The 113,322-nt window shown below is 63.3% G+C and carries 109 protein-coding genes, 5 tRNA genes and 2 pseudogenes (1 of these 116 cut by a window edge); 41 read left to right on the forward strand and 75 right to left on the reverse strand.

Translation table 11 applies throughout. The features are described 5' to 3' along the window. The 8 genes from dxr to rpsB all read right to left on the reverse strand — a co-directional run. On the reverse strand, positions 1–618 hold the 5' portion of the coding sequence (gene dxr, locus SK1NUM_RS09630) for a 1-deoxy-D-xylulose-5-phosphate reductoisomerase (RefSeq protein WP_212321530.1). 558 nt of this gene lie to the left of the window's left edge; only the first 618 of its 1,176 coding nucleotides appear in the window; the start codon lies at positions 616–618; its stop codon lies beyond the left edge, outside the window. An 81-nt stretch (positions 619–699) separates the two neighbouring features. After that, positions 700–2,037 carry an NADP-specific glutamate dehydrogenase gene (gene gdhA, locus SK1NUM_RS09635; protein ID WP_212321532.1) on the reverse strand — a complete coding sequence of 446 codons (1,338 nt, stop codon included), beginning with the start codon at positions 2,035–2,037 and terminating at the stop codon, positions 700–702. Positions 2,038–2,124: 87 nt separating this feature from the next. After that, entirely contained in the window at positions 2,125–3,249 is a 1,125-nt protein-coding gene (rlmN, locus tag SK1NUM_RS09640) for a 23S rRNA (adenine(2503)-C(2))-methyltransferase RlmN (protein WP_212321534.1), read from the reverse strand. Position 3,250: 1 nt separating this feature from the next. Then, positions 3,251–4,120, reverse strand: coding sequence for a phosphatidate cytidylyltransferase (locus SK1NUM_RS09645; RefSeq protein WP_212321535.1), 870 nt, complete (start codon positions 4,118–4,120; stop codon positions 3,251–3,253). Next, complete coding sequence (gene frr / locus SK1NUM_RS09650; RefSeq protein ID WP_396020910.1) at positions 4,120–4,677, reverse strand: ribosome recycling factor; 558 nt, start codon at positions 4,675–4,677, stop codon at positions 4,120–4,122. The genes SK1NUM_RS09645 and frr overlap by 1 nt, the downstream gene beginning before the upstream one ends. A gap of 32 nt (positions 4,678–4,709) precedes the next feature. Then, a complete protein-coding gene (gene pyrH, locus SK1NUM_RS09655) occupies positions 4,710–5,423 on the reverse strand; it encodes a UMP kinase (RefSeq protein WP_212321536.1) in 714 nt (237 codons plus the stop codon). A gap of 104 nt (positions 5,424–5,527) precedes the next feature. Next, complete coding sequence (tsf, locus tag SK1NUM_RS09660; RefSeq protein WP_212321537.1) at positions 5,528–6,337, reverse strand: translation elongation factor Ts; 810 nt, start codon at positions 6,335–6,337, stop codon at positions 5,528–5,530. 25 nt (positions 6,338–6,362) lie between these two features. Next, positions 6,363–7,196: a 30S ribosomal protein S2 gene (rpsB, locus tag SK1NUM_RS09665; protein ID WP_212321538.1), complete on the reverse strand. Its 834-nt coding sequence runs from the start codon at positions 7,194–7,196 to the stop codon at positions 6,363–6,365. 305 nt (positions 7,197–7,501) lie between these two features. Between rpsB and SK1NUM_RS09670 the strand changes: the two genes are divergently transcribed. After that, entirely contained in the window at positions 7,502–8,413 is a 912-nt protein-coding gene (locus SK1NUM_RS09670; protein WP_212321539.1) for a peptidoglycan DD-metalloendopeptidase family protein, read from the forward strand. 31 nt (positions 8,414–8,444) lie between these two features. On the opposite strand, the gene SK1NUM_RS09675 is transcribed toward SK1NUM_RS09670, so the two are convergent. Continuing rightward, positions 8,445–9,335 carry a tyrosine recombinase XerC gene (locus tag SK1NUM_RS09675; RefSeq protein WP_223927480.1) on the reverse strand — a complete coding sequence of 297 codons (891 nt, stop codon included), beginning with the start codon at positions 9,333–9,335 and terminating at the stop codon, positions 8,445–8,447. A gap of 64 nt (positions 9,336–9,399) precedes the next feature. On the opposite strand from SK1NUM_RS09675, the gene def reads away from it, so the two are divergent. Both def and SK1NUM_RS09685 read left to right on the forward strand, forming a co-directional pair. Further along, positions 9,400–9,996: a peptide deformylase gene (gene def, locus SK1NUM_RS09680; RefSeq protein ID WP_212321541.1), complete on the forward strand. Its 597-nt coding sequence runs from the start codon at positions 9,400–9,402 to the stop codon at positions 9,994–9,996. 71 nt (positions 9,997–10,067) lie between these two features. After that, on the forward strand, positions 10,068–11,924 hold the full coding sequence (locus tag SK1NUM_RS09685) for an ExeM/NucH family extracellular endonuclease (protein ID WP_212321542.1): 1,857 nt from the start codon (positions 10,068–10,070) through the stop codon (positions 11,922–11,924). A 156-nt stretch (positions 11,925–12,080) separates the two neighbouring features. On the opposite strand, the gene SK1NUM_RS09690 is transcribed toward SK1NUM_RS09685, so the two are convergent. Continuing rightward, entirely contained in the window at positions 12,081–12,869 is a 789-nt protein-coding gene (locus SK1NUM_RS09690; RefSeq protein ID WP_212321544.1) for a TrmH family RNA methyltransferase, read from the reverse strand. Positions 12,870–12,920: 51 nt separating this feature from the next. Between SK1NUM_RS09690 and SK1NUM_RS09695 the strand changes: the two genes are divergently transcribed. Beyond that, positions 12,921–13,889 (forward strand): bile acid:sodium symporter family protein, encoded by a 969-nt coding sequence (locus SK1NUM_RS09695; protein WP_212321546.1) that lies wholly within the window; start codon positions 12,921–12,923, stop codon positions 13,887–13,889. Between the two features lie 109 nt (positions 13,890–13,998). Here SK1NUM_RS09695 and fumC read toward each other — a convergent pair whose 3' ends face one another. The 4 genes from fumC to fabG all read right to left on the reverse strand — a co-directional run bounded on the left by fumC (position 13,999) and on the right by fabG (position 17,946). Further along, complete coding sequence (gene fumC, locus SK1NUM_RS09700) at positions 13,999–15,411, reverse strand: class II fumarate hydratase (RefSeq protein ID WP_212321554.1); 1,413 nt, start codon at positions 15,409–15,411, stop codon at positions 13,999–14,001. 155 nt (positions 15,412–15,566) lie between these two features. Continuing rightward, positions 15,567–16,367, reverse strand: a complete 801-nt coding sequence (locus SK1NUM_RS09705) for an ABC transporter ATP-binding protein (RefSeq protein ID WP_212321557.1) — start codon at positions 16,365–16,367, stop codon at positions 15,567–15,569. A gap of 75 nt (positions 16,368–16,442) precedes the next feature. Beyond that, on the reverse strand, positions 16,443–17,213 hold the full coding sequence (fabI, locus tag SK1NUM_RS09710) for an enoyl-ACP reductase FabI (RefSeq protein WP_212321559.1): 771 nt from the start codon (positions 17,211–17,213) through the stop codon (positions 16,443–16,445). A gap of 25 nt (positions 17,214–17,238) precedes the next feature. Next, complete coding sequence (gene fabG, locus SK1NUM_RS09715) at positions 17,239–17,946, reverse strand: 3-oxoacyl-ACP reductase FabG (RefSeq protein ID WP_212321560.1); 708 nt, start codon at positions 17,944–17,946, stop codon at positions 17,239–17,241. 42 nt (positions 17,947–17,988) lie between these two features. On the opposite strand from fabG, the gene SK1NUM_RS09720 reads away from it, so the two are divergent. Both SK1NUM_RS09720 and SK1NUM_RS09725 read left to right on the forward strand, forming a co-directional pair. Continuing rightward, the gene (locus SK1NUM_RS09720; protein WP_338580114.1) at positions 17,989–18,789 is read left to right on the forward strand and encodes a putative RNA methyltransferase; all 801 of its coding nucleotides are present in this window, start codon (positions 17,989–17,991) and stop codon (positions 18,787–18,789) included. A 57-nt stretch (positions 18,790–18,846) separates the two neighbouring features. Further along, a complete protein-coding gene (locus SK1NUM_RS09725; RefSeq protein ID WP_212321562.1) occupies positions 18,847–20,253 on the forward strand; it encodes an O-antigen ligase family protein in 1,407 nt (468 codons plus the stop codon). On the opposite strand, the gene SK1NUM_RS09730 is transcribed toward SK1NUM_RS09725, so the two are convergent. From SK1NUM_RS09730 to SK1NUM_RS09740, 3 genes are all read right to left on the reverse strand, one after another. Next, a complete protein-coding gene (locus tag SK1NUM_RS09730; RefSeq protein ID WP_212321563.1) occupies positions 20,234–21,208 on the reverse strand; it encodes a YveK family protein in 975 nt (324 codons plus the stop codon). The two genes, SK1NUM_RS09725 and SK1NUM_RS09730, sit on opposite strands and share 20 nt — an antisense overlap. 247 nt (positions 21,209–21,455) lie before the next feature. Then, positions 21,456–22,883, reverse strand: a complete 1,428-nt coding sequence (locus SK1NUM_RS09735) for a phosphoglucomutase/phosphomannomutase family protein (protein WP_212321564.1) — start codon at positions 22,881–22,883, stop codon at positions 21,456–21,458. 88 nt (positions 22,884–22,971) lie between these two features. Further along, positions 22,972–24,570: an ABC-F family ATP-binding cassette domain-containing protein gene (locus SK1NUM_RS09740; protein ID WP_212321565.1), complete on the reverse strand. Its 1,599-nt coding sequence runs from the start codon at positions 24,568–24,570 to the stop codon at positions 22,972–22,974. A gap of 137 nt (positions 24,571–24,707) precedes the next feature. Between SK1NUM_RS09740 and SK1NUM_RS09745 the strand changes: the two genes are divergently transcribed. The 3 genes from SK1NUM_RS09745 to SK1NUM_RS09755 are packed head-to-tail and all read left to right on the forward strand — an operon-like array spanning position 24,708 to position 27,648. After that, positions 24,708–25,886 carry an SHOCT domain-containing protein gene (locus SK1NUM_RS09745; RefSeq protein WP_212321567.1) on the forward strand — a complete coding sequence of 393 codons (1,179 nt, stop codon included), beginning with the start codon at positions 24,708–24,710 and terminating at the stop codon, positions 25,884–25,886. A 13-nt stretch (positions 25,887–25,899) separates the two neighbouring features. Continuing rightward, complete coding sequence (locus SK1NUM_RS09750; RefSeq protein ID WP_223927482.1) at positions 25,900–27,345, forward strand: hypothetical protein; 1,446 nt, start codon at positions 25,900–25,902, stop codon at positions 27,343–27,345. 9 nt (positions 27,346–27,354) lie between these two features. After that, positions 27,355–27,648: a hypothetical protein gene (locus SK1NUM_RS09755; protein ID WP_212321569.1), complete on the forward strand. Its 294-nt coding sequence runs from the start codon at positions 27,355–27,357 to the stop codon at positions 27,646–27,648. Positions 27,649–27,651: 3 nt separating this feature from the next. On the opposite strand, the gene SK1NUM_RS09760 is transcribed toward SK1NUM_RS09755, so the two are convergent. The 10 genes from SK1NUM_RS09760 to SK1NUM_RS09805 form a co-directional block, all read right to left on the reverse strand. Next, positions 27,652–28,473 (reverse strand): alpha/beta fold hydrolase, encoded by an 822-nt coding sequence (locus tag SK1NUM_RS09760; RefSeq protein ID WP_212321570.1) that lies wholly within the window; start codon positions 28,471–28,473, stop codon positions 27,652–27,654. Between the two features lie 92 nt (positions 28,474–28,565). Next, a complete protein-coding gene (locus SK1NUM_RS09765; RefSeq protein ID WP_223927484.1) occupies positions 28,566–28,946 on the reverse strand; it encodes a metal-sulfur cluster assembly factor in 381 nt (126 codons plus the stop codon). Beyond that, positions 28,946–29,389, reverse strand: a complete 444-nt coding sequence (gene sufU / locus SK1NUM_RS09770) for a Fe-S cluster assembly sulfur transfer protein SufU (RefSeq protein ID WP_212321571.1) — start codon at positions 29,387–29,389, stop codon at positions 28,946–28,948. Before sufU ends, SK1NUM_RS09765 begins: the two co-directional genes overlap by 1 nt. Further along, complete coding sequence (locus tag SK1NUM_RS09775) at positions 29,386–30,621, reverse strand: cysteine desulfurase (RefSeq protein WP_212321572.1); 1,236 nt, start codon at positions 30,619–30,621, stop codon at positions 29,386–29,388. Before SK1NUM_RS09775 ends, sufU begins: the two co-directional genes overlap by 4 nt. A gap of 63 nt (positions 30,622–30,684) precedes the next feature. Next, a complete protein-coding gene (sufC, locus tag SK1NUM_RS09780) occupies positions 30,685–31,449 on the reverse strand; it encodes a Fe-S cluster assembly ATPase SufC (RefSeq protein ID WP_212321573.1) in 765 nt (254 codons plus the stop codon). A gap of 6 nt (positions 31,450–31,455) precedes the next feature. Then, a complete protein-coding gene (locus SK1NUM_RS09785) occupies positions 31,456–31,785 on the reverse strand; it encodes a non-heme iron oxygenase ferredoxin subunit (protein WP_212321574.1) in 330 nt (109 codons plus the stop codon). Next, positions 31,782–32,957, reverse strand: a complete 1,176-nt coding sequence (sufD, locus tag SK1NUM_RS09790; protein ID WP_212321575.1) for a Fe-S cluster assembly protein SufD — start codon at positions 32,955–32,957, stop codon at positions 31,782–31,784. Before sufD ends, SK1NUM_RS09785 begins: the two co-directional genes overlap by 4 nt. Before the next feature lie 38 nt (positions 32,958–32,995). Further along, positions 32,996–34,435 (reverse strand): Fe-S cluster assembly protein SufB, encoded by a 1,440-nt coding sequence (gene sufB / locus SK1NUM_RS09795; RefSeq protein WP_212321576.1) that lies wholly within the window; start codon positions 34,433–34,435, stop codon positions 32,996–32,998. Positions 34,436–34,439: 4 nt separating this feature from the next. Next, a complete protein-coding gene (locus SK1NUM_RS09800) occupies positions 34,440–35,108 on the reverse strand; it encodes a helix-turn-helix transcriptional regulator (RefSeq protein WP_212321577.1) in 669 nt (222 codons plus the stop codon). A 150-nt stretch (positions 35,109–35,258) separates the two neighbouring features. Beyond that, positions 35,259–36,584 (reverse strand): DUF4921 family protein, encoded by a 1,326-nt coding sequence (locus SK1NUM_RS09805; protein ID WP_223927486.1) that lies wholly within the window; start codon positions 36,582–36,584, stop codon positions 35,259–35,261. Positions 36,585–36,630: 46 nt separating this feature from the next. Between SK1NUM_RS09805 and zwf the strand changes: the two genes are divergently transcribed. The 5 genes from zwf to SK1NUM_RS09830 all read left to right on the forward strand — a co-directional run bounded on the left by zwf (position 36,631) and on the right by SK1NUM_RS09830 (position 41,809). Next, complete coding sequence (gene zwf, locus SK1NUM_RS09810; RefSeq protein ID WP_212321578.1) at positions 36,631–38,169, forward strand: glucose-6-phosphate dehydrogenase; 1,539 nt, start codon at positions 36,631–36,633, stop codon at positions 38,167–38,169. 17 nt (positions 38,170–38,186) lie between these two features. Beyond that, positions 38,187–39,089, forward strand: coding sequence for a glucose-6-phosphate dehydrogenase assembly protein OpcA (locus SK1NUM_RS09815; protein ID WP_212321579.1), 903 nt, complete (start codon positions 38,187–38,189; stop codon positions 39,087–39,089). Then, a complete protein-coding gene (gene pgl, locus SK1NUM_RS09820; RefSeq protein WP_212321581.1) occupies positions 39,089–39,820 on the forward strand; it encodes a 6-phosphogluconolactonase in 732 nt (243 codons plus the stop codon). Before SK1NUM_RS09815 ends, pgl begins: the two co-directional genes overlap by 1 nt. Positions 39,821–40,137: 317 nt before the next feature. Beyond that, positions 40,138–40,602, forward strand: a complete 465-nt coding sequence (locus SK1NUM_RS09825; protein WP_212321583.1) for an NfeD family protein — start codon at positions 40,138–40,140, stop codon at positions 40,600–40,602. 67 nt (positions 40,603–40,669) lie between these two features. Beyond that, positions 40,670–41,809: an SPFH domain-containing protein gene (locus SK1NUM_RS09830; RefSeq protein WP_223927992.1), complete on the forward strand. Its 1,140-nt coding sequence runs from the start codon at positions 40,670–40,672 to the stop codon at positions 41,807–41,809. A gap of 155 nt (positions 41,810–41,964) precedes the next feature. On the opposite strand, the gene SK1NUM_RS09835 is transcribed toward SK1NUM_RS09830, so the two are convergent. From SK1NUM_RS09835 to SK1NUM_RS09885, 11 genes are all read right to left on the reverse strand, one after another. Beyond that, positions 41,965–42,321, reverse strand: a complete 357-nt coding sequence (locus SK1NUM_RS09835; protein ID WP_212321584.1) for an RNA polymerase-binding protein RbpA — start codon at positions 42,319–42,321, stop codon at positions 41,965–41,967. A 33-nt stretch (positions 42,322–42,354) separates the two neighbouring features. After that, complete coding sequence (gene secG / locus SK1NUM_RS09840) at positions 42,355–42,615, reverse strand: preprotein translocase subunit SecG (protein ID WP_317988059.1); 261 nt, start codon at positions 42,613–42,615, stop codon at positions 42,355–42,357. Between the two features lie 129 nt (positions 42,616–42,744). Then, on the reverse strand, positions 42,745–43,518 hold the full coding sequence (gene tpiA, locus SK1NUM_RS09845) for a triose-phosphate isomerase (RefSeq protein ID WP_212321588.1): 774 nt from the start codon (positions 43,516–43,518) through the stop codon (positions 42,745–42,747). A 1-nt stretch (position 43,519) separates the two neighbouring features. Beyond that, entirely contained in the window at positions 43,520–44,731 is a 1,212-nt protein-coding gene (locus tag SK1NUM_RS09850) for a phosphoglycerate kinase (RefSeq protein ID WP_212321590.1), read from the reverse strand. Between the two features lie 79 nt (positions 44,732–44,810). Further along, complete coding sequence (gene gap, locus SK1NUM_RS09855) at positions 44,811–45,806, reverse strand: type I glyceraldehyde-3-phosphate dehydrogenase (RefSeq protein ID WP_212321592.1); 996 nt, start codon at positions 45,804–45,806, stop codon at positions 44,811–44,813. A 121-nt stretch (positions 45,807–45,927) separates the two neighbouring features. Continuing rightward, positions 45,928–46,911, reverse strand: coding sequence for a DNA-binding protein WhiA (gene whiA, locus SK1NUM_RS09860; protein WP_212321594.1), 984 nt, complete (start codon positions 46,909–46,911; stop codon positions 45,928–45,930). A gap of 38 nt (positions 46,912–46,949) precedes the next feature. Beyond that, on the reverse strand, positions 46,950–47,897 hold the full coding sequence (locus SK1NUM_RS09865; protein WP_212321596.1) for a gluconeogenesis factor YvcK family protein: 948 nt from the start codon (positions 47,895–47,897) through the stop codon (positions 46,950–46,952). Continuing rightward, positions 47,894–48,757, reverse strand: coding sequence for an RNase adapter RapZ (gene rapZ, locus SK1NUM_RS09870; RefSeq protein WP_212321598.1), 864 nt, complete (start codon positions 48,755–48,757; stop codon positions 47,894–47,896). The genes SK1NUM_RS09865 and rapZ overlap by 4 nt, the downstream gene beginning before the upstream one ends. Before the next feature lie 52 nt (positions 48,758–48,809). Continuing rightward, positions 48,810–49,427, reverse strand: a complete 618-nt coding sequence (locus SK1NUM_RS09875) for an energy-coupling factor transporter transmembrane component T family protein (protein WP_212321600.1) — start codon at positions 49,425–49,427, stop codon at positions 48,810–48,812. Further along, on the reverse strand, positions 49,424–50,119 hold the full coding sequence (locus SK1NUM_RS09880) for an energy-coupling factor ABC transporter ATP-binding protein (RefSeq protein WP_212321602.1): 696 nt from the start codon (positions 50,117–50,119) through the stop codon (positions 49,424–49,426). Before SK1NUM_RS09880 ends, SK1NUM_RS09875 begins: the two co-directional genes overlap by 4 nt. Beyond that, positions 50,116–50,769 carry a biotin transporter BioY gene (locus SK1NUM_RS09885; protein WP_223927488.1) on the reverse strand — a complete coding sequence of 218 codons (654 nt, stop codon included), beginning with the start codon at positions 50,767–50,769 and terminating at the stop codon, positions 50,116–50,118. The genes SK1NUM_RS09880 and SK1NUM_RS09885 overlap by 4 nt, the downstream gene beginning before the upstream one ends. A 58-nt stretch (positions 50,770–50,827) precedes the next feature. Between SK1NUM_RS09885 and SK1NUM_RS09890 the strand changes: the two genes are divergently transcribed. After that, entirely contained in the window at positions 50,828–52,006 is a 1,179-nt protein-coding gene (locus tag SK1NUM_RS09890; protein ID WP_212321605.1) for an MFS transporter, read from the forward strand. Here the strand turns inward: SK1NUM_RS09890 and uvrC are convergent. The 6 genes from uvrC to SK1NUM_RS09920 all read right to left on the reverse strand — a co-directional run bounded on the left by uvrC (position 51,993) and on the right by SK1NUM_RS09920 (position 60,353). Then, positions 51,993–53,930 carry an excinuclease ABC subunit UvrC gene (uvrC, locus tag SK1NUM_RS09895; RefSeq protein ID WP_212321607.1) on the reverse strand — a complete coding sequence of 646 codons (1,938 nt, stop codon included), beginning with the start codon at positions 53,928–53,930 and terminating at the stop codon, positions 51,993–51,995. The genes SK1NUM_RS09890 and uvrC overlap by 14 nt on opposite strands. A gap of 4 nt (positions 53,931–53,934) precedes the next feature. After that, on the reverse strand, positions 53,935–55,617 hold the full coding sequence (gene ettA / locus SK1NUM_RS09900; RefSeq protein ID WP_212321609.1) for an energy-dependent translational throttle protein EttA: 1,683 nt from the start codon (positions 55,615–55,617) through the stop codon (positions 53,935–53,937). A gap of 39 nt (positions 55,618–55,656) precedes the next feature. Beyond that, entirely contained in the window at positions 55,657–57,225 is a 1,569-nt protein-coding gene (locus SK1NUM_RS09905; protein ID WP_212321611.1) for a GTPase, read from the reverse strand. Continuing rightward, entirely contained in the window at positions 57,225–58,955 is a 1,731-nt protein-coding gene (locus tag SK1NUM_RS09910) for a GTPase family protein (RefSeq protein WP_212321613.1), read from the reverse strand. Before SK1NUM_RS09910 ends, SK1NUM_RS09905 begins: the two co-directional genes overlap by 1 nt. Further along, the gene (locus SK1NUM_RS09915) at positions 58,952–60,259 is read right to left on the reverse strand and encodes a PrsW family intramembrane metalloprotease (protein WP_212321615.1); all 1,308 of its coding nucleotides are present in this window, start codon (positions 60,257–60,259) and stop codon (positions 58,952–58,954) included. The genes SK1NUM_RS09910 and SK1NUM_RS09915 overlap by 4 nt, the downstream gene beginning before the upstream one ends. A gap of 18 nt (positions 60,260–60,277) precedes the next feature. Continuing rightward, a tRNA-Arg gene (locus tag SK1NUM_RS09920) sits at positions 60,278–60,353 on the reverse strand. Between the two features lie 98 nt (positions 60,354–60,451). Between SK1NUM_RS09920 and orn the strand changes: the two genes are divergently transcribed. The 6 genes from orn to SK1NUM_RS09950 all read left to right on the forward strand — a co-directional run bounded on the left by orn (position 60,452) and on the right by SK1NUM_RS09950 (position 65,199). After that, positions 60,452–61,081, forward strand: a complete 630-nt coding sequence (orn, locus tag SK1NUM_RS09925; RefSeq protein ID WP_212321617.1) for an oligoribonuclease — start codon at positions 60,452–60,454, stop codon at positions 61,079–61,081. Between the two features lie 63 nt (positions 61,082–61,144). Further along, positions 61,145–61,465, forward strand: a complete 321-nt coding sequence (locus SK1NUM_RS09930; protein WP_212321619.1) for a hypothetical protein — start codon at positions 61,145–61,147, stop codon at positions 61,463–61,465. A gap of 203 nt (positions 61,466–61,668) precedes the next feature. Further along, a tRNA-His gene (locus tag SK1NUM_RS09935) sits at positions 61,669–61,744 on the forward strand. Positions 61,745–61,786: 42 nt separating this feature from the next. Next, on the forward strand, positions 61,787–62,122 hold the full coding sequence (locus tag SK1NUM_RS15465) for a helix-turn-helix domain-containing protein (RefSeq protein ID WP_223927490.1): 336 nt from the start codon (positions 61,787–61,789) through the stop codon (positions 62,120–62,122). Between the two features lie 105 nt (positions 62,123–62,227). Next, the gene (locus SK1NUM_RS09945; RefSeq protein ID WP_212321627.1) at positions 62,228–63,544 is read left to right on the forward strand and encodes an NAD(P)/FAD-dependent oxidoreductase; all 1,317 of its coding nucleotides are present in this window, start codon (positions 62,228–62,230) and stop codon (positions 63,542–63,544) included. A gap of 635 nt (positions 63,545–64,179) precedes the next feature. Further along, complete coding sequence (locus SK1NUM_RS09950; RefSeq protein ID WP_212321628.1) at positions 64,180–65,199, forward strand: zinc-dependent alcohol dehydrogenase family protein; 1,020 nt, start codon at positions 64,180–64,182, stop codon at positions 65,197–65,199. 76 nt (positions 65,200–65,275) lie between these two features. Here the strand turns inward: SK1NUM_RS09950 and SK1NUM_RS09955 are convergent, their stop codons facing one another. Beyond that, on the reverse strand, positions 65,276–65,824 hold the full coding sequence (locus SK1NUM_RS09955) for an NADPH-dependent FMN reductase (RefSeq protein ID WP_212321630.1): 549 nt from the start codon (positions 65,822–65,824) through the stop codon (positions 65,276–65,278). A 239-nt stretch (positions 65,825–66,063) separates the two neighbouring features. Here SK1NUM_RS09955 and bioB point away from each other — a divergent pair, with 239 nt between their 5' ends. The 3 genes from bioB to SK1NUM_RS09970 all read left to right on the forward strand — a co-directional run bounded on the left by bioB (position 66,064) and on the right by SK1NUM_RS09970 (position 67,459). Then, positions 66,064–67,116 (forward strand): biotin synthase BioB, encoded by a 1,053-nt coding sequence (gene bioB, locus SK1NUM_RS09960; RefSeq protein WP_212321632.1) that lies wholly within the window; start codon positions 66,064–66,066, stop codon positions 67,114–67,116. A 175-nt stretch (positions 67,117–67,291) separates the two neighbouring features. Then, positions 67,292–67,364, forward strand: a tRNA-Lys gene (locus SK1NUM_RS09965). 22 nt (positions 67,365–67,386) lie between these two features. Continuing rightward, positions 67,387–67,459 (forward strand) — tRNA-Lys (locus tag SK1NUM_RS09970). Between the two features lie 41 nt (positions 67,460–67,500). On the opposite strand, the gene SK1NUM_RS09975 is transcribed toward SK1NUM_RS09970, so the two are convergent. Beyond that, positions 67,501–67,800 (reverse strand): DUF3618 domain-containing protein, encoded by a 300-nt coding sequence (locus SK1NUM_RS09975; protein ID WP_212321633.1) that lies wholly within the window; start codon positions 67,798–67,800, stop codon positions 67,501–67,503. 64 nt (positions 67,801–67,864) lie between these two features. Here SK1NUM_RS09975 and SK1NUM_RS09980 point away from each other — a divergent pair, with 64 nt between their 5' ends. Further along, positions 67,865–68,344, forward strand: coding sequence for a peroxiredoxin (locus SK1NUM_RS09980; protein ID WP_212321635.1), 480 nt, complete (start codon positions 67,865–67,867; stop codon positions 68,342–68,344). Continuing rightward, complete coding sequence (locus SK1NUM_RS15310; RefSeq protein ID WP_212321637.1) at positions 68,337–68,996, forward strand: IMPACT family protein; 660 nt, start codon at positions 68,337–68,339, stop codon at positions 68,994–68,996. The genes SK1NUM_RS09980 and SK1NUM_RS15310 overlap by 8 nt, the downstream gene beginning before the upstream one ends. Here the strand turns inward: SK1NUM_RS15310 and SK1NUM_RS09990 are convergent. Both SK1NUM_RS09990 and SK1NUM_RS09995 read right to left on the reverse strand, forming a co-directional pair. Next, positions 68,969–69,163, reverse strand: coding sequence for a hypothetical protein (locus SK1NUM_RS09990; RefSeq protein WP_212321639.1), 195 nt, complete (start codon positions 69,161–69,163; stop codon positions 68,969–68,971). The two genes, SK1NUM_RS15310 and SK1NUM_RS09990, sit on opposite strands and share 28 nt — an antisense overlap. Positions 69,164–69,175: 12 nt before the next feature. Then, on the reverse strand, positions 69,176–69,493 hold the full coding sequence (locus SK1NUM_RS09995) for a hypothetical protein (protein ID WP_212321641.1): 318 nt from the start codon (positions 69,491–69,493) through the stop codon (positions 69,176–69,178). A 195-nt stretch (positions 69,494–69,688) separates the two neighbouring features. Between SK1NUM_RS09995 and SK1NUM_RS15240 the strand changes: the two are divergent. Continuing rightward, positions 69,689–69,988 (forward strand): annotated as a pseudogene (locus tag SK1NUM_RS15240) (BCCT family transporter); the annotation flags it as partial. 112 nt (positions 69,989–70,100) lie between these two features. Next, positions 70,101–71,444: a BCCT family transporter gene (locus SK1NUM_RS10000; protein WP_263407052.1), complete on the forward strand. Its 1,344-nt coding sequence runs from the start codon at positions 70,101–70,103 to the stop codon at positions 71,442–71,444. Positions 71,445–71,482: 38 nt separating this feature from the next. On the opposite strand, the gene pdxH is transcribed toward SK1NUM_RS10000, so the two are convergent. Beyond that, positions 71,483–72,118 carry a pyridoxamine 5'-phosphate oxidase gene (gene pdxH, locus SK1NUM_RS10005; RefSeq protein WP_212321646.1) on the reverse strand — a complete coding sequence of 212 codons (636 nt, stop codon included), beginning with the start codon at positions 72,116–72,118 and terminating at the stop codon, positions 71,483–71,485. A 94-nt stretch (positions 72,119–72,212) separates the two neighbouring features. Here pdxH and SK1NUM_RS10010 point away from each other — a divergent pair, with 94 nt between their 5' ends. Then, a complete protein-coding gene (locus SK1NUM_RS10010) occupies positions 72,213–72,797 on the forward strand; it encodes a DUF1707 domain-containing protein (RefSeq protein ID WP_212321648.1) in 585 nt (194 codons plus the stop codon). 57 nt (positions 72,798–72,854) lie between these two features. Here the strand turns inward: SK1NUM_RS10010 and SK1NUM_RS10015 are convergent. The 3 genes from SK1NUM_RS10015 to SK1NUM_RS10025 form a co-directional block, all read right to left on the reverse strand. Next, positions 72,855–72,935: transfer RNA gene (locus tag SK1NUM_RS10015), tRNA-Leu, on the reverse strand. Between the two features lie 14 nt (positions 72,936–72,949). Further along, positions 72,950–74,305, reverse strand: a complete 1,356-nt coding sequence (locus tag SK1NUM_RS10020; RefSeq protein WP_212321650.1) for a DNA polymerase IV — start codon at positions 74,303–74,305, stop codon at positions 72,950–72,952. Positions 74,306–74,338: 33 nt separating this feature from the next. Next, on the reverse strand, positions 74,339–74,818 hold the full coding sequence (locus tag SK1NUM_RS10025; RefSeq protein WP_212321652.1) for a dihydrofolate reductase: 480 nt from the start codon (positions 74,816–74,818) through the stop codon (positions 74,339–74,341). Between the two features lie 162 nt (positions 74,819–74,980). Here SK1NUM_RS10025 and SK1NUM_RS10030 point away from each other — a divergent pair, with 162 nt between their 5' ends. The 6 genes from SK1NUM_RS10030 (at position 74,981) to SK1NUM_RS10055 (ending at position 84,367) form a co-directional block, all read left to right on the forward strand. After that, positions 74,981–77,233 carry a DUF5682 family protein gene (locus tag SK1NUM_RS10030; RefSeq protein WP_212321654.1) on the forward strand — a complete coding sequence of 751 codons (2,253 nt, stop codon included), beginning with the start codon at positions 74,981–74,983 and terminating at the stop codon, positions 77,231–77,233. Then, positions 77,226–78,323: a VWA domain-containing protein gene (locus SK1NUM_RS10035; protein ID WP_212321657.1), complete on the forward strand. Its 1,098-nt coding sequence runs from the start codon at positions 77,226–77,228 to the stop codon at positions 78,321–78,323. Before SK1NUM_RS10030 ends, SK1NUM_RS10035 begins: the two co-directional genes overlap by 8 nt. Next, a complete protein-coding gene (locus SK1NUM_RS10040) occupies positions 78,320–80,278 on the forward strand; it encodes an SWIM zinc finger family protein (RefSeq protein WP_212321658.1) in 1,959 nt (652 codons plus the stop codon). Before SK1NUM_RS10035 ends, SK1NUM_RS10040 begins: the two co-directional genes overlap by 4 nt. A 45-nt stretch (positions 80,279–80,323) precedes the next feature. Further along, positions 80,324–80,935 carry a WGR domain-containing protein gene (locus SK1NUM_RS10045; RefSeq protein ID WP_212321662.1) on the forward strand — a complete coding sequence of 204 codons (612 nt, stop codon included), beginning with the start codon at positions 80,324–80,326 and terminating at the stop codon, positions 80,933–80,935. Positions 80,936–81,003: 68 nt separating this feature from the next. Further along, positions 81,004–83,295 carry a DUF4132 domain-containing protein gene (locus SK1NUM_RS10050; protein ID WP_212321664.1) on the forward strand — a complete coding sequence of 764 codons (2,292 nt, stop codon included), beginning with the start codon at positions 81,004–81,006 and terminating at the stop codon, positions 83,293–83,295. A gap of 1 nt (position 83,296) precedes the next feature. After that, complete coding sequence (locus SK1NUM_RS10055) at positions 83,297–84,367, forward strand: AAA family ATPase (protein WP_212321666.1); 1,071 nt, start codon at positions 83,297–83,299, stop codon at positions 84,365–84,367. Here the strand turns inward: SK1NUM_RS10055 and SK1NUM_RS10060 are convergent, their stop codons facing one another. From SK1NUM_RS10060 to clpS, 6 genes are read right to left on the reverse strand one after another with little or no spacing between them, the layout of a single operon-like run. After that, positions 84,368–85,162: a thymidylate synthase gene (locus tag SK1NUM_RS10060; protein ID WP_212321668.1), complete on the reverse strand. Its 795-nt coding sequence runs from the start codon at positions 85,160–85,162 to the stop codon at positions 84,368–84,370. Beyond that, positions 85,159–85,758, reverse strand: a complete 600-nt coding sequence (gene rdgB / locus SK1NUM_RS10065; protein WP_212327708.1) for an RdgB/HAM1 family non-canonical purine NTP pyrophosphatase — start codon at positions 85,756–85,758, stop codon at positions 85,159–85,161. The genes SK1NUM_RS10060 and rdgB overlap by 4 nt, the downstream gene beginning before the upstream one ends. A 5-nt stretch (positions 85,759–85,763) precedes the next feature. Then, positions 85,764–86,486, reverse strand: a complete 723-nt coding sequence (gene rph / locus SK1NUM_RS10070) for a ribonuclease PH (RefSeq protein ID WP_280526528.1) — start codon at positions 86,484–86,486, stop codon at positions 85,764–85,766. A 19-nt stretch (positions 86,487–86,505) separates the two neighbouring features. Continuing rightward, positions 86,506–87,309 carry a glutamate racemase gene (gene murI, locus SK1NUM_RS10075; protein ID WP_212321670.1) on the reverse strand — a complete coding sequence of 268 codons (804 nt, stop codon included), beginning with the start codon at positions 87,307–87,309 and terminating at the stop codon, positions 86,506–86,508. Beyond that, positions 87,306–87,857, reverse strand: coding sequence for a DUF2017 family protein (locus tag SK1NUM_RS10080; protein ID WP_212321673.1), 552 nt, complete (start codon positions 87,855–87,857; stop codon positions 87,306–87,308). The genes murI and SK1NUM_RS10080 overlap by 4 nt, the downstream gene beginning before the upstream one ends. Further along, positions 87,854–88,177 (reverse strand): ATP-dependent Clp protease adapter ClpS, encoded by a 324-nt coding sequence (gene clpS, locus SK1NUM_RS10085; RefSeq protein WP_212321675.1) that lies wholly within the window; start codon positions 88,175–88,177, stop codon positions 87,854–87,856. Before clpS ends, SK1NUM_RS10080 begins: the two co-directional genes overlap by 4 nt. Before the next feature lie 89 nt (positions 88,178–88,266). Here clpS and SK1NUM_RS10090 point away from each other — a divergent pair, with 89 nt between their 5' ends. After that, positions 88,267–89,619, forward strand: a complete 1,353-nt coding sequence (locus tag SK1NUM_RS10090; RefSeq protein ID WP_212321677.1) for a nicotinate phosphoribosyltransferase — start codon at positions 88,267–88,269, stop codon at positions 89,617–89,619. Positions 89,620–89,798: 179 nt separating this feature from the next. Here the strand turns inward: SK1NUM_RS10090 and malQ are convergent, their stop codons facing one another. Together malQ and SK1NUM_RS10100 are read right to left on the reverse strand one after the other, a co-directional pair. After that, entirely contained in the window at positions 89,799–91,910 is a 2,112-nt protein-coding gene (gene malQ / locus SK1NUM_RS10095) for a 4-alpha-glucanotransferase (protein WP_212321679.1), read from the reverse strand. Positions 91,911–91,938: 28 nt separating this feature from the next. Beyond that, a complete protein-coding gene (locus SK1NUM_RS10100; protein WP_212321680.1) occupies positions 91,939–92,604 on the reverse strand; it encodes an RDD family protein in 666 nt (221 codons plus the stop codon). Between the two features lie 186 nt (positions 92,605–92,790). Here SK1NUM_RS10100 and SK1NUM_RS10105 point away from each other — a divergent pair, with 186 nt between their 5' ends. Continuing rightward, entirely contained in the window at positions 92,791–93,042 is a 252-nt protein-coding gene (locus tag SK1NUM_RS10105; protein WP_212321681.1) for a DUF3039 domain-containing protein, read from the forward strand. Between the two features lie 111 nt (positions 93,043–93,153). Here SK1NUM_RS10105 and ahcY read toward each other — a convergent pair whose 3' ends face one another. From ahcY to SK1NUM_RS10135, 6 genes are read right to left on the reverse strand one after another with little or no spacing between them, the layout of a single operon-like run. Further along, the gene (gene ahcY, locus SK1NUM_RS10110; protein ID WP_212321682.1) at positions 93,154–94,584 is read right to left on the reverse strand and encodes an adenosylhomocysteinase; all 1,431 of its coding nucleotides are present in this window, start codon (positions 94,582–94,584) and stop codon (positions 93,154–93,156) included. Further along, a complete protein-coding gene (locus tag SK1NUM_RS10115) occupies positions 94,581–95,018 on the reverse strand; it encodes a type II 3-dehydroquinate dehydratase (RefSeq protein ID WP_212321683.1) in 438 nt (145 codons plus the stop codon). The genes ahcY and SK1NUM_RS10115 overlap by 4 nt, the downstream gene beginning before the upstream one ends. 11 nt (positions 95,019–95,029) lie before the next feature. Further along, positions 95,030–96,055 carry an SIS domain-containing protein gene (locus tag SK1NUM_RS10120; protein ID WP_212321684.1) on the reverse strand — a complete coding sequence of 342 codons (1,026 nt, stop codon included), beginning with the start codon at positions 96,053–96,055 and terminating at the stop codon, positions 95,030–95,032. Between the two features lie 8 nt (positions 96,056–96,063). Beyond that, complete coding sequence (locus SK1NUM_RS10125; protein WP_212321685.1) at positions 96,064–96,255, reverse strand: Trm112 family protein; 192 nt, start codon at positions 96,253–96,255, stop codon at positions 96,064–96,066. Beyond that, positions 96,248–97,618: a phosphohexomutase domain-containing protein gene (gene manB, locus SK1NUM_RS10130; protein WP_212321687.1), complete on the reverse strand. Its 1,371-nt coding sequence runs from the start codon at positions 97,616–97,618 to the stop codon at positions 96,248–96,250. Before manB ends, SK1NUM_RS10125 begins: the two co-directional genes overlap by 8 nt. Positions 97,619–97,653: 35 nt before the next feature. After that, a complete protein-coding gene (locus SK1NUM_RS10135) occupies positions 97,654–98,034 on the reverse strand; it encodes a DUF3499 domain-containing protein (protein ID WP_212321689.1) in 381 nt (126 codons plus the stop codon). Between the two features lie 35 nt (positions 98,035–98,069). Between SK1NUM_RS10135 and SK1NUM_RS10140 the strand changes: the two genes are divergently transcribed. Further along, positions 98,070–98,507 (forward strand): metallopeptidase family protein, encoded by a 438-nt coding sequence (locus SK1NUM_RS10140; protein ID WP_212321691.1) that lies wholly within the window; start codon positions 98,070–98,072, stop codon positions 98,505–98,507. 110 nt (positions 98,508–98,617) lie between these two features. Here SK1NUM_RS10140 and SK1NUM_RS10145 read toward each other — a convergent pair whose 3' ends face one another. From SK1NUM_RS10145 to SK1NUM_RS10160, 4 genes and pseudogenes are all read right to left on the reverse strand, one after another. Beyond that, complete coding sequence (locus SK1NUM_RS10145; protein ID WP_212321693.1) at positions 98,618–99,883, reverse strand: DUF5719 family protein; 1,266 nt, start codon at positions 99,881–99,883, stop codon at positions 98,618–98,620. Beyond that, positions 99,880–102,882, reverse strand: coding sequence for a glycosyltransferase family 2 protein (locus SK1NUM_RS10150; RefSeq protein ID WP_212321695.1), 3,003 nt, complete (start codon positions 102,880–102,882; stop codon positions 99,880–99,882). The genes SK1NUM_RS10145 and SK1NUM_RS10150 overlap by 4 nt, the downstream gene beginning before the upstream one ends. Positions 102,883–102,974: 92 nt before the next feature. After that, positions 102,975–103,233 (reverse strand): annotated as a pseudogene (locus SK1NUM_RS10155) (WhiB family transcriptional regulator). 416 nt (positions 103,234–103,649) lie between these two features. Next, positions 103,650–104,729: a mannose-1-phosphate guanylyltransferase gene (locus tag SK1NUM_RS10160; RefSeq protein ID WP_212321697.1), complete on the reverse strand. Its 1,080-nt coding sequence runs from the start codon at positions 104,727–104,729 to the stop codon at positions 103,650–103,652. A gap of 189 nt (positions 104,730–104,918) precedes the next feature. Here SK1NUM_RS10160 and SK1NUM_RS10165 point away from each other — a divergent pair, with 189 nt between their 5' ends. Beyond that, entirely contained in the window at positions 104,919–105,584 is a 666-nt protein-coding gene (locus SK1NUM_RS10165) for a TIGR03089 family protein (protein ID WP_212321699.1), read from the forward strand. 13 nt (positions 105,585–105,597) lie between these two features. Here the strand turns inward: SK1NUM_RS10165 and SK1NUM_RS10170 are convergent, their stop codons facing one another. Together SK1NUM_RS10170 and SK1NUM_RS10175 are read right to left on the reverse strand one after the other, a co-directional pair. Continuing rightward, positions 105,598–106,584, reverse strand: coding sequence for a glycosyltransferase family 2 protein (locus SK1NUM_RS10170; protein WP_223927492.1), 987 nt, complete (start codon positions 106,582–106,584; stop codon positions 105,598–105,600). A 5-nt stretch (positions 106,585–106,589) separates the two neighbouring features. Beyond that, positions 106,590–108,074: an LCP family protein gene (locus tag SK1NUM_RS10175; protein ID WP_212321703.1), complete on the reverse strand. Its 1,485-nt coding sequence runs from the start codon at positions 108,072–108,074 to the stop codon at positions 106,590–106,592. 121 nt (positions 108,075–108,195) lie between these two features. Here SK1NUM_RS10175 and SK1NUM_RS10180 point away from each other — a divergent pair, with 121 nt between their 5' ends. Both SK1NUM_RS10180 and SK1NUM_RS10185 read left to right on the forward strand, forming a co-directional pair. After that, positions 108,196–109,413, forward strand: a complete 1,218-nt coding sequence (locus SK1NUM_RS10180) for an LCP family protein (protein ID WP_212321705.1) — start codon at positions 108,196–108,198, stop codon at positions 109,411–109,413. A 200-nt stretch (positions 109,414–109,613) separates the two neighbouring features. Next, entirely contained in the window at positions 109,614–111,026 is a 1,413-nt protein-coding gene (locus SK1NUM_RS10185; protein WP_212321707.1) for a DUF3352 domain-containing protein, read from the forward strand. A gap of 86 nt (positions 111,027–111,112) precedes the next feature. Here the strand turns inward: SK1NUM_RS10185 and purE are convergent, their stop codons facing one another. The 3 genes from purE to SK1NUM_RS10200 are packed head-to-tail and all read right to left on the reverse strand — an operon-like array spanning position 111,113 to position 113,269. Beyond that, positions 111,113–111,610 carry a 5-(carboxyamino)imidazole ribonucleotide mutase gene (purE, locus tag SK1NUM_RS10190; RefSeq protein WP_212321709.1) on the reverse strand — a complete coding sequence of 166 codons (498 nt, stop codon included), beginning with the start codon at positions 111,608–111,610 and terminating at the stop codon, positions 111,113–111,115. Next, positions 111,603–112,760 carry a 5-(carboxyamino)imidazole ribonucleotide synthase gene (locus tag SK1NUM_RS10195; protein ID WP_212321711.1) on the reverse strand — a complete coding sequence of 386 codons (1,158 nt, stop codon included), beginning with the start codon at positions 112,758–112,760 and terminating at the stop codon, positions 111,603–111,605. Before SK1NUM_RS10195 ends, purE begins: the two co-directional genes overlap by 8 nt. Positions 112,761–112,774: 14 nt before the next feature. Then, entirely contained in the window at positions 112,775–113,269 is a 495-nt protein-coding gene (locus SK1NUM_RS10200) for a PH domain-containing protein (protein WP_212321712.1), read from the reverse strand. Positions 113,270–113,322 lie beyond the last annotated feature (53 nt).

Below are 113,322 nucleotides of genomic sequence, written 5' to 3' on the forward strand. Positions count from 1 at the left end.
GACCCTGCCCATGTTCCACGTGGGGTGGGCCATGGCCTCCTGAGGCGTGACATTCACCAACTCACCACGGACACGTCCCCGGAACGGCCCTCCCGAGGCGGTCAGGATGAGTCTGGCGACCTCCTGGGAACGCCCGGCGCGCAGCGCCTGGGCGAAGGCGGAATGCTCAGAGTCGACGGCGACCAGCTGGCCGGGAGCCGCCAGGTCTGTCACCAGCCGTCCGCCGATCACGAGGGATTCCTTGTTGGCGAGCGCTAGCGTCCGTCCGGCTCTGAGCGCTGCGAGGGTGGGCTCCAGTCCCGCTGCCCCGGTGATGGCGTTCAACACGACATCGCAGTCCGATGAGGCCAGCTCGGCCGCAGCCTCGGGGCCAGTGAGAAGCTGTGGCATTTTGACTCCACGAACCGCGAGTTCGTGTCTCAATGCAGGAATCGCCTCGGAATCGGCCACAGCGACCCGGGCCGGCAGGAACGCCGCCACCTGTTCGGCCAGCAATCCGGTGTTACGGCCTGAGGCCGCCAATGCCACCACGCCGAACTGGTCACGCCGCGACCTGACCACGTCGAGTGTCTGGGTGCCGATGGAGCCGGTGGAACCGAGCAGGACGATTCTTCGCACCCAGACAGTGTGTCACGATCCGCAAATGCGATCGCCGGCCCACTGCCCTGGAGGTTGCGGGCCGGCGATCATCCAGCAGGATCAGACGAGTCCGAATGCCTGCATCGCGTTGGCGACCTTGATGAAGCCGGTAATGTTGGCACCGACGACGTAGTCACCGGGAGCACCGTACTCCTCAGCAGTGGCAGCACACATGTCGTGGATGTTCCGCATGATGCCGGTCAGGCGCTCCTCGGTGTACTCGAAGCTCCACGAGTCACGCATGGCGTTCTGCTGCATCTCGAGACCCGAGGTGGCCACTCCCCCCGCGTTGGCAGCCTTGCCGGGAGCGAACAGCACACCCGCCTGCTGGAAAGCGTGGACTCCCTCGGGGGTGGTGGGCATGTTGGCGCCTTCCGCCACCGCTGTGACACCGTTACGGATCAGCGTGGCGGCCTGCTCGCCGTTCAGCTCATTCTGGGTGGCGCAGGGCAGCGCTACATCCACAGCAACGTCCCAGATGGAGCCAGCCGAGCCCAGTTCGGCACCGTCGCGCCGGGACGCGTAGTCGGCGATACGACCGCGCTCTACCTCCTTGACCTGCTTCAGCAGCCCCACATCGATACCAGCCTCGTCCACCACATATCCGGAGGAGTCAGAACAGGCCACCACCCTGCCGCCAAGTTGGTGCACCTTCTCGATGGCATAGATGGCGACGTTGCCGGACCCGGAGACCGTGACGCGCTTGCCGTCGAAGTCCTCGCCGCGGGTCTTCAACATCTCCTGGGCGAAGGCCACGGTGCCGTACCCCGTCGCCTCAGTGCGCACCAGAGAACCACCCCAGTCGAGGCCCTTGCCGGTGAGCACACCCGACTCGTAGCGATTGGTGATTCGCTTGTACTGCCCGAACAGATAGCCGATCTCCCGGCCTCCGACACCAATGTCACCGGCTGGCACATCCGTGTACTCACCCAGGTGACGGTAGAGCTCGGTCATGAAGGACTGGCAGAAGCGCATCACCTCGGCATCAGACCTACCACGCGGGTCGAAGTCGGAGCCGCCCTTGCCGCCGCCGATGGGCAGCCCGGTCAGGGAGTTCTTGAAGATCTGCTCGAAACCCAGGAACTTGATGATGCCCAGGTAGACCGACGGATGGAACCGCAGACCACCCTTGTAGGGCCCGAGCGCCGAGTTGAACTCGACGCGGAAACCGCGGTTGACCTGAACCGTCCCCTGGTCGTCGACCCACGGAACCCGGAAGATGATCTGGCGTTCAGGCTCGCAGATGCGCTCCAGGGTCTTGTCCTCCAGGTAGCTCGGGTTCTTCTTGATGACGGGCTCGAGGCTCTCGAAGACCTCCCGGACGGCCTGATGGAACTCAGCCTCACCGGGGTTACGGGCAACCACGGACTCGAAGATGGATTGCAACTGCTGATCCATTCGGACTCCTCGCTAGTAGATTTCAGCTTGTGACGTGCGGAAGCCTAGCGATGCTTTGTGAACGGCACGTTTCAGTCCAGAAACGGTTCAGGACCTGGTCTCCTCGCGGGCAGCCAGCTGCCCACAAGCCCCATCGATCTCGGAACCACGAGTGTCCCGGAGGGTCACGGGCACACCCCGCTGCCTAAGCACCGCGACGAAAGCCGCCTCATCCTCAGGACGCGAGGCGGTCCAGCGCGATCCCGGAGTCGGATTCAGGGGAATCAAGTTGACGTGCACCCAGCCCCAGTCTCCCCGGCGTTTCAGGACGTCCGCCAGCAGGTTGGCCCGAGCAACGGAGTCGTTGATATCGCGCATCAGAGCGTACTCGATGCTGACACGTCGCCTGGTGACCCTGGCGTATTCCCAGGCGGCATCAACCACCTCAGCGACGCTCCAGCGGTTGTTCACCGGCACGATCTCATTGCGCAGGTCATCGTCGGGAGCGTGTAGGGAGACGGCCAAGGTAACCGGAAGTCCCTCGCCCGCTAGGCGGCCGATCTGCGGCACCAGGCCCACAGTCGAGACGGTGATGCCACGCGAGCTCATCCCGAATCCCCCTGGGCTGGGTGCGGTCAGGGTGCGGATAGTGCCCAGCACTGCCTTGTAATTGGCCAGCGGCTCGCCCATACCCATGAAAACGATGTTGTTGAGCCGGCCCGTCGCACCAGGCACCAGACCAGAGGCCAGCATCCGGTTGGCCGCGAAGGCCTGGACCGCGATCTCGGCCTGCGACAAATTCCGTTTCAGTCCTCCCTGCCCCGTCGCGCAGAAGGGACAGGCCATCCCGCAGCCCGCCTGCGAGCTGATACACAATGTGGAACGGCTCGGATAGCGCATGAGCACGGACTCAAGCAGGGAGCCGTCATGAAGCCGCCACAGCGTTTTGATGGTGCGGCCCCGGTCTGCGGTCAGCCGCCGGACCTGCGTGAGCAGGGCCGGGAAGAGCTGCCGTTTGAGATCGTCCCGGATCGCGGCAGGCAGATCAGTCCATGCGGTCACGTCGTCGCTCAGGCCGTCGAACACATGCCGGGAGATCTGATCGGCCCGGAACTTGGGCAGGCCGAAAGCCTCCATCGCGGCAAGTCGCTCGGAGATACTCAGGTCCAGCCAATGCCTCGGCGCCTTGCCACGGGCAGGCACGTCGAAGACCAGTGGAAGTTGAGTTGGCATGTCAGCCCCCCAGGCTCAGGTGCAGGACGAGCCAGCCTACAGGCACAGCCGCCAACATCGAGTCCAGGCGATCCATGACTCCGCCATGCCCAGGCAGGAAATTCGACATGTCCTTGATCCCCACATCCCGCTTGATGAGGGACTCCACGAGATCTCCCAGTGTCGCTGCAGGGGCGATGCACAGCCCCAGGATCAGACCCAGCCACCAGGGCGCGCCAAGACACCAGACGACAGCCACCGCGCCGATGATCGCCGCCGTGACGATAGACCCCGCGAACCCCTCCCAGGTTTTGGAGGGTGAAACGCGCGGCGCCATCTTGTGCCGGCCCAGCAGACTGCCGACGGCATAGGCGCCGGTGTCGGAAGCCACCACGCACACCACCACCACGATGATCCGACGGGTGCCGTGCGACTCGACCATCATCAGGGGGATGAAAATCCCCATCAGCGGGATGTAGGCGATGATCAGCGCACTGGCGGCAATATCGCGGATGAATCCCTCCGGGCCTTGAAGTAGCAGCCTCGCAACCAGGCAGGCCAGCACCGTCCCACCGACACAGATCACCGCGAAGGTTGTCGGGGCTAGGCCCAGCTGCCACCGGAACATCGCATACGCACCCAAGACGCTGATGAGCGTGCCAGCGACTATGCACCTGACCTGGGCATGCATGTCTTTGCGCAGCAGAGCCTGGTGGATCTCGACGACAGCCAGGCTGAGTGCGGCGGCCGAGATCAGCACGAAGAACCAGGGAGCCCACAGCAGCCCCACGGCCAGCGCAGCCAGCAGAGCCAATCCGACGCCGATGGCCACCGGGAGGTTCCGGCCGGCCTTCGGCACGGACGCCGCCCGTCCTGGCACCTGGTTAGGCATCAGACCTCGCTGAGTTCGGCTTCCTTGTTTTTGAGTAGCTCGTCGATCGCCTCCACGTACTTCTTCGTGGTGGTGTCCATGCTCTTCTCAGCACGAGCCAGCTCGTCCTCACTGATCTCGGAGCTCTTCTCAAGCTTCTTCAGGGAGTCGATAGCGTGACGCCTGATGTTGCGCACGGCGATACGGGCATCCTCGGCCTTGGACTTGGCAAGTTTGATGTACTCCTTGCGGCGTTCCTCGGTCAGCTGCGGCATGACCACACGGATCGAGTTCCCGTCGTTACTCGGGTTGACCCCGAGGTCTGCCTCACGGATCGTCTTCTCGATGGCTGCGATGGCGCTCCGGTCGAAGGGAGTGATCAGCATCGTGCGGGGGTCGGGTGAGTTGAATGTGGCAAGCTGCTGAAGCGGTGTCGGAGCCCCGTAGTAGTCCGCATTGAGCCGGTTGAACATGGCGGGATGGGCCCGGCCTGTACGGATGGTCGACAGGTCCTCGCGGGCATGGTCGACCGCCTGCTGCATCTTGTCCTGGGTTTCCTTCTCGACGTCGGCGATCATTGCCGCTCTCCTTTACCTAAAGAGTGTTCTATTCAGCGGGAAACGAGTGTCCCGATGGGTTCACCCTGCACGACACGGCCGATGTTGCCCCGCTCGGACAGGTTGAAGAAGACGATGTTGAGGGAGTTGTCGCGAGCCAGCGCAATGGCGGTGGCATCGGCGACCTTGAGGTCCTGGGCCAGGAACTCGTCGTGGGTGAGGTGCTCATAGCGTTTCGCGTCCGGATTGGTCTGCGGGTCCGAGTCGTAGACCCCATCCACTCCCTGTTTGCCCATCAACAGCACCTCGGCACCGATCTCAAGGGCACGCTGCGCAGCCACGGTGTCGGTGGAGAAGTACGGCATCCCTGAGCCGGCGCCGAAGATGACCAGGCGTCCCTTTTCAAGATGACGCTCCGCTCGGCGCGGTATGTAGGGTTCCGCCACCTGCGCCATGTTGATCGCCGACTGGACACGGGTGTGCACCCCCTCCTTCTCCAGGAAGTCCTGCAGTGCGATGGCGTTCATCACGGTGCCGAGCATGCCCATGTAGTCAGCTCGGTCCCGCGCCATGCCGCTGCTACTCAGCTCAGCTCCCCTGAAGTAGTTCCCCCCACCCACCACTACAGCTATCTGGGTTCCCTTAGACACCACAGCGGCTATCTCCTTCGCGATGCCTGAGATGACACCGGGATCAACCCCCAGCTTTCCCCCGCCGAAAACCTCTCCCGACAGTTTCAGCAGTACGCGCTGATATGGCTTGTCCATGGGGCCTACCTTCCTGGTGGGTGACGCATCACGGCTCACAATATCGTCTCAAGCGAAACGAGCGCGCCCCGGCAGGGGACACGCTCGTTTCTGCATCTGAATGATCAGGCACCGACGGCCAGCCGCGCGAAACGCTTGACCTGCGCCCCTGCGGCCTTGAGGACATCGCCGACAGTCTTCTTGTCCTCCCAGACGGCGAGCTGATCCAGCAGCACGACGTCCTTGTAGAAGCCACCGAGCCGACCCTCGATGATCCGCGGAATCGCCCCCTCGGGCTTACCTTCCTCACGAGCGGTAGCCTCAGCGATGCGGCGTTCGTTCTCAACCACGTCAGCCGGGATCTCGTCCCGGGTCACATACACCGGGCTCATCGCGGCGATGTGCATCGCGACCTGGTGGGCGAGGGTGTCGTCTCCCCCTTCATACTCGACCAGGACACCGACCTGGGGCGGCAGGTCGGAGGCACGGCGGTGCAGGTAGAGGTGGGTGGTGCCGTCATAGTTGGCGACGTTCACCAGCGACAGGTTCTCGCCGATCTTCGCTGCCAGCGACTGCACCGCCTCCTGGACATCCGCGGTGCCCAGCGGGGCGGCCTTAGCCGCCTCCAGGTCCTTGGCGCCAGAAGAGGTGACGGCCTGGACAATCTGGTCGCCCAGCCCGACGAACTCGGCGTTCTTGGCCACGAAATCGGTCTCGGCGGCCAGCTGGATGAGAACTCCATCACGACCTGCGACGATGCCGTTGGTGGCTTCACGGTCAGTGCGCTTGGCGGCTTTGGCCAGACCAGAGATGCGGAGCAGCTCGATGGCCTTCTCGTGGTCGCCCTCGGCTTCGGTGAGGGCTTTCTTGGCGTCCATCATGCCGGCGCCGGTGGCGTCGCGCAGCTTCTTGACGTCAGCAGCAGTGATTGCCATGTCAGTTTCCCGTCTTGTTGTGGAATTACTCGGACTCGGTCTTGCCGGACTCGGTCGTGGCAGAGGCGGAGGTCTCCTTCTCGGAGGCTGCGTCCTCGCCCTGGGCCAGGAGCTCGCGCTCCCAGTCGGGCATAGGCTCAGCCTCGGCTTCTTCTCCGCTGCGGCCGGAGGAACGCTGGATCAGACCCTCAGCGACAGCGTCGGCGATGATGCGAGTCAGCAGAGCGACAGACCGGATGGCGTCGTCATTGCCTGGAACCGCGTAGTCGACCTCGTCGGGGTCGCAGTTCGTGTCGAGAATCCCGACGATGGGGATGCGCAGTTTGCGGGCCTCGTCAACCGCGAGGTGCTCTTTCTTGGTGTCGATCACCCAGACGGCCTGCGGGGTCCGGGTCATGTCGCGGATACCGCCAAGAGTCCTGCTCAGCTTGTTCTTCTCCCGCTCAAGGTGCAGCAGCTCCTTCTTGGTCAGGCCGCTACTGGCGGAGTTCGTCAGGTCCATGCCCTCCAGCTCCTTGAGACGCTGGATCCGCTTGGTCACAGTGTGAAAGTTGGTAAGCATGCCACCGAGCCAGCGCTGGTTCACATAGGGCATGCCGACCCTGGTGGCCTGTTCGGCGATGGCTTCCTGCGCTTGTTTCTTGGTTCCCACAAAAAGCACCTGGCCGCCGCGGGCGACGGTGGACTTGACGAAGGCGAAGGCGCTGTCAATGTAGCTGAGCGACAGCTGGAGGTCGATGATGTAGATGCCGTTGCGCTCGGTGAAGATGAACCGCTTCATCTTCGGATTCCAGCGGCGGGTCTGGTGCCCGAAGTGGACTCCGGACTCAAGGAGCTGACGGGTGGTCACGACGGCCATAGCCGTTCCTTTCGCGGTGGGCGCAGCAACGCCCACCTTTGTCAAGGGCGGGCATACAGCCCGCGCGGGTGGTTGTCTCAGGACTCCGGGAGGGGTCCTCTCCTGATGCGCCCGGTGGTGGCACCCGCGACACGCATCCCGGGACCACACCACCACCGACGGTTCCCGTGGCGGCGCATGCGATGTCAATCGGGCAAGCCGATTGCGCGGATAATCCTAGGCCGCGGAGCTTGAGGTTTTCAACATAGGACACCACTGCCCTGCCGACCGGCGATTGTCTCGCCACGTCTCCCAGAGTGAGGGACATGAGGAAGGCACTGCTCTCACTGACCTTGCTGCTGCTGGGGTTGTCACCGGCTGTAGCAAACGCAGATCCTGGCCTGGTTCTCTCGCCCCCGGTACCGGGCGCGCTGCTGCGTCCCTTCGACGGAGGCACGTCCCTCTACTCGGCTGGTCACCGAGGAGTTGACCTGGCTGCCGATGAGGGCGCGGAGGTGCGCGCCGCTGCCGTCGGGAAGGTCTATTTCGCCGGCCAGGTCGCGGGCAGGCCTTCTGTGTCTGTAGACCACGGGAATGGACTACGCACCACTTATACCCCTGTGGCCGGCTCAGTGTCCGAGGGAGCTGAGGTGCAGGCGGGCCAGGTGATCGGGCACCTGGCAGGACCGCCACACTGCGATCCGCGGTACTGCCTGCACTGGGGCCTGACGGATGGCACAAATTACTACGATCCGATGCTCTACCTGAGGACTCCCCCTATCCGGCTGCTGCCACACGGCACGACTCCCTCCCCCGTCACGTGGCTTCCACCGGCGCAGCTCCCCGGACCGGTTCCGGCTCCCGGGTCGCTACCGGTCGCGGGGCCCGTCACCAGCCCTTTCGGGATGCGGGTGCATCCGGTCACAGGCGTTCTGAAGCTCCACGATGGCACAGACATCGGAGCAGCATGCGGCACCCCGATCCACCTGCCCTGGGCTGGGACGGTGGTCTCCGCAGGATATGACGGCGGCTACGGGTACCGGGTGGTCGTCGAGCACTCAGGAATACGCACCGGCTACGCCCACCTTCCAGGAATCGAGGTTGCGGTGGGGCAGAGCATGGACGCCGGGGCACTGGTCGGGCATGTCGGCAGCACAGGCTACTCCACCGGATGTCACCTGCATTGGATGGCCTGGAAAGCAGGGGAGGTCATCGACCCTCTCACCCTGGTCCGGTGAAAAACCTCACAGCAACCAGTGTGGGAAGGCCTCAGGCCCGTGGGTGGGCCTGCCGGAAGGCGGCCCGGAGCCGTTCGTTGGTGACATGGGTGTAGCGCTGGGTGGTGGCCACGGTGGCATGTCCCAGCATCTCCTGGACGCTGCGCAGATCCGCTCCCCCGCTCAGCAGGTGAGTGGCCATCGCATGCCGCAGGGCATGGGGCCCGACGGAGACGCCGCCAACGGCAGTGGCGGCATGGACTACACGTCGCGCCACACGAGGATCGAGAGCGCCACCACGAACCCCCAGGAACACCCGGGAAGGGCTGTCTGGACCCGCCACCGTGTCACGAACCGCCAGCCACGCCCTCAGCGCACGCCGGGCAGGAGCGCCCATGGGCACAGCACGCTCCTTGTCCCCCTTTCCCAGCACCCTCACCGTGGAGTTCTCAAAGTCGACGTCACGCAGTCCCAGCCCACAGGCTTCCGAGATACGCAGCCCGCTGGCGTACAGCAGCTCCACCAGGGCGACATCACGCAGCGCGACAGGATCACCGCCGACGGCGGCCGAGGCCAGGAAGCCGATGGTGCCGTCCATCTGGGTCTCGGTCGGCACCTCCGGCAGGCTCCGAGGCTGGCGCGGCGTGCGCAGACGCGCCGCCGGGCTGGAAACAACCAGGCCTTCCCGGTGTGCCCAAGCGAAGAAGCCGCGAGCGCAGGAAACCCGGCGTTGCAGCGTCGCTGGCTCCGCCCCGGAATCAGCCTGCTCGGCCAGCCATGAGCGCAAGTGGGTGAGGGTCACCTGCCCAGGCGGGACCTGCGCCGACGAAGCCAGGCTCGCCAGATCCGTCATGTAGGCACGGACTGTGTTGGACGACAGACCACGCTCCGTCTCCAAGTGGTTCTGGTACTCGGCAACCACCTCTGCCCAAGGCCCTTGCATGCTGCCCAGTGTGGCAGCATGCATACTGTTGCCCTGCACGACGAACCGGAGAACAGGGAGATTGATGTCCGAGGACCTCACCACTGGCGGCCGTGTCCGCCCCATCACGCGCTGGGGTACCCCCGTGATGCATGAGACCACCAAGCCCGTAACCGAGTTCGGGGATGAACTGCACGACCTGGTACGTGACATGTTCGCCACGATGCGGGCTGCTGAAGGAGTCGGCCTGGCGGCCACGCAGGTGGGGGTTGGGGTCTCCGTCTTCGTCTACGAATGCCCCGACGCCAATGACCGGATCCAGCGGGGAGTGGTCTGCAATCCTGCGGTGGATCTGCCGCAAGGCAAAGACCGCAACCTCGATGCCGCCGAAGAGGGCTGTCTCTCCTGGCCGGGAGGATATTCCAGCGTTCCCCGCCCGGACAAAGCCGTCTGCCGGGGGCAGGATGCCGAGGGCAGGGAGATCGAACTGGTCGGGACAGGCCTGCTGGCGCGCTGTTTCCAGCACGAGACGGACCATCTCAATGGCATGGTTTTCGGGGATCGCATCTCGGATCGCTCCCGCCGGAAGCTGGATGAGCAGGTAGCCGACCTGGCCTGGCGCTACCCTGAGGACTGGCCGGTATCCCCCAAACGGGATTCAGCCCCGCTTCCCAACCAGTGACGCCCTGAGGCTGCAAGAATCATCACTGATGACGGCTTCTGAGGGGCCTTGCGCATCATCGAAAGCACAACATGAGAATCCGGACCCGCTTGCTGGCCATGGCCTCGGCCCTGGTCTTCTTCCCCGCACTCATCGGAGCCTCTACCCACCGCACCTGGGCGGCACCTTCGCGCAACGACCCATCCCCGCTGCCGGTCGGGCAGGTGCAAGGAACCGGCGAGGACAGCCCCTATACGGGACGAACAGTCACGGTGGAAGGCGTGGTCACCGGCGATTTCCAAGGGCCTGACCAGTTCCGTGGCGTTTTCATCCAGGATGCGGGCGACGGGGATGAGGCCACCAGCGACGGAATCTTCGTCTATGACAAGTCAGCCAATGATCTAAACGTCGGCGACCGGGTGCGGGTCAGGGGAAAGGTCAGTGAGCACAAGAACCAGACCCAGATCACACCCAGCTCGGTCACGAAACTGGAAAGCGGCATCACGATCGCTCCCACGGAGTTGAGCCTGCCCGTCACCAACTGGGAACGTTACGAGGGGATGCTACTCAGGTTCCCCCAGGCTCTCACCATCCTCGATGCCCACAATTTCGACCGCTATGGCGAACTCACGTACGGCCTGGACCGCCAATGGGTCCCCACCAGTATCGTGGACCCCGGCCAGCCCGCCAATGACTTGCTGGCCAGCAACAATACGGACCGCCTGCTGGTGGACGACGGGCGCAGCTCCCAGAATCCCTCACCAGCCATCCATCCAGACGGGAAACCGATGGCGCAGGACAACTACTTCCGCAGCGGCGACCAGGTCACAAACCTGACAGGCATCCTGAGCTACGACTTCGAGTCCTACCGGCTGCAGCCAACCACAGGCGCAGACCACAGCGCCACCAACCCCCGCCCTGCCGCCCCGGAACGGCAGGGAAACCTGCGCATAGCGTCATTCAACGTGCTGAATTACTTCACCACTTTGACCTCAGAGAACTCCCATGCCCGTGGAGCTGACACCCCAGAGGAGTTCCAAAGGCAACAGGCGAAGATTGTCTCAGCCCTGACGGCGCTTGACGCAGACGTCTTCGGGTTGATGGAGATCGAGAACAACGGCACCGCCGTCGAAGATCTGGTAGCCGCTCTGAATGCCAAGGCTGGAGAGGGCACCTACGCCGCGGTGAAGACGGGGAAGGTCGGTGGCGATGCCATCTTCCAGGCATTCATCTACAAACCGGCGACCGTTGAACTGGCAGGTTCGTTCACAACATTGAGCTTCGGCAATACCGGCAACAGACCCTCCCTGGTACAGACGTTCCGCCACCGGGAGTCCGGTGAGTTGGTCACCGTGTCGGTGAACCACCTCAAGTCGAAGGGTTCAGCCTGTAAGGGTGACCCGGACCGGAGCGATGGCCAGGGCAACTGCAATACCACTCGCACAGCAGCTGCGGAGAAACTCGTCTCCTGGCTGGGCACCGACCCGGCAGGCCAGGGTGCGTCTCGCACCGTCATCATCGGTGATCTCAACTCCTATGATCATGAGGATCCGGTGACGGCGCTCGTCGCTGGGGGCTACGCCGACATGGAAAAGAAATTCAGCGGGGAACAGGCGTATTCGTATGTCTTCGACGGCATGGCCGGTTATCTGGACCATGCGCTGGCGAACCCGGCCGCGCAGGAGAGCATCATCGATGCCCGGGCCTGGCACATCAACGCCGACGAGGCAGACATCCTCGACTACGACATGACCTACAAGAAGGCGGCGGAACAGGACCTCTACAGTCCTGACCCCTACCGCTCCTCCGATCACGACCCGGTGGTGGTGAGCCTCCAGCTGGGTGACGCCCAGCCCAGCCAATCCCCCACGGCGCCCCCATCCTCGCCGGCGGCCATAGCGCCAGCTGAAAGGACTGTCCACCCTGGCCTACCGAGGACCAGCGGCTAGGAGCTCGCCTATAGCTGCTGGGCACAGGCTATAGGAACGGGGTTTCGGGCGGCCATGAGCCTCCCCCGGGAGAGCGTCGCATGAACGCCGGATTACCGGACCGGCTCAGCGCCCGTCCCAGTGTGTAGCGAGTATTGCCGCCAATGCTTGTCGGCTTCACCGGAGCCAGTGGGCAAAGATGGCGGCAGCCGTCGCCACGTTCAGTGAGTCGATCCCCGTCGCCATTTCAATCCTGACGCGTGTGTCTGCGACGGCCAGCCAATCTGCGCTCAGACCATGTCCCTCGGATCCGAGCAGCAGCGCGAGACGCTCCGGTGCCTGGTATTCGGTCAGCGTCGTGGCTTCCAGCCCGATGGTGGCGGCCGCCAGATCGAATCCGGCGGCGCGGAGCCGGTCCAAGTCGGCCACTGGATCGGTCATCCGCCGCCAGCCCACCTGGAAACAGGTTCCCATGGACGCTTTGATGGCCCGCCGGTAAAGGGGATCGGCGCCTCCCGGGGAGATCACGACAGCATCCCATCCGAGGGCAGCAGCGACACGCATGATGGATCCCACATTGGCGTGATCAACAAGTTCCTGGCACACCAGGACGCGGCGGGAAGCGAGGATCCCCTCCCAGGGCGTCTCGTCGGGCCGCTCGAAACTGGCGAGGGCCCCTCGATGCACGTGGAATCCGCTCACCGCCTCTATCAACTGGTCATCGGCCACCAGGCACGGCACCTCAGGCCAGGCGGCAAGCACATCAGCCAGGCCCGGCAGCCACTTCGAGGCAAGCAAGAAGGACCGCGGCCGGCACCCAGCCTCGGCAGCCCGCCGGATGATCTTGTCGCCCTCCGCGATGAAGATTCCCCGCTCACCCTCCACCCGTCGGCGAAGCTGCGAGTCACGCAATGAGACATAGTCCCCGAGACGGGCATCATCAATGGAGGCGATATCAAAACGCATGCCTTTGAGCGTAACGAAGGAGCTGGAAGCCACGTTGTAGGGTCAGTTCCCGTGTGGCCAAGGCTGAGGGACCCATTCCTGCTCTACATCCTCTTGGCAGCTCTGGGCGGGTTTAGCCTGCCCACCTCTGGTGCCGCCACGACAGTCCTCAGCTGGTGCACGAAGACAGCCATCTTCCTGCTATTCCTCGGTTACGGAACCCGTCTCTCAGCTGCCGAGACCTACGCCGGGCTGAGGCATTGGCAATTGCACCTGACAATCCTCACCTGCACCTTCCTGGTTTTCCCACTGGTGGGGCTGGGACTGCTGCATCTGCCCTGGTACTCCCCTGGCCTGGCACTCGGCCTGGCCTTTCTGACGTTGGTGCCGTCGACTGTGCAGTCATCGATCACATTCACCTCGATCGCGGGTGGGAATGTGGCGGGGGCAATCGTCTCAGCCACCGCCTCGAATCTGCTGGGTGTGCTGTTGACACCGCTCCTGGTGATGTTGACGCTGCCTGCCGCTGGCGCGGTCCCAGTCGGATGGGGCGCCTTCGGCGCAGTCATGGTCCAGTTGCTGCTCCCATTCGTCCTGGGACAGCTATCACGTCACTGGACGGCGGAGTTCATGGTCCGGAACAAGAGCAGACTGAGATGGCTGGATCAGGGCGTGATCTGCCTGGTGGTCTACGGCGCCTTCGCGGAACTCAGGAGCAACGGCATAGAGACGACCAGCACAGAACTGCTGATCATGCTTGCCCTATGTCTTCTCGTCCTAATCTTCATGCTGGTCTTCACCTGGCGGCTTGCCCGTCTCCTCAGGTTCAGCCGGGCCGACGAGATCGCCATTGTCTTCTGCGGCACGAAGAAGTCCCTCGCAACGGGGGTACCGATGGCAACCGTGCTGTTCGCGGGGCAGGGCGTCGGACTCATCGTGTTCCCGCTCATGGTGTTCCACACCCTTCAGCTCATCGCCTGCACTCTCATCGCGCAGCGCTATGCGTCAGGACATGACGCTGATTCACGGACAGGACTGTGAGGACTGCGCAGAACTGGGGCTCTTGCCCTCCCCGGGGAAGAACAAGAGCCCCAGTGTCAGGGAGCTACTGGGAAACCACGCCGACAGCTCCCTGGGATAAGTCAGAGCCTTACTCGTCGGCGGCGCTCGGGTGGGTCATGTCGGCGGGAACCACCCACTGGTCGAACTGCTCATCGGTCAGGAAACCGAGTTCCAGGGCTGATTCGCGCAGCGACAGCCCCTTGTGGTGGGCATTCTTGGCGATCTTGGACGCCTTGTCGTATCCGATGTGGCGGTTGAGGGCCGTCACCTGCATCAGGTTGGTGTCGAGGTTGGCCTGGATCCGCTCCCGGTTCGGCTCGATGCCGTAGGCGCAGTTCGACTCAAAGGACACGCAGGCGTCCCCCAGCAGCTGAATGGACTCAAGAACGCACCAGGCCATGACCGGCTTGAAGACGTTGAGCTGGAAATTGCCCTGCGACCCGGCGAAACCGACGGTGGCGTCGTTCCCGAACACCTTCGTGGCCACCATCGTCATCGCCTCGCACTGGGTGGGGTTCACCTTGCCCGGCATGATGGACGACCCCGGCTCGTTCTCGGGAATGAGCAACTCACCGATGCCGTTGCGTGGACCGGATGCGTACCAGCGCACGTCGTTAGCGATCTTCATCAGGGCGTCGCCTAGGACCCGCAGCGCACCAGAGACCAGCACCAAAGCGTCGTGGGCGCCGAGAGCGGCGAACAGGTTCGCCGCCTGCGTGAACGTGATCCCGGTCTCGGCAGAGATCTTCTCAGCCGTGAGCGCTCCGAACTTGGGGTGGGCATTCAGGCCGGTCCCGACCGCGGTCCCGCCGATCGCCAGTTCGCGGGCGCGTGAATCGGCGTACTCGATGCCCTCCAGTGCGAAGTCGATCTGGGCCACCCAGCCGGAGAAGACCTGTCCGAGACGGATCGGGGTGGCGTCCTGGAGATGGGTGCGCCCGACCATGATGACGTCGTCATACTGCTTGGCCTTGGCGTCCAGGGTGTCGCGCAGCTTCCGGATCCGCGGATACATAGCTGCCAGCTCGTTGACCACCGCGATGTGCATGGCTGTGGGGAAGGTGTCGTTGGATGACTGCCCGCGGTTGACGTGGTCGTTGGGGTGGACGGGGGTCTTCGTTCCGAGTTCACCTCCGGCGATTTCAATGGCGCGGTTCGAGATGACCTCGTTCACGTTCATGTTGGACTGGGTTCCGGAGCCGGTCTGGAAAACCACCAGTGGGAAGTGGTCATCAAGTGTGCCCTCAATGACCTCATCGCCTGCCTTGGCGATGAGACTGGCTATATCCTGCGGGAGTTCTCCGAGCTCCGCGTTCGCCAGCGCCGCGGATTTCTTCAAGATACCGAGGGCCTTGACCATGGGCCGGCCCCATACGAAGGTTTCACGCCCGATGTCGAAGTTGTGAAGTGACCGCTCAGTCTGGGCACCCCAGTATCGGTCGGAGGCCACCTCGATGGTGCCCATCGAGTCAGACTCGGTGCGGGTATTCGGTGTCGCCATGGGAACTCCTTTGCTCTGTCGCCAACGTCTCAAGGCTATCGCCATCAGCTCAGGATTGATCCGTTGGGTGCGACACATTGTCGCTCTACTGCGTTGGCCCGCTGGTAAAGCCTGCTTTTCCCTAGAGATCCCACCGGTGGGGATCGCTTGCATCCTCAGTCCCGCGGAACCCGCCGGGACCAGGCACTCCACCGACCATCGTCTGTGCGCGAAACGGCCAGGTCCATGCCGAATGCGGCACTCAGGTTGGAGTCGGTGAGGGTCGCCTCGAGAGGTCCTGCCGCTGTGACACGCCCGCCAGTGAGCAGCATGCAATGGGTGGCGCCGGCGGGGATCTCCTCAACATGATGGGTCACCAGCATGCTCGCCGGGGACCCAGGGTCCAGGAACAGTTCAGCCAGGGTGGACACGAGTGCCTCCCGGCCTGCCAGGTCGAGGCCACTGGCGGGTTCGTCGAGCAGCAGTAGTTCCGGGTCTGTCATCAATGCCCGGGCGATCTGCACGCGCTTGCGCTCCCCCTCGCTGAGCGTGCCGAAGGTCCGTTCCGCCAAGTGGTCCACGTACAGGGAGTAGAGCAGCCCGCGGGCCCGTCCCTCATCACCGCTGTCATATTCCTCACGCCAACGGCCTACCACTGCCCAGGCCGCCGAGACGACCACATCGATCACCCGTTCCCCGGCGGGAATCCGGTCAGCAAGAGCCGAGGATGTCAATCCGATGCGGGGCCGCAGCTCGAACACGTCGACCTTCCCCAGCACCTCATCGAGCAGCTGGACAGTGCCCGAGGTGGGGAACAGGTTCGCGGCCAGTATCGAGAGCAGCGTGGTCTTGCCCGCCCCATTGGGACCCAGCAGCACCCAGCGTTCGTCCTCTCCGATGCTCAGGTTCACTGAATCCAGCAGGACGGAGGTCCCACGTCTGACTGTCACATCTTTGAGCGCCGCGACCACTGCCATGGGGCCAACGTTACCCGTATCGGAGGCTTCGCGGGTAAGTGAGGCCAGCTTCCCGCGAAGCCTCCAGGCGGCGTCCTATGCACCGGTGGAGTGCAGCCCCCCATCGACGTGAATGATCTCACCGGTGGTGGCGGGGAACCAGTCGGAGAGCAGCGCCACAACGGCCTTGGCCGCAGCCGTGGCATCGGTCGTGTCCCACCCCAGGGGGGCGCGCTCTCCCCAGAAATCGCTGAACTCCTCAGCGCCGGGAATGGCGGTCTTCGCGATGGTGTCGATGGGTCCGGCGGCCACCAGGTTGGAGCGGATCCCCTCAGAGCCGAGGTAGCGGGCCAGGTAGCGGCTGGCCGACTCAAGCCCGGCTTTGGCCACCCCCATCCAGTCGTATTTCGGCCAGGAGACCTTGGCGTCGAAGGTGAGCCCGACCACGGAGGATCCAGGGCGCAACAGTTCCCGGCACGCCACGGCCAGCGAGACGTAGGAGTAGGTCGAGGTGTTGAGGGAGATCCCGACGTCCTCCCATGAGGTGTCGAGGAATGCGCCGCCAAGGGCCCGGGCCGGGTTGGCGAATGCGATGGAGTGCACGATGCCGTCCAAGTGGTCGAAATGTTCCTGCAGCTGCCCTGGCAGCGCTGCCAGGTGCTCAGGACTGGTGACGTCCAATTCCAGGACGGGGGGCACGGTCGCCAGCCGGCCGACGACACGACGTGTCAGGCTGACTGCGCGCCCGAGATTGCTGACGACCACCTTCGCGCCCTCTGCCTGCGCCAGCTCGGTGACCCGGTAGGCGATGGAGGTGTTCATGGTCACTCCGGTGACCAGGATGTTCTTGCCTTCGAGTATTCCCATATCCGATGCTCCTTAAGTTTTTGTATCAGTGGCCCATGCTGAGGCCACCATCGACGGGGACGACGGCGCCGGAGACATATCCCGACTCTGCGAGGAACAACGCGGCCCCCGCGACGTCCTCAGCCTGACCAAGACGTGCTGCCGGGATCCGCTCCTGGTATCCCTTGACGACCTTTTCGTCCAGTACCGCGGTCATGTCGGTCTCGATGAAACCAGGTGCGATCACGTTGGCGGTGATATTCCGCGCACCCAGCTCGCGGGTGAGGCTGCGAGCCATGCCGATCAGCGCGGACTTGGACGCCGAGTAGTTGACCTGCCCGGGCGATCCGAGCACCCCAACCACGGACGAGATCAGGATGATGCGCCCGAAACGTGCCCTGGTCATGGGGCGCGCCGCGCGCCGCACCACCCTGAAGGTGCCCGTCAGATTGGTGTCGATCACCGTGTCCCAGTCAGCGTCCGACATTCGCGCCAGCAGGTTGTCCTTCGTGACACCGGCGTTGGCAACGAGCACTCCCACGGCGCCAAGTTCAGCCTCCACCGCCTCGAAGGCGGCATCCACCTGGGCCTGGTCCGTGATATCACATTCAACGGGCAGCACGCCGCCAGGAACCTCACCCCCTGTGCGGCGAGTGCCTGCGACGCGGTATCCCGCGTCACGGAACTTCTCGGCTATGACGCGGCCGATGCCGCGCGTCGCCCCGGTAACGAGAACAACAGGCTTGTCTTGCACGGACTAAACACTATCGTGGACGCCGTGATGGCCAGCCGCCCCATGCCCGAAGGGCTCTCACGGGTGGTTTCTTGGCTGCGTTGCCCCATATGCATGACGCCCTTGACAGTGGCAGGCAGGACCCTCAGCTGTGACAACCGCCACTGTTTCGACGTGGCCCGCCAAGGGCACCTGAACCTGCTGCTGAGGGGCACTCCGCAGAATGCGGACACCCCGGAGATGGTTGCAGCCCGCGAACGTTTCCTGTCGGAGGGCTGGTACGACCCGCTGATCAGAAAGGTGGTCACCGCTCTGTCGGGTGCCCGACGGGTATTGGAGGTGGGATCGGGGACTGGTCATTACATCGGAGCTTTCCTCGATGCGTCTGCCAGGTCACTCGGTTTGGCCACCGACATCTCACCTGCGGCCTGTCGGCGTGCCGCCAGGCGCAGTCCACGGCTGGGGGCAGTCGTCGCCGACGTCTGGAGTGGTTTGCCCGTGGCAACAGCGGTGCTGGATGCTGTCCTGTGCGTATTCGCCCCGCGCAACCCAGCGGAATTCGCACGGCTTGTGTTCCCCGGTGGGCGGCTGGTGGTGGTGACGCCCCGAAGCGATCACCTCAGGGAACTGCGCGAGGCATTCGGCTTGCTGAGCATCGGCCGGGAGAAACTGGACCGGCTCGACAGCTCCATGACCAGCTTCGACCTTATGGACCGCGAAGAACTGACACTTCCTCTGGAGCTGTCGGCAGAGGCTGCTGCCAGCCTCGTGGCGATGGGACCGAACGCTTTTCACGAACACACGAAGACGTCAGCGGCAAGGACGACAGCAGCCTTCACCATCAGCACATTCCAGCGTTCATGAGTCCTCTTCCACGATGAGGGCGCGGACCTGACTCCATGAAGCCTCTAAAATGATGGTGTGCTGCATTCTGTTCTCAGTCCCTCGCGCGCCTCCGAGGCACGCCTGCGACTGGATCGTTGGAGCCTGGTGTCCGTGATCATGTGCACCTGCCTGCTCGTCTTCGCCTCGGCTGTGGTCAGCGAAGACCAGGTCGCTGACACGGGGCTGAGCGTCCTGCAATTGTTCCTGGCGCCGGCGGTCGCAGTGCTGGCTGCCGTCACTGTGGTAAAGCTACGCAGCGATCCCGCCCGTAACCGCCCCTCCCGGGCGCTGGTCGCCGCGACGACAGCTTTCGCGCTACTACTCCTGTTCGCCGCAGTGTCGATACCGCTGGTACCCCACTGGGCCAGCATGCAGTACGGCGTACCATCAGTCGTGGTCCCGGTCCCAGTGTCACACCTGGTCAGCCCGCTGATATCGGCTGGGCTCACCTGCCTTCTGGCAGTCCTGGCGGTGAACCTCGTACCGCCCACCCAACACTTCCAGATCCTGTGGTATTTCGCATTCGCCGGTGCCGTGACGACTCCGCTCGGGGTGTGGTGGAACGCGGCCAACGCCGAATTGTATGGGCGCTGGGCGACGAGGCTGGCAGGCGCGGCTGTGCTGCACACCGCTCTCCTGCTTGGTCTAGCGATCTGTGTCGCGGCTGTGATCATAGGGCACCATCGCGTCCTTTCCGCTGTGGCGGTGCTGGCCTACATGACCTGGCTGATGGCCACCGGCGCCCGGACTGGCGTCATCACGCTCGCATTGTTCATCGGCCTTTTCATACTCCCCTCCATCATCACGGTTGCGAGACGCCGTCCTAAACGGCTGCCGTTGATCATCTCTGGCGTCATCACGGGCGCAGCCTTCTTCTTGGTCGTGGCGTGGCACGTCATGGAGCAGCGGGGATTCAAACTCACCGGCGCAGGCCGCATCGAGACCTGGAGCTACGGAATCGGCCAGGCTCTGAGCTCGCTCGCAACCCTCGTCTTCGGCGTCGGCTACGGTGTGCTGTGGCCTTGGTACGCCTTCGAGACTCGCACGCTTCCCCAGGCTGGCGCCCACGGCACCAAGCAGATGCCCGAGGGGGTCACCCTGTCGCATGCACACAACACCTACGTCGCCATTTTCTCGGAGCAAGGAATCATCGGGTTCACCCTGCTCCTGGTGATAGTCGGTGTCGTCTGCTGGGCGTGGTGGCGAGCACATGGAGTCATAGAGCGTGCGATCGCCTCTGGTCTTGTCGCCACATTGGTGGGTTTTGGTTTCGACACCTACCTGACGAAAAACTTTCTTGTCAGTTTCATCTGGTGGGTGGCGCTCGCCTCGCTGCTGACGATGATCAGTCATCGACGGAACAATCAGCTGCCGGACTCGCGGCATCCTCACATCACCTCCTCCCCAGCTTCTCCACGGGTACTCATGCTCGGGCGTCGCTGACCACGAGATACGCAACCAGGTCCGCCCCCGCCGCCTCCAAGAGGTTGGATGTCTCTTGGACCTCTCTGAGAGGATCCCTCCGGTCGGCTACCAGAACGGTGACCTCTCCGCCCGACACGGCACGCAGTGCCACAGGATCGGCCCCATTCGGAGCTGCTGTCACAGCGGTCGCCTCAGCACCCAGCTGCTCCCCCAGCCCGCGGCTCCACGGCCCGAGGTTGACCCTTTCCCCAGTACCGACCAGGACCACGCCGCTGGAGCCTGATTCCCTCAGCCGCTGGGAGAGCACCGCCGCCAGCTGCTGGAAGGCCCTGTCGTCGGCCTCACCGCGCAGAACCAGCCTTCCCTCAGCAGCCAGCGCCCCTCCTGAGGCCACCATGGGCCGCAATGAGGCGATTCCCCAGACGATGATCAGGCCTGCAGCGACCCCCAGCACTCCGCCCGCAGCCACGGAAGCTCCGCGACTGACACCCGACGACACCTCTTTGACAGGTGCCGTGACTGCCCTGGCCTGAACCAGCGAGGGACTCGCATGCAGTCCCTGGATCTCAACCGCCAGCTCATCAGCCAGCACTTTCGCCACCACGGTGGACTGCTCTCTGTCTGGGAGTGAGATGGTCAGTGTCAGAACCTGATCGGTGACGCCAACCGCCGTGGCGTCCGATACCTGCGAAGCCGTCACTCCCGTCACCTGTGCAGCGACCCGCTCAGTGACCTCAGTTCCCTGGGCGAGAGCCTGATAGACCGACATCTCGGAACGAATCAGCGAGGTCATCTGCTGGGCGTCTTCCGGCGACCCGACCGCGGCCGCTATGACCATCACCCGTGAAGTGGTGCTATAGACGGCGTGGGCGGCGCTGCCAACCACCCAGCCGCCTGCCAGACCCGCCACGGCAGTGGCCGCGACCACCAGCCAGGATCGCGTCAGGGTGCTCGCGAAATCGCGCAGATTCATCTCACTCCAGGTACGTCGAGGTTCAGACGCCACCAATTATAACGACGATCGTTATAAACGGGCGAAACGACTGCACCCCTTACGGAGACGGCCTAGAAATCGCTCAGCAGGTCAGGCAGCATCCAGAGCCCGCGCCGGCAGGACGGAAAAGATAGGGTGCGCTGGATCATGTGCCGACAACGATCACAAGCCGGGGAAGGCATCTGGCGCGTGCCACGTCAACCGATCCCGGCTGGCGGGAATTTCTTCACACCCCCAGGAACTGCCGGAATTCCTCGCAGGCCTGTTCTGCCCGCTCGCGAGTGGGCATCTCGCAGAAAATACGCAGCAGAGGCTCCGTCCCGGAGAACCGGGCGATGATCCAACCGTCCTCGAAGTAAACCTTGCAGCCATCCCGGTAGGACACATCACGGATGTCATCGGAGAAATCGGGCAGGAGGCGGTCCTCCATGAGCGTCTTGAGGATCTCGGGTTTGCGCTCCGGATCGAACTTGAAATCAGTTTCCGCCATGTAATGCGGGGCGAACTGGCCTGTGATCTCCTCGTAGATCTCGCTCATGGGCTTGCCGGCCACGGCCAGCATCTCGACGAGCAGGGTCGCGGCGTAGATGCCGTCCTTGCCCGAGATATGTCCTTTGACCGTCAGGCCGCCGGAGGACTCACCCCCGATGATCGCATCGGTCTCGAGCATTTTCCCCGAGACCCACTTGAATCCGACGGGCACCTCGTGACATTCCTGGCCAAACTGGTGAGCCACGTCATCCAGCAACGAGGTGGTGGCCACATTGCGGACCACAGGACCGCTCCATCCCTTGTACTTGAGGAGGTAGTAGTAGAGCAGCACCAACAGCTGGTTGGGATGCAGAAAGTTCCCTTTGTCGTCGATGACCCCGAGCCGGTCCGCGTCACCATCGGTTGCGATGCCGAGTGCACAGCCGTTCTCCACCACATAGCGTTTCAACGACTCCAGGGATGCGCTACTGGGTGAGGGCATACGTCCGCCGAAAAGCGTGTCATGACGGTCGTGGATGACATCCACCTCGCAACGGGCGGTCATGAGGATGGTCTGCAGCGAGGTCCGGGAGACACCGAACATCGGGTCCAGGGCGATCTTGAGGTTCGCACGGCGGATGGCGGCCATATCCACCTGGTCAATGATCGAGTCGATGTAGCCATTGAACGGGTTGATCTCCCGGATCAGACCCTGGGAGACGGCCTTGTCATAAGCCACCTGCCCGATGGAGACCTCACGGCCACCCTCCAGCCTCGTCATGCGAGACTCAAGATCATGCGTGACATCCTCGTCGGCGTCCTTGCCGCCTGCGGTGAACACCTTGATCCCGTTGTAGAGAGCGGGGTTATGCGAGGCCGTGATCGCCATGCCATAGGGCAGCCCGAGATTCTTGACCGTCCACATGATCAGCGGAGTCGGCGCCTGGGCAATCTTTATTACCCGGCAGGCCACCCCCTCCCCAGCGAACACCTCGGCCGCCCACTGGGCCGCGACATCGGACAGGAAGCGCCGGTCATAGCCGATCACGATGCCCTGGTCCTGCTTCCCCTCCTCCTTGATGCGCTGCGCAAGCGCCCCACACAGCAACCGGACGTTACTCCGGATGAACTCATCACCGATGATCGCCCGCCATCCGCCAGTGCCGAAATTGATGCGCGCCATTGACTTCCTTCGCTTCATAGACTGCGCTCAGCCTAGACAGTTTTGGCGGGCGGACTGCGCAAACGCACACACCACCTGCACAAAATGATCATGCCAGGGCGATGAGCTCCGCATAGTCATCGCTCCACAGGTCCTCAACCCCATCAGGTAAGACCAGCACCCGGTCAGGTTCCAGGGCCTCGACGGCCCCCGGGTCGTGTGTGACCAGCACGACGGCCCCGGCGTACGAGCGCAGGGCAGCCAACACCTCGGCGCGGGATGCCGGATCGAGGTTGTTTGTCGGCTCGTCGAGAAGCAGCACGTTTGCTGCGGAGACCACGAGCATGGCCAAGGCTAAGCGGGTCTTCTCCCCACCAGATAGCACCCTCGCCGGTTTGTCCACGTCATCACCGGTGAACAGGAACGACCCGAGTACCTTGCGCACCTGAGTGTCCCCTAGGTCAGGCGAGGCGGAGACCATGTTCTCCAGCACCGACCTGCCAACGTCGAGGGTCTCGTGTTCCTGTGCGTAGTAGCCGAGCCGGGCCCCGTGCCCCAGGATCCGCTCCCCGACGTCCGGCTCTTCCAGGCCTGCCAGAAGACGCAGCATCGTGGTCTTGCCAGCTCCGTTGAGACCCAGAATGACGACTTTCGATCCCTTATCTATGGCCAGGTCGACGGCTGTAAACACCTCCAGCGACCCGTAGGCCTTTGACAGGTCCCTGGCCACCAGAGGGGTCTTTCCGCAGGGCGCCGGCTCGGGGAATCGGATCCTCGCGACCCGGTCACTCTCCCGCTCCCCCTCGATCCCGGACAGCAGTCTCTCAGCACGCTTGGCCATATTCTGGGCGGCGACGGCCTTAGTGGCCTTCGCCCGCATCCTGTCGGCCTGGGCCATGAGCTGGGAGGCCTTACGCTCCGCATTCAGGCGTTCGCGCTTGCGACGTTTCTCGTCGGTCTCCCGCTGCTGGAGGTAACGTTTCCAGTCCATGGCGTAGAGATCCAGCTCGGCGCGGTTGGCGTCGAGATGGAAGACCTTGTTGACCACAGCCTCAAGCAGGCCAACATCGTGGCTGATCACCACTAGGCCGCCCCCGAATCCCTGCAGATATCCCCGCAGCCACGTGATGGAGTCAGCATCAAGATGGTTCGTGGGCTCGTCGAGTAGGAGGGTGTCGGCATCGGAGAACAGGATCCGGGCCAGCTCGATACGGCGCCGCTGCCCACCGGAGAGAGTGTAGAGAGGCTGTCCCAGCACACGCTCCGGCAGGCCCAGATTTGCTGCGATCCGCGCCGCCTCTGCTTCAGCGGCATACCCCCCGGCTGACAGCAAAGCGGTTTCAGCGCGGGCGTAGGCCGCCATGGCCTTGTCACGCTCAGCCCCCTCAGCGGCACTCATCTGCTGTTCTGCGCGATGTAGGCGGGCCATCACCTGGTCCAGCCCACGCGCACCCAGGATCCGGTCACGCGCTAGCTGCTCCGGCTCCCCCGAGCGGGGGTCCTGCGGCAGATACCCAAGTTGCCCGGAGCGGATGACCGAGCCCGCGGCGGGTAGTCCCTCACCCGCCAGGATGCGCGTCAGGGTCGTCTTACCCGCCCCATTACGGCCAACGAGTCCCACCCTGTCACCCGCCGCCACCTGGAAGCTGACAGGGGACAACAAAAGACGCGCTCCAGCGCGCACCTCTACATCCTTGACCTGAAGCACGTCCGCGAAGTCTACCTGCCACACCCATGCCACTGCGGTCTCACATCACATGATCCACCCCAGCCGGACCACGCATCTGGCACGATGGTTGTTGTGGCTGCCGCGAGTCGCCACAGAGTCGAGTCAGGAGTTAAACAATGGGTTTCATCAAGGCCTTCACAGGGGCACTCGGCGGAGTCTTCGCTGATCAGTGGCTGGATTTCCTCACAGTCCCCTCAGGCATAGCACCCACTGCGGCATTCTTCCCCGCCGTGAATGCCGGCAGGAATGCTGGCCGCGGTTCAAACACCCGAGGATCAGAGAACGTGATCAGCAACGGTTCGAAGATCGTCGTTCCCAACGGTTACGGCCTCGTCACCTTCCAGGACGGGCGCGTCACCGGTTTCGTGTCAGAGCCGGGCGGTTTCGAGTTCCGTGGTGAGGACCCATCCTCCCAGTCCGTCTTCGCCGGAGATGGGGTGTTCGGCCAGGTGGTGCGCAACACCTGGGAGCGCATCAAGTTCGGGGGCCGTCCCAGCGGTATGCAGCAGGCCTTCTTCGTGAACCTCAAAGAACTCCCGGACAACCGTTTCGGTACCCAGTCCGAGATCTACTGGGATGACTCCTACTTGGGGGCGCAGGTGGGTGCGGTCACTCGCGGCACCTACACGCTGCGGATCGCCGATCCCCTGTTGTTCGTCTCCACGCTGGTCCCGGGCGCCTTCATCGCCAACAACCAGATCTTTGACTTCACCGATTTCGACAACCCGGTCAGCGACCAGCTGTTCAACGAGGTGGTGGCCAGCCTGGGCCCGGCCTTCTCGAGATACACCAACGATCCTGAGCGGGGAAACCGCATCACCCGTCTCCAGCAGGATTCCGTGGGATTCGCCAAGTCTCTGAGCGAGGTCGTCGAGGAGAACTACCAGTGGCATTCCGGCCGTGGCATCGTGATCGAGCGCGTCGCGCTGGTTGCCATCGAGTACGACGAGGACACCCGCGCGCTGCTGTCCGATGTGAAGAAAGCCGATGCGCTCCGCGGCGAACGCGGAAACTCCTTCATGCAGCAGTCGGTGGCCCGTGGTGTGCAGGCGGCTGGCGAGAACGGAGGAGGCCAGGGCCTGATCGGCATGGGGGTCGGAGTCCCCATGATGGGTGGCATGGTGAGCGGCTACCAGCAGCAGGCGCAGCAGCCTCAAGAGGCGGTCCAGCAGCCCGCGGCACCCCAGGCAGAGGATCCCGTCGCGAAACTAAAGCAGATGAAGGAGCTCCTCGATGCCGGGGTGGTGACCCAGGAGGAATTCGACACTCTGAAGCAGCGTCTCCTGGGACTGTGAGGAAACCGGCAAGATGACAGCACCCGGAACCGGCGGCCCGGGCGGGCCACAGCAGCCCTGGCCGCCGGGATATCCAGGTAGCCAGCAGCCAATGGGCTACCCGGGCCCGCAGCAGCCTCCCGGGACCCCACAACCGCAGGCCCCTACCTGGAACAACCCCTACATGGCACCTGGACCGACGGGAACCAACCCCTACCTGGCTCCAGGATCCGAAGGCAGCTCTCCACACCCGATGGCTGCGGCCCCCGGGGCGGGATATCCCCAGGCGGCACCTGCGCCCACGCCACCAGTTGGGCCTGAAGAACCACAGGTGTTAGAGCTGAAGGACACCGGGCGTTCGGGCGGCATGGTTAAATGCTCTCGGTGCGGCAGCACGGACATCCGCTACGTGGTTGAGGCCCAGGCCCTGGTCTGCTCAAACTGCCGCACCCAGTTCAATGAGGCACGCCTGGAAGACGAGGTGGACCTCACGGGAGGGATCCAAGACCTGAGGGGCACCACCATCACCCACTCTGCCCAGAACCTGGTGGACGAGTCCGTGGTGACCCTTAAATGCCGCGCGTGTGGCGCCGAGGTGGTCATCAATGTCAACGAGACCGTGCAGGTGCGTTGCCACTGGTGCCGGAACTTCCTTTCAGCGGATTCCCGGATAAACAATGGAGCCTCTCCCGACGCAGTGGCGCCTTTCATGGTGCCGCAAGAGCATGCAATCGAGATCATCCGTGGCTTCGTGGAGGAGCGTAAATTCTACGCGCACCCCAGGTTCAAGCGGGAATTCGCTCCCGAGAACGTCGTGGGAGTCTATCTACCCTATTTCGTTTTCGACGGGAACGTGCGGGCTAGTCTCACTGGCCAAGGCGAGGTGCAGACGCAAAGTTGGACGGAGAAGCACGGTGATTCCGTCGAGACTTATTATTCTGCCGACGTCTACAACGTGTCCCGCGGGTTCGACATGAGCATCGACGATCTGCTGCTGGAATCCAGCAGCGAGCGCGCGAACATGAACGATCCCTCACAGACGAACAACATCATTAACGCCATCCTGCCATTCGACGTGAAGAATGCGTTGCGCTACAACCCCAACTATCTGAGAGGATTCACGAGCGAGCGGCGTGATGTGAATTTCTCCGACCTGGGTTACACCGTGCAGGACCGGCTGCTCAGCATCGCGCGCTCCAAGGGCGACGAGATGGTGTCCCAGTATGACCGTGGGGTGCGCTGGGACACCGAGCACATCGATCTTCGCGGCTCCCGCTGGGTGACCGTATACCTGCCTGTCTGGCTGTACTCCTACTACGAGGCCGACAAGAACCTGAAACACTTCGTGGCTGTGAACGGGCAGAACGGCAGGGTGATGGGGTCGGTGCCCCTCAACATGCCAGTCCTATGGGGAGTCACCGCCCTGGTGTTCGTCATAGGAACCATCCTTGGGTTCATACTGTTCCTCATAGTGAGGTAGGAAAGGGAAATGGACACGTCCTCCTGGATGATCCTGCTGAAGACCAAGCTCTCCTCAAGCGAGCTCAGGATCGCGTTTCTTGCCCTGGGTGTGATAGCGGCTGCCGCCGTCTACTACTACATCTGGAACAAGTACCGCAACACCGACAAGTCATACGAGTTCGAGAGCACCACCAGCGTGGACATCAACAATGTCCAGGGCTCGGATGACTATTGCGGATCCATCAGCCGGACCCGCGAAACAGAGGTTGCGAATCATGAACTCTCTGAAAACCCGAGACGCCGGCTGCAACGGCCTTACTAGAGATTAAAGTGTGGCCAGAAAATCGAGAATTGCCCCATTCCATTGGTCGGCGTGTGAGACGTTGAGCCCATGGGGTCCGCCCTCGATGACCACCAACTGGGCCTGGGGCACGTAGTCCGGCACCCGGGCGCTGGACTTGGCCAGGGGGACGTTCTGGTCGCCGCCACCATGGATCACGAGCAGGGGAACGTCTATGCGACGGCAGTCATCGCGCAGGTCAGTCGCCCAGGAGAGCGCGGTGGCTGCCGCGGCGTGGGGCGCGGACTGCCGGGCGATCTCCACCGCGGCCGACCGGACCTTCTCTGGCACCGCTAGTCCGTCGGCATTGCTGAAGAACCAGGTGCAGAACTCGTCGACGAAACCCGCGTGGTCAGCAGCACAGGCATCCGAGATCTCCTGGAAACCCTCGATCGGCATGGCGCCGTCGGGATTGTCCTCGGTCAGGCACATGGCGGGACAGATGGAGCCAGATAGGATCGCACCGGCCACCCGCTCCGATCCCCGGGTTCCCAGATAGCGGGCCACCTCGCCGCCTCCCATGGAAAAACCCAAAAGGACAGCATCATGCAGGTCAAGAGTGGCGATCAGGGCGTCCAGGTCCGCGGCAAGGGTGTCGTAGTCGTAGCCATCCTTGGGTTTGCCAGAGCGTCCGAAGCCACGCCGGTCGTATGTGATGACCCGGTAGCCGGCATCTGCGAGCACCCTGGCGTTGCCTTCGAAGGCAACGCCCGACAATGGCCAGCCATGGATCATCACGATCGGGCGGCCTGAGCCTATGTCGGTGTAGTTGAGGTTCACCTGGTCCGGGGTGGTCAGTTTCGGCATCTGTGTACCCTCCAATCATCGGCGATCCACCCCGAGCGTACTCGATGCCTCCCGGTGGCTGGGAAATGTCTCGGGATATCGCCGACGGCTCCTCAAAGGTTGTAGCCGATGGCACGCAACTGCTCACGCCCGTCCTCTGTGATCATTTCCAGGGTCCACGGCGGCAGCCACACCCAGTTGATCGTGACGGAGTTCGCCAGGCCGTCGAGCGCATACTTCGTGTCGTACTCGATGCGATCGGTGAGGGGGCAGGTGGGTGAGGTCAGGGTCATGTCGAGGGTGACGTTGGCCTCCTCATCCACCATAACTCCATACAGCAGACCGAGATCGACGACATTGACCATGAGCTCGGGGTCGACGACGTCCTTCATCGCCTCCTCGACCTCCTCCTGGGTAGGAATCGGCGTGGCCGGGTTGTCGTCAGGGAGCTCGTCTTTGACCAGATCCGAGGGACGTGAGTCGGGGGTATACATCAGTTCTCCTTCGCTGAGGCCTGGTTGACAGCATCACGGAGGGCCGACCAGGCGAGCAGAGCGCACTTGACGCGCGCGGGGAACTTCGAGACACCGGCGAACGCGATGGCGTCTTCGAAGCGATCCTCGTCAGGGGTAATCTCCCCTTTCGAGTGCATCATCTCCAGGAACTCGTCGTAGAGCCCGGAGAAATAGTTGATGTCCTGGCCGATCACAAGATCGCCCAGGACAGAGGTGGAAGCCTGCGAGATGGAACACCCCTCCCCCGCATAGGACATGTCGGCAATCGTGCCGCCGTCGAGGTGAACACGCAGGGTCAGCTCGTCGCCACAGGACGGGTTGACGTGGTGCACCTCCGCCTCGTAGGGATCCCGCAATCCGCTGTGATGTTTCTCGCGGTAGTGATCGAGGATGATCGTCTGGTAGAGCTCGTCGAGGTTCATCGCGCTCCGAAGTAGTTCCGGGTGAAGACCAGCGCATCAGCCAGCGCATCGATCTCCTCGAAGGTGGTGTACAGATGAGCAGATGCCCGGGTGGAACTCTGGTGGCCGAGTCTCCTGTGCAGCGGCCTGGCGCAGTGGTGCCCGCCCCGGATGGCTATGCCGCGTGAGTCCAGCACCTGCATCACATCATGCGGATGGATGCCTTCGAGGTTGAAGGAGCAGGCCGAACCCCGCTCGATGGCCTCAGCAGGCCCCAGCAGAAGCAGCCCATCGATGCTGGTCAGTTTCTGGAGCATGTATGCGGTCAGCTCATGCTCATGGGTTGATATGGCATCCATCCCGATGCTCCGCAGGTACTCCACGGCTGCGCCGAGACCAGCGGCCTGCGCGATGGGAGGGGTGCCGGCCTCGAAACGGTGGGGCGGCGCCGCATAGGTGGAGTGGGTCATCTCAACGACCTCGATCATCTCCCCTCCACCGAGGAAGGGTGGTAGAGACTCCAGGAGCTCTCCCCTACCCCACAACACGCCGATTCCTGTCGGGCCACACATCTTGTGCCCGGTGAAGGCAACCAGGTCTGCTCCAAGGGCAGTGACATCAACGCTTTGGTGGGGTACCGACTGGGAGGCATCAACCACCACGACCGCGCCCACCTGATGGGCTTTCGCCGCTATGTCAGCAACGGGATTGCGGGTACCCAGCACGTTGCTCACATGCGCTATGGACACCACCTTGGTGCGATCGTTGATCAGATTGTCGCGTTCAGCCGCCTCAAGATCGAGCCGGCCCTCATCCGTGACGTCGAACCAGCGGAGCGTGGCGCCGGTTTGCTCGCAGACAAGCTGCCACGGAACAATGTTTGAGTGATGCTCCATCACGGAGATCACCACCTCGTCTCCGGGACCCAGCCTGGATCCGAGGGTGTTGGCCGCGAGATTCAGGGCCTCGGATGCGTTCTTGGTGAAGATGATCTCCTCAGGTGCTGCGGCGCCGATGAAGAAGGCAACCAGGCTCCGCGCATCTTCATAGGCCTCGGTGGCTTCGGCGCCAAGCACGTGCATGGCACGCGCCACGTTCGCGTTGTGCTGCAGGTAGTGTTCGGCGATCGCGTCTACCACCTGCCGTGGCTTCTGGGAGGTGTTGGCCGAATCAAGGTACACCAGCGGATGCTGCCCCACCGTGCGGCTCAGGATGGGGAAGTCCTGCCGGATCACATCGACGTCAAAGGTCACCTCGGTCCTCCTCCTAATCGACGACCATGCTCCGAGTTCATTCCTGGAGATCCTGGGAGGCTCTCATGCCTGGGAGGCAGCCTGGACGTAGGCTTCGTATCCCTCCGCCTCAAGTTTATCGGCCAGTTCGCGGCCACCCTGATCAACAACGCGGCCATCGACGAACACGTGCACGAAGGTGGGCTCGATGTAGCGCAGGATGCGGGTGTAGTGGGTGATCAGCAACACGGCCCGGTCGCCTTGCGCGGAGTACCGGTTGACTCCCTCGGAGACGATACGCAGGGCGTCGATGTCGAGCCCGGAGTCGGTCTCATCGAGAATCGCAGCCTTGGGATTGAGCAGCTCCAGCTGAGCGATCTCGTGGCGCTTCTTCTCGCCGCCGGAGAATCCCTCATTGACCGAGCGAGCTGAGAAGGACTTATCTAGGTGCATGCGGTTCAGGACGGTTTCGACATCCCTGACCCAGGTCCGGACCTTGGGGGCATGGCCGTCGAGAGCGGTCTTGGCAGTGCGGAGGAAATTGGACACGGAGACGCCAGGCACCTCGACGGGGTACTGCATCGCCAGGAACAGGCCCTGGCGGGCACGCTCGTCCACGGTCAGGTCAGTCAGTTCCACCCCGTCGAGGGTCACCGACCCAGAGGTGATCTCATACTTGGGATGCCCCGCGATGGCGTAGGCCAGGGTGGACTTTCCCGACCCGTTGGGGCCCATGATGGCGTGAATCTCACCAGGGTTGATGGTCAGGTTCACGCCCTTGAGGATGGTCTTGGGTCCCTCCTCTGTCAGGACATCGGCGTGAAGGTCGGAGATGATGAGGTTGGACATGGTTGTTCAGGACTCCTGGAAATCAGTGATGGGATGGTCGAGATCGACCAGTATCTGCTGGTCCTCGATCTGGACCGGATAGACGTTGACGGGCTCCGTGGCGGGCAGGCACAGGGCACGGCCGCTGCGCAGGTCGAACCGGGAACCATGGAGATAGCACTCGATGGCGCCGTCTTCGACGTCCCCGTCGCTCAAAGGCACGTGCCCATGGCTGCAGATGTTGTGGATGGCGAAGTATTCGCCTTGGTGAAGCACAATCGCGAGTTCGTGTTCGTCGACGGCGAGCGGAACCTCGGGGCTCAGTTCGTCGAGGGTGGCGACGGCGACGAAGCTCACTGAGCGGCCTCCACGGTGGCGGCAGCCAGCTCCAATTCCTTCTCAACCTGGGCGCGCAGCCGGTCCTCGACGTCGGGCACACCGATTCGCCGGATGATGTCGTTGAAGAATCCATGGACCACAAGACGCCTCGCCTCAGCTTCAGGGATGCCCCGGGAACGCAGATAGAACAACTGGATGTCATCAAACCGGCCTGTGGTGGAGCTGTGCCCAGCTCCCTCGATCTCGCCAGTCTCGATTTCAAGGTTCGGCACCGAGTCGGCCCGGCAGCCATCCGTCAGCACGAGGTTCTTGTTGGCCTCGTAGGTGTCGATTCCCTCAGCGACCTTCCGGATCAGCACATCCCCGATCCAGACCGAGTGCGCCCCCTCACCCTGGAGAGCACCGCGGTAGTCGACATTGGACCTGGTCTTCGGCATGTTATGGTCCACGAACATGCGGTGCTCCACGTGCTGACCGGAATCGACGAAGTAGAGGCCGAACTGTTCCAGCTCCCCGCCGGGCGAGGTGTAGGCGGCTCGTTCGACCATGCGTATGATGTTGCCGCCAAGCGAGGCCTGGACGGTGCGCACGCGCGCGTCGCGTCCCACCTCGACGGTAACCTGCCCGGCGTGGACAGCGTCATCATCCCAGTCGTTGACGCAGACCAGATTGACCTCGGCGCCGTCACCGACGCGGATGTCGTACTTGGCCGCATACGTCCCGGTTCCCCGGAACTGCAACACCAGCGTGACACGGGCTGCGGCCCCCACATCGAAGATGAAGGACTCGGCGGCATGCCCGCCGTTCCCGGTACCCGTGAACACGATCGCGTTCTCGATCTCAAGTTCTGCGGGTATCCGCATCACGAGGGCCTCAGCGCTGCGGGCAGCGGCCACGGCAGCCACGCGGTCCACGGGCGGCTCAATGGCCAGCTCATGGATCCGCTCCCGCGGCTCCCGGAGGAACTCGACACCTTCAGGCAGGTCTCCCTGCCATTCCAGGCCGGGAAGAACATCCCCTTCCTCAAGCAGGGCACGGATCTGCCTGACAGGGGTGAAACGCCAGATTTCCTCCAGGCCCTTGGGCATGGGATGATCGGCCAGGTCCCACGATGGGGTGGGGTGCAGATGGGATGCCACCGTCTCGATGGCGCTTGCCACATTAGGGGCTGTGGTGGTGCTCAAATCCATTCCTTCTTGAGGTTTTTGAGGAGCGGCGGGAACCGGCGTCAACCGACCGCACCTTCCATCTGGAGCGCGATGAGCCGGTTCAGCTCCAGGGCATACTCCATCGGCAATTCCTTCGCGATGGGTTCGACGAAGCCACGCACGATCATGGCCATCGCCTCATCCTCCTCCATGCCACGGGACATGAGGTAGAACAGCTGGTCATCGGAGACCTTGGAGACGGTGGCCTCGTGTGCCATAGAGACGTCATCCTCGCGGACATCGACATAGGGGTAGGTGTCAGAACGGGAAACCGTGTCCACCAGCAACGCGTCACATTTCACCGAGGACGCGGAGTGATGCGCACCAGGCTCGACCTTCACCAGGCCCCTATAGGAGGAACGCCCACCGGCCCTAGCCACGGACTTGGAGATGATCGAGGACGACGTGTGCGGAGCGCAGTGCACCATCTTGGATCCCGCATCCTGGTGCTGTCCCTCCCCCGCGAACGCGATGGAGAGAGTCTCACCACGGGCCTGCTCGCCCATCAGGTAGACCGCCGGGTACTTCATGGTCACCTTGGAGCCAATGTTGCCGTCGATCCACTCCATGGTCGCGCCCTCCTCGCAGATGGCCCGTTTGGTCACGAGGTTGTAGACGTTGTTCGACCAGTTCTGGATGGTGGTGTAGCGGCAGCGGGCGCCTTTCTTGACAATGATCTCCACCACCGCTGAGTGCAGCGAGTCTGAGGAGTAGATGGGTGCGGTGCAGCCCTCCACGTAATGCACATAGGCGTCCTCGTCGACGATGATCAGGGTCCGCTCGAACTGCCCCATGTTCTCGGTGTTGATCCGGAAGTAGGCCTGCAGTGGGATGGAGACGTGGACGCCCTTGGGCACGTACACGAAGGAGCCACCGGACCACACAGCAGTGTTCAGTGATGCGAATTTGTTGTCACCGGCCGGAATGATGGTGGTGAAGTATTCCTTGAACAGATCGGGATACTCCTTGAGGGCGGTATCCGTGTCCAGGAAGATCACACCCTGCCGTTCCAGCTCCTGGTTGATCTTGTGATACACCACCTCAGACTCGTACTGGGCCGCAACTCCCGCCACGAGACGTGCCTTCTCGGCCTCCGGGATGCCAAGCTTGTCGTAGGTATTCTTGATGTCCTCAGGCAGGTCCTCCCAGGACTGGGCCTGGCGCTCCGTGGAACGCACGAAGTATTTGATGTTGTCGAAGTCAATTTCGTTCAGGTCAGCACCCCAGGACGGCATCGGTTTCTTGCCGAACAGCCTGAGTGCCTTGAGCCGCAGGGCCAGCATCCAATCGGGCTCCCCCTTCAGCTCTGAGATGTGCCTGACCACAGCCTCATTGAGGCCACGCTGGGCGGAGGCACCGGCGGCATCAGAGTCATGCCAGCCATACTGGTAGCCACTCAGGGCTTCCAGGTGCTCGTCCTGGGTGGCCTCCACTCCGGGGGCCTGTGGCGTGGTCGTCATAGGGTCACTTCCTGATCTTGCTCGGTATGACGGGATTGGGGACGTGGGTGGTGCAGACCCCATCCCCATGGGCAATAGTCGCCAACCGCTGAACGTGACTGCCGAGCAGCCGTGAGAAGAGCTGGGTCTCGACCTCACACAGCTGCGGGAACTCGGCAGCCACATGGGCCACCGGGCAGTGATGCTGACACAGCTGGTCACCTGAACGAACCGGCTTGACCGATGGGGCGTAGGTGGCGCCCAGAGCCTCAGTGAGCAGCTCGATGGGGGCGCGCTCAGGATGGGCTTCGCGTAGCTCGTTGAAACGGCTTTCGATCTCGTCCACCCGCTCCGACGCCAACTCGACCATAGCTTCGGGCCCTGCAGCCTCGATCAGCCGCCGGATAGCCACTATGGCCAGCTCGTCGTAAGCCTGGTGGAACTCAGAGCGTCCGGCATCGGTGAGGAAGAACACCTTGGAGGGGCGCCCTCGGCCACGGGCTCCATAGACTCTCTGTTCACGTGAGCCCAGAGTCCCGTCCTCCAGGAGGGAAGACAGGTGGCGACGGATGGCCGCCGGAGTCAGTTTCATGCGTTCAGCGAGTTCTCGGGCTGTTGATGGTCCATGTTCAAGGATGGATCGGACAACCCGCTCCCGGGTGGAGTTGTCGGCTTCCTGCATGGCTGCGCTCATGACACCCTCCTCCCAGCGATTTTGCACACGCCAGTCTTTCCGAATCTCCCCAGCCTATCAAGCTAGGCCAGCCTAACCATCCTGGCCAGCACATGGCATGTGCATACCCGACCGGCGTCACGCTTCTGGCTCCTACCCCCGGCGCGTAGTTCAGCGGGAATAATGCAACGGGTTGGGGTGGCAGCGGGCCTCTGTGGCAATCCTCAGGCCCGGGGCCAGCCTCCCCTCCTCCCGGAGAGCCAGAAGCCGCTCCACCACCTTGTCCCTCAGCATCACCGGCGAGATGGTGTTCAGGTAGATCTTGGTGGCCCCTTCGAAACCAGCGAGGGTGGAGACCCGCCACTTGAGCATCACACGCCATGGCATCGGGAGCGTCACGTCGATCGGCCTGTAATGCCATTCCTCGTTGCACGCCACGTCCGTCCCCGTGGCAGCGTGCATGGCATGGATCAGGTCCGACATCCCACGGACCTCCTCGGCAGACTGTTCCCAGGGATTCGAGAACTCGGAGCAGGAATAGATCTCCAGGGTCGGATAGCGATGCCCGAAGCCCGCGAAGGCGACCGCGTGGTCATTCTCCGCGACGATGAGGTTGTGGTAGCCCGCATAGTTGGGGCCAACCTCGTTGAACAGGTTCGGGTCCTGGCGCAGGCGGGCAAGTGCCACCTCATGCTGGACACCGCGTTCATCAATAGCCACCAGTTGCTTGTGGAGATGGTCGAAGGAGGCACCGGCAGGCTTCAGCCAGTTCTGGAAGACGGTCACATAACGGGCGTAGCGGTTGTTCTCATAGGTTTGGCGCATCGATTCGACGGCGAAGGCAATGAACCGCTCATGTTCACCGGGCGTCAGGGTTCCAGAGCCCGCGAGCTGGGTGTCGTCGACGGCATCGTCGGTGAAGTGCCGTCTGGCGATGATCACGTCATGACCGCCCCCGAAGAAACCAGAGGCCGCCGCCAGGCGCTGTTCCTGGGTCATCGCATTCACTTGTCCTGCGCTGTGCCCGCAGGCCCGTAGTTTCGTCTCAGCAACCTGCAGTACGTGTTCCAGCCCTGCCGCAGAAGCAAGGTAAGAGCGTCTTCGTGCCGCAACGTCCTCGGGGAGCGTGAACCCATAGTTGGCCCGCCAGTAGTCGAGGCTGAGGATCTCGAAAAGGTTCGGGACGCAGCGGAATTCGGCTTTCGTGGCGAAGAGATCCTCAGCTGGAAGATGCCTCAGGGTCTCCCACTCATCTCCAGAACGCACCACCCGGGCCTTCTCCGGTGGAGTCTCCAGGTAGCGTCGCTCACAGAACGCGCAGTACGCGCTGCGGTTTGCGTCGTCTATGGGGCTCGGATCGGGGTGGTGGATGCCGAGTGGACGATTTCCCCGGCCCGGCACGGTCCACACCTCGGTGCCGGTGAGTGGGCCCACCTGCTTCACTGTTCCATCGGCCATGGTGGACAGGTATTCAGGCTGGCGGACAAAGGATCGCATGACGCCACCGTAGAGCAACTTGGGGATTCGGCTGGCTGGAACCTGTATGGTCGGATTTGTGACCAGCAGCAATCCGCTCCGTGACCCCCGGGACCGACGACTGCCAAGGATCGCCGGCCCTTGTGTCCTAGTGATCTTCGGTGTGACTGGCGATCTTTCCCGCAAGAAGTTGATGCCGGCTGTCTACGACCTGGCAAATCGTGGTCTGTTGCCAGCCGGCTTCGGCCTCGTGGGCTTCGCCCGCCGTGATTGGGATGACGAGGATTTCGCCCGGGTGGTCCACGACGCGGTCAAGGAAAACGCCCGCACCCGGTTCCGCGAGGAGGTGTGGGAGCAGCTGCTGGAGGGCATCCGGTTCGTGTCCGGGACCTTCGACTCGGATGAGGCTTTCGACCGGCTCCGCACCACGATCGAGGAACTCGACCGTGCCCGTGGCACCGGCGGGAATCACGCCTTCTACCTATCAATCCCACCGTCGAACTTCGAGCAGGTGGTCTCCCAGCTCAAACGGCATGATGTCACAGGAGAGAGCAAGGACACCTGGAACCGGGTGGTCATCGAGAAGCCCTTCGGGCACAATCTCGAGTCCGCCCGCGAGCTGAACCATGTGATCAACCAGCTCTTCTCCCCGCACGAGGTGTTCCGCATCGACCACTACCTGGGCAAGGAGACGGTGCAGAACATGCTGGCGCTGAGATTCGCCAACCAGATGTTCGAGCCGATCTGGAACCGCAACTACGTCTCGCATGTCGAGATAACGATGGCCGAGGACATTGGCATCGGGGGGCGCGCAGGGTACTACGACGGCATAGGCGCAGCCCGTGACGTGATCCAGAACCACCTCCTGCAGCTACTCGCCCTGACGGCGATGGAGGAACCCACCAGTTTCGAGGCCTCACAGCTGAGGACAGAGAAGACGAAAGTGCTCGCGGCAGCCCAAGTTCCCACCAACTACGCGGCACACACCGCACGGGGCCAGTACACCGCTGGGTGGCAGGGTGGCCGGTTGGTACGAGGCTACCTTGAGGAGGACGGGGTTTCCCCGGACTCCCACACTGAGACGTACGCAGCCATCCGCGTCGACATCGACAACCGCCGCTGGGCAGGGGTGCCTTTCTATCTGCGCGCCGCCAAACGCATGCCGAGGCGAGTCACGGAGATAGCCCTGGTGCTGAAACAGGCTCCGCACCTGCCCTTCCCTACCACCGATGCAGACGTCCTCGGGCAGAACGCCCTGGTGATGCGTATTCAACCCGACGAGGGAGTCACTTTGCGGTTCGGCGCAAAGGTGCCTGGAACACAGATGGAGATTCGGGACGTGTCCATGGACTTCGTCTATGGCGGTTCATTCACGGAAAGCTCCCCCGAGGCCTACGAACGGCTGATCCTGGATGTGCTGTTGGGCGATCCCCCGCTGTTCCCGCAGCATGAGGAAGTGGAGCTGGCCTGGAAGATCCTCGACCCGGTACTCGACTTCTGGGCATCGCTGCCCGCCCAGCCCGACCCCTATGCTGCGGGCACCTGGGGTCCCGCCAGCGCCGTTGAGATGCTGGCCCGCGACGGTAACACCTGGCGCAGGCCGTAAAGGTAGAGGAGAACGTCGTGATCGTAGAACTGAACAACACCACCACCCAGGATGTCGCTGCTGCACTGCTGAGGGCTCACCGCGAGGTGGGGCCGACCAGCGGCATGGTGCTGACTCTGCTGGTGGTCTCTGACGATGAGCACCAGGACGAGGTGCTCGAAGCGGCACGGGCCTCCGCCACCGCACACCCCTCACGGGTCATCGTCGTGACCAACTCGGGCGGCGAGCCGCGACTTCACGCAAAGATCCAGGTGGGTGAGGGCCTACCTGGTGATCTGATCTCGCTGAAACTGCACGGTGAACTCGCCATGCACGGCGACTCCGTCGTGCTCCCGTTGCTCCTGCCTGACTCCCCCACCATCGTCTGGTGGCCGCATCAGGCCCCTGTCTCACCAGCGCAGGACGCGATCGGGCAGCTGGCCACGCGACGGATCACCGACTCGATGGGTGCCCCGGACCCGCAGCTGGCTTTGGCGATCCGGGCCCGCAATATGACCCCTGGCGACACCGATCTATGCTGGACCAGGATCACGCGCTGGCGGGCCCTGCTGGCCGCGTCCCTGGATCAGTTCCCGCACCGGGTCACGTCCGCGCTGGTACGTTCCACCCCAGAGAATGCCTGCTCCACCCTGCTGGTGACCTGGCTTGAGCAACAGCTCGAGGTTCCAGTCGTGCACGAGGACAGCGACCAGCCAGGGATATCAGAGGTACGGCTGACCACCGAGCTGGGAGACATCGTCATCAACCGGGGGCGCTCTGAGACCATCGCCAGGTACGCGGTGCCGGGCCAGCCGGAACGCAAGGTGGCATTGAAGCGACGCCCCCTGACGGAGCTGCTCACTGAGGAACTGCAGCGTATGGACCCCGATTTCGTCTTCGAGTCGGTGGTGAGCCGGATCGCCACACAGGTAGGTGACTGATGTTCACGCGCGTGGTGGTCTTTGCATCACCTCAGGAGGTCGCAGACACGGTTGCCCATAAATTCCTGGAACGGGTTGTGGATCTGCTTGGCAGCCGGGATGAGGTGCAGGTCTGCCTGACGGGCGGCGGCACCGCAGACCTGGTGTATGAACGCTTCGCAGACCTGGCCGCAGAGGCGAAACTCGATCTCGGGCGCCTGCACCTGTGGTGGGGGGATGAGCGTTTCGTCGCCGCCACTGATCCTGACCGCAACTCACTCCAGGCGCTCAGCAGGTTGGGACGCACTCTCCCCATCCAGTCTGCACGAATCCATATGATGGCAGCACGAGATGGGCGTGCCGATCCACACGACTGCGCGTCAGAGTATGCGGCTGAACTGGGCGACACCCATTTCGACCTGACCTTCCTGGGCATGGGACCTGATGGGCATGTCGCCTCGATCTTCCCAGGGCATCCAAGTTTCGATGCCACATCGCGTGCCGTGATCGGAGTGACGGAATCGCCAAAACCTCCCTCAGAACGGATCTCGCTGACGATCCCAACGCTCAATCGCTCTGATGAGATCTGGTTCATCGTGACGGGAACGGGGAAAGCCGATGCCCTGCTGCGGGTACTTGAGGGCGACGAGTCCCTGCCCGCCTCTCATGCCCACGGGCAACAAGCCACCTATTGGTTCGTCGACCAGGCGGTCGCCTCGAAGCTGCCTGCGCGATACGTCTGCCCGCTCTGACGCTTTTAAGACTTTGCCGACAGAGCCTCAGGGATGGGTGGCGGAACTCAATCGCAACCGGCCCAGACCGCACTCATGGCGTAGTACGCCAGCCATGTCGCATTCCCTTGCTCCGGCAGCGCAAACCTGACAATTGTGCTTTCGGCCACGCACACATTGTGGAGATTCCGCCGAAGGGACGCCTGCACTGCCCTTCCGGTAAATTTGAGGCATGAAAACGGTCGCAGACTCAGTGGGTGTGGCCATCAAACGCGGGGCAGTTCCAGAGCCAAGCGGCCCGCGGACCAGCATCGTGCCCTGTACCGGAGAACAGCAACATGTCTGAGTTCCTGGCGTGGTTGGGTCAGAATCCATGGGCTGCCTGGGGCATGATCGCGCTACTGCTCGCTGCCGCCGAGCTACTCACCCTTGACCTGACGCTGTTGATGCTTGCTGGCGGCGCGGTACTCGGCGCAGTGACGGCGCTGGCGTTCCCCGATCTGCTCTGGCTCCAAGTAGTGGTTTCCCTCTTGACCGCGGTAGTCACGCTCTTTCTGTTGCGTCCCACCCTGCTGGAGGAGACTCGGCGGGCTCCAGGCTATCGCTCATCGCTGGACAAGGTGGTGGGATCAGCCGGTGATGTGACCTCCCGGATCACCGCCAATTCAGGTGAGGTGAAAATCGATGGGCAGATCTGGCAGGCACGCAGCTACGACGAAACCATCGCCATTGAGGCTGGGGAGAAGATCGAGGTCTTCGATCTCGACGGCATCACCCTGATCGTCTACCCAATCGCTCGCTGACGTCAGCAAACCATAAGGAGATACCTTGACATTAATAATCCTGATCCTGCTTGCCCTCGTCGTTGTGATGCTGTTCACAACCACTTTGAAGATCATCCGCCAGCAGCAGGTGGCCATCGTCGAACGCCTCGGGAAATTCCGCAAGGTCCTGGACCCGGGTCCCCACCTCGTGGTTCCCTTCCTCGACCAGATCCGCTACGCCCTCGACATGCGTGAGGAAGTGGTGCCCTTCCCACCGCAGGGTGTGATCACTGAGGACAACCTGATTGTCTCGATTGATTCAGTCATCTACTTCCAGATCGTCGATCCTGTCCGCGCAGCCTACGAGGCCCAGAACTACCGGGCCGCCATCGAACAACTGACCATGACCACACTCCGCAACATCATCGGTGGCATGGACCTTGAGGCCACCCTCACCTCTCGTGAGGAGATCAACCAGCGCCTGCGGGCTGTACTGGACGAGGCCACCGGAAAGTGGGGAATCAAGGTGAACCGTGTCGAGCTTCGAGCCATCGAGCCGCCGCCAACCATCCGCGACGCCATGGAGAAGGGTGCGCGAGCAGAACGGGACAAGCGGGCCTCCATTCTCCTGGCAGAGGGGCAGCGCCAGTCGCAGATCCTGTCTGCTGGGGGTGACCGGGAGGCTGCGGTCCTGCGAGCCCAGGGTGACCGGGAAGCCGCGGTCCTGCGAGCCCAAGCCGACCGGCAGGCGCAGATGCTGCGAGCCGAGGGCGAGGCCCAGGCAATCACCACGGTGTTCAGCGCCATCCACGCAGCAGAACCAGACCAGGCTCTGCTCGCCTACCAGTACATGCAGATGCTGCCTCGCCTGGCCAGTGGCGACTCGAACAAGATGTGGATCGTTCCCAGCGAACTCAGCGATGCGTTGAAGGGCCTGGGCCAGGTGGCGAACGCCACTGATGTGCGTGACTACGTCTCGAAGGCCTCTCACCGGTTCGCCGCACCGGATCCGGTGGACGTGCATGCCGAGATCGAGGAGCAGACAAAGAAGGATCAAGAGCAAAGCAAGGCGACGGTTGAACAGGCCATCGCCGATGCCCAGGCTCTCGACAGCGGTCCTGGCGCTGGACGCAGAGACAGCTCAGCTTCTCTGCCAACTGGTGACCAGGCCCCAGGGCTGGAACAAGGCCTGGGGTCCTTCAGCCCTGGCGGCTGGGGACAAGAAGAGTCTCAAGACGGCATCTAGGCACAGCGAAGCCCCGCCCGGGAAACCATTGTCAAATGGCCAACCAGGCGGGGCTTCATGCTGTATGCCAGCTCCTACGACAAGGATGAGGGTTCCTTACCTCTGAATGTCGGGCACGGAGAACTCTCATATTGGCCGGAGCCCGTAGGAACCCGTCAGTAGAGGATTTCCCCTGCGGCCCTGCGGGCTCTCAGCGAGGAGACTGCCTCGGCCAGGATCTGTTCGGCTTCAGCGTCGGTGCGGCGCTCCTTCACGTATGCGAGGTGCGTCTTGTAGGGAGTGATCTTCGGGGGTGGCGGCGGGTTCTCCGCGTCGGTGTTCGCGGGCAGCCCGCAGCGTGGGCAATCCCAGGACTCCGGGATCACCGCGTCAACGGCAAACGCGGGACGGGTCTCATGCCCGCTGGCACAGTAGTAGGAGACATGAAGCCTTGGAGCCGCGTCGCCCCTCTCAGCCTCACCCATTGGTCCGGCACCGACACGGCTACCGCGAATGGCGTTGCCACCTGCCACAACTACTCCTCAGGGATCGGAAATATTCTTCTTTCAAACGCCGATGCGGTAAAGCACCAGCAAGCCGATGACTGTCAGCACCCATATCAGCGTCAGCACAAAGGTGATGCGGTCCAGTCTGCGCTCAGCAGTGGAAACACCTCCCATGGCGGTGGACATGCCACCACCGAACAAGTCAGACATGCCGCCACCACGACCCTTGTGGAGGAGTACGGACAGTGCCAACAAGGCACTCAGGATGATCAAGATGACCGACAAGGTGACTATGGGCCAGCTGACGAGTGGGACAATCACGCGCAGTAGTCTAACTGAGGGGTTCAAATTCATCACATCGTGGGTCCCGGAAGCGCACCCATATGGCCTTAACAGCCGCGGGGTCGTCACTGAATATTCAGTGACGACCCCGCGGCTGGAGGCCACGGTTCAGGCAAAAAGCACGATCGCAGCGAACTCCTCAGCCTTCAGGCTGGCGCCGCCAACGAGAGCACCGTCGACGTCAGGTTGCGCCATGATCTCGGCCACATTGAAAGCCTTCACGGAGCCGCCGTACTGGATACGGACCGCATCGGCGGTGGCCTGGTCGTACAACCTCGCGACCTCCTGCCGGATGGCGCCGCAGACCTCTTGGGCATCCCCTGGAGTCGCGACCTCTCCCGTGCCGATGGCCCATACCGGTTCGTAGGCGATCACCAGCGAAGCCACCTGCTCGGGGTCCAGCCCCTTCAGGCAGCCACGGATCTGCTCCAGCGTGTACTCGACGTGACGCCCCTCCTGACGAATCTCCAGGCCCTCACCGCAACAGATGATGGGGGCCATGCCCGCAGCCAGGATCTTGGCTGCCTTGGCGTTGACCAAAACGTCGGTCTCGTTGTGGTACTGGCGCCGCTCCGAGTGCCCGACCACCACGTAGCGGACCCCCAGCTTCGCCAGCATCCCGGCGCTGACCTCACCCGTGTAGGCACCTGAGTCATGCTCAGAAACGTTCTGCGCCCCAAGCTGGATCGGGAAACGATCGCCCTCGATCAGAGTCTGCACGGTGCGCAGATCAGTGAACGGGGGAATGACGACGCAGTCGACGGAGCTGCCGTCGTACTCCTTGTCCGCCAAGGTCCACGCCAGTTTCTGGACGAGCCCCGTCGCCTCGACGTGGTTCAGGTTCATCTTCCAGTTGCCCGCCATGATCGGCTTGCGTGCCATGTCAGTTACCTTCCTTCAGAACAGCGATGCCGGGCAGGGTCTTACCCTCCATCAGTTCCAGAGACGCGCCCCCGCCGGTGGAGATGTGCCCGAATGCATCCTCGGCAAAGCCGAGAGCCCGCACGGCGGAAGCCGAGTCACCGCCACCAACAACGCTGATGCCGTCCACCTCGGTGAGAGCCTGTGCGACAGCCCGTGTGCCTGACTCCAGCCCGGGAATCTCGAACACGCCCATAGGGCCATTCCAGAAAACCGACTTGGCCTGGCGGATGGCGTCGCTGAACAGCTTCTCCGTGGCGGGTCCGATGTCGAGGCCCATCTTGTCACCGGGGATGGCGTCAACAGGGACCACATCAACCTGGCCGACCGTGCGCCCACCAAAGTCCACCTCGGATGCGACCCGCACGTCCACGGGCAGCAGGATCCGCTTGCCCGCAGCGTCAGCTGCCTTCAGGTAGCCGGTGCAGGCCTCAAGGGAGGCGTCGTCAACCAGTGACTGCCCGACGCCGAAGCCCTGTGCCTTAAGGAAGGTGAAGGCCATGCCGCCACCGATGACCAGGGTGTCAGCCACCTTGAGGAGATTGTCGATGACGGCTAGCTTGTCGGCCACCTTCGCTCCGCCCAGCACCACGACGAACGGGCGTTTAGGTGCCTCGGTGAGACCCTCCAGCACGTCGATCTCGGCTTTCACAAGCGAACCTGCTGCCGAGGGCAGCAGCTTTGCGATGTCGTAGACGGAGGCTTCCTTGCGGTGCACCACACCGAAACCGTTGGAAACGAAGAAGTTCCCGAAGGCCGCGTATTTCGCCGCCAGTTCCTTGCGCGCAGCCTCGTCCTTAGACTTCTCACCGGCCTCGAACCGGACATTCTCCAGCAGAGCCACCTCACCATTGCCAAGAGACTCGACGGTGGCCTTCGCGGAGGCGCCGACGACATCGGAGGCGAACTTCACCTGCACGCCGAGGAGCTCACCGAGACGGGCTGCTACAGGGGCAAGGGAGAACTGCGGATCCGGTTCTCCCTTGGGACGCCCGAGATGAGCGAGAATGACGACGCGGGCTCCAGCCTCGCGCAGCTCGTTGAGGGTGGGTAGGGCGGCACGGATACGGCCGTCATCAGTGATCTTCTTGTCACTGTCGAGAGGCACGTTGAAATCGCAGCGGACGACCACGCGTTTGCCAGCGAGGTCCCCGAGCTGGGAGACAGACTTCATAGGGGGTCCTTTCGGTGGGGACACATCGGCCCCGCCGACACGAGTGCAGACGGGGCCGAAGGGTCACTTCTTGTAGGGGTCAGAGCTTGCTGCCAACGAGGGCCGTCAGATCCACGAGACGGTTCGAGTAGCCCCACTCGTTGTCGTACCAGCCGACGACCTTGACCTGGTTGCCGATCACCTTGGTCAGCTGAGCATCGAAGGTGCAGGAGGCCGGGTCGGTCTCGATGTCCTTGGACACGATCGGCTCCTCGGTGTAGACCAGGATCCTGCCGTCCGCAGCCTTCTTGACGATCTCGTTGACTTCCTCGACCGTAACCTCGCGGGGAGCCTCAAAGGTGAGGTCTGTGGCAGAGCCCGTGGGAACTGGGACACGGAGAGCGTAACCATCGAGTTTGCCCTTCAGCTCAGGCAGCACCAGGGAAACCGCCTTGGCAGCTCCGGTGGTGGTGGGCACGATGTTGAGAGCAGCGGCGCGGGCGCGGCGCAGATCCTTGTGAGGCCCATCCTGCAGGTTCTGGTCCTGGGTGTAGGCGTGGATGGTGGTCATCAGGCCCTTGATGATGCCGAGGCCGTCGTTGAGCGCCTTGGCCATAGGGGCCAGGCAGTTGGTGGTGCAGGACGCGTTGGAGATGATGTTATGAACAGCCGGGTCGTACTTATCATCGTTGACACCCATGACGATGGTGATGTCCTCGTTCTTGGCAGGAGCCGAGATCAGGACCTTCTTGGCACCGGCCTCCAGATGGGCCTTGGCCTTGGTGGCGTCCGTGAAGAAACCAGTGGACTCGACGACGATATCGACACCCAGCTCACCCCAGGGAAGGTTTGCCGGATCCTTCTCCGCAAAAGCCTTGATCTCCTTGCCGCCAACGATGATGGCGTCATCGTCGTAAGAGACCTCTTCGGGGAAGCGTCCGAGGATGGAGTCGTATTTCAGGAGGTGGGCGAGGGTCTTGTTGTCAGTGAGGTCATTGACGGCAACCACCTCGAGTTCAGCGCCGGATGCGACAAGCGCGCGGAAGTAGTTGCGGCCAATGCGGCCGAAGCCGTTGATTCCAACCTTGACGGTCATTTCGAATTGATCCCCTTCGAGAGATACCTGGGAGCCCGCCACGCCTGGATGGCGCAACCGAACGCCCTTCGGACAGCTCTATCCTAGCCGTGGAAAGCCGATCCCAGAAGGGGGTGCATCCTCACTGGGGATCGCTCAGATCAGCTGGCAGAGAGGCCTCGGTGTTTGGGATGCCAGCCGCCTCCGCAGCCTTGTCGGCAGTAGCGAGCAGCCGCCTGATACGCCCGGCAACCGCATCCTTGGTCAGCGGCGGGTCGTGTAGCTTACCGAGTTCTTCGAGGCTCGCCTGCCGGTGTTCGATGCGGAGCCGGCCGGCCGCGACCAGATGCGCTGGGGCATCCTCGCCCAGGATCTCAAGGGCACGCTCCACCCGGGCACTGGCTGCCACGGCAGCACGGGCAGAGCGGCGCAGATTCGCGTCGTCGAAATTCGCGAGCCGGTTCGCCTGTGCCTTGACCTCACGTCTCATGCGACGCTCCTCCCAGATCAGGCGCGTCTCCTGGGCTCCCATCCGGGTGAGGAGATCGGCAATGGCCTCCCCATCCCGCAGGACCACCCGGTCCACTCCGCGCGATTCACGGGCTTTCACGGTGATGCCCAGCCGACGGGCGGCACCGCTGAGCGCCAGGGCAGCCTCTGAGCCAGGGCAGGTGACCTCCAGTGCCATGGAACGCCCAGGCTCAGTGAGGGAGCCCCGGGCGAGGAAGGCACCCCGCCACACGGCGACCGCATCAGCCATGGAACCCCCGACCACCATGGCCGGCAGTCCCCGGACGGGACGGCGGCGCTGATCCACCAGCCCGGTGAGCCGGGCCAGGGCCTCACCGTCCCGCATCACTCGCACCGCATACCGGGTGGTGCGGCGCAGCCCTGTGGCATTGATCACCAAGAGGTCGGAGTCCAGCGAGTAGAGGTCGTGTATGTAGGTACGCAGCCGCCGGGCAGCAGCCGCGGAGTCTAGCTCGGCCTCTATGACGATACGTCCCCCCACCAGATGCAGTCCACCGCCGAATCTGAGCATCGCGGCAACCTCGGCCCGACGCGCGTTCGGATGGGGTGTGGCCACCGCTGCCAACTCCGACTTCACCTTCTGGGTCAACGCCATGGAAGCCATCATTCCACCAAATCCACTGCCATGTCCGCCTAGCTCACAAGAAGCTCCTGGTAGGCATCGGCAAGTCTCTTAGGATCATGGCGCAGGCTGCCGTCATGGCAGCGGATGTCCGCGACCGCCAGTTCAGCGCCGAGTGAGGCCGCAAACTGCGTAAGGTGACGGTCAGAACCTACAAATCCCACGTCCGCCAATACGAAATCAAGACGCAGGGTCGGGGCATGCTCAGCCAGGAGCTCGATGTGACGGGAAGCCGTAAACCCGTCGGTCTCATCGGCAGCTGCGATGTTCATCACGAGGATACGGCGGGCCGGAGTCGACAAGATGGCCTCACGCAGCTCTGGGACCAGTAGGTGTGGGATCACGGATGTGAACCAGGACCCTGGCCCGAGCACGATCGCATCGGCTTGCCGCACTGCCGCGATCGCCTCTGGATGAGCTGGGGGATCCTCCGGGACCAGCCTGACCGACTGCACAGTCGCGCGGGTCTTGGCCACAGTGGCCTGTCCCGCCAGGGTGCACAGCTCGTCCGGGGCAAGCGGGTCAAGCCCCAGCACATCAGCCTCGATCTGTAGAGGAACCGAACTCATCGGCAGCACCCGGCCACGGGTACGGAGCAGTTCTCCCACCATGTCGAGGCCAGCCACCGGATCCTCAAGCTGCTGCCACAGGCCCGCGATGAGCAGGTTGCCGATGGCGTGGCCACTCAGCGGACCCGCCCCCGAGAACCGCGACTGCAGCACACTCGCCCAGCGCCGCCCCACCTGATCGTCGCCGCAGAGCGCGGCCAGGGCCATGCGGAGGTCACCGGGAGGAAGACACCCGAACTCACGGCGCAGCCGTCCGGAGGATCCCCCATCATCCGCCACCGTGACGACGGCGGTAAGCCGGTCGGTGATCCGCCGCAGCGCTGTCAAAGACGTGTGGAGTCCGTGGCCACCACCGAAGGCGACGACCGCAGATCCTCTGGACCAGCTCATTCCTTCCCCAGATCCCGATGCAGCACGCTGACACCATAGCCGCATGCCCGTAGCCGGGTGGCTAGCTCCTCAGTCATGGAGGTGGAGCGGTGTTTACCCCCGGTACAGCCGATCGCGACCGTCACCTGCCGCTTACCCTCCGTCAGGTATCCGGGGGCGGCCACCTGTATCACCTCCAGCATGCACTGCTGAAAATCCTGGGCTGCCTCCTGGGACAAGACATAATCGGCCACATCCGGTGAGAGCCCCGTCTTCGGACGCAGATCCGGCACCCAGTAGGGGTTGGGAAGGAACCGCACGTCGAAGACAATGTCGGCATCCACCGGCAGGCCATTCTTGAACCCAAAGGACATCAGAGCCACGCTCAGGGTGTCGGTGGCATCGGTACCGAAATGGTTGGAGACTCGCTGGGCCAGTTGCCGTGCGCTCAGCCTGGACGTGTCGACGACGATGTCCGCGGAGGCCCGCAGGTCAGCGAGCAGGCGCCGCTCACGCACGATGCCGTCGAGCAGGCGGCCGTCATACTGGAGCGGCAGCGGCCGCCGGTTGGATTCCTGCCGCTGCACGATCACCTCGTCACTGGCCTCGATGAACAGCACCGTGACGCGGTATCCGCGTAGTTTGAGGTCAGCGAAGGCAGCCGGTAGCTGTTCAAACTCCTCCCGGGAACGCACGTCGACCACCACGGCCAGGCGCTCGGCGGACCCCATCCGGTCCACCAGGATGGGCAGCATCGCAGGCGGCAGGTTGTCCACCACATACCAGCCGAGATCCTCCATGGTGTGGGCGGCTGTGCGTCGCCCAGCCCCGGACATACCGGTCACGACTACGACTTCCGCTGGACCCTGCACTTCCGCCATGGAAAAACCCTATCCGGTCCCAACGGGCAAACTCGCAGTTGTTGAAAGCGTGTCAACGTTCCCCAATACCACGAGCAGCAAGAGCCTCGCCGGTGCGTTCCGCATGAGCAACCGCGCCCAGCACCACCGGAACCAGCAGCGCCACCGGGTTGCGTTCAGCCCCGCGGGCCCGCGCGGCGTCCTGCGAGTCGCCGAACAAACCGATCAGATAAGGGATCGAACGGATCATCAACGCCACCATCAGGGCGATCGAGTCGGGTTTCAGTCCGATGAACCGGAGCGGGCGCAGCGCCGATGCCAGGGCGGAAAGCAGCTCTGGCGTCGATGTGGTCAATGTCAGCAGACGGGCCGCGAGGATGGCCAGCAGCAGGTTTCCTGGCTGCACCACGGCCGCCCCCGGGTTCAAGACCACCAGGTGATAGGCGGTCAGCGCAGCAAGCAGTAGCCACATCACCCAGCCGATCCGCAGCGCACGCACCAGCCCGATGCCTGAGCTGAAGAGCAGTAGCACTGTCGCCATCAGCGACGAGACTGTCAAAGGCCACTGCTGCAGGACTAGCGCCGGGATGCTGAGGGCGAGCATGATCAGGTACTTCCACCCCACGCCGGCCCGGAACAGCCATCCCTCGCCTGGCTGGTACAGCCCAAGCAGACTGACCTGGGCGTTCACGCTGCCCCCATGGCCGTTTCATACCAGGCGATGGCCTCTCCAGGCTCACCGTCAGCCGCGACCCGCCCTGAGTCGATGACGATCACCCGGTCTGCGTCGGCTGCCACCTCCAGGTCGTGGGTGGAGTAGATGAGCTGCTGCTCCAGACCAGCGAAGGTGCGGCGCAAGGCCGTCTTGTTACGCAGGTCGAGCAGAGTGGTCGGCTCGTCGGCGACGATGATGCTCGGCCCCACCGCGAGAACGCTGGTCAGCGCGACCAGCTGGCGTTCACCGCCAGAGAGATCGTAGATGCTCTGATGGGCCAGCTTCCCCAAGCCACGTTCGTCGAGGAGCTGCTGGGCACGGGCGGCACGTCCTGCGCGGGGCAGATGCGTCAGACTGAGTGTGATGTCCTCGATGGGAGTGGGCATCAGCAGCTGCGCCAGGGGATCGGTGAAGATGAACCCCACTTCCCGGCGCACGAGACGGGCCCGCTTGACGGTGTCATGACCATTGACGGTGACACTCCCCGAGGTCGGGGAGCGCATGCCATTCAGCAGCCGGAGCAAGGTGGACTTCCCCGAGCCGTTGGCTCCGATCACCGCCACCCGGTGCTCTTGAAGGGTCAGGTCCACCCCCTCAAGAAGTACCTTGGGCTCAGCCCCTTTGCGCAGCGGCGGGATGGCGACGCCGACGCCGGCAAGCCGGATCACCGCTGGGCGAGCAGGCGGGGGAAGGCTCGGTGCACCGCGTAGGCGAGTAGGACCGCGATGACGCTCTTTATCGCATCGCTCGCCCAGAAAGCCATGTCGGTCATCAGAGCCTTGCCGAAGTCGAAACCCAGAGCACGCATCATGCCGACGACACCCAGAGGCATGATGATCAGGTAGCGTGCGAGCAGCAGTCCCAGGAAGAAGAGGACGGGGGTCATGGCGCTGAGACCGCGCCGCAACACCCAGACGGTCACGAAACCGGTCAGCAGCGCCGCGAAGGGAAAGGCGATCAGATAACCACCCGAAGGGCTCGCCAGCGCGCCGATGCCAGCCGCGCCCCTGGCGAAGACCGGAAGCCCGGCAGCCCCGACCACGACGTACAGGGCAGTCGCGGCGAAACCCCGCCACGGGCCAAGACAGAGGCCCGCCAGTCCCACGCCGAGCGTCTGCAAGGTGAAGGAGATGGGGCCAATGTTGAATCCTGGAACCAAGGCCAAGGCCGCGATCAAGGCGGCAAAGACCGCGATGTACGCCAAGTCACTGGCCTGGAAAAACTGCGGGGAACGAGCCTGGGCTGAGGTCACGGTCTCCTCCTGGGATTTCTTGAGAGTTCGCAGGACATTCAACACCCCGCATTGAACAACGTTCAAGTCGCATGTGGGACAACCTTCGTGGCGGGAACTCGCCGCCGACCCGTACACTTCCGCCGTGCGTGACTTTGCCGAGCTATTGAGGATCCCGGGACTGGCAAGAGTCATAGCCAGTCAGCTGGCGGCACGGCTCCCCGCCGGGATGTTCTCCCTCGGCATGCTGATGCATGTCGAGCATGTGCAGGGTAACTACACCTCCGCCGGTGCGGTCCTGGCGGCCTTCTCGGTGGGCATGGCGGTCGCCGGCCCCATCATCACCCGCCAGCTCAGCCGGTTCGGCACCCTGCCAGTGCTGCTCGCGTCCCTGATCATCACGACCACCTCGCTGACCCCGCTGGTGGTGTTCCCACTGCCGCTGTGGGCCATGATCCTGCTGGCAGCAGCAGCCGGAGCCACCATCCCGCCCGTCCAGCCGACCATCCGCACTCTCTACCCACAACTTGTCCCGCAGCACCTGGTCACTCCCCTGTTCAGTCTCGATGCGGCCCTGCAGGAGATCATCTGGGTGCTCGGCCCCGTCCTGATCACCGCCCTCGTGGTCTCCCTGGGCACCATGACCGCGCTCCTGATCGTCGTCGCAATCCAGCTGGTAGGGGCATTGCTGTTCCTTCTGGAACCCGCGGTCCGCGGACTGCGGATTCCCGCGGCAACGGGGAAATTCGGGAAGGTGCTGCTGAGACCCTCGGTGTCACTGATGACCGTGGCCTCGCTGCTCCTGATCGGTTCCCTGGCAGCGATGGAGGCGGCCGTGGTCGCCTGGTTCGGCGAGGGTTCCCTGCTCGGTGGATTTGCGCTGGCCATCTCCGCCATCGGCTCCCTGATCGGTGGGCTGGCGATCGGGCACCGCCCCATCGGGCAGTGGTCGCTCGCCCTGCGGCTCCTGGTCATGGTGCTGGGGATGGGTCTGGCCGTGGTGGTGTCAGGATTCTGGGGACTGTCAGCGGCGTTGTTCATCGCCGGCCTGGGCACCGCCCCTTCGATAGCGGCCGTCTCATCGGTGATAGCGGGCAGTGTTCCCTTCGCCGACACAGCAGAGGCCTACGGCTGGATTACCACGGGGCAGCTGATTGGTGCCGCCGTCGGCTCCGCGATGGCCGGCATGGCCATCGACTCCTTGAACGGCGGACGGGGCGGCATGCTGGCGAGTCTGGCCATCGGAAGCCTGGCAGTGATCGTCACAGCTGCATTCCGCCGTTCTCAGCCAGACTTGGGAATCCCTGGCCTCACGTCGGCGTGACCTCACCGGTGGCCAGGTTGATGGCCTCACCACCAGTTCCCGCGACTGCCTCATGGACGGCAGCAGCCAGTTTCGGCCCGAACCCAGGTACCGCAGCGATCTCATCGACGCCGGCAGCGCGCAGCCTCTTCAGCGACCCGAAGTGGGATATCAACGCCTTGCGGCGCAGCTCACCGAGACCGGAAACCCCATCCAGGGCCGAGGACAGCATCGATTTGCTGCGCCTGCCACGGTGGTGGGTGATGGCGAACCGGTGAGCCTCATCACGGACCCGCTGCAGCAGATACAGTCCCTCAGAGGCACGCGGCAAGATGACGGGATACGCCTCATCAGGCAGCCACACCTCCTCCAGACGCTTGGCCAGCCCGCACAGCGCGATCTCCTCAGCCAGTCCCAGTTCCTGGAGAACCCTGGACGCAGCTGCCACCTGCGGTGCGCCGCCGTCGACGACAATCAGCGCAGGCGCGTAGGAGAACCGACGAGGAGCACCGGTGGTGGGATCGATCAGCAGCGGCCCGGACTCGTCATCTGCCCGGCCGCGCTCATCCAGTAGCCGCCCCAGGCGGCGGCGCAGGACCTCGTCCATGGCGGCGACGTCGTTGGATCCCTCGAAGCTCTTGATCACGAACCGCCGGTAGTCGGGTTTACGCGCCAGACCATCCTCGAAGACCACCATCGAACCCACCACCTCGGCCCCCTGGGTGTGGGAGATGTCGAAACATTCAATGCGCAGTGGCGGCTCCGGCAGGCCGAGAGCCTCAGCTATCTCCTCCAGCGCCGCATTACGAGTCGTCAGGTCCGAGGCGCGTTTGGTGGCCTGCTGCTGAAGGGTCAGCTCGGCATTGCGCAGCACGGTCTCCAGGAGGGTTCGTTTGTCACCACGCAGTGGGACGCGCACCTTGACCCGCGCGCCGCGTATCTCCTCCAGCAGCGCGACCAGCTCTGGCTCGGCCGGCACAGAGCTGAGGATCAGCGGAGGGGGCGGGCTGTCCGCCGCGTAGAGCTGCAACAGGAAGGACTCCAGGAGCTCGGCCAGGTCGCGGTCGTCAGAGCGGTCGGCGATCCAACCCCGCTCCCCCGTGATCCGGCCGCCACGGATATGGAAGACCTGTACCGCCACCTGCTGGCCGTCATCGGCGAAACCCACCACATCAGCCCGGGTGTCCTCGGAGAGCACCACGGTGTTGCGTTCCCGGGCCTTGGCAAGCCCAGCGAGCTGGTCACGCAGCACTGCCGCCCGTTCGAAGTTCAGCTCCGCCGAGGCCTGGAGCATCTCGCGTTCCAGCTCACCAACAATCTGATCGAACTCCCCCGCCATGAAACGGCAGAAACCGTCTGCGATCTCGCGGTGGGTCTCAGGGCCAACCCGGCCGACGCAGGGCGCGGAGCACTTTCCGATATCACCCAGCAGGCACGGCCGGCCTGATGCCTTGGCTCGTTTGAAGACCCCATCGGTGCAGGAACGCATCGGAAAAACCCGCAGCAGCGCATCCACCGTCTCCCGGATGGCCCATGCCTGCCCGAACGGCCCGAAGTAGCGGGTGCCGCGCCGCTTCGCCCCCCGCCCGACAAAGACCCGGGGGTATTCCTCACCCCAGGTCACCGCCAGCCATGGATACGACTTGTCGTCGCGGTATTTGACGTTGAAACGCGGGTCGAACTGCTGGATCCAGGTGTATTCAAGCTGCAGCGCCTCCAGCTCGTTGGCGACCACGGTCCATTCCACCTTTGCAGCGGTCCGGACCATGGTCTGCGTGCGGAAGTGCAGTGAGGCGGGGTCGGCGAAATAGGAGTTGAGCCGGGAACGTAGGTTCTTCGCCTTGCCGACGTAGATGACGTTTCCGAAGGCGTCGAAGAACCGGTAGACGCCGGGTTCTGTGGGGATGCTGCCCGGCCTGGGCCGGTAGCTGGCCGGGTCAGCCATCGCCTCAGCGGGTCAGCCGGCGGTGCTTGGAGGCATGAGGACGGGCTGCCTCTGCACCCAGGCGCTCAATCTTGTTGGTCTCGTAGTCCGCGAAGTTACCCTCAAACCAGAACCAGCGGGGGGTGCCGTCCTCGTCCTCACCCTCCCAGGCGAGCATGTGGGTGGCGACACGGTCCAGGAACCAGCGGTCGTGGGAGATCACGACAGCGCAGCCAGGGAACTCCAGCAGCGCGTCCTCCAGACTGGAGAGGGTCTCCACGTCGAGGTCGTTGGTGGGCTCGTCGAGGAGCAGCACATTGCCGCCCTGCTTGAGGGTCAAGGCCAGGTTGAGACGGTTGCGCTCACCGCCGGAGAGCACCCCGGCCTTCTTCTGCTGATCGGGACCCTTGAATCCGAAACTGGCGACGTAAGCACGCGACGGCATCTCGAAGTTTGCGACCTTGATGTGGTCCAGGCCATCGGAGACCACCTGCCAGACGTTCTCCTCGGCGTTCAGGCCGGCACGGTTCTGGTCGACGTAGCTGAACGACACCGTATCGCCAACCTTGACGGACCCGGAATCGGGTTCCTCCTGGCCGGTGATGGTCTTGAACAAAGTGGTTTTACCGACCCCGTTGGGACCGATGATGCCGACGATCCCAGCCCGCGGGAGCGAGAATGACAGATCCTTGATCAACACCCGGTCACCGAAACCCTTAGTGAGGTTACTGACCTCCAGCACGACGGACCCCAGCCGCGGGCCGGGCGGGATGTTGATCTCGGCGGTATCGATCTTGCGGAACCGCTCCGCCTCGGCGGCCAGCTCCTCGTAGCGTTGCAGGCGGGCTTTGTTCTTGGCCTGGCGGGCCTTCGGGGAGGAACGCACCCACTCAAGCTCCTTCTCCAGGATCTTGGCGCGTTTGGCGTCCTTCTTTCCCTCGATCTGGAGACGCTGCCGCTTGGTCTCCAGATAGGTGGAGTAGTTGCCCTCGTAGGGGTGGAGCTTGCCACGATCGACCTCGCAAATCCACTCCGCGACGTTGTCGAGGAAGTAGCGGTCGTGGGTGACGGCGAGCACGGCGCCGGGGTATGACTTGAGATGCCCTTCCAGCCAGTTCACGGATTCGGCGTCGAGGTGGTTGGTGGGCTCGTCGAGAAGTAGTAAGTCAGGTTGCTGAAGCAGTAGCTTACACAGCGCCACACGCCGCCGCTCACCTCCGGAGAGGACATCGACGACGGTGTCCGGCGGCGGGCATTGGAGAGCATCCATGGCCTGTTCCAGGCGGGCATCGATATCCCAGGCATTGTGGGCGTCGAGTTCCGTCTGGAGGTCCCCCATCTCAGCCATCAGCTTGTCGAAGTCGGCGTCGGGCTCCGCCATCTCCATGCCGATCTCATCGAAGCGCCTCATCTTCGCCTTGATGTCAGCGACGGCCTCCTCGACGTTCTCCTGCACGGTCTTCCCCTCGGTCAGGGGTGGTTCCTGCAGGAGGATGCCGACGGTGGCGCCTTTCGCAAGATTCGCGTCCCCGTTGTTCGGCTGCTCCAGGCCAGCCATCACCTTCAGCAGCGTCGACTTCCCCGCGCCGTTGGGACCCACGACACCGATCTTCGCTCCAGGGAAGAACGCCAGTGTGACGTCGTCGAGGATCAGTTTGTCGCCCGCGGTCTTGCGGACCTTCTGCATCGTGTAGATGAACTCTGCCATCAGCACCCCTTCAGTCTTGACCGCTGGCTAGTATGCCAGCTACTTCTGAAGGCCCCGCACGAGGCGGCGAGCCTCGGCGAGACGTCCGAGTTCAGCCGTCAGCGGAACCACGACATGCTCCCGCCCCACTTCTGCGACGGCGCTGTGGAGTCTGTGCGCTGCCCTACGCATCGTGGCGCGTTCCCCGGCGGCGACAAGCCCTCTTGACAGGGCCGAGAGCAGCAGACCACCTGCTACCCCGCCCAGGCTGAGCAGTGCCGGCAGGGAGAGAGTCCCCACTCCCCCGGGGGCTGGATGCAGGCCAAACCAGGCCAGAACCACATCGAAGATCAACCATCCGAGCCCCAGCGCCACCATGACCATCAGGAACCACTGAAGCACCTGCACCACCCGCCACCATACCGGTATCCGGGAGATCTCCAAGTCTGTTGCCGAGACCGCTTCGGCAAGCAGGGCAGGCAGCTGCTCAAGATCCCGGCGACAGGCAGACGCGACGGCCCCCTGCCACCCAGTCCCCAGCCCTTGCCCGGCCGAATCGGACAACTGGCGCAAGGTGATACGAAGCTGCGCCAGGGCCACCGGTCCATAATCCGGTGCAGGGCTAATCTCTGTTGCGTCCACGGCCCCATCGGCTGGGCTCCAAGATCCAGGCCGGAGCCTCCTCAGCGGATCGGGCCGCAGGCGGTGCACCCACCTGGTCATGGGCCACCCGGTGGCGAGTACCCCACGCCGCCGGATCCCCTCCGCCACGACCTCAATCATCCGGGGTACCCCGGCGGCCTCGGCAAGCCCAGCCTCCAGAACCGCGATGTCCTCCTCGCTGAGCTTCTCCGGCCCAGCGTGAGATGCGGCGTCGAAATCACCCGCCAGTTGAGTCAAGTCCACCGACAGCCGGGTCCTGGCAGCGCTCTTCGCGGCCACGACTCCGGCAAGATGCTTTCGCAAAGCTTCCAGGCCCAGCCCAGTCGCGGTGCTGGTGGCGAACAAGGGCACTCCTGGGAGCCCATCGGCACTCAGCAGCTGGTCCAGATGGCCCACGCAGTCGTCGAGGTCCTCCATGCGCAGTCTGTCCACCTGATTGAGGACCACTGCCACCACCTCGCGGTGTGCAGACAGTGGTGTGAGATATCCGCGATGCACCGCGGCATCAGCGTATTTCTGCGGGTCTAGCACCCACACGAACTGGTCGACAAGCGGCATGAGCCGGTCTACTTCAGCCCGATGGGAGGCCGCCATAGAGTCATGATCAGGCAGATCCAGCAACACCAGTCCCTCAAAACCTGCGGAGCCGGGGACCTCATGGCGACGACTCACCTGGAGCCAGTCCAGGAGCTGGACGTTGGTGACTCCAAAGCTGACGGCCAGGGTCTCAGCCGTGGTGGGGCGCAGCACACCTGCCACCGCAACGTCCGAGCCGGTGAGTGAATTGGTCAGCGATGACTTGCCGGAGCCCGTCGACCCCGCAAGCGCCACCACGGTCTGCTCGCCCCATTGGAGTCGCTGATCGGCACGTTCCAGGACCCCGGCTGCCCTGGCTATCAGTTCCTCGGGCACACGTCCCTCAGTTACGTCAATCAGCTCAGTCAGACGATCCAACCTGGAACGCATCAGTAGCCCTCCGGCCTGGTCAGGGCTTCAAAGGCCTGCGTGCTGGCTGACCTCAATTCGCCGGCCGCCTGGAGCAGGCGCTCTGGGAGGCTGGCCTCAACTCCTAGCTGGTCCAGCCGGGCATCAAAGCGGGCGAACTGGGACGCGAGGAGGGCCGAGATCCGTTTCTCCAGTTCCGCCCTCGCACGGGCGGCCAGGCGCCTTACGGCATCATCGCCGAAGATGCCCTCTAGGAATCTCTGGGCAAGGACAGAGGATCCCCCTGCGATGCCTACCTCAGCAGTGGTGAGTCCTCCCGTGGTGGCGAACACTGTGATCACCAGGGAGACGCCGATCGCATTGGTGCCGAGCGCCAGGAACCGGGCGGCGCGACGCCTATGCCGCCCCTCCTGCTCGACGAGAGTGAAGATGTCCCCCTGCCAGGCCTGTACGAGTCGCTCCGCCTCCACAGCGAATGAAGGATCCGGCCTACCGAGCGGATCACGGTCGCCCTTCACCAGCGCCTGGCCCCAGGGGGTCAGCGACCAGCGTCCAGCTGCCCGCTGGCAAGCAGCGGTGCCATGCTCGACTATCAGAGCCACGAGTCCTTCCGAAATAGCAACTTCCACAGGCTCCACACGTTTCCTACCGGTGAACCATTCGGTGAGGCGGTCACGAGCAGCAGCGATCCTCTCCTCAATGCCCCGCATCAGGTCCCCTGTGCCGACCATGTCCTGCCATCGGCTGAGCACCTCTCCCCGCAGCATGGAGCCATCTGCGATGGCACGGCTTATCTCCTCCATCGACAAGCGGAATTCGACTTCAGCGAAGTCACGTAGCTGAGTCACGGCCGCCAGCTGTTTCCGGGTCCCGTCGACCAGGCAGTTCAGCTCCGCATCCAGTCCCCTCACTGTCCCTGCCAGCGTCTGGACAGCAACGGCATGACGTTCCTGCCGGCTCACGGCAAGCCTGCCAAGCCACACACGCAGATCCGAGACCAGCTCGGAGCGCAGAACTCCCGCGTTCTTCTCGCCCTGCTCATCCTGCTCGGCAACGCTGAACAAACCGTGGGGTTGGATCCCGCGTGCCGACAGCAGCTGTCTGAGATGGGTCCGCAAATCCGGTTCAGCCGCGGGAGGGCACCGGTTGAGGACCAGAGCCACGACAGCGTCACGGGCAGCGGCGGCATCTAGCAGCTCCCAGGCGACCGCGTCCGCATAGCGGGTGGCGGTGGTGACGAACAGCCACAGGTCAGCGGCTGCCAGCAGTTGCCGGGAAAGCAGCCGGTTGTCATCATCGATCGAATCGATATCAGGGGCATCCAGCAGAGCCAGCCCTGCCGGCAGCAGATCGGTGGTCACGATGCGCAGGGCCCGCGACCCCTCCGCCTCATGATCGGTCCGGACCAGTTCAGGAAGCACAGCTCCCGAACGGAACCAGCCTCGGTCCGCCTGGTTGCAGATCAGCGTGGGGGCTGTCGTAGTGGGACGGCGCACCCCGGCCTGGGTCACCGTCTGTCCGAGCAGGGAATTCACGATCGTGGATTTACCCGCCCCGGTCGATCCTCCAACCACGGCAAGCAGAGGCGCATCAAGCCGTCGAGCCCTCGGCAGGAGGTAGTCCTCAACCTGCCGGGTGACCGATCGGGCTCTTGCGGACAGAGCATCGCTACCGTCCAGGGGTACGGGGAACCTAATGTTCGGCAGGACCAGGAACAGCCCGGTCAGGGCATCAACCAGGGGATTTTTCATGAACGGGGAGGGTAAGGGGAAGGCGGGTAGGAAGCGGCGCCGTGTGCGGTATGACGCCTAGGAATGATCGTAAGCCCTATGGTCTCGGTCAACGCATCAGGTCGTAGTTCCTCGATCTGATGCACCAGCTCATGGGTGCGGTGATCTGACCCAGGCCCGACGGTACCTCGGTTGGTCTGCTCCCGGGTATAGGCCAGCTCGGTGATCAGGCGCATGAACTTCGCTGTCCGCCACCACATCTTCGGGCCCCGGCAGATCCCAGCCAAATGCAGCTTGATGCGGCGGAATGGATTGGAGTAGACCAGCACATCACGATCTTCCAGCCACCCGGCCTGACGGAAGTCGATGAGCCTGCGCCGCAGCACCTGAGTCTGCCCCACGACGCTGAACACCAGGAACAAGGCGAGCGAGATGACGACCCCGAGGGCCATGTACCACTGGTTCTTGAGATTATCCGTCTGGTTGATGCTGGCGACGCCGTTGAACAGCATGTGCCCTCCAGCTGCGAGCAGGAATCCAGCCAACGGCCCCGTCACCCTCACCCACTTGCTGCGGGACCCGAGCGCCACGGCCAGCCCAAGGGCCGTCATCATCGTGAAGGTCGGATGTCCAAAGGATGTGTAGATGCCTCGGAGCTTGACCATTTCAAGCACCGCCTGTTCAGGATCCCCGACCTCAATGCGGTTCATCGCGAACACAATCACGCGACCGTAATAGATGATGTTCTCCACGAAGGCGAAACCCACAGCAGACAGGCCGGCCAGAGAGACGATGCTGATCCGGGAGATGAAACGGTTCCGGTAGAAGATGACCAACAGGAACAAGACGGTGGCTTTGGTGGCCTCCTCGACAAACGGGGCGATGAAGATCGCAGGCCTCGACCCGGTGTCAGCGTTGGCGCCGGTTGTCTGCATCATCTGCCCTGCCCAGGAATTTATATAGATACTCGCCCACGTGGCAGTGCAGGCCCCCCACCCGAAGGACAGAAGCCAGATGAGCGGGTTCTGGGCACGAAAGCGGTCCAGCCAGACGAACAGGACCGTGTACGCCAGGGCTGTCCACATGGCCCAGTAGGCTGCCATCCGGAGGGCCTCATTGTTGAGACCGAGCGCCACCGTGCCGTCGGGATAGGTGCGGTCTGGGTGCAGCATCTGGTACTGGTCGACCAGGTTGTAGGCGAAGAATGGGATCAGGACAAGCGTGATCCAGAACAGAGGGCTGCGCAGCATGCGCTGCCACCAGGGACGTTGGGAGGCGGGGGGCAGGCCTGAAAGCCAGCGTTGCCGATCTACAACCTGAGTCATGATGCTCTACAGGGTACTTGGCGCCCCAGGCAGGACTCGAACCTGCGCACGACAGATTAGAAGGCTGTTGCTCTATCCACTGAGCTACTGGGGCCCGGAGAGCCCGGAACGGGACCTCCTGACAGGAGATTCTACGCATGTCGGGCGGATCATGCTGTGCGCACTGCCGTACGTGGGCAATAGGCTGGGGCGGTGAGTGATGAACTGGTGTGGATCGACTGCGAGATGACCGGGCTCGATTTGGAGCACGACGCACTGATAGAAGTCGCGGTACTCGTCACGGACAAGGACCTGAACGTGCTGGGTGAGGGCGTTGACGTGCTGATCAAGCCGTCCAGCAAGCAGCTGGCCAGCATGAGTGACTTCGTGCGCGAGATGCACACCAGGTCGGGGCTCCTCGACGCTTTGGGGGATGGCACCACGATGGAGGAGGCAACCAGCACAGCCCTCGGCTACATCCGTGAATTCGTGCCCACCGCCCGCAAGGCTCCCCTCGCTGGCAACACCATTGGCACCGACCGCGCGTTCCTGGCCCGTGACATGCCGGAGCTGGAAGCCTACGTCCACTACCGCAACGTCGATGTCTCCTCACTGAAGGAGCTGGCACGGCGCTGGTTCCCCCGGGTGCTTTACCAGGCACCCGAAAAGCAGGGGAACCACCGTGCTCTGGCTGACATCCAGGAGTCGATCGAGGAGCTGCGCTACTACCGTGATGCCCTATTCGTGGCTGACCCTGGTCCCTCCACGAAGGAAGCCAGGCAGATCGCCGCCCGTCATCAGGGTAGCCTCACCGGCCTGACGTCCCCTCGACCTGCTGTTTGAAACCGCAGGGAATATCCTCGGTGGCTCATGTGTTGTTCCGGCGATTCCCAAAGGAGGAACATCATGAGTTATGAGCGTCTGGTCATTGCACGAGGCTATATCGCTGACCGCAGGTTCCGGGAGGCCATCGTCGAGCTCGAGGCTGTGCTGGAAGGCACCGAACGAGCCAGTGAGACGGAAGAGGCGCTGGAACTGCTGAGTCTGGCAAACTTCAAGGCCGCTTACCTTCCTGAAGCGGAGCGCCTGGCCCGGCAGCTGATCGAGTCAAGGCCGACGAACTCCTATGCCCACACTCTGCTGGTCCGTTCCCTGGAACGCCAGTCGCGGCACGAGGAGGCAGCAAGGGCGAGGAACTTGGCAGTCGCGCTAGGAGCCAAGTTCTGACCACAGGGGCCGCGCCAGCGGATAAGAAACCTGGGGCGGCCCCTGACCTCCTCTCGAGACTCAAGCGGATGACCCAGCGCACTGGGTCTTTGGGGGCAACTACGGATTCCGGCAACACATGACACCCTCACGGTCGGGCTCATCGATTTTCCAGCCGAGACGATATGCGCTATCGTTGCCCAGTCGCGCTAAGCTAACGCGTGGTGGGTATAGCTCAGCTGGTAGAGCACCTGGTTGTGGTCCAGGATGTCGCGGGTTCGAATCCCGTTACTCACCCCAGGGATGGCTTCAGCACGAGACTGCCGAAGTCTTTCCAAGCCCATGATCCTGAGAACCCGAACCCCTTCCCCGGTGGGTGACAGTGACTCAGGCATACAGTTTCCTGCTTCATCCACTTGTGACGCGTACGCCGTGAGAGGTCATGCGGCATGGTACGGTCCGCATGTGACGAGACTTGATCGCTCCTCCTGGTTCGCGATTGCGGCACGACTCCTAGCTGAGCAGGGAGCGCAGGGATTACGCGTTGACATGCTGGGCCAGGCCACTGGGGTAGCGAAAGGATCGTTCTACCACCATTTCCGCCAACTTGCGGAATTCAAAGTCGAGTTTACCGACATCTATACGAACCCGGAGCGGGGAAATCCATGTCGCAGTTGACGCATATTGAGCCGCCACAGAAAAGACTAAGCGGCCTGGCTGAGAGGACCAGCGACCACTACCGACGCATGACCAGGCTTCTCAACCGGATCACGCAGGCCTGACATGTCCGAGGTCCTGGTCATCGGGGCTGGAATCAGTGGGCTCACAGCCGCGTGGCAGCTACGCTCAGCCGGGATAGAAGTCACTGTCCTCGAGGCGTCCGATCGCCCCGGGGGACGCATTCACTCAGTCAACATGAACGAGTGCACCATCGAGACTGGCGCCAACTTCATCACCGACGCCTACAGGCTGATCCCACCACTTTCCCGCAGCCTGGGAATCAAGTTGCAAGCCGTGCGTAGCGACAGCGCAATCATTATCGACGGCCACATCAGGGCATTTCGTGCAGATCGCCCGATGACTACCATCCGCACAGGAATTCTTCCTTTAAAGACGACGATTACCCAGCTTCCAGGACTCACACGGTTCGCGATGCACTGCCGGAATCGAGGAACCTGCGACCCCCTTGACTGGGTCGACCTGGATTCACTGTCCGCCGGCGAATGGTCGGAAAAAATGAAATTGACGGCTTTCGCGGAACGCGGCTGGCGCCCGGCCTACAACGGATTCTATTTCCAGGACATCTACGCCTCATCGGCCGCCGCAGTGGCTGCGATGGCAGCCCATGGACTAGGCCAACAGACCTTGACGATGCCGGAGGGATTATCCAGCCTCACGGATGCTCTCGCCGCCGGCCTCGATCTGCGTACAGGAGTGAAGGCAACCCACATCGATGAGAGCGCAACTTCAGTCACGGTCCATACGAGCACCGGAACGCTCAGGGCCGATAACGTGATCGTGGCTGTCCCCGGCCCACATATCTCAGGCATAACGGACCCCAACAGGTTCGAGGCCGCTGTTGCTCGTACCTCGTATAGCGCAGGACTCCTCGTCGCCCTCGGCACTGACCGGCACCTGCACCCGGACGAACTGAGCGGCGCCTACGGCGTCCTGGCACACCCAGATGAAGGACCTCTCGCCGCCATGTGCGTCGCCAGTCGCGCCGGGCACGCCCATGGCGCCGGGGACGTCGTCACCTGCATGTTCGCGGACCGGCCCGCACATGAGCTGGCTGCCATGTCAGACGCCGAGATCATCAGCTTCTCACGGAACGCCCTACTCACACGGGCTCCCGGGCTGGAAAACGCACTCATCACGGACCCCGTCCGGAATCTCGTCATACGCGTGCCCTATGCCATGCCCAGGAGCGCCCCAGGCCGGCTCTCACACATCCAGGCGTATCGTCAGCATGCCCAGGGCCGGCGGGTCATCCTCGCGGGAGATTCCATGGCCTGGCCGTGGACGGATTCAGCAGCGTTTGCAGGCAAGTGGGCAGCCAACCTCATCATCGAACGCCGAACGGCATCAGCACGAGGTTAATTAGTTGTGCCTGTGAACAAGGCATCAGGCACAACTGGGAAATACCCTTGCCGTCTAGGAAGCGCACAATCGCTCCCGGCCAGACGCGCATCAGCGATGAACTACTTTGGGGATGGGAAACCTACAGGCCGAGAAAGAGGGCAGTGTGCGAATCGGAGCTGGATGACCTCCGAGCTCGGCCTCGGGGTGGATGTTGTCGCTGGAGAACCCTAACTCCCCACTACAGCAGATCTGTTGTCATAGCCATCGCGGCAACAAAGCGAACCTGCTGGGTATCGGAGCGGGCTTGTCGCAGGCCGGGCACAACGCGCTCCTCTTCGCCCCCACGCCAGGCAGCTGGCAGCCGCTGCCGGTCCGGGCACGGTCGAACTCATCGACTTCGAAGGCGCTGATCACTGCGGTGGTTATTTCCTTGAGCGCCCTGGCTACATCGCCAAAGTAACCGACTTCCTCAAAAGACATTACTCGATTAACGCCAAGCCGGTACAACCACCCAGCTAGCGAAACTGAAATTCATTACCGCAATTTTGCACCCAGCAACCCAGACACACAGGACCAACTTTAAGGACGTCTTTCAGGGCAGAGGATAGATTGGGTTGCGCATCCCACAGTCCGACAATTTCTCAGGAGTCATCATGCGAGCAGTAATAATGCAGGCGCCAGGCAATGTGGTCGTCACCGAGACAGAGCGCCCGGAGATCATCGAACCCACTGACGCGATCATCGAACTCGCCGCCGCCTGTATCTGCGGCTCAGACCTGTGGCCATACCGAGGCCATGATGACGCGGACAACCGTCACATGGGGCACGAATATGTCGGCACCGTGGTGGAAACTGGGTCCGCTGTGACCTCAGTCAAGCCCGGCGATTTCGTGGTCGGTTCATTCTGCATCTCAGACAACACGTGCGAGATCTGCGAATCAGGTTACCAGTCCCGATGTGTCAACGGCGGCTTCGTCGGAGGCACACAAGCCGAGTTCGCCCGAGTGCCACAAGCTGACGGCACCCTCGTCGTTGTGCCCGGTGGCCGTCCTGACGATGCCGGGGTGTTGGCCTCGCTGCTGGCAGCATCCGACGTACTTGGCACCGGCTGGTTCGGGGCAGTTGCCGCCGAGGCTGGCCCAGGCAAGACGGTGGCGGTCGTGGGTGACGGCGCCGTCGGGCTGCTGGCCATCCTGGCCGCCAGGGAGCTGGGCGCTGAAAAGATCATTGCCATGTCGCGCAACCCACAGCGCCAGGCGCTCGCCCGGGAGTTCGGTGCGACTGACATCGTGGAAGCACGTGGCGAAGAAGGCATTTCCCAGGTCAAAGACCTGACCAATGGCCTGGGAGCCCACAGCGTCGTCGAGGCGGTTGGCACTCAGCAGTCCATGGAACAGGCCATCGGGGCCTGTCGCCCAGGTGGTCACGTCGGCTTCGTCGGCGTCTCCCACGACGTGAATCTGCCCGGTGGCCTGTTGTTCGGCACCGAGGTGCACCTGCACGGTGGCCCCGCTCCTGTGCGTCGCTTCCTGCCGGACCTGATCGACCGCATCCTGTCGGGAAGGATCAACCCGGGGAAGGTGTTTGACCTACACCTTCCTCTGGACGAGGCAGCCAAGGGATACAGGGCCATGGATGAGCGCCGCGCCATCAAGGTGCTCCTGAAACCCTGATCCGCAGAGAAACGCCTTCCCAGCATGATCATGCTGGGAAGGCGTTTCGGTATTGAATACCTCAGGATTGAATACCTCAGGCCTGCCTGCGGGCGATGACGGCGACCAGACCGTCGACCATGTTCTTGAGATCCCCTTGAAGGCGCTCACTGGGCACCACGGCACCGTCAGAGATGTCGGTGAAGATCGACAGGGCAACCTGTGGGCGGATCACGTGCATGTTGAAGTTGGTCAGAATGCTGCGGCAGTGCTCAACAGCACGGATTCCGTTGGCTGAGCCATAGCCCACACACGCCGCGGTCTTGTCCATCCATTCGGGAGCTAGCCAGTCAATTGCGTTCTTCAACACCGCTGGAACCGAACGGTTGTATTCCGGCAGGACGAAAATGAACCCATCGCAGTCATCAACAGCCTGGCTCCAGGCCTTGACCGCGTCTGACTCGTACTTGCGGTTCAGCATCATGGGAGGCATCGGAGCATCGAACATAGGCAGCTCGAAGGTGGCGAGATCAAGCAGCACAGACTCCACGCCCTCACGCCCGGCCACGCCCTGCGCCACCCAGTGCGCGACACCTGCGGAATTGCGCCCCTGCCGAGTCGATCCTGCGATGATTCCAATCTTCATAGAATTTTCCTTTCCTCTTCAAGGATTTATACCAGCCGCCGCTGCCCACTGAGGCCAAGATCACGGCGAGTACAAGGAATCAACACGCCTCAGGGCCGCAGGAGGCAGGCGACGGCTTCTGCCTGCCTCAGCCATACGGCCAGACCCCGTGAAGCTGACACCTTGGCCCCACTGATGATTTTCGAGACAAGCTGATCTGCTAGTTTGAACACTGTTCAAACTGTCATGGAGGAGAGACCATGGACCTGCATCAGCTCGCCGGCGAGGTCATAGCGGGCCGCGCCATCACCCCTGAGGAAGCACTTGAGATACTGCGCCTCCCAGATTCACAGACCCTGCCCCTCGTTGCCGCGGCAGGCCAGCTGAGACGGCATTATTTCGGCACCACCATGAAGGTGAACTACCTCATCAACCTCAAGTCAGGGCTATGCCCAGAGGACTGCTCCTACTGCTCCCAGCGGCTTGGTTCCCAAGCCGAGATTTTGAAATACCGATGGCTCAGGAACGAGGATGCCGTGGCGGCTGCAGAGGCTGGGATAGCCGGCGGCGCACAACGCGTCTGTCTGGTGGCCAGCGGCCGCGGTCCGTCCAACCGCGACGTGGACAAGGTTGCGGAGATCATCGGCGAGATCAAGGCCGAGCATCCTGATGTGGAGGTTTGCGCCTGCTTGGGGCAGTTGAAGAAGGGCCAGCCCGAACGGCTCGCGAACGCCGGCGCCGATGCCTACAACCACAATCTGAACACAGCCAAATCCCATTACGGAAACGTCTGCACCACCCATAGCTACGAGGACAGAGAGCAGACCATCCAGCACGCCCGAGAGCATGGACTCAGTGCCTGCTCAGGCCTGATCGCCGGGATGGGCGAAAGCGATGAGCAACTGGTCGAGGTGGTCTTCGCACTGCAGAAGATCCAAGCAGACTCGATTCCCGTCAACTTCCTGATGCCATTCGACGGCACTCCTCTGGCGGGCCATGCTGAGCTGACCCCGCAGCGCTGCCTGCGCATATTGGCGATGACTCGCTTCGTCCATCCAGACAAAGAAGTACGGGTGGCAGCCGGGCGAGAGCAGCATCTTCGCAGCCTCCAGCCTCTTTCGCTGGAGATTTGCAACTCCCTATTCCTGGGCGACTACCTCACCAGCGAGGGGCAGGCCGGCGCCAAGGATCTGGCCATGATCGCAGACTACGGCTTCACAGTCCTAGGCCAGGAAGAACCAGCACACGAGGTCAGCATTCGCCCGAGGATCAGGCACCGGGGAGCAGGCACACTGGAGCCAGCAAACGCCTAGCGGCTTCGCGGCCCCGGAGCCTCACGCAGACAGTGCCTGTGGTCGCCCCCAGGATTCCGAGCCCCTGGGGGCGCTATGGATCAGGCATCCTCGCCCCACTGGACCCTGCCGGCACTTCAAAGCCCACTGAATTTCACTTACCCCCGTGAAAGGAGTATTATTTGCCTTCGCGCAAGCACCACTAGCTCAACTGGCAGAGCAGCTGACTCTTAATCAGCGGGTTCAGGGTTCGAGTCCCTGGTGGTGTACTGGGCCGGGAAGCTGGCCCGCGCACCACTAGCTCAACTGGCAGAGCAGCTGACTCTTAATCAGCGGGTTCAGGGTTCGAGTCCCTGGTGGTGTACAGCGCAAAGGCCCCAGATTCCCGGGGCTTTTATCGTAAGTTCATGAGCGTTTTCTGCGTCCTACCGCGGAGAGCGTGGCAGCGAACAGCACCACCCCGAGGATCGCTCCCCCTATAATCATCAGGCGATCCACACGCCAGCCGTTCTCGTCCTGTAGCTCGTCCCTGACTGCCCTGAACTCACCAGCGACGAGGTTCTTGGCGTCGTCGATGCCGCGCCTAGCGATGTTCGCTGGCTTCATAGAGTCGACGCATTCCCCCATGGCTCCCGCCAGGGCCTGCCGGTTGCTGGCCAGCTCAGCGCGGATCTCATCCACAGTGCGAGTGGTGTCGCTGTCCATTGCTTCCCCTTACTTCAGCAGTCGGATACCAGCTTAGAGGCTGAAGCCCAACTACACTGACGGCATGACTGCGCGTTTAACCCCTGGCTCTATCGCACCTGCCTTCACACTGAACAATGCCGACGGCAAACCGGTCTCACTGGCCGATTACTCCTCCCGCGCAGTCATCGTATATTTCTATCCTGCAGCGATGACACCAGGCTGCACCACCCAGGCTGTGGATTTCACAGAAGCTCAGGAGGCCTTCACGAAGGCTGGGTACAGCATCATCGGGATCTCCCCCGACACTGTCGAGAAGCTGGCCAAGTTCACGACCACCTCCGATGTAGGTTTCACCTTGCTGTCAGATCCGCAGCACAGCGCGCTCGATGCCTACGGCGCCTTTGGCGTCAAGAAACTGTATGGCAAAGAGGTCGAGGGGGTGCTGCGTTCCACCTTCGTGATCGACGTGAACACTCAGGGCGAGGGAACGATCCGCGTTGCTCAGTACAACGTGAGGGCAACTGGACACGTCGCAAAGCTACGCCGCGAGCTCGGTGTCTGAGTTCCTCACTGTCGACGCAGAGGCCGGCCACGGGGTAGACGTGGAACTGGAGATCAAACGTTCACGGTTCCTGACCCGGTTATGCCGCGTCACCACCGAGGAAGCGGCCAGAGCCGTGATCGATGGGCAGCGTTCCAGATTCTTCGATGCCCGGCATCACTGCTCAGCCTTTGTACTGGGGCCCGGTGCCCGCATCTCGCGTTCCTCCGACGACGGGGAACCAGCCGGGACTGCTGGAACACCGATGCTGAGCGTGCTGCACGCACACCATCTGACCGACGTGGTCGCTGTGGTGACGCGGTATTTCGGAGGCGTCAAGCTGGGGGCTGGCGGACTGGTGCGGGCCTACTCCGACGCCGTGGCGCAGGCAGTCGAGGCTGCTGGAACCCGGCGAGTCAAGCTGTGTTCCCTGCTAACCCTGGAGGTCGGCTTCGCAAGCATCGGCACGGTGGAAGACACGCTACGCGGGTTGGTGCTGCCCTCCGGAGCCGCGGTCCTCGTCGAGGGCATCGAGTGGGGTGAATGCGCCAAAGTCACCGTCGCCATCCCAGCAACCAGCCGTGATGAATTCGACTCTGCACTCTCTGCCCTATCGACAGGCTCGCTTAAGGCCACGGTGTCAGGTCAGCGCTGGGTGGACTGCCCAGCCTGATCCCGATCCGACCCGGCACATTTGCCCACCGCCGGGTGACTGAGCACCAGCACCAGGATGAAACCGCCTCCTGCTATCCATGCCATCACCGCTTCGCCGGTGATGGGGAGCAGCAGGCCTGCGATAACGACGATGAGCAGCAAACCCATCCGGAGGTAGTTCAGCACCGGTGCGGCCAGTCAACGTAGTTTGAAAGGCCTGACGATGCCCGCAACCAAGAGGGCGATCCCGATGAGCACGATGAGCGCCTGGAAGAACCCACCATTGCCGCCTGAGCCATACCCCATCCCGAACGGGAACCCGATCTGGCCACCACCGACTATGAGCAGGAGGCCGAGGAGAGCCTGAAAGACCCTCATGGCGGTCTCGTATGCCCAGGCTCCCGGCGTCACCTTGCCTGGGGTCGCAGTGAAGGAGCGAAGTGGCGCAGGAGGCTGGAAAGACTGGCTTGGAACCTGAGATACCTGCGGAGGGACTGGTGTGGCTGGCTCGCTCACCTCTGAGTTCCTTTCTGCATCTTCGCACGAAGCCAACGGACTCGCTAGGATCTCAACCCCGACCCTGGCTGGCCTTGACTCTACTCACATCAACCAGGCCATGTAAGGGGTTCGCACCCCTGAAATGGGGTCGATAACGAAGGTTACACCTGGAGCTAACGAAAGTTTGCTCCCAACTTCTGAAAGACTAGCCGAATGGTTCAACAGCAGAAGAGTCCCTGGAAGATAGCGGTCGCGGCGCCGACTGCGGTACTCGTGCTGGGTTTCGTCGGAGTCGCGGCGTTGGCTCCGCGTTGGCTGGGCGACATCCTCAAAGACGCGAACACCTCCGTGGTCAACGACCTGGGCTGGTACTACAGCCTGATCGTTGCTGGCTTCGTAGCGTTCGCCTTGCTTGTGGCCTTCGGCCCTTATGGCAACATCACACTCGGAAAAGATGATGACCCACCCGCCTATTCACTGGTCAGCTGGTTCGCCATGCTTTTCGCAGCTGGCATGGGAATCGGCCTCGTGTTCTGGGGAGTCGCAGAGCCACTGAGCCACTACGCCTCCCCCCCCGCCCGGTACGCCGGCAGACACTCCCGATGCGGAGAAAGCACAGGCAGCCATGACCACGTCTTTCCTTCACTGGGGGTTGTCAGCCTGGGCCGTCTACATCGTCGTAGGCCTGGCCATCGCCTACACAGTGCACCGGAAGGGGCGGAAGGTGTCGCTGAGATGGGCGCTGGAGCCGCTGTTCGGCCGTCATGTGCGCGGCTGGATAGGGGATGTCGTTGATGTCTTCGCTATCGTCGGGACTCTCTTCGGAGTTGCCGCTTCGCTTGGTTTCGGTGCCTCGCAGTTCAGTGCCGGGCTGGAGCACCTCGGGATACTGCAGTCGAACATCTGGGTGCTGATGGTTGTCATCGTCATCATCACTTCACTGGCCACCTGCTCGGTACTCAGCGGACTGGACCGCGGCATCAAATGGCTGTCGAACACAAACCTGGTGCTGGCCGCCGTGCTCGCCATCGCTGTGCTGGTGCTGGGTCAGCCTCTGTTCGTGCTGCGCGAGTTCGTCCAGACCATTGGCGACTACATGAGCAATTTTGTCAGCCTGAGTTTCCGGACGTTGCCTTACCAGGGAGCTCCAGGCGAGACCTGGCTTGGGTCCTGGACCACCTACTACTGGGGCTGGTGGATAAGCTGGTCGCCGTTCGTCGGCATCTTCATCGCCCGTATCTCGCGAGGGCGGACTGTCCGCGAGTTCGTCATGGGAGTGCTCGCCGTGCCTGCGCTGGTCACTTTCCTGTGGTTCTCGATCATGGGCGGAACAGCCTTGTGGCAGCAGCTGTACGGCCCGGGCAACATCGTCTCGGATGGGAAGGTCAACAGCGTCACCGCGCTGTTCGAGGTGCTTAACCACCTACCCGCGAACACCGTGCTGGTGGTCGGCTTCCTGATCCTGCTGGTGATCTTCTTCGTGACCAGCGCGGATTCAGCGGCTTTCGTCGTGGATATGATCGCGACGGGTGGAGAACAAAACCCACCCGTACTGACCCGGGTGATGTGGGCAGTGCTGGGCGGCGGCATCGCGGCTGTGCTGTTGTGGGGAGGAGCGTCGTCAGGTGACCTGACGGCGGGTCTTGGGGCATTGCAGACCATGACGATCCTTGCCGCAGCGCCATTCAGTGTGGTGATGGTCCTGGCCTGCATCGCAACATTACGAGCCTTCAGCCGCGAACACAGACAACGACTGAAACTGGAAAACCAGATACTGCACCGGGAGATGGCTGAGCATGTAGTCGACAAGGTTACAGAACAGGTGACAGAGTCTGTGGTCGATCACCTAGAGGATCAGGTCATCACAGTAGTCGACGAGTCCTCCGATACAGCCCCAAAGGTTCGCAAACCGCTACGGATCAAACTCCGGCGGCGCAAGGGACGCGAATCAGAACACTCGAAGAAATAACCCTCCCCACTCGTTTCAGCCCTGGCCGAGATTCCCGGTCAGGGCTGAATGTGTGTGGCCTCCCAGGCATCGCCGGTGCGCTTGGCCAGGACACGGTCGTGGAGCCTGCCGGACTGGCCCTGCCAGAACTCGAACTCGTCGACGTCAATGCGGTACCCACCCCATGCAGGCGGGCACGGGACATCAACACCCTCGAACCGGGCCGCGGCCTGGACGGCTGCCTCAAGCAGCTCGTCACGGGAGGTGACGGGAGCGGACTGCCGCGACGCCCACGCCCCTATCTGGCTGGCCCGGGGACGTTCGGAGAAGTATGCCTCGTTCTCGGAGCGGCTGAGTCTCGTCACCGTGCCCACCGCTCGCACCTGGCGCATCAGCACAGGCCACCAGAACGTTGCGGAAGCAACCGGATTGGCAGCCAGCTCCTCACCTTTGGGCGAGGTGTAGTGGGTGAAGAACACCAAACCCTGTGAAGACGCGTCCTTCAGCAATACCACCCGGGAACGTGGGCGTCCATCCAAGCCGATGGTGGCCAGAAGCATGGCGTTCGGCTCCACCTCTTCAGCCGCGATTGCATCATCCATCCATCTGGTGAAGAACTTCCATGGCTCGAAAGAGGCCAGGTCCTGTGGCAGCACATCCCCGCTATAGTCGCGTCGCACATCGTGAAGACTCATAGCACCAGTCTTTCAGAAGGGCCGTGCACGAATGGAGTGCGCGACAGGTGACATGAACGCAGTGTTCTTTCTCAGGCCCGCTACTGTTTATCACATGGCCGGTGAAGACAACCTGCGTATCGGGGACTCCGAACGTGACGAGGCGATTGAGCTGCTGCGTGAACATATGAGCGCTGGTCGGATCACCGCTGAGGAGTTCGATGAACGCATGTCCATGGCGTTGAACGCAAGGACCCAGGGGGATATCGCTCTCTTGTTCAGTGATCTTCCCGGACGTGTGCCAGGTGACCTGGGATACAACGCCGCACCGTCTCCCCTGCCGCAAACCGCCGCTGACGGCAACACTCCCGCGAAACGGCAACAGTGGAATACGCCGTTAGTCATCATCGTGACGTTGCTGGTCCTGGGGATACTGTCCCATCACTGGCTCTTCTGGATGTTTCTCATCGGTGCGGGCTGGTTCTTTATGTCCAAGTCCGGCAAGGATAGGAAATCGGGTCACCGCATCCCGCATCAGCAGCCTGTCCCGCTCCAGCATCAGGGACGCCATGAGGTGATCACGCTGATCCGGCGGAACCAGAAGATCGCTGCAATCAAACGCTACCGGGAGCTGACTGGGGCTAGCCTGATCACCGCCAAGGAGGCTGTCGACAGTATGGCCGGAGAACTGGGCCTGTAACCATTGCAGAAGCGAGAGACCACCTGGTGGGTCAAAGTTGGCGGAACACTTTGTAAGTACCGACGAAGGGACTCGAACCCTCACGCGCAAGGCACAGGAACCTAAATCCTGCGTGTCTACCAATTCCACCACGTCGGTCAGCGGGGATCAGTTTACCGGGTGCTGTGCCTCATCCCTGTCTCTGTCTCAGGCCTGGCTGCGGGCAGGCTGGGCAAGTCCTCGGCGAGCCGCAGCGACGGGTCATCCGCCAGGATGGTGTGGACCGGACCAGATCCAGAACATCTGGTTTCGAAACGGACTGTTACCCGGCCCAGGCCGGATCCCCACACCCAGCCGCGTCCCATCTGCTCATGGATCACGTCCGCTCCGGGGAAGAATCCCCTACCCCGCACCCCGGAGGTATCCATCTTGATCTCGGTCTCGGTTTCCCCGGCGGCTGGCGACTCATCATCGAACAGGCGCTCCTGGGCGGCACGGGTGAAGTTGCTCACGCCGATGCCAAGCAGCCTCACCCCACTGCGTACATCGACTTCGGCGAGTAGTTCCTCACCGACATGGCCGATCACCTCACTACGGTCGGTTGCCCCACCGAGAGACCTGGCTTTCGAAACCGTGGTGAAGTCCGCCAGCCGGACTTTGACTGCGACAGTGCGAGCGAACAGCCCTGCCCGCTGCAGCCGTCCCGCGACGGACTCCGCGTCGCGCCTGAGTATCACAGCCAACTGGTTTCGGTCGGTGAGGTCGGCGGGGAAGGTGTCCTCCATGGAGATGGATTTCGCTTCCCTCTCCGCCTTGACCTGACGGTCATCACGGCCGTGTGCGAGCAGATAGAGCGATTCGCCGACGGCATGGCCCAGTTCACGCACCAATTCACGGGGATCGGCAGCTCTCAGGTCTGCCACAGTCACCAACCCGAGTGTCAGCAGTTTCGCCTCCGTCACCGGCCCGACCCCGGGGATGGCTCGCACTGGCTTTGGAGAGATGAACTCCGTCTCCTCGCCGGGAACGATGATCCGGACGCCATCGGGTTTGGCCGCCTCCGATCCCAGTTTGGCCAGGAACTTGCTGCTGCCCACTCCGACCGATGCGGTCAGCCCGGCTGTGCGCCTAGTCAGCTCCGCTCGCAGCTGTGTGACGTGTTCGTCGAGTTTCCCAAGGTCCCAGTCGCTGGCTTCAAGGTCAACGTATGCCTCATCCAGGCTGAGTGGCTCCACCAGGGGTGAGATCTCCCGTAGCAGTTCCATCACAGCATCCGATGACTGCCGGTAGGCCCTGAAGCGGCCGCCCAGGAAGGCGGCGTGTGGGCAACGGCGCCTGGCCTCCGTCCCTGACATGGCGGATCGCACCCCGAAAACCCGGGCCTCGTAGCTGGCAGTGGCCACCACTCCACGCGGCCCGGCACCTCCGACGATCACAGGTTTGCCCCTCAGACTGGGCTTGTCGCGCTGCTCAACCGCTGCGAAGAAAGCATCCAGATCCAGGTGCAGGATGCTGGGAGTGGCGCGCATGAAAGTCAGGTTAGCGGCCAGCCCCGACTGAATTCAGTCGACGGCTGGGCTCGGCAGGTACCGCACAAAGTCATATCCCTCATGGATCTCGCGGCTGACCTCAGTCCACTCGTGCGACGTGACCAGCGGGAATGTCGCGGCTCCCTCTGGTTCCTGGTGGACGTTGGTGATGTCCAGCTCAGTCAGGTAGGGCCATGCCGCAGCGTAGATCTCTCCACCACCTCCGATGAAGCAGGTTTTCTCGGGGGTTGTCTGGGCAAGCTGGATCGCCTCCTCAAGGGAGTGCGCGACCTCGACTCCCTCGTCAGTCCAGTCCGGTTGCCGGGTGACGACGATGATGCGCCGGTCAGGCAGCCAGCCGGTTTGTTCATGGGTGCGGCGCCCAAAGATCAGGGTGTTGCCTGTGGTCACAGCCTTGAAGCGCCGGAAGTCGGCGGGGATGTGCCAGAGCATGTCCTCCCCGGAACCGATCACACCATTGTCGGCAACGGCCGCGATTGCGACTATCCGCATCAGCCCTCCCAAGCGTCAACACCAGCCCTGGCCTGCGCCAGATGATCCTGCCTCCTGAAGATTACCTGCGCCAGGTGGTTCTGCTCAGCGCTCAGGAGGCCGTCGCCTGCGCAGCTCACCGGACTGACCGGAAAAGTCGGGAGCCTCGGGCAGAATGACGGCGTGATCGAGTTCTTCGGGGTCAGGCATCATTCGCCCACAGCGGCACGTCTCGTCGCCCAGAGAATCGCCGACGCACCGCCTTCCGCGGTTCTCATCGAGGGACCCACCGAGTACAACCCGCGCTTGGAAGAGCTGATGCTCGGCCATGAGTTGCCGGTCATGCTCTACTCGTGGGCTCCGATGTTCCCGGATGCTCCCGAGGACAGCGCTGAGTGGGGTATCCGCCGGGGAAGCTTCTATCCCCTGACCAGTTACAGCCCGGAGTGGGCTGCGCTGCGTACCGCGCACCGTCAGGGCGTACCGGTCGAGTTCATCGACCTGCCGTGGCTGGCTTTCGCTGATATAGCCGTTGCGGAGAACCGCTATGCCGAGGCCGCGCCCATCCGCGAGGCGGCTGAGAGACTCGCACGCGAGTTCGGCGTTGATGACATGGCCAGCCTGTTCGATGAACTGCTCGAGGTCGATCCGGAACTGTCGCTGGAGACCCACCGGGAGCGGATTGGGCTGCTCGGGTCGATTTTGCGTGGCGCGCCTGACCCAGAGACTGAAGCTCGCGAGGCACACATGGCCCATCGCATAGCAGCTGCCCAGCGGTATTTTGGCGACGATCTACTGGTGATCTGCGGTGCTGCGCATATTGACGGCTTGCAGACGTTGCTGCGTGGTGAGGTGAAACCGGTGGAGATCTGGACGCCCCCACCCGATGACGACCGCTACGGCATCGCGCTGACACCGACCTCCTATGCGGCTCTAGATGCCCTCGACGGCTACGACGCAGGCCAGCCGAACCCGGGTTTCTACGACCGGTTGTACCGCGACCGTGCCGAAGGCCGGCATGGCACCAGCGAGGAGCTGCTGGCAGAGGTGGTGACCAGCCTGCGCAAAGCCAGGCAGTTCCTCTCCCCCGCCGACCTGATCGCAGTCCAGACAACTGCCGGAGCCCTCGCCCAGCTCCGGGGTCATCAGCAGGTTTGGCGCACTGACCTCGTGGAGGGCATCACAACTGCCTTGGTCAAGGACGACTCTGGCCAAGACCACCCACTGCTGCACCACGTCCGCGATGCCCTGCGTGGCGATCGTCTGGGACGCCTGGCTGACGGCACCCGGCAGCCACCGCTCACGGTTGAGCTGCGCACTGGGCTTGAGTCCCTCGGGCTGCTGCCCAGCCCGAAGAGCCGAGAGGAGGCCGCTGACCTTCCCACCGACACCGGCCTACGCTGGTCACGTCTGCTGCATTCCCTGGTCGCCCTAGGCATCCCGGGGGTCAAGCTCACGTCCGCAGCTGATCGTGATGGGGTCGAGCGCTGGCACCTGGCTTGGACCCCATCCTTTGAGGGATCCCTGGTAGAGGCCGCCCGCTACGGCGGTAACCGGGAGCAAGCTGTCACGGCTCGCCTGCTGGCCCGGGCCGCTGACATCACCTCTGACCCCGCTGCGGCTGCGGACCTCGTCCTGGAGGCAGCCCTGTGCGGAGTCGCGCGGCTGTCAGTCAGTCTCCAGGCCCGTACTAAGACCTTGCTGGCCACGTCAGGTGACCTGATAAGAACCGGCGCTGCTGTCGGTGTGCTGATGCGGCTCTACCGTTACGACCCGATTCTGCGGGCCACCGGCCGGGTCGATCTAGGGCAGCTGCTGGCGACGGCCTTCGACCGTTCGGTGCGCCTGTTGGAGCGTCTGGCACCGCTTCCGGAAGGCCCAGAGCTTGAAAAATTCATCCAGGCAATCTGCCAGTTGACTGACAGTGCCGAGCGGGTCGGGGAGAACCTGTCCTATGACATCGATGCCTACCATCAAGCGCTGTCAGGAGTGGTGGACGACGACAGACAGGCACCCACCGTCAGGGGAGCAGCGCTGGGCGCACAGTGGCTGGCTGGAGCACGACCGGATCCGGAGATCGCCTCACTGCTGTCGGTGGTGGCGGTGCCAGAACAGCTCGGCGATTTCGTGGCTGGCCTCCTGGGTGTCGCACGGGAGGCGGCGCTACGACGGCCGGAGGCGCTTCTGCGCCTTGATGAGATCCTGAGCGGCCTCAGTGACGAGGTCTTCTACGCCTCCCTGCCAGGACTGCGTCGTGCCTTCAGCCGTTACACCCCGCGCGAACGCTTCCAGGTGGCCCAGCTGATTCTGGGAGAGGCCGCTGGATCGGCGCTCCTACCCTTCTCGGGCTCGGCGGAGGACGCGGCAGCTATCACCGAGTTCGAATCGGTGATCGCAGCAACGATCGATCGCTTCCTCGGGAGGCGGCATGGATGAGCGGCTGACGCGGTGGCGGCTCGTATTGGGACGGGGCTCAGAACAGCTCGGTGATCTGGGTCCGAGGCAGCAGGCCCAGTGCGATGCCCTGGGGTACCTGTACGACAGGGAGAACCAGAACAGTGGCTGCGGAGCCAGCGGCGAGGGGTCATCACTGAGCATTCCCACCTGGATCAATGAGGTGCACACTCTCTTCCCGAAACGCACCATTGAGCTGATCGAGGAAGACGCCCTGGAGCGCTACGGCATGGTGGAGATGGTCACGAACAAAGACCTCCTGGAGCGGGTCGAGCCCTCCGAGACCCTGCTGCAGGCGATCCTCAAGACTAAACACCTGATGAACTCTGAAGTCCTCCAAGCCGCCCGGCAGATCGTCAGGAAGGTGATCGCTGAGCTGGTGGAGAGGATGCGTCCCCGGATCCGTCGCGCCCTCACCGGACGCCGGGATCCCAACCGGCGTAGCTTCTTCAAGGTGGCGGCGAACTTCGATCCGAAACGCACCATCCGCGCCAATCTGAAGAACTACTCGGCCCAGACAAAGCAGCTGGTCATCTCGGAGCCAGTCTTCTATTCACGCACCCGTAGGCAGTCGGAGAAATGGCAGTTCATCGTGGCGGTGGACCAGTCGGGCTCAATGGCCGAATCAGTGATCCACGCCGCGGTCACGGCCTCTATCTTCCATGGACTCCCAGCTTTCAAAAGCCATCTGATCGCCTTCGACACGGCAGTGGTGGATCTCACCTCGGATGTCAACGATCCCGTGGAGACGCTGATGAAAGTGCAGCTCGGTGGTGGCACCGACATCGGGAGGGCGATGCGCTACGCAGAATCGCTGATCACCGAGCCGCGGCGGGCGATGGTGGTGCTCATCACCGACCTCTACGAAGGTGGTTCAGAGCATGAGCTGATCCAGTGCGTCACCCGGATGGTGCAGGGAGGCAGCAGGGTGCTGATCCTGGGAGCATTGAATGCGACAGGAGCTGCCTCCCTGGACCAGGCTCTGGGCCAGCGTTTGGCGAGCAGAGGAGCGCAGGTGGGGTCCATGACCCCCTACGAGCTGGCCGACTGGGTCGCGGAGGCAATCCGGTGACCCGGCCCGACCTGCTTGCGCTGAGCGAAACCGCGCTAGAGGACCTGACCAACAAGGGAACCCTACGACGAGCCCGCAAGGAGCTCGGCACCACCACCCTCGACGTGATGGAAGCCGAGAATGGCACAGTGACGGTGACCGCAGGCGATGACACCACCTGCGTCCTGTATGCGGACCGGCCGTTCGCAGAGTGGAGCTGCACCTGCCTGGCCGCGAGCAACTGCCGCCACATCATCCGCGCAGTCCTGCACTACCAAGCCAGTCAATCCGCGCCAGAGGCCAAAAAGGCCCCCAAGGCCGATCCCTGTGACTCCCCGGAGCCAGCGAATGCTGACTCCTTCGATCCTGCGGCCATCACCCAGGATGCTTTGGAAGCCAGCCTCACAGCCACGGCTCTCCGGCAGGCTGGTGAGTTGATCAGGCAGGGACTGCTGGCCCATGTCGGAAGCGTCAGAGGTATCACGGTGGTGCGCATCCATCACCCAGTCCCTGTCTCGGTACGTTTCCTGGCCGGGGCCGACCTCAACTATGTGCGCTGCACCTGCCGTGACCCCGACCCCTGTCTCCACGTCGCTATGGCTGTCGCGGCAGCGGGGGGACGCGGTTTCGGTGAGACTGGGCTGGTCTGTGTGGCAGGGGATGCCTGGCGACCAGATCCTGTGCTGCTCGCAGAGATCTGGCACGCCGTGAAGGAGCTGGTGACAGTCGGGGCAGAAGCAGGACACCGGAATCTGCGCGGAGTCTGGCGGCGCTTGGCGTCCAGAGCCCGCGAGGCCGAGCTACATCACGTTGCCGGCGTCCTAGATGAGCTGCTGGATGAGCTGGCCCGCTACGAGGCCCGCAGCCAGGAGTTCACCCCGTCACGGCTGGTCAGCTTGGCGGCTGAGCTGCTGGCTCGGACCGCATCGTTAAGCAATGGCGCTCCGCAGCGGGTACCAGACCGCCTGGTCGCGGGTTCCCCAGCCCAGGACACTCGGGTGTCCAAGGCACGGCTCATCGGTCTGGGCACCGAGTTCATCGAGCTGGACACCGATTGCCGCCTGGTTGCCTACCTGGTCGATGCCCGCAGTGGCAGCCCGATGCGAGTCACGAAACGGATCACGGACGAGGATGGCAAGTCATCGTCACGTCTCGCCGGCAGCGTGGTCGCAGGTATCGCTATCGGAAGCTGGGCTGGTGGGCAGGTGATGTCGTTGGGTGGCCGGATGTTCGGCCACGGGGACTTCTCACACACCAACCGCCCAGCGGTGGGATTGCCTGCTGGGGCGATCGACCAGCTGGAGGCCCCGTTCCGGGTGGAGACGGTGGCTGAGCTCGCCACCCAGCAGACGCGCCTGCCCGCCGTCCTCGACGATCGCTCGGCGGGTACGGATCTCGCGGCCTGCCGGGTCACCGGGGTCAGGAACATCCATTTCGACCCAGCCAGCTCCTGCCTGGTGGCAGAGCTGCTGGACGCGGCAGGGCAGCCATTGCGGCTGACGCTCAGGCACAGTGCCCGGCGTGACGGAAGCGTACGAGCCACTCTGGCCCGTCTGCTGAGCTGGGAAAGAGCCTTCCCGGCAGAGGCCTTCGTGTCAGGCCGGTGGCGGTGGGGTGCCCGGCAGCCCGCGGTGGATCCCCTGCTGTTGGTCGGCGACGAAGTGCCGTTCCAGCCCCACATAGCAGAGCCGACTGCACTGGAGCTGAGGCTGAGCGTTGGCGACACCGGACAGCCGAAGCTCACCAGTCCAGGCGCGTTGCTGCAGGAACTGGCCAGTCTCCTTGGCGAGTTGCTGGTCGCCGGGGCCGACCGGATATACCGTCACGATGACGGCTGGCGGGAGTTCATCCGGCAGGCCCAGCGGGCCGGCAGCCGGCTGATAGCTGATCACGTGGAGGCGTTCCTGACTGACCAGGATCCGGGCCGGATTGAACAGCTGCTGCTGGTCCTAGCGTTGGGGCAGCCGCTGGTCTGAGGGGTCCTCGAAAAATGTCGGCGCCTCCCTTTAAGCTTCCTGGCCATGCAGCGACGGTTGAAACTGACAGAGGGCAAGTCCGACAAGTTCTGGTACATCGATGTGGCCAACTCCCAGGTCACGGTCTGCTACGGCCGCTGCGGGACCGCCGGCACAACCAAGACGAAGCAGTACGATTCCGCGGACAAGGCCCTCGCCGAGGCTGGAAAGCAGGTAACCGCCAAGATCAAGAGGGGATACTCAGACGACCCCGGGGCCCCCACAGACTCCTTGGCACCGGCTACACCTACTCATCCCGAGGGCAAACCCGGTCCCAAGACAGTCGCGGGCGATGAGGAAGTCGTCCGGGAAGCAGTCATCTGTGCTGTGCCCCTTGAGGTGACGGATGCCGCAGCTGATGATCTCGGTTTGAGGATCACCCCTTTTGAACAGGCCTACGACATCAATGTCGATGTGAAGATCGAGGTGGATGACTCGCTCTTCGATCCTGAGGCTGAGTTGGAGCGGGCAAAGCGTATCGCCTCCGTGGAGAGGATCAGCTACAGCTACTATGTCAATGAGCACCTGCGTCTCAGCGAGCCGCTGTTCGACAAGTTACCGAGCAGTTACCGAGCCCGGAGCGGATCGCCTGGTGGGTGGAATACCTGGAGAAACTGAGGGACCCCAAGAGGCGGTACACGTCCTGGCGAGGCAGTGATCTTGACTGGCCAGTCTGGCTGAGAGCCGTGCTGCGCACCAACTGGCACCGCCCCATCAGCAAGACTGCCAGCCAGCTCGGCGAGTTGGTCGAAGGCGCCCTAATACTCCGTCCCATCCTGCCCACCCGTTCGGACGCTGAGATAGCTGCCGCTCGCGCCTCGCTGCCCTCCCCGCTACCTGAGCCTCTCAGCACTCGCCGTTACTACGGCTACGAGATGACCGACACATCGGTCTTCACAGCAGCGGGCTTGAATGCCCTCGACCCAGACCTGGCGCGGGAACTCCTGGCTGGACTGCCGAAGAACATCCTCCAGGACCAGGACAGCAGGAACTGGGCCCTGGTAGGGCTGATACTGCCCACGGCCGAGGAACGGGTCGCCTTCGCACGCCGCACAGGGGCGCGCGTCGTGGACTGGGATGGCGTGGTGCCGTGGCTGGTTGCCACCGGACGTGAGGGGTTCGCTCTTCTGCTTGGCTGGCTGGACCAGCAGGCCCGGGAGATTGCCCTGGCTATGCTCCGGACCGCCGCCGAGGCTGGGCATGGCCCCGGCATGACCGAGTTTTTCGTGGGTGCGCTCCGGACCAAGGCTGCCGAGGTAGCCTCAGATTGGCTCCGCTCCCACATGTCACAGGCCCTCGCCGCGAGCCTCACCCTGGCCCAAGCCGAGGCGCTGGCTCCCCTGATACGCGAGTTGCCCATCGAACAGCTCCGAGACATCGCCACACAGACCAGGGGAAATACCCGGAAAGTCATCGACGAGATCCTGGCCGAGGCCGCGACCCCCGAGCTGCCTGCCGGCACCGCGTGGTGGGCCGAGGCGTTGGCGGCAACTCCCTTGCCGCCGGAGCAGGAGCTTCCGTTCCACGTCGACAGCCTGCCAGCGGTGATGATCGACGAGTACCGCTTGGGCACAGAGCAGACCCAGGAACTGCTCCGGGCCCTGAGTGCCGCTGAACGGCATCCCCTGGTGGCGGCGGTTCACGACCACGCCACCCGGGCCAGCCGGGATGGTTTTGCCATGGTTCTGTTCAAGCTCTGGATGAGTGCGGGTGCTCCGAGCAAGCAGAGCTGGCTGATGACCGGGGCCGGCTGGCTAGGGGACAACGAGTTCGTGCACACGCTCACTCCGCTGATCCGGGAATGGCCTGGCATCAGCCAGCATCAGCGCGCGGTGAAAGGCCTCGCCGCGCTGCGGAACGTCGCCACCGATGTTGCCCTGCAACAGATCTCCGGGATAGCCTCCAAAGTCAAATTCGCCGCGCTCAAGAAACGTGCCGGGGAGGCAATGGATGAGATCGCGACCCAGCGCGGCCTCACCCGCGACGAGCTGGAAGACCGGGTCCTCTCCGATGGTGGCCTCGACGAACGCGGCACCCGCCTCTTCAACTACGGACCCCGCCAGTTCCTGGCCTATGTGACCCCCGAAGGAAAGTTGGCGGTACGGCTTCTGGATGCCGGCTCACGCCCCAAAGGCAAGGTCCTCAGCACTCTCCCGGCACCCAACAAAAGCGACGATGCGGCACTGGCGAAGGCTTCCAAGGCCGAGTACAACAGCGTCAAGAAGGCGGTGACATCCCTGGCGAAGGTGCAATTGGAACGCTTTGAACGCGCCATGATCCTCGATCGCCGCTGGAGTGCTGAGGATCACGCCCAGTTCATAGCGCCGCACCCCGTCCTACGCCGTCTTCTCGCCGGTCTCGTCTGGGCAATCCACGACGGAGAAAACCTCGTCAGTACCGCTCGCGTTGACGAGGACGGCACTCTTGTCGATGCCCAGGATGAACCTGTCGAGGCCGTGGGCCACACCATTGGCGTCGCGCACCGGCTGGATCTCAGCGATGAACAACAGGCTGAGTGGGCCGAAGTCCTGGCCGACTACGAACTCACCCCACCCTTCAAACAACTCGATCGGCCTATCTTCCAGCTCCCCGACGATCAGGGCGAGGACACGAGATTGCACGCCCTGCCCCAGGGTAAATTGCCCGCCACCAAGTTCATCGGCGCCTTCAGCAAATACGGCTGGGAGCGCGGCGCGGCACTCGATGCGGGAAGCTACTGCCTGTACGGCCTTCCGATACCGCATGCCGGCATCACCGCGGTCATCCAGTATGCACCTGGCATGTGGATGGGGCCCCTCGGTGAACAAGAGGACCAGGAATTCGAGGCGGTATACGTCTTGAGGGGATGTCACGATCCGAAGGACCTGGGGTACGGCCTCGGGTGGAATCTGAAGAACAAGGAGCTCCTACCCTGGAGCAGAGTTCCAGCCAAGATCACCAGTGAGGTGCTGGCCACCATCAACCAGATAGCGAGCTGACATGCCAGATATGCAACGCCCGCCTGCTGAACTGCGTTACGCAGATGAGCTGGAGCTGCTGAGGCAGCGTGACAGGAAAGACAACCGTCCGGTAGCTCCTGGCTGGCAGCTCTCAGCGCAGTCCGTGGTGGAGTTCGTGCTCGGTGACGGCCAAGAAGTCACGAGCAAGTATGTGGGGCGCCGTTCCCTGGTCGAACGCTGCGTGGTGTCGCTGGCCACAAACCGGGGCCTGATGCTGATCGGCGAGCCGGGAACAGCGAAATCCCTTCTCAGCGAGCTGTTGGCGGCCGCTATCTCCAGGGACACCACCTTGACGATCCAGGGCTCGGCGGCTACCACCGAGGACGCCATCAAGTATTCCTGGAACTATGCGATGCTGCTCGCCGAGGGACCCACCCTGGGCTCCCTCGTCCCGGCTCCGGTGCACCGCGGTATGAGTGAGGGCAAGGTGGTGCGTTTCGAGGAGATCACCCGCTGCGCCCCCGAGGTGCAGGACTCGATGCTGTCGGTCCTATCGGACCGCATCCTCTCCATCCCCGAGCTGGATGCCGCCCATCGCACGCTCTACGCCAAACGGGGTTTCAACGTGATCGGCACCGCGAACACCCGTGATCGTGGCGTCAATGAGATGTCGGCAGCGCTGAAACGGCGCTTCAATTTCGAGACCATCGGGCCCATCGAGAACCTGGAGGTGGAAATGGCCCTGGTGGAACGCGAGACCAACGCGATGCTGCAAGCCGCCGGCATTCCAGCCCGGCTGGGCCGTGACGCCACCGAGGTGCTCGTCAAGGTGTTCCGGGAGCTCCGCTCCGGCAAGGCCTCTGGCGAGGGCGTGGAGCGGCTGACCAGCGCCATGTCCACAGCCGAAGCTGTCTCCACGGGGATGGCAGCCACCGTTCACGCCGCCTGGTTCGGCAACGAGACCCCAGGTGGCAGAGAACTGGCGGAGGCCATCGTCGCATCAGCTCTCAAGGATGAGCCCGAAGACGTCTCCCGGCTGCGGGCCTACCGCGAACGCCACATCAAGAAACGCTCCGGCCTCTGGGAGGAGCTGTACCGGCATCTTCCCTGATCAGACTGCGATTGGTGCCTTGATCACCGGGTAAGGGTCATATCCCTCGACGGTGATGTCCGCCAGCTCGAACCGGTCGATCTCGCGCACCTCGGGGTTGAGCCGCAGCTGGGGCAACTGTCTGGGTGCCCGACCGAGCTGCTCTCTCACTTGGTCGAAGTGATTGTGGTAGATATGCGCGTCACCGAGGGTGTGGATGAACTCACCAACCCTAAGGCCAGTCACCTGGGCCACCAGGTGAGTCAGCAGGGAATAGGAGGCGATGTTGAACGGCAGTCCCAGGAAAACGTCTGCGGAACGCTGATAGAGCTGACAGCTCAGTTTCCCGCCAGCCACGTAGAACTGGAACAGCGCGTGGCATGGGGGAAGCGCCATGGCGTCGAGGTCAGCCACGTTCCAGGCCGAGACGATATGCCGCCGGGACTCCGGATTGCTCCGCAGCGCGTCGATGACCTGGGCCAGCTGGTCGATGTGCCTCCCGTCGGGCGTGGGCCAGGAACGCCACTGGTAGCCGTAGATGGGTCCAAGATCGCCATCTGGACCGGCCCATTCATCCCAGATGGTGATGCGGTTCTCGTGCAGCCAGGCAATGTTGGTATCACCGCGCAGGAACCACAACAGCTCCCCGAAGACAGACCGGATGTGTACCTTCTTGGTCGTCAGCAGTGGGAAACCACGGCTGAGGTCGAAGCGCATCTGATGCCCGAAGATGCTACGGGTCCCGGTCCCGGTGCGGTCACCGCGGTCGAGCCCATCGGTCATGATGTGGCGCAGCAGATCCAGGTAGGTCTTCATCGCTGCTCCCCCAGCCAGGTGATGAAAGCCCGGACCGCCTTGCCACGGTGGCTGATGGCGTCCTTCTCCGCTGCCGTCAGCTCAGCGGAGGTCCGGTGCTCCCCGTCAGGTAGGAATAGCGGGTCGTAGCCGAAACCGCCAGCGCCTCGTTCCTCATCGGCGATCCGCCCCGGCATCTCACCACGCCACAGGCGCCGTTCACCAACGGGCGACACCAGCACCAGGGCGCACACAAAACGTGCCCCACGCTGATCCGCCGGCACCCCGGCAAGCTGCGCCAGCAGCAGGGCGTTGTTCGCCGCGTCGTCGCAGTCCGGCCCGGCCCAGCGAGCAGAGCGCACACCGGGCATGGAGTTGAGCTCGTCCACCTCGAGTCCCGAGTCATCGGCCAGGGACGGCAGGCCGGTGTGTTTTGCCGCTGCTTCGGCCTTGATGAAGGCATTGCCCTCGAAGGACCGCTCACTCTCAATGGGCTCGGGGTAGGCGGGAAAGTCCGCCAGCCCGAGGACCTCCACCGCCAGCCCAGACTCAGCCATCACCCGCCGGAGCTCCGTGAGTTTCTTGGGATTGTTGGTGGCCAGCACCACCTTCTCGATGCGGCTCACAACGCCAGGGCTTCACGCTGCAGCCGGGTCAGTTCAGCACAGCCTGCTGCCCCAAGGTCGAGCAGCCGGTCCAGGTCGGCGCGGTTGAAGGGTGCCCCCTCAGCAGTTCCCTGCACCTCGATGAACTCCCCTGCCCCGGTCATCACGATGTTCATGTCCGTACCAGCCTGCGAATCCTCCTCATAGGCCAGGTCAAGCAGCGGCACACCCTCCACGAAACCGACAGAGACAGCGGCGACGGAGTCCTTCAGCGGCTCACCCTTGAGGACGTCCAGCTCACGCAGGTGGGAGACGGCGTCAGCCAGGGCGACATAGGCGCCGGTTATCGCAGCGGTCCGGGTGCCGCCGTCGGCCTGCAGCACATCGCAGTCCAAGACGATGGTGTTCTCCCCCAGCGCCGAATAATCGACCACGGCACGCAGCGAACGTCCCACCAGCCGGGAAATCTCGTGGGTCCGTCCTCCGATCCGTCCCCGCACGGATTCCCGGTCGCTACGGGAGTGGGTAGCCCTGGGCAGCATCGAGTATTCGGCGGTTACCCAGCCCAGGCCGGTGTCGCGCCGCCAGCGCGGCACCCCGACTGTCACCGAGGCGGCGACCAACACCCGGGTTTTCCCGAATTCCACGAGCACGGAGCCCTCGGCATGATCGAGCCACCCGCGGGTGATACGGACTTCACGAAGCTGGTCGGCCTGACGGCCGTCGATGCGCAGAATCATGGGGCAAACCTACCGGAGTTCAGCGAAGTGCAACCTGATGGACATCATGAACGAACTGCCCCAGCAGCCGCTCCCCGATACCCTGAAAGGAATCAGCGTCACCGGTGGTGAGGAACTCACGGCGGGCATGCCGCGGGGTATCGTGCAGCAAACCCTTGCGAGTGAGTCTCGCGTAAGTGTCCTGAGCACAGGCATCTGACGACGAGACCAGCACCACCCCGTCACCGAGCACATAGTTGAGGACACCAGCCAGCAGCGGGTAGTGGGTGCATCCGAGGATCAGGGTGTCGATGCCGGCATCCTGCAGGGGCGCCAGGTATTCACGGGCCACGCCCAGCAGCTCATCACCACCGGTGATGCCGGCCTCCACGAAATCGACGAACCGTGGACAAGGCTGGGTGGTCAGACGGATGTCACCAGCTACCGCGAAGGCGTCGTCGTAGGAACGGGACATCGCTGTCGCCTCCGTGCAGACCACCCCGACCCTGCCGCTGCTCGTGGCGGTCAGTGCACGGCGGGCAGCGGGAAGGATCACCTCCAGGATCGGCATGTCATAACGTTCTCTGGCATCCCTCAGAACAGCGGAGCTGGCGGAGTTGCAGGCGATCACCAACGCCTTGACACCGCGGCCGGCCAGGTGGTCAAGACCCTGGAGAGCGAACTCACGGACCTGCGCGATCGGCCGGGGACCGTAGGGCGCCCGGGCAGTGTCACCGAGATAGATGAAGTCCTCGTTGGGGAGCTGGTCCACCAGGGAACGCATCACCGTCAGCCCGCCGAAACCGGAGTCGAAGACCCCAATCGGGGCTTCCCGCTCGCTCACAGCGCCTCCCCCTGCCACTTGGCGTGGAGTGCATCCTCGATCAACAGGCCCAGCCAGTCGAGGAGGGCTGCGGTCTCAGGATCCCTGTCGATGTCCTCCTCGGTGGGCTCCGCCAAACGACCGGTGGTTCCAGTCAGCTCGACGTGCCACTGTGCCCTGAGCGCGGCGAGCACCGACACCCATGAGTCGATGTCTTCATTGAGGACGACAACCTGGCTGCGTTCCCCGTCGCCCAGGCCTTCCAAGACCTTACGGGCCGCCTCCACCCGCTTCCGGGCCTGGCCCACGACAGCACGACGGCGGAACTGGCCAGCTTCATCGGCATCCACGAGCGCGGGTGGGAAGAAGCGTTCCAGCCCAGGCGACTCCGAGACCATCTCGTCGCAGGAAGACTCGGCCTGGAGTTCAGCATCCAGCCTGGTTAGGGGGTCGTCGGAGTCGATCCTCGGAAGCAGCGGTTCCAGATCATGCACGTAACGTTCCACCAGGATCCGCAGCACCCGTCCTCGTCCCTCCCCCGCGTGGAAGATCCATGCGCCGCGACTCATTGCCGCTCCATGGTCGCCCAGAGTGTGTATCCCTGCATGGCCAGGACATCGCGTTCCATGGCCTCACGATTTCCCATCGACACCACAGCCCGGCCCTCGTTGTGGACTCTGAGCATCAGCTCCTCCGACTTCGCCCGCGGATAGCCGAAGTATTCACAGAAGACGTGGGTGACGTAGTCCATCAGGTTCACCGGATCATCCCAGACAATCGTCACCCAGGCCTCCGCGGGCGTCTCTCGTGGAGCATCCAACACTGCGAGCTGACCATCAGACTGTTCCTCAAGGCTGCAGAAGGGCAGTGGAGCAGGTCGAAGACGCATACCCGTCATCGTACCTACAGCCGGCATACACTCCACTACCCGTATCCTTGCCATGCGCCCCTGGATAACTACCCCACTACGCTTGATCCATGACGACAGCGCTACTGACCGACCACTACGAGTTGACGATGGTGCAGGCCGCTATGGATGCAGGCACCGCGAACCGGCGTTCCCTGTTCGATCTGTTCACCCGGCGTCTTCCGGAGGGACGCCGCTACGGAGTGGCCGCAGGGCTCGGCCGGGCGCTGGATGCCATTGACAGTTTCCGTTTCGACCCCGCCACCCTGCAGTTTCTGCTGGAGCAGGGAATCATCCGCGACAACCTGGCCGAGTGGCTGGCGGACTACCGTTTCAGCGGAGACATCTGGGGCTACCAGGAGGGCGAGACTTACTTCCCAGGCTCACCGGTGTTGTCGGTCGAGGGCAGTTTCGCAGAAGCCTGCATCCTAGAGACGCTGCTGCTGAGCATCTACAACCACGACTCCGCCATAGCAGCAGCCGCCTCCCGCATGACCGCCATGGCCGAGGGCAGGCCCTGCGCGGAGATGGGGTCACGCCGGACCCATGAATGGGCGGCGGTCGGGGCTGCACGGGCTGCCTACATCGCCGGTTTCGCCTCCACGTCAAACCTGGAGGCCGGCCGCACCTACGGAATCCCGACGATGGGAACCGCGGCGCATTCCTTCACTCTTCTGCATGACTCCGAGGAGGAGGCATTCCGGGCCCAGCTCAGCACCCTGGGGGTGGAGACCACCCTCCTAGTGGACACCTACGATGTCGAGGCGGCCATCCGCAAAGGGGTGGAGCTAACTCAAGGCAGGCTGGGAGCCATACGCCTCGATTCGGGGGATCTGCCGATGATGGCTCGTCAGGCCCGCGATCTCCTCGACGACTTGGGTGCCACAGGCACCCGCATCACGGTCACCTCCGACCTGGACGAGTGGCAGATCGCGGCGCTGCGCGGCGCTCCCGTTGATGGTTTCGGGGTGGGGACCTCGCTGGTCACCGGCTCCGGGCATCCCACCTGTGGATTCGTCTACAAACTTGTCGCCCGCGCCAACTCCTCCGACCGTGACGCACCGAAAACCCCCGTCGGTAAGAAATCAAGAGGGAAGAACACCCTGGGCGGCCGCAAGTCCGCGATGCGCAGGCTGGGTGAGGATGGCCGCGCCGAGGCCGAGATCATCGGTCTTGGGGCGCCGCCGGACAGCGACGGCAACGACCGCTATCTCCTGGCGGATCTCGTCAAGGACGGTCAGCGCGTGTTCCACGGGACCCTTGAGGACGCACGTACCCGGCACCGCGATTCATTGGCCGAGCTCCCGATGGCGGCCCTGCGCATCAGCAGAGGTGACCCGGCCATCGAGACGGTCATCCTCGACGGCACCGGGTCGCAGACCACCAATCCCTACCAGGCAAAACCCAGGCCCACGGGACTGTGATTCACGCTACTTGACTGCCACCGCAGTCCTGGAGTTTGCACAAGGACGCCACGTGCGACCGGACCGGAACTCTCAGAGACCCCGCCGACGGAACGGCCGACGAGCCCACGCCGCCCAATGCGCGCTGGCTGCCGGCAGCCCGGAGAACGCATGACGTCAACGATCCGGCCGCTCCGGGTTCAGCCCTGGTTCATCACTTCTGCGACCCGGCGGGGCAGGCTGGCTGTGAATAGCTCCTCCAGCTTGACGGGCTGGCCTTCGGAATCGGCCAGCGGAATCCTCCAGTTGGGGTACTCATCCGTAGTCCCGGGCTGGTTCTGGGCGCGTTTCTCGCCCGCCGCATCGGCCAGTGACGCAACCAGTACCTTGGATCCGGTCAATCGCAGGTAACGATGTAGCGCCAGCATCACCTCGACCTGGTCATCTGCGAGGTTCTCGTCGAGAACCCCGAAAGCGATGAGCCGTTTCACCCACCTGTTCCGTTCCTGCTCTGCGGCGGCAAGCTCATCCTCCACCGGCTCCAGCAGCAGGCCGAGTTCCTCGCGGAGTTTGACGTGGCCTCCCTCAAGGTATCCAAGGGTCGGAGGCAGGTCGTGCGTGGTGACCGATGCCATGCAGTATTCACGCCATTCCTCCGGCGGCAGGACCTGCCCGTCGGAGCCGTATTCCCACCACAGTATGGCGGTGCCCAGCAGGCCACGGCGTGCGAGGTATTCCCGCACCCAAGGTTCGACAGTGCCGAGGTCCTCCCCCACGACCAGCGCCTGGGCACGGTAGGCCTCCAGAGCCAGGATCCCGACCATCGCCTCGTGGTTATAGCGGACGTAGGTGCCTGCGCTGGGGCCGAGTCCCTCCGGCACCCACCACAGCCGGAATAAACCGATGATGTGATCGATCCGGAGACCACCAACGCGGCTCAGGGCTGCCCGCACCATTGCCCGGAATGGCTCGTATTCCAGTTCTTCCAGCCTTAGTGGGTTCCACGGTGGCTGCCCCCAGTCCTGTCCTCCCTGGTTGTATTGGTCCGGGGGCGCGCCGACGGTGATCCCTGACGCGTAGACATCGCCCATCAGCCAGGTCTCGGCGCTGGCCTTGCCAACCCCCACGGCCAGGTCAGCCAGCACACCGACACCCATGCCCGCCTCTTCGGCGGCTGTCTGGGCGGCCGACAGCTGCTGCTGAGCGGTCCATTGAAGCCACTCGAAAAACTCGATCCTCACCGTCTGGGCAGCGGCGAACTCCGCTGTGGCCGCCGAGCGTGGATCACGCAGCTTCTCGGGCCAGTTCCTCCAGTCGTTTCCGTGGATCTCGCTGAGGGCACTCCAGACAGCGAAGTCGCGTAGCGCCCTGCCGCCGCGGCGGCGGAAGCCGTCAAAAGAGAGCTGGCGGGCAGGACGTAACCCGTCCCGGAACAGTTCCCACAGCGCATCCCGCTTCACCTTCCAGACCGCGTCCCGATCAATGCTCTTGCCATCGTCTCGCAGTGACTTGCGGAGCCTGCGTATCTTTCGCCGCGACGGCTGACCGATGGTGGCGTACTCGGGAACCGCCTCAGGCCTGATGTACAACGGGCTGAGGAAACGGCGGCTCGATGGCAGGTACGGCGAGGGCTCAACCGGCGCGGCAGCCTGGGGTGCGTGCAGAGGATTGACCAGCACAAAACCGGCCTGCTGCTCACTGCCCGCCCAGGTGGCCAGATCCGCCAGGTCGGTGAAGTCCCCCATCCCCCAGGAATGCTTCGACGTGACACTGTAGAGCTGAGCGGCGTATCCCCACGTGCGATTGCCACGCATCCCCGATGGAAAACCCACGAATTTCGGAGTAATTATCAGCGCAGCAGAAGTGGTGCCCTCAGTGGATAGCGCCTCCAAGCGGTGGTAGCCCAGTGGCAGATCTGCCAGTTCGAAACTGGCCTCACCGCGGAGCTGGCCAGAGACTTCACGGTCTGAGATCCAGTTCTCCACCTGCGCCGCAGAACGTCTTTCACCACTTTCTAGAACGACATCGAGCGACACGTCCGAGCCAGCAGGAACATGCACGTCGATCCGCGCTACCTGTCCCTCTTCCACAACGGTGCAGGGCGGCAGCACACGCAGCCAGCGCTGCTCATCAAGCCAGGCCAGCGCCTCACCACAGGATTCCGGAGTATCGGCCCTTATCCCCATCGCCTGGAGGACCGCGGTAACGGTGGCCTCCGATATGAGCGCATGGTTTCCTTTCCAGTCCCAGAACTCCCGGGCTATTCCCAGGCGTTCCGCGAGCTCATCCAACTCAGCGGTCAGGTGTGACAAGGTTTCATTCCTCCTGGCTGGACAAAAGTCATTTCTTGACGACGATGGTCCCTGCCATCATGTCATGTACGGTCTGTTTCTTCTGCGTGAACAACGGCATCAGATAGCTGACCACGGGCAAGAACACCACGGCTCTGCCGATGAGACCGATGACCTCGACCCCAACGGCCCTGATGATGGAACGCCAGAGCCCGGGGGTCCGCTGGGAGGGGTCGCTGGCACGAGTGACGCGGATGCGCATGATCATTTTGCCGACGGTACCTCCGCAGACAGCGACGAGCACAGCCCGATAGATGACTCCCAGCACAGTGATGACAAGCATCGCGGGCTGCATCTCAGCGGTCAGCGCATCCAGGGTCTCGGATGAGTAGTACTGGCTGGCCCTGATCATCTCGTACATCCAGGCTTGCAGCCGTTCGAGGCTCCCCGGCGCGAATGCCTCAGCGACGATCTGGGAGGGGATGGCCAGCACCAGAGCATCGAGCAGAGTCGCAGCACACCGCGACCACCAGCCGGCATATCTGCTCCTGTCCTGAGAACGTCCCGGGGCATTGCCGTAGCTGCTCTGAGCCGCTGGCCTGCTGTTGGGGCGAGTGACACTGGACCAGGTGGCGCCATCCCAGTAGCGTTCATCGCCAGAACCAGCCGGATCGGGATACCACCCAGCGGACGGCTGTGAGGCGGAGTACTGCATGGCCACAAGGATGCCATCCAGGGTCAACGGGCACCACCGGGGTCATGCCAGTGTCACTCACCCGCTTCAGTCCCTCAAGGCCTCGGAACACGTGGCACAGCGGCAGCGGGCGGCCCGTCACGCCGCTGGAGGCATCTGGCCGGGCCCTGGGCATCGTGCGTTCCCGACGGCATAGGATTGAGGATCATGAGCGAGCTTTCCCCCGGTTCCCAGACAGTCCTCGACGAACGCACCGAGCTCAGGGACTCCGACGACCATGAACGCTTCAGCCACTATGTCCCCAAGAACAAGCTGGTCAAGGCCATGGTGACCGGGACACCCGTGGTCGCCTTGTGCGGAAAGGTATGGGTGCCCTCACGTAACCCGGAAAAGTACCCAGTGTGCCCAGAGTGCAAGGAGATCTGGCAGTCCATGAAGCCGGGTGATCCGGAAAACTGACGGGCTGGCGGGCTTGGGGACCTCACCGGTGAGATGTCGTCGAGACGACTCCCGGGGCCAGCCCTTCACACGAAAACTGCGGCCCGGGAATACCCCGGGCCGCAGGATTGGTCAGTAGCGGTAGTGGTCGGACTTGAACGGCCCGTTGACCGGAACCCCAAGATAATCGGCCTGCGCCTGCGTCAGGGTGCTGAGCTCCACCCCCAGGGAGGGCAGGTGCAGCCGCGCCACCTCCTCATCCAGGTGCTTCGGCAGCAGATAGACGCCCGGCGGATAGGCGTCCGTCCGGGTGAACAGCTCCATCTGGGCCAGCACCTGGTTGGTGAAGGAATTGCTCATCACGAAGGAGGGATGGCCTGTGGCGTTGCCGAGGTTCAGCAACCGTCCCTCGCTGAGCACGATCACCGCATGGCCGTCCGGGTAAATCCACTTGGCGACCTGCGGCTTGATCTCGACCTTCGTCACGTCATCCCGCGCGGCGAGCCCAGCCATGTCGATCTCGTTGTCGAAATGGCCGATGTTCCCGACGATGGCCTGATGCTTCATCTGCGACATATGTTCCTCAAGGATGATGTCGCGGCCTCCCGTGGCGGTGACGAAGATGTCACCGATGCCCACCACCGACTCAAGCCGCGCCACCTGGAACCCATCCATCGCGGCCTGCAGGGCGCAGATCGGATCGACCTCGGTGACGATCACACGAGCCCCCTGGCCCCGCAGCGACTCCGCGCAGCCCTTACCCACGTCGCCGTAGCCGCACACCACCGCCACTTTGCCGCCGATCAGCACGTCAGTAGCCCGGTTGATGCCGTCGATCAGGGAGTGGCGGCAGCCGTACTTGTTGTCGAACTTGGACTTGGTCACCGAGTCATTCACGTTGATGGCCCCGAACAGCAGGTTGCCGCCGCGGTGCATCTCATAGAGGCGATGAACCCCGGTGGTCGTCTCCTCAGTGACCCCGAGGATACCCGCGGCCAGGGCCTCGAAATCCAACTCTCCCAGCGCCTCCCTGAGCGCTGCCTTCAGGGCCAGGGCCTCCTCTGAGTCCGTGGGCTCATCGATGGGCACGGCCCCGGCACGCTGTGCCGCAACCCCCTCATGGACAAACAGGGTGGCGTCGCCGCCGTCGTCAAGGATTAGGTTGGGACGCTTCTCCCCTGGCCAGTCAAGAATCTGGCGGGTGCACCACCAGTATTCCTGCAGCGTCTCCCCCTTCCAGGCGAACACAGGCACGCCCTTCGGATCGTCAGGGGTGCCATCAGGACCAACGACAATCGCCGCCGCCGCATGATCCTGGGTTGAGAAGATATTGCAGGATGCCCAGCGAACCTCTGCGCCGAGCGCCACGAGGGTCTCAATGAGCACCGCGGTCTGGACAGTCATATGGATTGACCCGGCGATACGCGCCCCCGCCAAGGGCTGGGAGGCTGCGTATCGCTCGCGCATGGCCATCAGGCCAGGCATCTCATGCTCAGCGAGGGTGATCTCCTCACGGCCAAAACCGGCCAGGGACAGGTCTGCTACACGGAAATCGAACGTCACGCCCCGGAGTCTACGCCCGCAGCCAGATGCGTCAACGCCAGGTCGTATCCCCTCAGCCCGCACCCAACGATGATGCCCGCAGCCTTGGCAGACAGGACGCTGTGATGCCGGAAATCCTCACGGGCATGGACATTCGAGATATGCACCTCCACATAGGTGACGAGCGCAGCCGCATCCGCCACCGCATAGCTGTAGTGGGTCCACGCCCCTGCGTTGAGCACACAGGACACGCCAGCATCGGCGGCCTCATGGAGCCATTCGATGTAGCGGCCCTCATAGTCAGTCTGCCGCACCTCCACCTCAAGCCCGACCCCACGGCCGTACTCCACCAGGTGAGCGGCCAGATCCGCGTGGGTGGTGTGCCCATAGACCTCAGGCTGACGCCTGCCGAGCCGCCCGAGGTTGGGTCCGTTCAAGACATACGCCGCGCGCATCTGATCCCCTCTCACGCCTGGGTCCCACCCAGGCCGATACCCAGATAGGTGGCTGCGTAACGTCCCTGGAGAAGGAGGGTGACGTAACGCTCCACGTCGGAGGCGCCCAGCTCCGCGAGGCCAGAGGTGATGTGACACACCCGTACCCCGATGTCATTGGCCAGGCGGGTCAGCCGCCGGGCTGTCTCGGTCATCGGCTCCGGTACCTGATCCGCGTCGAGGAGAAGCAGCGCGGGATAGCTCTCAGCCTGCTGCTCGAACGGATCGGTGAACACGTCGCGCCGCGGCGAGTTGCACAACACCGCTTCAAGTTCCTCTGCGTCGGCGGCCAGTGCCAGGCGCCCACTGGCTCTGCGCAGAGTCTCAGCGATTCGCCTGGATGCACGTCCAGCGAGTGTCGTGCCACCCCACACCAGCGGGAAGGAGTCGGCCAGCCCGACGGCGAGGTCCTTACCTGGGTTGTCTCCCAGGGGACGGCCAGGTGAGCAGCGGGCTGCAACGCTGTCAGCGGCGGCCGCGGCAAGCTCCACATCCACCGCAGGCCCCAGTTCCAGCTGCCCTAGCAGTGCCAGCACCGCGATGGCAGCCGCCATGGGATCGTCGTGTGGCGTCGGCAGGTGAGTAGTCAAGGGCCCTGCCCCCGCCGCCGCCAGCGCGGATTCAGCCGGGGCAGCGGCGATGATCGTGGCCCCCCTGCGGACGGCCTCCGCCAGGCAGCGGACCTCCCAGGCCGGTGCGTCATGGGAGCCCAGCGCAACCACTAGGTCGAGTGGCCCCAGCCAGGCCGGAAGGGCAGGGCCGGGCCACGCGGTGAAGGGCACGGGACAGGTGGGCTCCAGAACGGCCCGGACCAGGCGCGCCTCCGCGCCCAGCACCAGCACCCCGCGTGGCCGGTCAGCCCGGGCCAGCCGTCCGACAGGCTCGCTCAGCGCAGCCCACCGGATACGAGCGCCCGCGGAAGCGAGCCACCACAGAGAGTCGTTGTCCACCAGATCATCCGCCTCAAGACGGGCATCGTCGAACCACCGCTGGGACATGGGAGACCTCACAGGGTGCCGCGGGCCTGATCGACCAGGAGAACGGGGATGCCGTCCTCCACGGGATAGGTTAGTCCACAAGTGGCAGAGGTACACACCAGCTCGGAGCGGTCATAGTCAACGGCGAACTTGGCGTGGCAGGCCGGGCAGGCGGCGATGGCCAGGAACTCCGCGGAAAGATCCATGGCGGCTTCACTCATCGGCTTCTCCTTCATCGGCACGGACGATGGCGAGCACCTCGTCACGCAACTGGGTCATGGTGTGGGTGTCGCGTGCCTCAACGTTCAGCCGAAGCAGAGGCTCTGTGTTGGATGGGCGCAGGTTGACCCACCATCCAGCTTCGGGATCACGGATTGTCAGGCCATCCCAGTATTCGATTTCCCCCCGTCCTTCGAAGGCTGCGGCGATCAGCTCCATGCTCGCCTGATGGTCGGTCACGGTTGAGTTGATCTCGCCCGACCGCTGGTAGCCGTCGAAACGGGCGGCGAGGCCTGACAGCGTGCCGGCGGAGACACGCAGCTGCTCCAGGACATGAAGGGCTGCGAGCACCCCGGTGTCTGCTCCCCAGAATTCACGGAAATAGTAATGCGCGGAGTGCTCGCCGCCGAAAATAGCATTTTCACCTGCCATGAGCGACTTCACAAAGGTGTGCCCGACTCGCGAGACCTGCACCCGGCCGAGTCCTGCGACCGCGTCGGCGACCGCCTGCGAGGTGATTGCGTTGACGACGACGACTCCCCCGGGTTCCTTGGTGAGTTCAGCCACCGCGATCATCGCGGTGATCACGGAGGGATCCACCACCTTGCCCCGCTCGTCAATCAGGAAGCATCGATCCGCATCACCGTCGAAGACCAGCCCGAGATCGGCTTCGTGCTGGCGCACCGCAGCCTGGGCATCCGCCAGATTCTCCAGCTCCAGGGGGTTTGCCGGATGATTCGGGAAGCTGCCGTCTGGTTCCATGTACAGCCCGATCAGTTCGACGTCCCGTCCGGCCAGGACAGCTGGGGCTATGAGACCAGCCATTCCGTTCCCCGCGTCGACAACCACTGTGAGCCGTCGTCCACCCGTCACCGGCACCAACTGGTTCAAATGGACGACGAACTCGGCGGTAAGGTCACGTTCCTCGTAGCCGCCCTGCACCTCGTCCCCGATGACCACTGAGCCGGCACGTTCCCGCAGCTCGGTGGTAAAACCGGGACGGACGGGAAAGGCATTGGCCATGCAGAATTTCATGCCGTTGTACATCGCCGGGTTGTGGCTGGCTGTGAACTGCACCCCGGGCAGCCCCAGGTGCCCAGAGGCAAACCAGAGCTGGTCGGTGGACGTCAGGCCAAGATTGACAACCGACGCTCCTGCCCTGCGGGCACCATCAGCAAAAGCCATGGACAGCTCTTTCCCGAGCTGCCGCATGTCGCGGCCCATCACGAACGTTTTCCCAGAAAGGCCAAGTAGTTCCACAAAAGCGGCACCCAGCTGACGCGCCCCGTCCAGATCCAGCTCTGGATCCTCACCCGTCACGATGCCGCGAATGTCGTTGGCCTTGAAGATCTGCTGCTTAAGCACGCCTTTGAGCTTAGCGTTCGCGCCCTGGTAGCGGCTCATTCCACGGTCGGAAGCAGGCGAAGATGTCCGCCTTTTCTTTTACCCGGCTTCTTGGGCTTCGGGGCGGGGGCGCGGTCCACAGGAGTGGTCGGCTCATCCTGCTCATCCCGTAACCCAATCTCGCGGACGGCATTCGCCAGCGCCACCAGATCGTCATCAGCCTCTGGTTCATTGCGTCTGCGGTCCAGCGGCAGCCGGATCACCTCCCATCCCATGGGGACAGAGGTCCGGGAGGCATGATCCGCGCACAGATCGAAGGCTCCGGGTACCATGACATCTGCCAGTGGCCCCAGGACTGCGGTCGAATCCGCATAGACATAGGTGAGCGTGGCCACAGCAGGCAGGCCGCAGGCGGTCCGGGAACAACGACGCACCATCGCAGCCTACCGCTTCCCAAGACTAGAGTTGTCGCATGCCACGCAGCCGCGACCGCCACGACCGAGGAATGCATGGGACCATCGCCCTGCCTGATTCCAACAACCGCAAAGCTGTTCCGCTGCATGCCCCAAACCGGGTCGAGTACTTCAACCAATGCGTGAAAGAAGCACTGGCCGCGATCGCTGAGATCGACCCACGGGCCCTTGACGGCACGGTTGTGGGAGTTGAAGACGTCCCTCTTCTCAAGACCGCCTGGTCAGGAGACCGGGTTCCCATGTCAGCTGCGCTGGAGCCGTCCAAGGGACGGCCAGCCCAGATCGTGATCTATGAACGCCCACTGGAACACCGCGCCAGCAACCGCTCGGCACTGCGTGCCCTGGTGCACCGCACGATCGTGGAGCAGCTCAGCGCGCTCACGGAACGTCCAGTCCGCGAATTGCTGGGCTACGAGCCGACAGACTGGGAGGACTGACAGGTCTCGCCGGGATGTAACTATCGGCTCGCTACGCATGGCGGGCTCTGAGAGGTTCCGCCCGCCCATGGGCTGGTACTGCAAACCAGTAGATCCCCACGCACAATCCCTCAGTGCAGTTCTGGGTCGAGCTCGGCCTCCAGCGGAGGAACCCCTCCCGAGCCCATCTGCTCCAGTGGCGCTGCCCAGGATCCGTTGTCCCCCGAGGACACGACAGCGCCGAACAACGGCTGCGCCGACTCGACCACAACTCGCTGACCCAGATCGGCCCCAGCGGGAAGACTGTGGACAGCGGTCTGCCCTGCCCCAACTGACACCGTCGAGGTTTCCTCTGCGCCCCCGGCACCGGTAGCGGTAACAGTGGCCTGAACCTCCGCCTGCCCCGGATTCGTCAGCTGCAGTACCCCACCGGGAGCGGTGAACGTGACCAGAGAGGTCGCCATGGTGACCGGTGCCACCTGAGCAGCATCTCCCAGAGTGAAGGACAGGCCAGCCATCACCGGCTCATCCGAGCTGACCTGAATCGCAGATGCCTCGCCCAGCAGGGCATTTTCCAGCGGGACTGAGACGCTCGAATGGGCCGGGATGCTGATGTTCCCACCTCCCTGCGGCTGGTAGGCGGGCGTGGTTCCGAAAGCGGTCAGGTTCGCAGTCGCGCGGGTCTCACCGGGATTTGCCAGCACCACCACGGTGCTGGTGGCACCTGCCGGGACTCCCGGAATCAGGTGGGAGGTGCCGAGCTGGGAAGGCGCGGATGCTGTGGCACTGGTCTGGGTCTGGGTGACAGCCATCACTGCGGCACGACCTCGGCTGGCTTTGAAGGCCACCCCGACCGGTGTTGCCTCGGAGGTCAGGATCGACAGGGCGATGGTGCGTTCCTGGTGGGCAGCCAGTGCGATACCCCGGGCCCCCAGTGACTGGATCTCACCATCCGCCCCGTAGAGGGTCAGATCGACCGCAGCTTCCGAGGCATCCGGGTTCACGAGCCGAAGCTGGGTGTCCGCTGTCGCGGGAAGCGCGATGACGCCCTGCGACACGGGTTTGACGCACTGCGTCAGGGTGCGCACAGAACCGGTCCCTGCCAGGGCACCACCCACCGGCGTGGTGGTGCCCTCGGCGACGACCGAGCTCTCCTGTTCCCGCAGCACGGCACGATCCGTTTCGCTGGCCGGCCCTCCCAGAGGAGTGACGGTGGTGGTGTTGTCTACCATCACGGTTGCACCGGAGGCAGCAGGAACGCACACCACCTTCGACGACCGCGCCGCCTCGACAGTGCTGACTCGCGGCAAGTCAGCCGGGGTCAGGGTGGTGATCCCTATGACGATGCCGGTCAGGGCCGCAAACCCGATGAGGGTTTCAAGAACGCGCCGCATCATTCCTCCAGTCCACGACGGGCAGCCGAAGAGCCACCGATGGTGGGGGCGGCCAGGCCCGCGATCAACACCACGACACCGATCTGCAGGCCGAACGTCCCCCAGCTGGGAGCCAATTGCCAGCTCAGCTGTCCCTCAGCCCCGGCAGGAACGGTGAAAGACACATTTTCGTCACCGGAGATCCGGCTGAGTTCCTGTCCACCAATGCTGACCCGCCAGCGGTCGTCAGAGGGCTCAGCCAACACGAGGCGCCGCTCGGCGCCAGAGGCTGAGACATAGCCTTCCAGAACAGCCTGGCTGCTCTCGCCGTCGATGATGCGAGCGCGGGCTGGCAACTCCACCACAGTCCATATCACGACATCCTGGTCCAGTGGAGCAGACGTCAATCCGGCTGCGTTCCCCACGGCAGCCAGTTGCTCAGCGCTGAACCCCTTCATCCAGACGTGACCGACTCCAAGTGCTTTCAGCCGGTCCGCCAGGTCCTCTGGGGTATCACCGCCGCCAAACAGCTGAACCAGCGCCGCGAAATCGTTGTAGAAGGCCCCGACCGGATTGCGTTCCGCCGTACCCCAGGTGGGCTGGGAGGAGTCGGCCACATTCCACTTCAACCCTCCGTCGGATTTTGCCTCGATCATCAGGACCCGCGTCTGGCGAGCCGACACGATCACGTCATGGACATACCCCAGCTGGGAGGGGTGATTGGACACTGGCCCGGCGAAGCCCATCACAGCCCACACCCCAGCCGCCAGCAGCGATGCTGCGGTCAACCCTGAGAGCAGGACCCGCAGGTCGAGGCGTGCTTGCTCATCCCGGAGCCTCATGGCGATGACCGGAGCCAGCAGCCCTGCGACGGTCAACAAGGCCCAGCCGGAGAGCAGGGCCCGGGCCTCCCCGCCGTTGACCGGCAGCGCAGTGCGGGAAAGCACCACACCGATGACCAGCGGAACACCGATTCCGGCGATGGCAACCATGCGGTAGCGCGTGCTACGGAGAGTGCAGATGGCATACCCCGCAGCCAGACCCAGCACCGCGAAGAACGCTATGTTGGCCCACTGCGGCAGCCCGGAAGGCAGGATACGGCCGAATAGGGTGGCCAGGGACGCTGGTGGCCAGGCGGGCCAGGCGAGCGGATCCGGCCCTGTCAGGATGCGTCCCGGATGGGAGAACAAGGACGGGAACCAAGGCGCCAGGAAAGCCGCCGGCAGAACGATGGCGATCATCACGGGAAGCCAGACGTGACGGTCACGGATCACCCAGATGATCCCGCCAACCAAGCCGAGCGGCAGAAGAACAGGCCATGCTGCGGCCCCCACCAGCAGCCAACCGGCAGCACTCGCAGGGGCCCGGAGTCTTTCGGCGCCAGTGCTGTCGTCAATTGCGATCCTGTGTATCGCGGAGGCTAGCTGAGGCAGCACTATCGCCAACACCATCCCCGCGATGTCGCCGGCAGTGACCAGGCCCAGCAGGATGACGGCACCAGCCCAGACACCTGAGGCGATTGCGGAAGTGGTCAAGGTGACCCCGCAACGACGTAGGAAGCTGTGAGCGGACAACGCCGCCAGCAAGGGCGCCAACCCCAAAGCGAGAAAAACCAGGAGCTGTGGGCTTCCGAATGCCAGGGTCGACAGAAAAGCCCCGATCGACAGCCAGGGAGCATCAGCCCCCGCTGCTCCGGCCACAGGACTCAGCGCAAGCTCCCAGGCCTTACCGAGAGTGGCCGGAGCAGGGAGCAGTCCACCGCCAAAAACGTCTCCGAGTCCGAACAGCCCCCGCAGCGCTACCCCTCCAGCGACGATTAGCAGCAGGGTGAGAATCGACAGTGGGGCGAGGAATCGCCGCCGCGTGGGACCACCTGCAAAGTCGTCGCCCGTCATCTCATCGATACTGAATCCTGACTCCTGGCTGGTGAAGTCACGATAACGATCGGCCATATCGGCGCCCAGCCGGTCGAGCGCATTGCGGACAGGCCAGTGACGGCTGGGCAACAGGTGAGAAACGTCTATGCGATCCACTGAGCGAGCAGCAAGGTGTGCGACCTGGTCCCGGGTCGCGATAAACCGCCTGGCGGCTCTGAGTTCAGCACCTGCCAGCCGCGGTGACTTCGCAAGCAGGAAACCCAGGGACCGCAGGACACTGCCCACCACGAGCCGGGCGGTCTTAGATGGCTTCGGGCCGCGGGCGGCAGCCACTCGTAGAGCGGCCAGGCGATCGACTTCATGCGACTCCCGGGCGAAAGCACCGCGCCGCTCCCCCGTCCGTCCGGACTGGCGATGCGTCAGTGCCGCATCGGGCCAGGTGATGACGCCGTAGCCGGCCTCGTTGGCACGCCAGCCGAAATCCACCCCATCACGGTGCAGTGGCAGTTCCGGGGCAAGCCCACCCAGCTGGTGCCAGACATCGCCTCGGATGAGCATCCCTGCCGTCGATCCACCCAATATCGGCTGTGAGATCTCCTGGCCCTGATCGATATCACCCTCATCGACGGTCCCCACACGCCGTCCCGTCGGGGTAATGGACTGTCCAACCTCCGCGAGAGTCTCAGGATAGTTCCGGCGGCGCGGCTGAAGCAGCTTCGGGAATATGACTGCAGCCCCCGTGCTGGAGGCGCCACGCAGTAACTGCCCTAGAGCATCCGGGTGGGGCGCTGAATCGTCATGCAACAGCCAGATCCATGGGGCATGGGGCGGCAGTGCCGCGGCAACTGCCGCCCCAAAGCCGAAATCAGGATTCCCCCTGACAACGCTACTGATGACTCCAGCCGCACGAGCCTGCTCCAGCAGTCGGCCCGACTCATCGGTGGAGCCGTTGTCCACTGCTATGAGAATCCCAGGCCTAGGGTTCAGAGCGGAAAGTGCGCGAAGCTGACGCGGTAACCACTCGCCCGCATTGTGAACCACCATGACCGCGGCAACCATGCGCGGATCTATCGTCTCGAATGGCTCGGAATCCGACTCCTCGTCGATCCAGGCCCAGAGATTGTCTGTTGTCGCCTGACCCGTCAAGCCGGTTCCTCCTGTCAGCAGACCCCTAGATTCTCTAGCGGCACTCCCAGACGATAGCCCACTCGACGCCCCGACGGCTCAGCGGAACCACTTCAGATAGCCTGGCGTTTCAACTTTCGGCGTTCACGTTCCGAAAGCCCTCCCCAGATTCCGAAACGTTCATCATTGGCCAACGCGTATTCCAAGCACTCAGCGCGTACTGTGCAACTCGAGCACACGCGCTTCGCCTCGCGGGTTGACCCCCCCCTTCTCCGGGAAAAATGCCTCAGGATCCGTCTGTGCACACAGTGCATGCTGGTGCCAGGCGAATTCATCTTCGGCGTTCACCCCCAACGTCCAGATGTCGTCCATTTTGCCCCCTCTCTGGCCCAAATTACACACGTGCGGTTCCTTCGCGTCAAGCCCGTCCGGCGAGTCGGCTTGCATCGAGGCCGGGCGGACAATCCAGCTTGTATCCACAACCGTCCCCCATCTCCCTGAAGGGCGAAACCGCCAGGAAAAACCACTGTCCCGTTCTCACCGTCAAGACCATCGCGGCCAGCATGCCGGACAATCTGACGCCTCCATGGGCGTGTCTGCCAGAGGGATGGGATCCCCGGCAGTAAGATTAAATTGAAGGTTGAAGATATGCGTCAATCCTACCTGTGCCACGGAGGGGAGCAATCCAGATCCCTAGCCCCAACTGTCCTCCGTTTGGCTAGGCAGTCACATGCTTGTCGTCCTCATGGCCAGGTACACCCCTCTCCGGCCATGAGAACGTTCTCTCGTCAGGCGTATTCGGCACCAAGGTGATCATGGACCAGGGCGACCAGTTCCCGGATCCTCCCGGTCTCGGCAAGAGGCGCGACGAGAGTCGCAGTCAGGGTATGGACCACGAGACAGTCACGGAGACCCAGAGTGGCCACAACATGCCCGTCACTAGTGGTGTTGATGATCACGCAGCCTGAAGAGTCCAAGGTTATGCTGCGCCCATCAACGCGGTTTCCATGCTCATCCAGTAGGAACTGCTCAGCAAGATTCTGATAACTGCCCACGTCGATCCAGGATGTTTCCAGCCCGACCGTGAGCACCTCGGCGCTGCCCTGGCCCAGAGAGACAGGCTGCATGATCGCGTAGTCGACAGAAGTCTTCTGAAGGCTGGGGAACAACTCGTCTAGGAGTTCATTGTGCGCAGCAATTCTGCGCACTTTCTCAGCAGTGTCTGGCACAAGCGTCTCCAGCTGGGCCAGAAGTGTCGCGGCACGCCAGACGAACATCCCGGCATTCCACCAGTACTCCCCGGAGGCAACGTAGCGCCTCGCGACAGACAGCTCGGGCTTCTCTTTGAACTCCGAGACCCGCCAGACCCCTCTCAGCCCGTCGACAGGGCTATCGCGATGCAGGTAACCAAATCCCGTATGGGGCTCGGTCGGGAGCACCCCCATGGTCACCAGCGCTTGCTCCCTGAACTCAGCAACCTCGAATGCGAGTTCCAGGGTCGCGCGGAACTCTTCGGCAGGGGTGATGATGTGATCGGCACTCAGCATCGCTACCACGGCCTCAGGGTCCCGGCGCTCGAGGACCGCCGCCGACCAGGCGACTGCACTCAGCGAGTCGCGGCCCACAGGTTCTCCCAGCAAATTCTCCTCCGGGAGCTCCGGAAGCTGCCGGGCAACGACATCCGCATATGTCCGGGACGTGCACACGAGAATCCGGGCATCGGGTACAAGGCCCGCCACCCGTTCATATGCGAGCCGCAACAGGCTCTTGCCGTCGAACAACTCCAAAAGCTGCTTGGGCGTTCCCTGCCTGGAGAGAGGCCACAACCTCGTGCCCGAACCGCCCGCCATGATCACCACGTAGCGCATGCGAAGACTCTAGTGGGACGCGACGCCCTTACCTGGGCGATTCACAGAACCAAGAGATCGTGTCTGTGGAAATCATCTGCGTGGTGGCACCACGGGGATCCCGTGCTCTAGTCAATGAAACCTCGCCAGCGACGGCCCAGGGAAACGTGAGCTCCTGGTCTTCACTGGCGAGCTCTCTAAGATCAGGGCATGTTCATCAAGCAGCTCCACGCCAGACCCGGCGCAGGCCCCCTGTTCACCCACTATGACGAGGCAGCAGGTTCACGGGTGGAGCTGTCCGGCATTACCTTCACGAATTGGGTGGACAAGACTGTCAACATGCTGGATGGCCTTGGGGCGGAGGCCGGCGAAGTGGTTTACCTGGATCTGTTGCGAACCGATCCCGGGCACTGGGTGACGGCAGTGTGGGTTGCAGCGGCCTGGCAACGTGGATGCAGCGTTGCCGAGAGGAACGGCGACGAGACGGCCCTGGCGGTGGTCGGTTCCCTGAGCCAAGAACGTGGACCCGTCACGGTGATGTGTTCCCTGCATCCGCTGGGCCTGGGAGTCCCAGCGCTTCCAGCAGACTGCGCGGACTACGCCGATGTGCTGACAGAACCAGACATGCACTGGGCGGAGCCGGTGTCCCCGGATGAGCTGGCCTGGCTACCTGGGATAACCCATGCGGACGTGGCACGGGTGCCGGGATCGGGCCAGAGGCGGCTGTTCGCAGATCCGAAACCGGGATGGGCGGCTGTGAGCAACTTGCTGGTTGCCCCGGTGCTCGGGGGTGGATCGACGGTGGTGGTGACCGGCGCCACAGCTGAGCGCACCGCCAGGATCGCCGCGGAGGAGCGCACCGCCCCGGTAGCCTGAATCCAGCAGAGCCTCACCTGCGAGCAGGCAGCCCGCGGAGGAAACCGAGCCCCCAGGCAAGATGCATGGTGGACAGCACCAGCGGCAGGCGGGACCGCGCCGCAGAAGGGACATCGCGCATCGTGACGGTGGCGAACACGAGGAAACCCAGATACAGCAGCGGGAAGGCGAGCAGGGCTGTCAGCCAGGGATGCCGCAACCGCACTCCCGCAAGGCCTACCCCCAGGCCGACACCTGCGCCTAGGACAACCGCGGGCGGGGCGAGGTAGCGTCGGCTTGCGGTCTCGGGATGACGCCGGATCACCTCTCGGCGCCACTGCCCTGTCTTGTAGAACTGTCTCGCCAGGGCACGAAGACTCGAGCGGGGCCGGTAGACCACCCGGAGCTCCGGGGTGAACCACACCAGGTGCCCGGCGCGGCGGAGCCGGTAGTTGAATTCCCAGTCCTGGGCCCGGTGCAGGGACTCGTCGAAACCGCCCAGCTCGTTCAGGACATCCCGGCGGAAGACGCCGAGAAACACCGTATCAGCCGGGCCCGCTGGAGTACGAGCCAGATGGAAACCACCACCGCCGAGCCCCAGGTGTGAGTTGTAGGCGGCAGCAACGGCCTGTTCAAAAGGAGTGCGGCCCTGGGCATCCATCAGACCGCCCACATTTGCGGCTCCTGTCTCACGGAGGACCGCCACAGCGGTGGCGATATACCCGGGACACAGCTCAGCGTGTCCGTCGACGCGAACGACGATTTCATGGCTGGCGGCCTTGATAGCCAGGTTGAGGCCTGCTGGCGTGAACCCCGTCGGGTTGTCGACCACGACGACTCGAGAATCAGCAGCCGCCAGAGCGTTGGCGATCTCGTGGGTGCGGTCTCCGCTGGGTCCAACGGCGAGTACCACCTCGATCTCACCTGCGTAGTCCTGGGCAAGGACTCGCCGCACGGCGGCCTCCAGGTGCGGTTCCTCATTACGGACTGGCATGACGACACTGACGGGTTCGGGAATCACCCGGCTCAACTTACTCGGCAGATGGCTACGTCGGCACCCGGCTCCGGGGTGGGCGATGAGGTGGCCTCGCTCGTTGTCTTATCACTGGCCTCGGTCTTGTCACTGGCCTTGACGTTCGGTGAAGAATCCTTCCCTGACGCAGAGGTCGTAGAGGGAACCGGGGCACTGCTGGCGGGGGAACCGCTGCTGGTGGCGGGTGTAGAGGGACTGTCTTGGGCCTCCGACGCCGCGATGGCCTCTGCCGTTGTGCTGCGGATCAGGCCGAGATCAGGCGAGGCCGGCTCGATCAGCGGCGGAGAGAAGTTGACGGAGTCGATGGGCAATGATTTTCCGCGGATCGCCAAATCCACCAGTTCCGGCAACTTTTCTGTTCCGACGTCAGTGCGCACGATGTCGGAGCCTGCCTCAGCGAGGTCGACGAATTTTGCGGCGACGGTGCTGGGATCGAGTTGTTTGGCCATGGCAGACATAACGCATTTCTGCCTCACCATACGTTCGTAATCGTCAGCGCCTGCCCGGGACCGGGCGAACCAGAGAGCGTGGTATCCATCGAGGTGAACCCCCTTGCCAGGCTCAATCCAACCGTAGATCTCCGAACCGACCCCACCGATGGGGACTTGCTTGCCTATGTCGAGGGTGATGCCGCCCATGGTGTCGATAAGACGCTGGAAGCCCGAAATGTCCACCATGGCGTAGTAGTTGAGTTCCAGCCCCAGCAGCTCGGAGACTACCTCCTTGGTGGCCGCCAAGCCTGCTTCCTGTCTGGGATAGAGGTCGGCATGTTCCTGCCCAAGGGTATAGACACCATTGAGCATGCAGTCTTCCCCACAGCGGAAACCATTGGGGTAGAGCTTCGCCAGCGGCGAGGTGGAGGGGAACGGGGCGCCCATGAGATTGCGTGGCAGCCCGAAGACAACCGCACGACCGGTATTGGCGTCTATGGATGCCACATTGATCGAGTCGGGACGTATTCCCTCTCGGTCGGCCGCTGCATCCACCCCCAGCAGGAGGACGTTGTAACGCCCATGTTTGGTCTGACTGTCACCGCCTCCCGGGAACACATCGCCGACATGCCCAGCTGCCGTGAAGGCGCTGGCGAGCAGATTGGTGCCCAACCCGGCGAGCAGCGCCAGCAGCAGGCACGACGCGGTCAGGACCAGGCGGGCGCGACGGGGCAGGCTCGGGGGCCGGGCCAGCCGCCAGGCGTCGAACAGCAGCACCAGCCAGCCCAGGAAAACCAGCCATACCAGAACCCTCATGACGATGGTGACAGGCCCGTTGAGCAGGAAACTCACGGTGGGTCCTCGCCAGAACAACAGCCCCAGCCCCACCAGCAGTGCAGCCGCCACCAGCAACGCCAAAATCCGGAGTGCGACACGGCCCAGCCTACGATTCCCGGCCGCGAACTGGGCAGCCCCAGGCAGGAAGACGGTCAAGACAATGAGCCCGACGGCACGTCGTTTCTGTACGGCGGCGTCGGGGGAAGGCATGGCGGCTCCACGGGCAGACGATACGGGCTCCTTGTATTTAGACTGAACCGGCACCTGCCCTCACCCAGGCAGGCACGCCGTCGAGGCCATGATTCTTGTCCGGAGGGTAGTCTTTCAGGCCATGAGCGACCAGCAGCACGACTCCGGCCTTGACTGGCTGTACCGCCGCGAACCGGAACCAGAAAGGACCCGCATCTATCCTCAGCAGGAAGCCGCTGCGTCCCGCCCGGAGTCGTCATCTTACCCACAGGCCTCATCTTCTCTATACCCCCACTCCTCGGCGCAGCAGCCTCCCGCCCAACCGCCCGCACCCCCGTCGCCGCCCTACCAGGAGTTCGGCGCCCCACCACCAGCTGGCCGCTCCCCGAGGACACGCAGGCCGAAGCGCCGGCATCCCATCAGGCGCCTGGTGCTCGCCCTGGTCCTGGCATGGATGCTGTTCATGGTGGGCACCCCCATCTATGCCTGGACTATCGGAACCGTGATACCCGCCACGCCTGAGGGCAGCCGTCCCGCAGACCAGCCTGGCACCGCCGTGTTGCTAGTCGGGTCAGACGGCCGTGAAAAACTAACCGAGCAACAACGTGGCGAACTCGGGACCGGTGACACGGAGGGACAGCGCACGGACAGCATGATGCTGCTCTACAAACCCCCGTCGGGGAAGGCAGCGATGATCTCGCTGCCCCGGGACTCCTGGGTCAAGATCCCAGGCCATGGCAGCGCGAAGCTGAACGCCGCCTACGCCTGGGGTGGGGCACCGCTGCTGGTCCAGACGATCGAGTCCAACACGGGCATCCGGATCGACGGCTATCTTGAGGTCGGCTTCCTGGGCGTTGTCGAGGCGGTGGACGCGGTCGGCGGCATCGAGGTCTGCCCGAAGGAGGCCATCAAGGACAAGGACGCACACCTGGACCTGCCTGCCGGCTGCCAGACCCTGAACGGCAAGACCGCCCTGGGCTACGTGAGGATGCGCAAAGCTGACCAGACAGGTGATGTGGGCCGCATGATGCGTCAGCGCGAGGTCATCGGGAAGGTCGCAAAGAAAGCCATGAACCCATTGACCCTGCTCAATCCCGTCTCCTACTGGAAGCTCAACATGGCAGCCGCGCACACCCTGGGGAGAGGCTCGGATACCGGATTCGGAGAGGTGCTGGGCGGAGTCCAGGTGTTCCTCAGCTCGGCTCTCGGGTCCGGGTATTCACTCAGCGTCCCCGTCTCCGACGCCAACGCCAGCAGAGACGGCCAGAGCGTGATGCTATGGGACAAAGAGGCCAGCAAAACCGTCTTCGACGCCGTGATCGCAGGAAACACCGAACCCCTCGCGCAGTACTCCAACTAGGATCGCCGCTTGCCTGATCCCAGATGCCGCTACCCTGGAAATTAGTCAGTTTCTCAATTTAGAGGGGATGAACCATGAATCAGAACTACTCCGGTCCTCCCCCACAGGGGAGCCAACCTCAGGGGCAGAGCGACCAGTCACAAGCACCCTGGCAGCAGCATCCCGGACCAGCACAGGGGCCCTATCAGCCAGCCGGCGTGATGACTCCTACCAAACCCAAGTCAAAGAAAACAGCAATCATCGCCAGCGTCGTCGCCCTTGCCCTGGTGGTCGGCGGCGGCGTCCTCGCGTGGTCCTTGCTGCGTGGGGCAGCTCCTGCCGCAGCCAAGGGCATCCCGTCGAATGCCCTCGCGGTGTTCGAGGTCAACCTCAATCCGTCCGCTAGCGACAAGCTCGCCGTCAAAGACATCGCCGAGAAGTTCCCGGTCCTGAAGGAGCAGGCCGGTGAGGTCGGGGACGACTACAAGAAGGCCCTCTGGTCCCTTGTCGAGAAGACCAGCCCCAGCACCCCCGACTACGATTCCGAAGTGAAGCAGTGGCTCGGTGACTCCGCGGCCATCGCCATGATGCCCAGCACAACTGGCCGCAGCACCGCCACTCCCGTCTTCTCCTTCCAGGTCACGAACAAGGACGCGGCTAAGGCCTTCGCCGAGAAGCACGCGGCCAGCAGCAAAGTCGTCTTCAATGACGACACGATGGTCATCACCGATGAGAGTATCGAGATCACCGAGGACTCCCTGAAGAGCAGCAACATCACCACCAACGAGGACTACAAAGCGGATATGGGCAAGCTCGGCGACGGCTACCTGGCCACCGCTTGGGTCTCCTCTGAGCTCGTGAAACAGAGCTTCGAGTCCACCACAGGAGGTTCCACGGCCTCTGAGTCCAGCATCGTTGATTCCCGCCTCGCCGCAGGCATCAAGGTAGAGGACGGCGCCATCGCGCTGCGGACTATCAGCTGGAGCAAAGAGGGCTTCAAGGAGCGGGGAGAGAGCGTCAAGGATGCGGCGGGCAGCCTGCCTACCGACTGGCTCGGTTCTTTCGCCCTCTCAATCCCCTCGGAGACTATGGACAAGGTGTGGGAGCAGATCGAGGACCTTCCAGCCTCCCAGAAGGAAAAGCTGAAGGAGGCAGGCATCACGTCAGCGGATGATCTGCGTGCCATTCTCGGCAGCCAGATCTCCTTTGCCATGACCAGCGGCGAGTCCGGGACGCCCCAGTTCGGCCTCAAGGTCACCACGAAGGATCCCAGCAAGCACAAGAACCTCATCGAAGCGATTGCCCAGAACGCTGGCATCGAGGGCCTGGAGTCGGCTGTTGAGGGAGATACCGTCACGACGACCTTCGGCCCTAATTCCGAGGCCTTCAAGAACCCCAGCAACAAGCTCAGCAGCAACAGCGAACACGAGAAGCTGACCAAGGGAATCGACAATCCACAGTTCTCTGGCTGGGTGGACGCCCAGCAGGTCATCAAGCTGATGGATGGAAATTCCGGCCAGGGCCTGCCCACGAACCTCAAGCAGAACCTGGAGCGGATCAGCGGCGTCGGGATGGTCGCAGGCCAGATCGACGATCACTATTCCGATTCCTGGCTCCGCATCGGCACCAACTGAGACTGAATACAGCATCCATCAACAATTTAGAGAGGCCCCGGTGCGTGTGAAGTGCACCGGGGCCTCTCTAAATGTTTTCCACTCGCTCAGCTGCGGGTGCTGGCTTTCCGCACCACATCCCCCTTAGCGTGAGCCAGGTCTCTTAGATTCGCCTGGAACTGCACCATCTGCGCGCGCAGCTTCTCATCGCCGGCTGCGAGGATACGGATAGCGAGCAGGCCGGCATTGCGAGCATTGCCGACAGCGACCGTGGCGACCGGAACTCCCGCCGGCATCTGAACGATCGACAGCAGTGAGTCCATGCCGTCGAGATGCTTGAGCGCCACCGGCACCCCGATCACCGGCAGCGGGGTCAGTGCCGCCAGCATGCCAGGCAGGTGAGCTGCTCCTCCCGCCCCTGCGATGATCACCTTGAAGCCCTTCTCGTGGGCAGTGCGGCCGAAGGCGACCATCTCCTCAGGCATCCGATGGGCGCTGACGACATCCGCCTGGTAGGTGATGCCAAACTCTTCAAGAGCCTCAGCCGCCGCCTGCATCGTGGGCCAGTCTGAGTCGGAACCCATGAGGATCGCGACGTCACTCATCGATTTCTCCCATCAAATAGCCGGCGGCATGCCGGGATCTCCGGAGTGCTGCGGAAAGGCTGGTGTCGCACGCGGTGACGTGCCCCACCTTACGGCCAGGACGCACCTGTTTCCCATACAGGTGGACAGCCACCTCCCGGTCCCGGGCAAACACATGGCGGAGCGCCTCGGTGAGGTCATCTTCCGACCCACCCAGGATGTTCGTCATGACGGCCACGGGGCTGGTCATCTCAGGACTACCGAGCGGAAGATCCAAGACAGCGCGGATATGGTTTGCGAACTGGCTGGTACGCGCCCCGTCGATGCTCCAATGACCGGTGTTGTGAGGTCTCATGGCCAGCTCATTGACGACCACACGCCCGTCACGTGATTGCATGAGTTCCACCGCAAGCACCCCGACGACTCCCAACTCACCCGCGATCCGCAGCGCCAGCTCCTGCAGCGTCGTCGCATCAGCCTGGGAGAGCCCGGGCGCGGGAGTGATCGTCTCTATGCACACGCCATTGCGCTGGGTGGTCTCGGAGACGGGATAGACCACGGCCTGGCAGGCTGACCGGACTGCGATCACGGAGAGCTCCCGCTCGAAGTCGATGAACTCTTCTGCGAGAATCACCACCTCCTCACCGGCGGAGACAGCAGGCTTGGATTCAAAGGGGATTACAGCGGCATCCGGGCCATCGAGCTTCCACACCCCCTTGCCGTCGTATCCACCCCGAGAGGTCTTGGCGATGATAGGCCAGCCCTGCTTCTCCCCGAACTCTAGGAGTTCCTTGGTGCTACGGCAGATCGCGAACTGGGGGCAGGGTACGCCTAGGCTGGACAGACGCTCGCGCATCCGGGCTTTGTCCTGTGCACATTCGAGGGCATCCGGGCCTGGGCGTACCGCGATCTGGGATTCCAGCGCCCGCAGATGCCGGGTGGGGACATGCTCATGATCGAAGGTGATGACGTCGCAGCTCTCCGCGAAACCAGCGAGTGTCTCAAGGTCCGTGTAGTCGCCTACCTCGGTGATGGGCACCACCTGTGCAGCAGAGGTGTCGGGGCCTTCGGACAGCAGATGGGTCTCTATACCAAGCCCGATTGCTGCCTGCTGCATCATCCGGGCCAGCTGCCCGCCCCCGATAATCCCCACCCGGTAACGACGACTCACGAGGCAGCAGCCTACTATTCGGGATCAGGCTCTCCGTCAAAGATCAGGTCAGCGATCACCACATGCGCCCTCTCCACGCCGGGAACATCCGGCAGGGTCAGCGGCTTCTCAGCAGCGGTTTCGAGGATCAGGGTTCCGCATCCGAAGATGCGGTCCAGGAATGAGCTCTCGTAGTTGACGTTGTTGATGCTGCGGAGCGGGAAGTCGTGGCCGGTCTTGTTGAAGATACCCTTCCGGGTAATGATGCGACGATTTGTCACCGTGTAGGTGGCGGACAGCCACAGCAGCCAGGGTTTGAGCACAAACCAGATGATCGCGATCAGGTAGAGGCCCAGCAGGACCCAGGTGGTCCAGGGCTTGTATTGCTCCGGGATCAGCGCCAGCCCGATCCCCAGCAGTGCACTGGCCAGGAACAGGATCAGGATCACCCCAATGAGCGACTTGATGTGAGTGCGCAGGTGCATCACCACCTGCTCGTCGCGAGACAGCATGTCCTTCCTAAACGCCATGCCTCTAAGTCTTTCATGTCCCGGGACCGCGCTGGTAGGCACTGGCTGGAGAT

It is taken from the genome of Arachnia rubra, assembly GCF_019973735.1.
GTDB lineage: Bacteria > Actinomycetota > Actinomycetes > Propionibacteriales > Propionibacteriaceae > Arachnia > Arachnia rubra.

Coding starts and splice junctions, on each gene's coding strand:
- zwf (WP_212321578.1), top strand. CDS start 36,631: ATGGTCGGATTTGTGACCAGCAGCAATCCGCTCCGTGACCCCCGGGAC.
- rlmN (WP_212321534.1), bottom strand. CDS start 3,249: ATGCCAACTCAACTTCCACTGGTCTTCGACGTGCCTGCCCGTGGCAAG.
- SK1NUM_RS10080 (WP_212321673.1), bottom strand. CDS start 87,857: ATGAGTCGCGGCGCATGGATCTTCCACGCGGGGGAGGGACGAGGACGG.
- SK1NUM_RS10060 (WP_212321668.1), bottom strand. CDS start 85,162: ATGAAGACCTACCTGGATCTGCTGCGCCACATCATGACCGATGGGCTC.
- SK1NUM_RS10200 (WP_212321712.1), bottom strand. CDS start 113,269: ATGGCGTTTAGGAAGGACATGCTGTCTCGCGACGAGCAGGTGGTGATG.
- SK1NUM_RS10145 (WP_212321693.1), bottom strand. CDS start 99,883: ATGATGCGGCGCGTTCTTGAAACCCTCATCGGGTTTGCGGCCCTGACC.
- SK1NUM_RS15465 (WP_223927490.1), top strand. CDS start 61,787: ATGATCCTGAGAACCCGAACCCCTTCCCCGGTGGGTGACAGTGACTCA.
- sufU (WP_212321571.1), bottom strand. CDS start 29,389: ATGAACCTCGACGAGCTCTACCAGACGATCATCCTCGATCACTACCGC.
- SK1NUM_RS10160 (WP_212321697.1), bottom strand. CDS start 104,729: ATGCGCTACGTGGTGATCATGGCGGGCGGTTCGGGCACGAGGTTGTGG.
- SK1NUM_RS10000 (WP_263407052.1), top strand. CDS start 70,101: ATGACCACGTCTTTCCTTCACTGGGGGTTGTCAGCCTGGGCCGTCTAC.
- sufC (WP_212321573.1), bottom strand. CDS start 31,449: ATGTCCAACCTCATCATCTCCGACCTTCACGCCGATGTCCTGACAGAG.
- SK1NUM_RS10165 (WP_212321699.1), top strand. CDS start 104,919: ATGTTCATCAAGCAGCTCCACGCCAGACCCGGCGCAGGCCCCCTGTTC.
- SK1NUM_RS09850 (WP_212321590.1), bottom strand. CDS start 44,731: ATGAAGTCTGTCTCCCAGCTCGGGGACCTCGCTGGCAAACGCGTGGTC.
- tpiA (WP_212321588.1), bottom strand. CDS start 43,518: ATGGCACGCAAGCCGATCATGGCGGGCAACTGGAAGATGAACCTGAAC.
- sufB (WP_212321576.1), bottom strand. CDS start 34,435: ATGACGACCACGCCACAGGCCCCCGGAGTGGAGGCCACCCAGGACGAG.
- SK1NUM_RS10120 (WP_212321684.1), bottom strand. CDS start 96,055: ATGTCCCAGCGGTGGTTCGACGATGCCCGTCTTGAGGCGGATGATCTG.
- SK1NUM_RS10100 (WP_212321680.1), bottom strand. CDS start 92,604: ATGCAGTACTCCGCCTCACAGCCGTCCGCTGGGTGGTATCCCGATCCG.
- clpS (WP_212321675.1), bottom strand. CDS start 88,177: ATGCGTCTTCGACCTGCTCCACTGCCCTTCTGCAGCCTTGAGGAACAG.
- SK1NUM_RS09685 (WP_212321542.1), top strand. CDS start 10,068: ATGAGAATCCGGACCCGCTTGCTGGCCATGGCCTCGGCCCTGGTCTTC.
- SK1NUM_RS10105 (WP_212321681.1), top strand. CDS start 92,791: ATGAGCGAGCTTTCCCCCGGTTCCCAGACAGTCCTCGACGAACGCACC.
- SK1NUM_RS09690 (WP_212321544.1), bottom strand. CDS start 12,869: ATGCGTTTTGATATCGCCTCCATTGATGATGCCCGTCTCGGGGACTAT.
- SK1NUM_RS10025 (WP_212321652.1), bottom strand. CDS start 74,818: ATGCGGATAGTCGCAATCGCGGCCGTTGCCGACAATGGTGTGATCGGT.
- SK1NUM_RS10020 (WP_212321650.1), bottom strand. CDS start 74,305: ATGCGCGCCACTCCCAGCATCCTGCACCTGGATCTGGATGCTTTCTTC.
- SK1NUM_RS09745 (WP_212321567.1), top strand. CDS start 24,708: ATGGGTTTCATCAAGGCCTTCACAGGGGCACTCGGCGGAGTCTTCGCT.
- SK1NUM_RS10055 (WP_212321666.1), top strand. CDS start 83,297: ATGCCAGATATGCAACGCCCGCCTGCTGAACTGCGTTACGCAGATGAG.
- SK1NUM_RS10045 (WP_212321662.1), top strand. CDS start 80,324: ATGCAGCGACGGTTGAAACTGACAGAGGGCAAGTCCGACAAGTTCTGG.
- SK1NUM_RS09800 (WP_212321577.1), bottom strand. CDS start 35,108: ATGAGCGCAGCCATGCAGGAAGCCGACAACTCCACCCGGGAGCGGGTT.
- SK1NUM_RS09760 (WP_212321570.1), bottom strand. CDS start 28,473: ATGCCGAAACTGACCACCCCGGACCAGGTGAACCTCAACTACACCGAC.
- SK1NUM_RS10010 (WP_212321648.1), top strand. CDS start 72,213: ATGGCCGGTGAAGACAACCTGCGTATCGGGGACTCCGAACGTGACGAG.
- SK1NUM_RS09720 (WP_338580114.1), top strand. CDS start 17,989: ATGCCCGAAGGGCTCTCACGGGTGGTTTCTTGGCTGCGTTGCCCCATA.
- frr (WP_396020910.1), bottom strand. CDS start 4,677: ATGATCGCCGACGTCGAGAAGGAAACCCAGGACAAGATGCAGCAGGCG.
- SK1NUM_RS09865 (WP_212321596.1), bottom strand. CDS start 47,897: ATGAGCTGGTCCAGAGGATCTGCGGTCGTCGCCTTCGGTGGTGGCCAC.
- SK1NUM_RS09955 (WP_212321630.1), bottom strand. CDS start 65,824: ATGAAGATTGGAATCATCGCAGGATCGACTCGGCAGGGGCGCAATTCC.
- SK1NUM_RS09750 (WP_223927482.1), top strand. CDS start 25,900: ATGACAGCACCCGGAACCGGCGGCCCGGGCGGGCCACAGCAGCCCTGG.
- pgl (WP_212321581.1), top strand. CDS start 39,089: ATGTTCACGCGCGTGGTGGTCTTTGCATCACCTCAGGAGGTCGCAGAC.
- purE (WP_212321709.1), bottom strand. CDS start 111,610: ATGAGTGACGTCGCGATCCTCATGGGTTCCGACTCAGACTGGCCCACG.
- uvrC (WP_212321607.1), bottom strand. CDS start 53,930: ATGGCTGACCCGGCCAGCTACCGGCCCAGGCCGGGCAGCATCCCCACA.
- SK1NUM_RS10090 (WP_212321677.1), top strand. CDS start 88,267: ATGACGACAGCGCTACTGACCGACCACTACGAGTTGACGATGGTGCAG.
- pyrH (WP_212321536.1), bottom strand. CDS start 5,423: ATGGACAAGCCATATCAGCGCGTACTGCTGAAACTGTCGGGAGAGGTT.
- gap (WP_212321592.1), bottom strand. CDS start 45,806: ATGACCGTCAAGGTTGGAATCAACGGCTTCGGCCGCATTGGCCGCAAC.
- rapZ (WP_212321598.1), bottom strand. CDS start 48,757: ATGGCGGAAGTGCAGGGTCCAGCGGAAGTCGTAGTCGTGACCGGTATG.
- SK1NUM_RS09675 (WP_223927480.1), bottom strand. CDS start 9,335: ATGCAAGGGCCTTGGGCAGAGGTGGTTGCCGAGTACCAGAACCACTTG.
- rph (WP_280526528.1), bottom strand. CDS start 86,486: ATGATTCTGCGCATCGACGGCCGTCAGGCCGACCAGCTTCGTGAAGTC.
- SK1NUM_RS10180 (WP_212321705.1), top strand. CDS start 108,196: ATGAGCGACCAGCAGCACGACTCCGGCCTTGACTGGCTGTACCGCCGC.
- SK1NUM_RS09735 (WP_212321564.1), bottom strand. CDS start 22,883: ATGGCGCGCATCAATTTCGGCACTGGCGGATGGCGGGCGATCATCGGT.
- gdhA (WP_212321532.1), bottom strand. CDS start 2,037: ATGGATCAGCAGTTGCAATCCATCTTCGAGTCCGTGGTTGCCCGTAAC.
- SK1NUM_RS09915 (WP_212321615.1), bottom strand. CDS start 60,259: ATGACTCAGGTTGTAGATCGGCAACGCTGGCTTTCAGGCCTGCCCCCC.
- SK1NUM_RS09905 (WP_212321611.1), bottom strand. CDS start 57,225: ATGCGTTCCAGGTTGGATCGTCTGACTGAGCTGATTGACGTAACTGAG.
- SK1NUM_RS09975 (WP_212321633.1), bottom strand. CDS start 67,800: ATGGACAGCGACACCACTCGCACTGTGGATGAGATCCGCGCTGAGCTG.
- SK1NUM_RS09980 (WP_212321635.1), top strand. CDS start 67,865: ATGACTGCGCGTTTAACCCCTGGCTCTATCGCACCTGCCTTCACACTG.
- SK1NUM_RS10185 (WP_212321707.1), top strand. CDS start 109,614: ATGACTCCTACCAAACCCAAGTCAAAGAAAACAGCAATCATCGCCAGC.
- tsf (WP_212321537.1), bottom strand. CDS start 6,337: ATGGCAATCACTGCTGCTGACGTCAAGAAGCTGCGCGACGCCACCGGC.
- ettA (WP_212321609.1), bottom strand. CDS start 55,617: ATGGCAGAGTTCATCTACACGATGCAGAAGGTCCGCAAGACCGCGGGC.
- SK1NUM_RS10175 (WP_212321703.1), bottom strand. CDS start 108,074: ATGCCTTCCCCCGACGCCGCCGTACAGAAACGACGTGCCGTCGGGCTC.
- SK1NUM_RS09910 (WP_212321613.1), bottom strand. CDS start 58,955: ATGAAAAATCCCCTGGTTGATGCCCTGACCGGGCTGTTCCTGGTCCTG.
- SK1NUM_RS10125 (WP_212321685.1), bottom strand. CDS start 96,255: ATGAGTGAAGCCGCCATGGATCTTTCCGCGGAGTTCCTGGCCATCGCC.
- SK1NUM_RS09765 (WP_223927484.1), bottom strand. CDS start 28,946: ATGTATACCCCCGACTCACGTCCCTCGGATCTGGTCAAAGACGAGCTC.
- fabI (WP_212321559.1), bottom strand. CDS start 17,213: ATGGGAATACTCGAAGGCAAGAACATCCTGGTCACCGGAGTGACCATG.
- SK1NUM_RS09945 (WP_212321627.1), top strand. CDS start 62,228: ATGTCCGAGGTCCTGGTCATCGGGGCTGGAATCAGTGGGCTCACAGCC.
- SK1NUM_RS10035 (WP_212321657.1), top strand. CDS start 77,226: ATGGATGAGCGGCTGACGCGGTGGCGGCTCGTATTGGGACGGGGCTCA.
- SK1NUM_RS09830 (WP_223927992.1), top strand. CDS start 40,670: ATGCTGTTCACAACCACTTTGAAGATCATCCGCCAGCAGCAGGTGGCC.
- SK1NUM_RS09730 (WP_212321563.1), bottom strand. CDS start 21,208: ATGAATCTGCGCGATTTCGCGAGCACCCTGACGCGATCCTGGCTGGTG.
- SK1NUM_RS10135 (WP_212321689.1), bottom strand. CDS start 98,034: ATGGTGCGTCGTTGTTCCCGGACCGCCTGCGGCCTGCCTGCTGTGGCC.
- SK1NUM_RS09645 (WP_212321535.1), bottom strand. CDS start 4,120: ATGCCTAACCAGGTGCCAGGACGGGCGGCGTCCGTGCCGAAGGCCGGC.
- fumC (WP_212321554.1), bottom strand. CDS start 15,411: ATGGCGACACCGAATACCCGCACCGAGTCTGACTCGATGGGCACCATC.
- def (WP_212321541.1), top strand. CDS start 9,400: ATGTCCGAGGACCTCACCACTGGCGGCCGTGTCCGCCCCATCACGCGC.
- SK1NUM_RS09950 (WP_212321628.1), top strand. CDS start 64,180: ATGCGAGCAGTAATAATGCAGGCGCCAGGCAATGTGGTCGTCACCGAG.
- SK1NUM_RS09670 (WP_212321539.1), top strand. CDS start 7,502: ATGAGGAAGGCACTGCTCTCACTGACCTTGCTGCTGCTGGGGTTGTCA.
- SK1NUM_RS09755 (WP_212321569.1), top strand. CDS start 27,355: ATGGACACGTCCTCCTGGATGATCCTGCTGAAGACCAAGCTCTCCTCA.
- sufD (WP_212321575.1), bottom strand. CDS start 32,957: ATGGATTTGAGCACCACCACAGCCCCTAATGTGGCAAGCGCCATCGAG.
- whiA (WP_212321594.1), bottom strand. CDS start 46,911: ATGGCGTTGACCCAGAAGGTGAAGTCGGAGTTGGCAGCGGTGGCCACA.
- SK1NUM_RS09825 (WP_212321583.1), top strand. CDS start 40,138: ATGTCTGAGTTCCTGGCGTGGTTGGGTCAGAATCCATGGGCTGCCTGG.
- SK1NUM_RS10115 (WP_212321683.1), bottom strand. CDS start 95,018: ATGCGCGCGGCGTATGTCTTGAACGGACCCAACCTCGGGCGGCTCGGC.
- SK1NUM_RS10140 (WP_212321691.1), top strand. CDS start 98,070: ATGCCACGCAGCCGCGACCGCCACGACCGAGGAATGCATGGGACCATC.
- bioB (WP_212321632.1), top strand. CDS start 66,064: ATGGACCTGCATCAGCTCGCCGGCGAGGTCATAGCGGGCCGCGCCATC.
- pdxH (WP_212321646.1), bottom strand. CDS start 72,118: ATGAGTCTTCACGATGTGCGACGCGACTATAGCGGGGATGTGCTGCCA.
- rpsB (WP_212321538.1), bottom strand. CDS start 7,196: ATGGCCGTCGTGACCACCCGTCAGCTCCTTGAGTCCGGAGTCCACTTC.
- SK1NUM_RS09805 (WP_223927486.1), bottom strand. CDS start 36,584: ATGCGATCCTTTGTCCGCCAGCCTGAATACCTGTCCACCATGGCCGAT.
- SK1NUM_RS09705 (WP_212321557.1), bottom strand. CDS start 16,367: ATGGCAGTGGTCGCGGCGCTCAAAGATGTGACAGTCAGACGTGGGACC.
- SK1NUM_RS09930 (WP_212321619.1), top strand. CDS start 61,145: ATGAGTTATGAGCGTCTGGTCATTGCACGAGGCTATATCGCTGACCGC.